This window comes from Rheinheimera mangrovi (assembly GCF_003990335.1).
Classification (GTDB): Bacteria; Pseudomonadota; Gammaproteobacteria; order Enterobacterales; family Alteromonadaceae; genus Pararheinheimera; species Pararheinheimera mangrovi.
This window is the reverse complement of sequence record NZ_CP034683.1, coordinates 2,221,742-2,337,084: the sequence shown is the minus strand read 5'-3', so window position 1 is coordinate 2,337,084 and position 115,343 is coordinate 2,221,742. Positions and strand designations below refer to the sequence as shown.

General features: G+C 46.0%; 97 protein-coding genes and 7 tRNA genes (2 of these 104 running past the window's edge). 51 read left to right on the top strand and 53 right to left on the bottom strand.

Annotation, left to right across the window (positions count from 1 at the left end; genetic code table 11):
- Positions 1 to 115: the end of a phosphoglucomutase (alpha-D-glucose-1,6-bisphosphate-dependent) gene (gene pgm, locus EK374_RS10515; RefSeq protein WP_127022980.1), read on the top strand. It extends 1,532 nt beyond the left edge of the window; the window shows 115 of its 1,647 coding nt (coding positions 1,533–1,647); its start codon lies beyond the left edge, outside the window; its stop codon occupies positions 113 to 115.
- Positions 116 to 270: 155 nt separating this feature from the next.
- The gene (locus EK374_RS10510) at positions 271 to 2,766 is read left to right on the top strand and encodes a glycogen/starch/alpha-glucan phosphorylase (protein WP_127022977.1); all 2,496 of its coding nucleotides are present in this window, start codon (positions 271 to 273) and stop codon (positions 2,764 to 2,766) included.
- A gap of 62 nt (positions 2,767 to 2,828) precedes the next feature.
- Here EK374_RS10510 and EK374_RS10505 read toward each other — a convergent pair whose 3' ends face one another.
- Positions 2,829 to 3,569, bottom strand: coding sequence for an alpha/beta hydrolase (locus EK374_RS10505; protein WP_164731859.1), 741 nt, complete (start codon positions 3,567 to 3,569; stop codon positions 2,829 to 2,831).
- A gap of 224 nt (positions 3,570 to 3,793) precedes the next feature.
- On the opposite strand from EK374_RS10505, the gene EK374_RS10500 reads away from it, so the two are divergent.
- The 3 genes from EK374_RS10500 to EK374_RS10490 all read left to right on the top strand — a co-directional run bounded on the left by EK374_RS10500 (position 3,794) and on the right by EK374_RS10490 (position 9,255).
- A complete protein-coding gene (locus tag EK374_RS10500; RefSeq protein WP_127022963.1) occupies positions 3,794 to 4,102 on the top strand; it encodes a hypothetical protein in 309 nt (102 codons plus the stop codon).
- 122 nt (positions 4,103 to 4,224) lie between these two features.
- Complete coding sequence (ydiJ, locus tag EK374_RS10495; RefSeq protein WP_127022960.1) at positions 4,225 to 7,263, top strand: D-2-hydroxyglutarate dehydrogenase YdiJ; 3,039 nt, start codon at positions 4,225 to 4,227, stop codon at positions 7,261 to 7,263.
- Between the two features lie 210 nt (positions 7,264 to 7,473).
- Entirely contained in the window at positions 7,474 to 9,255 is a 1,782-nt protein-coding gene (locus EK374_RS10490; protein WP_127022957.1) for an AsmA family protein, read from the top strand.
- Between the two features lie 72 nt (positions 9,256 to 9,327).
- Here the strand turns inward: EK374_RS10490 and fabA are convergent, their stop codons facing one another.
- Positions 9,328 to 9,840 (bottom strand): 3-hydroxyacyl-[acyl-carrier-protein] dehydratase FabA, encoded by a 513-nt coding sequence (gene fabA / locus EK374_RS10485; protein ID WP_008897443.1) that lies wholly within the window; start codon positions 9,838 to 9,840, stop codon positions 9,328 to 9,330.
- Between the two features lie 117 nt (positions 9,841 to 9,957).
- Here fabA and EK374_RS10480 point away from each other — a divergent pair, with 117 nt between their 5' ends.
- Positions 9,958 to 10,215 (top strand): hypothetical protein, encoded by a 258-nt coding sequence (locus EK374_RS10480; RefSeq protein WP_127022954.1) that lies wholly within the window; start codon positions 9,958 to 9,960, stop codon positions 10,213 to 10,215.
- 78 nt (positions 10,216 to 10,293) lie between these two features.
- Positions 10,294 to 11,148, top strand: a complete 855-nt coding sequence (locus tag EK374_RS10475) for a 6-pyruvoyl trahydropterin synthase family protein (protein WP_127022951.1) — start codon at positions 10,294 to 10,296, stop codon at positions 11,146 to 11,148.
- Between the two features lie 51 nt (positions 11,149 to 11,199).
- Here the strand turns inward: EK374_RS10475 and EK374_RS10470 are convergent, their stop codons facing one another.
- Both EK374_RS10470 and EK374_RS10465 read right to left on the bottom strand, forming a co-directional pair.
- Positions 11,200 to 12,213, bottom strand: coding sequence for a metal-dependent hydrolase (locus EK374_RS10470; protein WP_127022949.1), 1,014 nt, complete (start codon positions 12,211 to 12,213; stop codon positions 11,200 to 11,202).
- A gap of 1 nt (position 12,214) precedes the next feature.
- Positions 12,215 to 13,996, bottom strand: coding sequence for a M61 family metallopeptidase (locus EK374_RS10465; RefSeq protein WP_127022946.1), 1,782 nt, complete (start codon positions 13,994 to 13,996; stop codon positions 12,215 to 12,217).
- A gap of 50 nt (positions 13,997 to 14,046) precedes the next feature.
- On the opposite strand from EK374_RS10465, the gene hinT reads away from it, so the two are divergent.
- The 5 genes from hinT (at position 14,047) to EK374_RS10440 (ending at position 17,610) form a co-directional block, all read left to right on the top strand.
- The gene (gene hinT / locus EK374_RS10460) at positions 14,047 to 14,397 is read left to right on the top strand and encodes a purine nucleoside phosphoramidase (RefSeq protein WP_127022943.1); all 351 of its coding nucleotides are present in this window, start codon (positions 14,047 to 14,049) and stop codon (positions 14,395 to 14,397) included.
- A gap of 261 nt (positions 14,398 to 14,658) precedes the next feature.
- Positions 14,659 to 15,057, top strand: a complete 399-nt coding sequence (locus EK374_RS10455; protein ID WP_127022940.1) for an acyl-CoA thioesterase — start codon at positions 14,659 to 14,661, stop codon at positions 15,055 to 15,057.
- Between the two features lie 67 nt (positions 15,058 to 15,124).
- Positions 15,125 to 15,592 carry an Mpo1 family 2-hydroxy fatty acid dioxygenase gene (locus tag EK374_RS10450; protein ID WP_127022937.1) on the top strand — a complete coding sequence of 156 codons (468 nt, stop codon included), beginning with the start codon at positions 15,125 to 15,127 and terminating at the stop codon, positions 15,590 to 15,592.
- Positions 15,593 to 15,716: 124 nt separating this feature from the next.
- Complete coding sequence (locus EK374_RS10445; protein WP_127022934.1) at positions 15,717 to 16,799, top strand: sensor histidine kinase; 1,083 nt, start codon at positions 15,717 to 15,719, stop codon at positions 16,797 to 16,799.
- Positions 16,783 to 17,610, top strand: coding sequence for a LytR/AlgR family response regulator transcription factor (locus tag EK374_RS10440; RefSeq protein WP_233280230.1), 828 nt, complete (start codon positions 16,783 to 16,785; stop codon positions 17,608 to 17,610). Before EK374_RS10445 ends, EK374_RS10440 begins: the two co-directional genes overlap by 17 nt.
- 50 nt (positions 17,611 to 17,660) lie before the next feature.
- Here the strand turns inward: EK374_RS10440 and EK374_RS10435 are convergent, their stop codons facing one another.
- A complete protein-coding gene (locus EK374_RS10435) occupies positions 17,661 to 18,638 on the bottom strand; it encodes an ATP-dependent 6-phosphofructokinase (RefSeq protein ID WP_127022931.1) in 978 nt (325 codons plus the stop codon).
- A gap of 170 nt (positions 18,639 to 18,808) precedes the next feature.
- Between EK374_RS10435 and EK374_RS10430 the strand changes: the two genes are divergently transcribed.
- Positions 18,809 to 19,735 (top strand): DMT family transporter, encoded by a 927-nt coding sequence (locus EK374_RS10430; protein WP_127022928.1) that lies wholly within the window; start codon positions 18,809 to 18,811, stop codon positions 19,733 to 19,735.
- Positions 19,736 to 19,814: 79 nt separating this feature from the next.
- Here EK374_RS10430 and pyk read toward each other — a convergent pair whose 3' ends face one another.
- Both pyk and EK374_RS10420 read right to left on the bottom strand, forming a co-directional pair.
- Positions 19,815 to 21,254, bottom strand: a complete 1,440-nt coding sequence (pyk, locus tag EK374_RS10425) for a pyruvate kinase (protein ID WP_127022925.1) — start codon at positions 21,252 to 21,254, stop codon at positions 19,815 to 19,817.
- Positions 21,255 to 21,440: 186 nt separating this feature from the next.
- Positions 21,441 to 22,298, bottom strand: coding sequence for a MurR/RpiR family transcriptional regulator (locus tag EK374_RS10420; protein ID WP_008900048.1), 858 nt, complete (start codon positions 22,296 to 22,298; stop codon positions 21,441 to 21,443).
- Between the two features lie 264 nt (positions 22,299 to 22,562).
- On the opposite strand from EK374_RS10420, the gene zwf reads away from it, so the two are divergent.
- From zwf to EK374_RS10395, 5 genes are read left to right on the top strand one after another with little or no spacing between them, the layout of a single operon-like run.
- Positions 22,563 to 24,035, top strand: coding sequence for a glucose-6-phosphate dehydrogenase (gene zwf, locus EK374_RS10415; protein WP_127022922.1), 1,473 nt, complete (start codon positions 22,563 to 22,565; stop codon positions 24,033 to 24,035).
- A 2-nt stretch (positions 24,036 to 24,037) separates the two neighbouring features.
- Positions 24,038 to 24,733 carry a 6-phosphogluconolactonase gene (pgl, locus tag EK374_RS10410; RefSeq protein ID WP_127022919.1) on the top strand — a complete coding sequence of 232 codons (696 nt, stop codon included), beginning with the start codon at positions 24,038 to 24,040 and terminating at the stop codon, positions 24,731 to 24,733.
- Positions 24,734 to 24,752: 19 nt separating this feature from the next.
- The gene (gene edd, locus EK374_RS10405; protein ID WP_127022915.1) at positions 24,753 to 26,585 is read left to right on the top strand and encodes a phosphogluconate dehydratase; all 1,833 of its coding nucleotides are present in this window, start codon (positions 24,753 to 24,755) and stop codon (positions 26,583 to 26,585) included.
- Positions 26,578 to 27,546 (top strand): glucokinase, encoded by a 969-nt coding sequence (glk, locus tag EK374_RS10400; protein ID WP_127022912.1) that lies wholly within the window; start codon positions 26,578 to 26,580, stop codon positions 27,544 to 27,546. The genes edd and glk overlap by 8 nt, the downstream gene beginning before the upstream one ends.
- A gap of 4 nt (positions 27,547 to 27,550) precedes the next feature.
- Positions 27,551 to 28,207 (top strand): bifunctional 4-hydroxy-2-oxoglutarate aldolase/2-dehydro-3-deoxy-phosphogluconate aldolase, encoded by a 657-nt coding sequence (locus tag EK374_RS10395; RefSeq protein WP_127022908.1) that lies wholly within the window; start codon positions 27,551 to 27,553, stop codon positions 28,205 to 28,207.
- 170 nt (positions 28,208 to 28,377) lie between these two features.
- Here EK374_RS10395 and EK374_RS10390 read toward each other — a convergent pair whose 3' ends face one another.
- A complete protein-coding gene (locus tag EK374_RS10390) occupies positions 28,378 to 29,760 on the bottom strand; it encodes an apiosidase-like domain-containing protein (RefSeq protein WP_206099333.1) in 1,383 nt (460 codons plus the stop codon).
- Between the two features lie 387 nt (positions 29,761 to 30,147).
- Here EK374_RS10390 and EK374_RS10385 point away from each other — a divergent pair, with 387 nt between their 5' ends.
- Both EK374_RS10385 and EK374_RS10380 read left to right on the top strand, forming a co-directional pair.
- The gene (locus EK374_RS10385; RefSeq protein ID WP_127022905.1) at positions 30,148 to 30,372 is read left to right on the top strand and encodes a hypothetical protein; all 225 of its coding nucleotides are present in this window, start codon (positions 30,148 to 30,150) and stop codon (positions 30,370 to 30,372) included.
- A gap of 252 nt (positions 30,373 to 30,624) precedes the next feature.
- Entirely contained in the window at positions 30,625 to 31,074 is a 450-nt protein-coding gene (locus tag EK374_RS10380) for an energy transducer TonB (protein ID WP_127022902.1), read from the top strand.
- 114 nt (positions 31,075 to 31,188) lie between these two features.
- Here the strand turns inward: EK374_RS10380 and EK374_RS10375 are convergent, their stop codons facing one another.
- The 6 genes from EK374_RS10375 to EK374_RS10350 all read right to left on the bottom strand — a co-directional run bounded on the left by EK374_RS10375 (position 31,189) and on the right by EK374_RS10350 (position 39,242).
- The gene (locus tag EK374_RS10375; RefSeq protein WP_127022899.1) at positions 31,189 to 31,884 is read right to left on the bottom strand and encodes a response regulator transcription factor; all 696 of its coding nucleotides are present in this window, start codon (positions 31,882 to 31,884) and stop codon (positions 31,189 to 31,191) included.
- Positions 31,881 to 33,185, bottom strand: a complete 1,305-nt coding sequence (locus tag EK374_RS10370; RefSeq protein WP_127022896.1) for a sensor histidine kinase — start codon at positions 33,183 to 33,185, stop codon at positions 31,881 to 31,883. The genes EK374_RS10375 and EK374_RS10370 overlap by 4 nt, the downstream gene beginning before the upstream one ends.
- Before the next feature lies 1 nt (position 33,186).
- Complete coding sequence (locus EK374_RS10365) at positions 33,187 to 34,671, bottom strand: TrkH family potassium uptake protein (protein WP_127022893.1); 1,485 nt, start codon at positions 34,669 to 34,671, stop codon at positions 33,187 to 33,189.
- 219 nt (positions 34,672 to 34,890) lie between these two features.
- On the bottom strand, positions 34,891 to 35,808 hold the full coding sequence (locus EK374_RS10360) for a histone deacetylase family protein (RefSeq protein WP_127022890.1): 918 nt from the start codon (positions 35,806 to 35,808) through the stop codon (positions 34,891 to 34,893).
- On the bottom strand, positions 35,809 to 37,686 hold the full coding sequence (locus EK374_RS10355; protein WP_127022888.1) for a GNAT family N-acetyltransferase: 1,878 nt from the start codon (positions 37,684 to 37,686) through the stop codon (positions 35,809 to 35,811).
- An 89-nt stretch (positions 37,687 to 37,775) separates the two neighbouring features.
- A complete protein-coding gene (locus EK374_RS10350; protein ID WP_127022885.1) occupies positions 37,776 to 39,242 on the bottom strand; it encodes an aminotransferase-like domain-containing protein in 1,467 nt (488 codons plus the stop codon).
- A gap of 122 nt (positions 39,243 to 39,364) precedes the next feature.
- On the opposite strand from EK374_RS10350, the gene EK374_RS10345 reads away from it, so the two are divergent.
- From EK374_RS10345 to EK374_RS10315, 8 genes are all read left to right on the top strand, one after another.
- On the top strand, positions 39,365 to 40,273 hold the full coding sequence (locus tag EK374_RS10345; RefSeq protein ID WP_127022882.1) for a DMT family transporter: 909 nt from the start codon (positions 39,365 to 39,367) through the stop codon (positions 40,271 to 40,273).
- 120 nt (positions 40,274 to 40,393) lie between these two features.
- A complete protein-coding gene (locus EK374_RS10340; RefSeq protein ID WP_233280383.1) occupies positions 40,394 to 42,034 on the top strand; it encodes an ABC-F family ATPase in 1,641 nt (546 codons plus the stop codon).
- A gap of 254 nt (positions 42,035 to 42,288) precedes the next feature.
- On the top strand, positions 42,289 to 42,888 hold the full coding sequence (locus EK374_RS10335; protein ID WP_206099332.1) for a response regulator transcription factor: 600 nt from the start codon (positions 42,289 to 42,291) through the stop codon (positions 42,886 to 42,888).
- Positions 42,889 to 42,981: 93 nt separating this feature from the next.
- Entirely contained in the window at positions 42,982 to 43,257 is a 276-nt protein-coding gene (locus EK374_RS20770; RefSeq protein ID WP_206099331.1) for a hypothetical protein, read from the top strand.
- A complete protein-coding gene (locus EK374_RS10330; protein ID WP_206099330.1) occupies positions 43,224 to 43,727 on the top strand; it encodes a tyrosine--tRNA ligase in 504 nt (167 codons plus the stop codon). Before EK374_RS20770 ends, EK374_RS10330 begins: the two co-directional genes overlap by 34 nt.
- Before the next feature lie 90 nt (positions 43,728 to 43,817).
- Positions 43,818 to 44,285 (top strand): Dps family protein, encoded by a 468-nt coding sequence (locus EK374_RS10325; protein ID WP_127022879.1) that lies wholly within the window; start codon positions 43,818 to 43,820, stop codon positions 44,283 to 44,285.
- A 465-nt stretch (positions 44,286 to 44,750) separates the two neighbouring features.
- The gene (gene htpX, locus EK374_RS10320) at positions 44,751 to 45,635 is read left to right on the top strand and encodes a protease HtpX (RefSeq protein ID WP_127022876.1); all 885 of its coding nucleotides are present in this window, start codon (positions 44,751 to 44,753) and stop codon (positions 45,633 to 45,635) included.
- A 116-nt stretch (positions 45,636 to 45,751) separates the two neighbouring features.
- Positions 45,752 to 47,101 (top strand): IS1182 family transposase, encoded by a 1,350-nt coding sequence (locus tag EK374_RS10315; protein ID WP_127019037.1) that lies wholly within the window; start codon positions 45,752 to 45,754, stop codon positions 47,099 to 47,101.
- A gap of 224 nt (positions 47,102 to 47,325) precedes the next feature.
- Here the strand turns inward: EK374_RS10315 and EK374_RS10310 are convergent, their stop codons facing one another.
- A complete protein-coding gene (locus EK374_RS10310) occupies positions 47,326 to 49,632 on the bottom strand; it encodes a methyl-accepting chemotaxis protein (RefSeq protein ID WP_127022873.1) in 2,307 nt (768 codons plus the stop codon).
- A 205-nt stretch (positions 49,633 to 49,837) separates the two neighbouring features.
- Here EK374_RS10310 and EK374_RS10305 point away from each other — a divergent pair, with 205 nt between their 5' ends.
- The gene (locus tag EK374_RS10305) at positions 49,838 to 50,704 is read left to right on the top strand and encodes an MBL fold metallo-hydrolase (protein WP_127022870.1); all 867 of its coding nucleotides are present in this window, start codon (positions 49,838 to 49,840) and stop codon (positions 50,702 to 50,704) included.
- A gap of 9 nt (positions 50,705 to 50,713) precedes the next feature.
- Entirely contained in the window at positions 50,714 to 51,271 is a 558-nt protein-coding gene (locus EK374_RS10300; RefSeq protein WP_127022867.1) for a dienelactone hydrolase family protein, read from the top strand.
- 19 nt (positions 51,272 to 51,290) lie between these two features.
- Here EK374_RS10300 and EK374_RS10295 read toward each other — a convergent pair whose 3' ends face one another.
- The 4 genes from EK374_RS10295 to EK374_RS10280 all read right to left on the bottom strand — a co-directional run bounded on the left by EK374_RS10295 (position 51,291) and on the right by EK374_RS10280 (position 55,966).
- Positions 51,291 to 52,094, bottom strand: coding sequence for a DUF1338 domain-containing protein (locus tag EK374_RS10295; RefSeq protein WP_127022864.1), 804 nt, complete (start codon positions 52,092 to 52,094; stop codon positions 51,291 to 51,293).
- Between the two features lie 84 nt (positions 52,095 to 52,178).
- On the bottom strand, positions 52,179 to 53,663 hold the full coding sequence (astD, locus tag EK374_RS10290) for a succinylglutamate-semialdehyde dehydrogenase (protein ID WP_127022861.1): 1,485 nt from the start codon (positions 53,661 to 53,663) through the stop codon (positions 52,179 to 52,181).
- Positions 53,660 to 54,691, bottom strand: a complete 1,032-nt coding sequence (gene astA / locus EK374_RS10285) for an arginine N-succinyltransferase (RefSeq protein ID WP_127022858.1) — start codon at positions 54,689 to 54,691, stop codon at positions 53,660 to 53,662. The genes astD and astA overlap by 4 nt, the downstream gene beginning before the upstream one ends.
- Positions 54,692 to 54,760: 69 nt before the next feature.
- Positions 54,761 to 55,966: an aspartate aminotransferase family protein gene (locus EK374_RS10280; protein WP_127022855.1), complete on the bottom strand. Its 1,206-nt coding sequence runs from the start codon at positions 55,964 to 55,966 to the stop codon at positions 54,761 to 54,763.
- A gap of 147 nt (positions 55,967 to 56,113) precedes the next feature.
- On the opposite strand from EK374_RS10280, the gene EK374_RS10275 reads away from it, so the two are divergent.
- The 3 genes from EK374_RS10275 (at position 56,114) to EK374_RS10265 (ending at position 59,126) form a co-directional block, all read left to right on the top strand.
- Entirely contained in the window at positions 56,114 to 56,551 is a 438-nt protein-coding gene (locus tag EK374_RS10275; protein WP_233280382.1) for an Lrp/AsnC family transcriptional regulator, read from the top strand.
- A 145-nt stretch (positions 56,552 to 56,696) separates the two neighbouring features.
- Positions 56,697 to 58,385, top strand: a complete 1,689-nt coding sequence (locus EK374_RS10270) for an NAD-dependent malic enzyme (protein ID WP_127022852.1) — start codon at positions 56,697 to 56,699, stop codon at positions 58,383 to 58,385.
- 159 nt (positions 58,386 to 58,544) lie between these two features.
- Positions 58,545 to 59,126 carry a hypothetical protein gene (locus tag EK374_RS10265; RefSeq protein WP_127022849.1) on the top strand — a complete coding sequence of 194 codons (582 nt, stop codon included), beginning with the start codon at positions 58,545 to 58,547 and terminating at the stop codon, positions 59,124 to 59,126.
- A 348-nt stretch (positions 59,127 to 59,474) separates the two neighbouring features.
- On the opposite strand, the gene EK374_RS10260 is transcribed toward EK374_RS10265, so the two are convergent.
- The 10 genes from EK374_RS10260 to gyrA form a co-directional block, all read right to left on the bottom strand.
- Positions 59,475 to 61,187, bottom strand: coding sequence for a potassium/proton antiporter (locus EK374_RS10260; protein WP_233280395.1), 1,713 nt, complete (start codon positions 61,185 to 61,187; stop codon positions 59,475 to 59,477).
- Positions 61,188 to 61,214: 27 nt separating this feature from the next.
- Entirely contained in the window at positions 61,215 to 61,922 is a 708-nt protein-coding gene (gene pyrF, locus EK374_RS10255; protein WP_127022845.1) for an orotidine-5'-phosphate decarboxylase, read from the bottom strand.
- Positions 61,923 to 61,943: 21 nt separating this feature from the next.
- Positions 61,944 to 63,074: a tetratricopeptide repeat protein gene (locus EK374_RS10250; protein ID WP_127022842.1), complete on the bottom strand. Its 1,131-nt coding sequence runs from the start codon at positions 63,072 to 63,074 to the stop codon at positions 61,944 to 61,946.
- Between the two features lie 5 nt (positions 63,075 to 63,079).
- On the bottom strand, positions 63,080 to 63,322 hold the full coding sequence (locus EK374_RS10245) for a LapA family protein (protein WP_127022839.1): 243 nt from the start codon (positions 63,320 to 63,322) through the stop codon (positions 63,080 to 63,082).
- A 35-nt stretch (positions 63,323 to 63,357) separates the two neighbouring features.
- Positions 63,358 to 63,642, bottom strand: coding sequence for an integration host factor subunit beta (gene ihfB / locus EK374_RS10240; protein ID WP_127022836.1), 285 nt, complete (start codon positions 63,640 to 63,642; stop codon positions 63,358 to 63,360).
- Positions 63,643 to 63,710: 68 nt separating this feature from the next.
- Positions 63,711 to 65,387, bottom strand: coding sequence for a 30S ribosomal protein S1 (gene rpsA, locus EK374_RS10235; protein ID WP_046521526.1), 1,677 nt, complete (start codon positions 65,385 to 65,387; stop codon positions 63,711 to 63,713).
- Between the two features lie 101 nt (positions 65,388 to 65,488).
- A complete protein-coding gene (gene cmk, locus EK374_RS10230) occupies positions 65,489 to 66,169 on the bottom strand; it encodes a (d)CMP kinase (protein ID WP_127022833.1) in 681 nt (226 codons plus the stop codon).
- 114 nt (positions 66,170 to 66,283) lie between these two features.
- On the bottom strand, positions 66,284 to 67,570 hold the full coding sequence (aroA, locus tag EK374_RS10225) for a 3-phosphoshikimate 1-carboxyvinyltransferase (protein ID WP_127022830.1): 1,287 nt from the start codon (positions 67,568 to 67,570) through the stop codon (positions 66,284 to 66,286).
- The gene (gene serC, locus EK374_RS10220; protein WP_127022827.1) at positions 67,570 to 68,649 is read right to left on the bottom strand and encodes a 3-phosphoserine/phosphohydroxythreonine transaminase; all 1,080 of its coding nucleotides are present in this window, start codon (positions 68,647 to 68,649) and stop codon (positions 67,570 to 67,572) included. The genes aroA and serC overlap by 1 nt, the downstream gene beginning before the upstream one ends.
- A 207-nt stretch (positions 68,650 to 68,856) precedes the next feature.
- Positions 68,857 to 71,481, bottom strand: a complete 2,625-nt coding sequence (gene gyrA, locus EK374_RS10215; protein ID WP_127022824.1) for a DNA topoisomerase (ATP-hydrolyzing) subunit A — start codon at positions 71,479 to 71,481, stop codon at positions 68,857 to 68,859.
- Positions 71,482 to 71,658: 177 nt separating this feature from the next.
- On the opposite strand from gyrA, the gene ubiG reads away from it, so the two are divergent.
- The 5 genes from ubiG to yfaE all read left to right on the top strand — a co-directional run bounded on the left by ubiG (position 71,659) and on the right by yfaE (position 77,162).
- Positions 71,659 to 72,369: a bifunctional 2-polyprenyl-6-hydroxyphenol methylase/3-demethylubiquinol 3-O-methyltransferase UbiG gene (ubiG, locus tag EK374_RS10210; RefSeq protein ID WP_127022821.1), complete on the top strand. Its 711-nt coding sequence runs from the start codon at positions 71,659 to 71,661 to the stop codon at positions 72,367 to 72,369.
- Positions 72,366 to 73,043 (top strand): HAD-IA family hydrolase, encoded by a 678-nt coding sequence (locus EK374_RS10205; RefSeq protein WP_127022818.1) that lies wholly within the window; start codon positions 72,366 to 72,368, stop codon positions 73,041 to 73,043. Before ubiG ends, EK374_RS10205 begins: the two co-directional genes overlap by 4 nt.
- A gap of 369 nt (positions 73,044 to 73,412) precedes the next feature.
- Positions 73,413 to 75,698: a class 1a ribonucleoside-diphosphate reductase subunit alpha gene (gene nrdA, locus EK374_RS10200; protein WP_127022815.1), complete on the top strand. Its 2,286-nt coding sequence runs from the start codon at positions 73,413 to 73,415 to the stop codon at positions 75,696 to 75,698.
- A 63-nt stretch (positions 75,699 to 75,761) separates the two neighbouring features.
- Positions 75,762 to 76,892 (top strand): class Ia ribonucleoside-diphosphate reductase subunit beta, encoded by a 1,131-nt coding sequence (nrdB, locus tag EK374_RS10195; protein WP_127022812.1) that lies wholly within the window; start codon positions 75,762 to 75,764, stop codon positions 76,890 to 76,892.
- A 15-nt stretch (positions 76,893 to 76,907) separates the two neighbouring features.
- Complete coding sequence (yfaE, locus tag EK374_RS10190; protein ID WP_127022809.1) at positions 76,908 to 77,162, top strand: class I ribonucleotide reductase maintenance protein YfaE; 255 nt, start codon at positions 76,908 to 76,910, stop codon at positions 77,160 to 77,162.
- Between the two features lie 51 nt (positions 77,163 to 77,213).
- Here the strand turns inward: yfaE and EK374_RS10185 are convergent, their stop codons facing one another.
- From EK374_RS10185 to EK374_RS10165, 5 genes are all read right to left on the bottom strand, one after another.
- Positions 77,214 to 77,789, bottom strand: a complete 576-nt coding sequence (locus EK374_RS10185) for a YceI family protein (protein ID WP_127022806.1) — start codon at positions 77,787 to 77,789, stop codon at positions 77,214 to 77,216.
- A 17-nt stretch (positions 77,790 to 77,806) separates the two neighbouring features.
- Complete coding sequence (locus tag EK374_RS10180; protein WP_127022803.1) at positions 77,807 to 78,346, bottom strand: cytochrome b; 540 nt, start codon at positions 78,344 to 78,346, stop codon at positions 77,807 to 77,809.
- 161 nt (positions 78,347 to 78,507) lie between these two features.
- Positions 78,508 to 79,425 (bottom strand): oxygen-dependent tRNA uridine(34) hydroxylase TrhO, encoded by a 918-nt coding sequence (trhO, locus tag EK374_RS10175; RefSeq protein WP_127022800.1) that lies wholly within the window; start codon positions 79,423 to 79,425, stop codon positions 78,508 to 78,510.
- Positions 79,426 to 79,524: 99 nt separating this feature from the next.
- Positions 79,525 to 80,067, bottom strand: a complete 543-nt coding sequence (locus tag EK374_RS10170) for a YaeQ family protein (RefSeq protein WP_127022797.1) — start codon at positions 80,065 to 80,067, stop codon at positions 79,525 to 79,527.
- 35 nt (positions 80,068 to 80,102) lie between these two features.
- Entirely contained in the window at positions 80,103 to 80,753 is a 651-nt protein-coding gene (locus tag EK374_RS10165) for a LysE family translocator (RefSeq protein ID WP_127022794.1), read from the bottom strand.
- A 182-nt stretch (positions 80,754 to 80,935) separates the two neighbouring features.
- On the opposite strand from EK374_RS10165, the gene EK374_RS10160 reads away from it, so the two are divergent.
- A complete protein-coding gene (locus EK374_RS10160) occupies positions 80,936 to 83,311 on the top strand; it encodes a TonB-dependent receptor domain-containing protein (protein WP_127022791.1) in 2,376 nt (791 codons plus the stop codon).
- 70 nt (positions 83,312 to 83,381) lie between these two features.
- Here the strand turns inward: EK374_RS10160 and rmf are convergent, their stop codons facing one another.
- The 6 genes from rmf to rlmKL all read right to left on the bottom strand — a co-directional run bounded on the left by rmf (position 83,382) and on the right by rlmKL (position 91,079).
- Positions 83,382 to 83,564 (bottom strand): ribosome modulation factor, encoded by a 183-nt coding sequence (gene rmf, locus EK374_RS10155; RefSeq protein ID WP_046521510.1) that lies wholly within the window; start codon positions 83,562 to 83,564, stop codon positions 83,382 to 83,384.
- A 213-nt stretch (positions 83,565 to 83,777) separates the two neighbouring features.
- Positions 83,778 to 84,889 (bottom strand): IS3 family transposase gene (locus EK374_RS10150; RefSeq protein WP_407691844.1). Its coding sequence is split into 2 segments (ribosomal slippage): positions 83,778 to 84,628 and positions 84,628 to 84,889, totalling 1,113 coding nucleotides; the frame shifts between segments, so codons are not numbered across the junction.
- Between the two features lie 251 nt (positions 84,890 to 85,140).
- On the bottom strand, positions 85,141 to 86,784 hold the full coding sequence (locus EK374_RS10140) for a DUF3466 family protein (RefSeq protein ID WP_127022788.1): 1,644 nt from the start codon (positions 86,782 to 86,784) through the stop codon (positions 85,141 to 85,143).
- A gap of 12 nt (positions 86,785 to 86,796) precedes the next feature.
- Positions 86,797 to 88,707, bottom strand: coding sequence for an ATP-binding cassette ATPase Uup (uup, locus tag EK374_RS10135; RefSeq protein WP_127022785.1), 1,911 nt, complete (start codon positions 88,705 to 88,707; stop codon positions 86,797 to 86,799).
- A gap of 2 nt (positions 88,708 to 88,709) precedes the next feature.
- Positions 88,710 to 88,946, bottom strand: coding sequence for a glutaredoxin family protein (locus tag EK374_RS10130; RefSeq protein WP_127022782.1), 237 nt, complete (start codon positions 88,944 to 88,946; stop codon positions 88,710 to 88,712).
- A complete protein-coding gene (gene rlmKL, locus EK374_RS10125) occupies positions 88,947 to 91,079 on the bottom strand; it encodes a bifunctional 23S rRNA (guanine(2069)-N(7))-methyltransferase RlmK/23S rRNA (guanine(2445)-N(2))-methyltransferase RlmL (protein WP_127022779.1) in 2,133 nt (710 codons plus the stop codon).
- A gap of 241 nt (positions 91,080 to 91,320) precedes the next feature.
- Here rlmKL and EK374_RS10120 point away from each other — a divergent pair.
- From EK374_RS10120 to EK374_RS10110, 3 genes are all read left to right on the top strand, one after another.
- Positions 91,321 to 91,397, top strand: a tRNA-Met gene (locus EK374_RS10120).
- A gap of 166 nt (positions 91,398 to 91,563) precedes the next feature.
- A tRNA-Met gene (locus EK374_RS10115) sits at positions 91,564 to 91,640 on the top strand.
- Positions 91,641 to 91,692: 52 nt separating this feature from the next.
- Positions 91,693 to 91,769: transfer RNA gene (locus tag EK374_RS10110), tRNA-Met, on the top strand.
- Positions 91,770 to 91,935: 166 nt separating this feature from the next.
- On the opposite strand, the gene EK374_RS10105 is transcribed toward EK374_RS10110, so the two are convergent.
- The 7 genes from EK374_RS10105 to EK374_RS10075 form a co-directional block, all read right to left on the bottom strand.
- Complete coding sequence (locus tag EK374_RS10105; protein WP_127022776.1) at positions 91,936 to 92,616, bottom strand: hypothetical protein; 681 nt, start codon at positions 92,614 to 92,616, stop codon at positions 91,936 to 91,938.
- A gap of 204 nt (positions 92,617 to 92,820) precedes the next feature.
- Positions 92,821 to 93,968, bottom strand: a protein-coding gene (locus EK374_RS10100) for an IS3 family transposase (RefSeq protein ID WP_127019341.1) whose coding sequence is annotated in 2 segments (ribosomal slippage) — positions 92,821 to 93,731 and positions 93,731 to 93,968 — 1,149 coding nt in all. Because the reading frame shifts where the segments join, the coding sequence is not laid out codon by codon here.
- Positions 93,969 to 94,681: 713 nt separating this feature from the next.
- Positions 94,682 to 95,866 (bottom strand): class I SAM-dependent methyltransferase, encoded by a 1,185-nt coding sequence (locus EK374_RS10095; RefSeq protein WP_127022773.1) that lies wholly within the window; start codon positions 95,864 to 95,866, stop codon positions 94,682 to 94,684.
- Between the two features lie 65 nt (positions 95,867 to 95,931).
- Complete coding sequence (rmuC, locus tag EK374_RS10090) at positions 95,932 to 97,434, bottom strand: DNA recombination protein RmuC (RefSeq protein ID WP_127022770.1); 1,503 nt, start codon at positions 97,432 to 97,434, stop codon at positions 95,932 to 95,934.
- Positions 97,435 to 97,469: 35 nt separating this feature from the next.
- A complete protein-coding gene (locus tag EK374_RS10085; protein WP_127022767.1) occupies positions 97,470 to 97,889 on the bottom strand; it encodes a putative periplasmic lipoprotein in 420 nt (139 codons plus the stop codon).
- 189 nt (positions 97,890 to 98,078) lie between these two features.
- Positions 98,079 to 99,005, bottom strand: a complete 927-nt coding sequence (locus tag EK374_RS10080) for an electron transfer flavoprotein subunit alpha/FixB family protein (RefSeq protein WP_127022764.1) — start codon at positions 99,003 to 99,005, stop codon at positions 98,079 to 98,081.
- A complete protein-coding gene (locus EK374_RS10075) occupies positions 99,005 to 99,754 on the bottom strand; it encodes an electron transfer flavoprotein subunit beta/FixA family protein (RefSeq protein WP_127022761.1) in 750 nt (249 codons plus the stop codon). Before EK374_RS10075 ends, EK374_RS10080 begins: the two co-directional genes overlap by 1 nt.
- A 229-nt stretch (positions 99,755 to 99,983) precedes the next feature.
- Here EK374_RS10075 and EK374_RS10070 point away from each other — a divergent pair, with 229 nt between their 5' ends.
- The 3 genes from EK374_RS10070 to EK374_RS10060 all read left to right on the top strand — a co-directional run bounded on the left by EK374_RS10070 (position 99,984) and on the right by EK374_RS10060 (position 104,999).
- The gene (locus EK374_RS10070) at positions 99,984 to 101,612 is read left to right on the top strand and encodes an electron transfer flavoprotein-ubiquinone oxidoreductase (RefSeq protein WP_127026508.1); all 1,629 of its coding nucleotides are present in this window, start codon (positions 99,984 to 99,986) and stop codon (positions 101,610 to 101,612) included.
- A gap of 379 nt (positions 101,613 to 101,991) precedes the next feature.
- Positions 101,992 to 104,076: a hypothetical protein gene (locus tag EK374_RS10065; RefSeq protein ID WP_233280394.1), complete on the top strand. Its 2,085-nt coding sequence runs from the start codon at positions 101,992 to 101,994 to the stop codon at positions 104,074 to 104,076.
- Between the two features lie 32 nt (positions 104,077 to 104,108).
- Positions 104,109 to 104,999, top strand: coding sequence for a 5'-nucleotidase, lipoprotein e(P4) family (locus EK374_RS10060; protein WP_233280381.1), 891 nt, complete (start codon positions 104,109 to 104,111; stop codon positions 104,997 to 104,999).
- Positions 105,000 to 105,053: 54 nt separating this feature from the next.
- Here EK374_RS10060 and EK374_RS10055 read toward each other — a convergent pair whose 3' ends face one another.
- Positions 105,054 to 106,016, bottom strand: coding sequence for an aldo/keto reductase (locus tag EK374_RS10055; protein ID WP_127022755.1), 963 nt, complete (start codon positions 106,014 to 106,016; stop codon positions 105,054 to 105,056).
- A 155-nt stretch (positions 106,017 to 106,171) separates the two neighbouring features.
- On the opposite strand from EK374_RS10055, the gene EK374_RS10050 reads away from it, so the two are divergent.
- From EK374_RS10050 to EK374_RS10025, 6 genes are all read left to right on the top strand, one after another.
- Entirely contained in the window at positions 106,172 to 106,948 is a 777-nt protein-coding gene (locus tag EK374_RS10050) for a pseudouridine synthase (protein WP_164731858.1), read from the top strand.
- Entirely contained in the window at positions 106,948 to 108,741 is a 1,794-nt protein-coding gene (locus tag EK374_RS10045; RefSeq protein WP_127022752.1) for a sensor histidine kinase, read from the top strand. Before EK374_RS10050 ends, EK374_RS10045 begins: the two co-directional genes overlap by 1 nt.
- A complete protein-coding gene (locus tag EK374_RS10040) occupies positions 108,742 to 110,124 on the top strand; it encodes a sigma-54-dependent transcriptional regulator (protein WP_127022749.1) in 1,383 nt (460 codons plus the stop codon). It abuts the gene before it with no gap.
- Positions 110,125 to 110,321: 197 nt separating this feature from the next.
- Complete coding sequence (locus tag EK374_RS10035) at positions 110,322 to 111,659, top strand: dicarboxylate/amino acid:cation symporter (RefSeq protein WP_127022746.1); 1,338 nt, start codon at positions 110,322 to 110,324, stop codon at positions 111,657 to 111,659.
- Positions 111,652 to 112,608, top strand: coding sequence for a porin (locus EK374_RS10030; RefSeq protein WP_127022744.1), 957 nt, complete (start codon positions 111,652 to 111,654; stop codon positions 112,606 to 112,608). The genes EK374_RS10035 and EK374_RS10030 overlap by 8 nt, the downstream gene beginning before the upstream one ends.
- A 44-nt stretch (positions 112,609 to 112,652) precedes the next feature.
- Positions 112,653 to 114,071 carry an SLC13 family permease gene (locus tag EK374_RS10025; protein ID WP_127022741.1) on the top strand — a complete coding sequence of 473 codons (1,419 nt, stop codon included), beginning with the start codon at positions 112,653 to 112,655 and terminating at the stop codon, positions 114,069 to 114,071.
- Positions 114,072 to 114,209: 138 nt separating this feature from the next.
- Here the strand turns inward: EK374_RS10025 and EK374_RS10020 are convergent.
- The 5 genes from EK374_RS10020 to pgsA all read right to left on the bottom strand — a co-directional run.
- Positions 114,210 to 114,285 (bottom strand) — tRNA-Gly (locus EK374_RS10020).
- A gap of 75 nt (positions 114,286 to 114,360) precedes the next feature.
- Positions 114,361 to 114,447, bottom strand: a tRNA-Leu gene (locus EK374_RS10015).
- 57 nt (positions 114,448 to 114,504) lie between these two features.
- Positions 114,505 to 114,578, bottom strand: a tRNA-Cys gene (locus EK374_RS10010).
- Between the two features lie 15 nt (positions 114,579 to 114,593).
- Positions 114,594 to 114,669 (bottom strand) — tRNA-Gly (locus tag EK374_RS10005).
- A gap of 133 nt (positions 114,670 to 114,802) precedes the next feature.
- A protein-coding gene (gene pgsA / locus EK374_RS10000; RefSeq protein WP_127022738.1) for a CDP-diacylglycerol--glycerol-3-phosphate 3-phosphatidyltransferase crosses the window boundary here: on the bottom strand, positions 114,803 to 115,343 show its 3' portion. It continues 2 nt past the right edge of the window; only the last 541 of its 543 coding nucleotides appear in the window; only part of the start codon is in view: it crosses the right edge, with 1 base visible at position 115,343; its stop codon occupies positions 114,803 to 114,805.

The following is a 115,343-nucleotide window of genomic DNA, read 5'->3' as shown; positions in this document are numbered from 1 at the left end:
CGGTACAGAAAATAGCTACAAAATTTATTTAGAAAGTTTTGTGGATCAAACGCATTTAATGCAGCTTGAATCTGACGCCAAAGCCTTTGTGGATAAGGTGTTCGACGCAATTTAAGCACCTGAAACAGCCTGTTAGCGTGTTGTAATAAAATTACGGTGACAGGCTTTATTTTTGCTAATTCTTGACTATTGTCCGCCATTTTTGTAATTTTTCTACAAACACAGTTATAAAAAAAAGCGGCTCACCGCTCATCAAACCGGGATTTGGCAATGAAAAAAACGACTTCAAAGGCAACAGCTTCAGTGGCTATTGCGGACCTTCCAAGCACGGAAGAACTAAAAAATAATATTATTAAACACTTGCACGGTAGCCTTGGCACAGATGTAAATAAGGCCAGCCCACAAGCCTGGTGGCGAGCTACCTGTGCTGCAGTCAACGAATACGTATACGATGGTCTGCGTAACACTCAGCGTACTCACTACCAACAAAACACCCGCGCTGTGCATTATTTCAGTCTTGAATATTTAATGGGCCGTTTGTTCAGCAACAATCTGCACAACTTAGGCGTCTATGACGCAGCTAAAACTGCGTTGGCTGAGCTTGGCTTGAATATCGCTGATCTGGAAGATCAGGAAGAAGACATGGCGTTGGGTAACGGTGGTTTAGGTCGTTTAGCAGCTTGTTTTATTGACTCTATGGCGACTTTAAATTACCCGGCCATAGGTTATGGTATTCATTACGAAAACGGTTTGTTCAAACAAGAGTTTTCAGATGGTCGTCAAATTGAACGTCCGGACAGCTGGCGTGAATATGGTAACCCGTGGGAGATTTGCCGTCCTGAGTCTATTCAGGAAATCTCAGTCTACGGTTACGTCGAAACAACTTACGACCTGCAAGGCAAAATGAAAAAGGTCTGGCACCCTGGCCGTATTATCAAAGGTGTGCCTTGGGATATTCCTGTGGTTGGTTATCAGGGCAGCTCAGTCAACGTTTTACGCCTGTGGGAAAGCCGAGCCAGTGACTTCTTCAACTGGGACGTATTTAACTCAGGCGGCTACATCGACGCGGCACGTCAGAACATCGAAGCTGAAACCATCTCCAAAGTACTGTATCCAAATGATGAAACGGACGCAGGTAAAGAGTTACGCTTAATTCAGCAGTATTTCTTCTGCTCATGTTCATTGAAAGACATTATCCGTCGTTACAAACGGGCTAATGGTGATGACTGGAGTAAGTTCCCGGACCAGGTGGCGATCCAACTGAATGATACTCACCCTGCTGTAGCTATTCCTGAACTGATGCGTATTCTGGTGGACCGGGCTGAAATGAGCTGGGACGAGGCCTGGAATATTTGTCAGAACGTATTTGCTTACACCAACCATACCTTGTTACCAGAGGCTCTGGAAAAATGGTCAGTACGCTTATTTGAAAAAGTATTACCGCGCCATTTAGAAATCATTTACGAAATTAACCGTCGTTTCCTGGTTGAACAAGTAGATGTGTTATGGCCAGGTGATAACGAGAAAAAGCGCAAGTTATCTATCATCGAAGAAGGCCATGAACCTATGGTTCGGATGGGTCACTTGTCTGTGGTCGGCTCGTTCCGTGTTAATGGTGTGGCCGAAATTCACTCTGAGTTGGTGAAATCAGATTTATTCCCGGAAATGGTTGCATTATGGCCGGATAAATTTACCAACGTAACCAACGGTGTGACCCCACGTCGCTGGTTAAAAGCCTGTAACCCACGTTTAGCCAAGTTACTTGACCAAACTATTGGCGATGAATGGCCACGTGACTTAAAACAGCTGAATAAGTTTGCTGCTTTTGCTGATGATCCTGCCATTCAGGATGCTTTTATGGCCATCAAACAGCAAAATAAAGCTGATTTAGCGACAGTAGTGAAGAAACTGACCAATATCAGTATTGACCCTCATGCTATTTTTGATATTCAAATCAAACGTTTGCATGAATACAAACGTCAGCATCTGAACTTGCTGCATATTCTTGCTTTGTACCGTCGTATTCTGCAAAACCCGGATTACGATATGGTGCCACGCGTATTCCTGTTTGGTGCGAAAGCAGCTCCGGGTTACAAGCTGGCCAAAGAAATTATTTACGCTATCAATAAAGTGGCTGAGAAGATCAACAACGACAAAAGGGTGAAAAACCGTCTGAAAGTGGTCTTTATGCCTAACTACCGTGTCACATTAGCGGAGAAAATGATCCCGGCTGCTGACGTTTCAGAGCAAATCTCTACCGCAGGTAAAGAAGCTTCTGGTACAGGTAATATGAAACTGGCGTTAAACGGTGCTATCACAGTAGGTACGCTGGATGGTGCAAACATTGAAATCGCTGAGGAAGTAGGGCCGGATAATATTTCTATCTTCGGTTTAACAGTGGATGAAGTAAAAGCACTGCAAGCCAAAGGCTACCATAGCTGGGATTACTATTATCAGGATGCTGAAATCAAAGCCATTCTGGACTGGCTGGAAACGGATTACTTCACGCCAGGTAAACCAGGTGAATTGTCTGCCATTAAACGCAGCCTGCTTGAAGGCGGCGATCCGTATTTAGTACTGGCTGATTTCCAGTCATACGTGAAGGCACAAGAGAAGGTGGACGGTTGGTACCGTGATCAGGCTGGTTGGGCGAAAAAAGCCATTCTTAATACTGCACTGATGGGTAAATTTACCTCAGACCGTTCTATTGAAGACTATGTAGAAAAAGTCTGGAAACTGGATCCTTGTAAGATCAGTCAGCAATAAAAACTGTTCGCAGTGAATAAAAGCCCGGTTTTGCCGGGCTTTTTTACGAAAAAGCAAAGCTGTTATTCAAATAAACCAAGCACACGCAGAGTTTCATTAATAAAAATAGCAGCCTGATCGGCTTGACTGATGGTTGCTGCGCACTCGCCAGTCGTACTGTCGCTATACCAACCAAACTGTGGATGGTTTCCTCCGGTGATTTCAAGGTAAGTCGTAGTAGCTGAAGGCAAGTTATCTGTCGAATTATTAATGTCTTCTAAAGTCGTCTGGCAATCATTGGTACCGTAAATACTGCTGACTATTGTGTTGCTCGTAGCTATGGATGTGCTGTCTTGTGGATAGGATGCCAGCAATACCAGGCCATCTTCAGGGTTATCTACTATGTATTCAACCGCCGCTACACCACCTACCGAGTGTCCGCCTACAACAAAGGCGGAACAGTGGGCAGTGGCATGAGCATCCTTTTTAGCATCATCAGCTGCATTGATTTCCAATAGCGCGAATCCCAGTGGCACTTTCAAAATAAAGCTGATATAGCCGGCTTCAGCTAAGGCTCTGGTATAAGGAGCATAGGCATAGGGACTGATAAAACCACCAGGGTAAAAGGCAAAGCAAACGGATTTACGCGCCGTACTCTCTACGGGTAAAAAGCGAATGTAGTCCCACTTATCATCGACCTGGACTGCGCTGTCGGTCTCCATTGCAGTCCAGGCTTCATTCAACACAGTTCCTTGACCTCCTGCGAACACACCACAGGACGCCACCAGCAAGGTTACAGCACTTAACAACGTTGTTATTTTCATTTTTACCTCCAATGTTAGTGAATTGCACATGCACAAGATGTACAAATAATAAGCTACAACAGGCATAATGACATAACAACATATCATTACTGATTGAAGTAAAATTTGTTATAGTTAGTTACAAATCAAGGCGTAGTATCTGTTCCTGCGGTGTTGTAATTCGAAATTGTTGCCCCAATTACATAATCAAGCCTGATTGAGGCGTTTTAGAAGAGAATGAACAGATGAATTTTCAACAGCAAACCCAGCAATGGCAGGCCTTATTCCGTCAGAGACAGCAGGGTAGTTTACTCAGCCGTATGCTGATGTGGCTGGTTGCTGGCATTATGTTGGTGTTTGCAATGGGTGTATTGCTTTTTGTATTGATGCTGAGCTGGTTACTTATTCCGGTGTTTTTATACAAAAGACATCAGCTACGCAAACAAGGTAAGTCGTTTTTCCAACAAGCACAGCAACACCAACCAAGCCGTTCGTCAGAAGGTACTGGCCGGGTGATTGAAGGCGAAGTTTTGGAACGTAAAAACGACAACTAAGCGACTCATCCGCAAATACAAACAAAGCAGGGCATTGGAAAGGCTGTAATTTTTTTCGAGCGCCCTGACCATCCATCCTGCTCTTTGGTATACTCGGCCCAGTTCTAAATCTGGTGCGTCTTATGATCCCGAAGTTAACTGCGACAGAAACACTTAATCCATCGGTACAATCTTATATCACAGCGTTAACAGCTGCTGGATTTGCTGGCGATATTGAAGTTAGTTACGCCAGCCGCTTAGCCGTTGCCACAGACAACAGCGTCTATCAACAGCTGCCTGCTGCTGTGTTATTGCCTAAATCAGCTGCTGATGTGCAGCTGATTTGTTCTTTGGCTCAGACAGTCAGTTTTAGCGGTATCAAATTCACGCCTCGAGGCGGCGGTACCGGCACCAATGGTCAGGCCTTAACCTCTGCAGTGGTGGTCGATTTATCCCGCCATATGCGTGAAATCATAGAGATTAATGTCAAAGAACGTTGGGTGCGGGTGCAGGCAGGTGTGATTAAAGATCAGCTGAATGCCTTTTTAAGACCCTATGGCTTTTTCTTCTCACCGGATTTATCCACCTCAAACCGCGCGACTATAGGCGGCATGATCAACACAGATGCTTCAGGTCAGGGCTCTTTGATGTACGGGAAAACCAGTGATCATGTGTTATCCCTCGATACTGTGCTGATCGATGGCACGCCGCTGCATACTCATGCCATGCCGATAGTTCAGGCAGAACAGTTGGCACAACGGCAGGACAGCGTTGGAAGGGTCTATCGTCAGGTGATCTCCAGTTGCCGCGATTTCCGTGCTGATATTTTAGAAACCTTTCCGCGTTTAAATCGTTTTTTAACGGGCTATGACTTAGAGCATGTGTTTAATGATGATCTAAGCCAGTTTGATCTATCCCGGGTTATTACAGGCTCTGAAGGCTCTTTGGGTTTTGTGGTTGAGGCCAAACTCAATATCACGCCCATAGCCAAATACAAATGTCTGGTCAATGTAAAGTACGACAGCTTTGAAAGTGCGCTGCGTAATGCGCCATTTTTAGTAGCAGCTCAGGCGACTTCAGTGGAAACTGTCGACAGCAAAGTGCTGGATTTAGCACGTAACGATATTATTTGGCATCAGGTCAAAGACTTTATTGAAGATGTGCCAGGTAAGACCATGCTTGGCCTGAACATGGTTGAATACAATGCTGAAGACGAAGCCGATATGGCGCAAAAGGTTCAGCAGTTAGAAGCACGGCTGCAGCAGTCGCTTGCAAAAGGCGAGTCGGGCATCATTGGTTATCAGCTCACCTTTGACAACAACGCTATTAACCATATTTATGCGATGCGCAAAAAGTCAGTTGGCCTTTTAGGCAACGCCAAAGGCAGCAAAAAACCAATTCCTTTTACGGAAGATACTGCGGTTCCTCCGGAAAATCTGGCTGATTTTATTATGGAGTTCCGTGCCCTACTGGACAGCCATGGTCTGACCTACGGCATGTTTGGTCATGTTGATGCTGGTGTGCTGCATGTTCGTCCAGCTTTGGATATGTGTGACCCGGAGCAGGAAAAGCAGTTACGCGTTATATCAGACCAGGTGGTCAAACTAACCGCTAAATACGGCGGTCTGATGTGGGGCGAGCATGGCAAAGGCTATAGAAGTGAATATGGTCCTGAGTTTTTTGGCGAAGCGCTGTTTACTGAGCTGCGTAAAATCAAAACCGCGTTTGACCCCTTTAACCGTGTCAACCCTGGCAAAATCTGTACGCCTATCGACAGCAGCGAACAATTGGTTAGTGTGGATGATGTCAAACGTGGGTTTTATGACAGGCAAATTCCTGTTGTCGTAAAAGAGAGTTTTGACAGCAGTTTAAATTGTAACGGCAATGGCCTTTGTTTTAACTACGAAGAAAATTCACCTATGTGCCCGTCCAGTAAAGTCACCAAAGACAGACGGCACAGCCCCAAAGGCAGAGCGGGATTAATGCGTGAATGGCTGCGCCTGATGAGCAATCAGGGCGTGGATGTATTAGCGCAGGAGCAAGAGCTTCTGAATAAATCTCAGACGCTGTCTGGTGTAGTTGCCAAAATCAAAAACAGCTGGCAGAAAAAGCAGGGCCAGTATGATTTCTCCCATGAAGTGATGGAGGCAATGGAAGGCTGTCTGGCCTGTAAAGCCTGTGCTGGCCAGTGCCCAATTAAAGTGGATGTGCCATCCTTCCGTGCCCGTTTTATTCAGCTGTATCACAGCCGTTATTTACGTCCGGCCAAAGATTATCTGGTCGGAAATATTGAGCGTTCGGCACCACTTTTGGCCAGCATGCCAAAACTGGTCAATTTTTTCCTGCGGCAAGGCTGGATGGCAAGCCTGCTGAAAAAGACAGTGGGTTATGTCGATACACCACAATTATCGGTTCCGACCTTAAAGCAAAGAGTAGAGGGCAACTACAGCTTTGATTTAACGGTGCTGCAAGCTCTGCCAGACGCTGAAAAGCAAAAGTTGGTGCTGTTGGTGCAGGACCCTTTTACCAGCTTCTACGAAGCTGATTTAGTGGCTGACGCGCTGAAGCTGATAGAGAAACTGGGGTTTAGGCCTGTGTTGTTGCCATTTTTACCCAACGGTAAACCGCAGCACGTTAAAGGCTTCTTACGCGATTTTGCGAAAACAGCAAAAACAGCTTCTGATTTTTTAAATCAGGTGGCAGCCTTAGGTGCACCGCTGTTAGGCCTGGATGCATCCTTAGTGCTGGTGTATCGCGACGAGTATGTCAAAACCTTAGGCAATCAACGCGGTGATTATCAGGTGGCTTTATTCCACGAATGGTTAGTGAAACAAGACTTACCTGCTATTCAGAGCCAGCAGAGCTTTAGTTTACTGGCACATTGCACCGAAAAAACGGCGCTGCCAGCGACTGAAAATCAGTGGAAGCAGATTTATGCCAAAGCTGGGTTAGAACTCAAAGCTCTGTCTGTCGGCTGCTGCGGTATGGCCGGTACTTATGGCCATGAAGCGCAAAATTTGGCTAACAGCAAAGCACTGTACGAGATGAGCTGGCAACAACCTGTGCAAAACACCGGTGCCGATCAAGTGTTGGTGACAGGTTTTTCTTGTCGTAGTCAGGTGAAACGTTTGGAAGGCGTCAAGCCTAAACATCCATTGCAACAGCTACTGCAATTGCTTTAGAGCATCTTTTTAAAATTCAGGGACAGGGAGGACATCACCTGTCCCTGTCTATTTTCATCTAAATCTCTTTCTATAAAAACGAGCTGAATGTCATTTTTCGCCCCTCCAGTAATATAACCCAATAAAAACTATCAAGTTCAGCTTAGGTTTATGCCATTGAGCTATGCTAGCCATTAGCTTTTTAATAACTTCACCCAAAGGAAGATGGATATGAATTGGTTTAAATGGCTGCTCGCGGTCGTGGCAGGTTTTATCGCAGTAGCTGCCTTTTATCTACTGGTCGTGTTTGATTTAAATGACTTTAAAGCGGAAATCACCAAAAAAGTTGAACAGCAAACCGGACGAGAACTGCAGATAGCAGGGGATATTAGCTGGACCATTTACCCTAGTCTTGGGCTGTCACTGACCGATGTAAAATTATCCAATCCAAAGGGTTTTGCACCAGAGCAAATGCTGGAAGTATCTGATTTAACCGCTGCAGTAGCTTTGATGCCACTGTTTAATAAGGATTTGCAAATTCAGCAGCTGCATTTAGATGGTGTCACTGCCAATCTTGTCAGCCGAAAAGACGGCAGTTCCAGTATGGATGGCCTGACTGCAGATAAAAGCACTGCTCCCACAGAAACTGGACCTGCAACCAGCCAACAACTGCAAGTGCAGGATCTATCCATAAGCAATCTGCAATTAAATCTGTTGAGTGAAGACAGTCCAGAGCAGCGATTAAGCTTGAAATCACTGAAATTAACTGATTTTAAAGCCAACGAATGGGCGCCATTGGACTTTGAACTGGTCGTGTTGTCTGGCCAAACCCAGCTGGATGTCAAAGGTTCTGCGCAATTGCAATTGAGTGAAAACAATCAGTTAGTGCAGCTGAAAGACTTTGTCCTAGAGACTGATTTTACCGGAGGCCCTGTCAAACAGCTTTCTCTAAAGACAGAGTTAAAACTGGCTCTGGATAAAAAACAGCTGGAGTGGCAGTGGAAAAAGTTACAACTGGATCAGATCAAAGGTTCAGGCCAACTGTCAGTGAATTTCGTTAAACAAGCGGTGATTAAACTGGATCTGCAGCTGGATGAAGTGGACACCGCTTCTTACATCTCTGACAACAGCGAGGAGCAGGCAAGTACGACAGCTCAGCAAAACAACGCCGAACCTGATTTATCAGCGCTGCGCCAATTTGATCTGGATTTAAAACTGGCAGTGAAGACATTAAAAGCTGCGGGCCTGCATACAGAAAACCTGCAATTGGAATTGATCAATAAAGCGGGGCTGGTTCAAATTCAAAACGCCAGCGCAGATTTATACCAAGGCAAAGTTCTGGCCAAAGCTACACTGGATGCCCGCAAAACACCTGCCAGCTATAGCTTCAATAAACAACTGTCCGGCCTGGCGCTGCGGCCTATGCTGATGGATGGCGCTGCTATTGATTTATTAAGTGGCACAGCAAAATTGACCATCGAAGGCAAAGGTCATAGTTTATTACCGGAGCAGATCAAGAAAAACCTGCTGGCTACAGGCAGTTTTGACGTCACGGATGGTTCTTTATATGGCGTGAATATCGCGCAAATGATTAGAAACGCCAAAGCTACATTGAAAAACGAAGCACAAACTACAGACAATGCAGAGCAAAAAACCGATTTCTCCAGCTTAACCGGCAGTTTTAACCTGACTGATGGGGTGTTGTCGAACCCTGATTTAAAAATGGCAGCCCCTTTGTTACGACTTGCAGGCAAAGGTTCAGCTAACTTACTGAATGAAGAATTGGATTATCAGCTAAGTATCGCATTGGTAAATACGTCAAAAGGCCAGGGTGGTAAAGAGAAGGATGATCTGGCAGGTGTTGAAATCCCTCTTAAAATCAGCGGTACTATGCAAAATCCTAAGTATTCACTGGATACCAAAGCTTTATTGGAAGGCCAGCTGAAAGATAAAGTCGAAACCCAAAAAGAGAAGCTGAAAAACAAACTGTTGGAAAAACTTGGCGGGCTTTAACTGCCTCTCATGGTTTAAAGCATAAAAAAACGGAGCTTATTAAGGCTCCGTTTTTTTACATCTAATTCAATTTTAGAATGCAGAAGTATCCTGGAATAAACCTACTTTCAGCTCTTTGGCTGTGTAGATCTCACGACCATCCACACTGACAGAGCCTTCAGCAATACCCATAAACAACTTACGTTTAATCACACGGGTCATGTCGATGCGATAGGTAACTTTCTTTGCTGTTGGCAAAATTTGGCCAGTGAATTTAACTTCGCCCACACCTAAAGCACGACCTTTACCTGGGCCACCAGCCCAGCCAAGGAAAAAACCTACCAATTGCCACATAGCATCCAAACCTAAGCAACCTGGCATCACCGGGTCGCCTTTGAAGTGACAATCAAAAAACCACAGTTCAGGGTTGATATCAAATTCAGCGATAATTTCCCCTTTGCCGTATTTACCACCTTCTTCCGAAATATGGACGACACGGTCGATCATTAGCATATTGTCGACAGGCAACTGACTGTTACCTTCGCCAAATAATTCCCCACGGCCACAGGCCACTAAATCTTGTTTTGTAAAGCTATTCTTAGTCATGTATGTTAGATCCATCATCAAGGCTGGGCCACTTTAGCGAACACTTGTAAGCTAAACAAGTCCGATTAGTCAAGCTGACCTTCCGAAATCAAATTAACAGCAAAAGATAGAAGCATTATGACGGCACAAGAAAAAAAACCACTTTCTAATGCACAGAAGCAGCAACGCTATAGAGAGCGGCAAAAAGGCTCCGGAAAAAAGGAGCTGCGTGGTTACTTAACGCCAGAAGCTCTGGCCTGCTATCAAGAAATTCAACAAAAAACTGAATGGAATGACAGCGTGTTGCTCAGTAATGCAATACGTTTGATGTACGCAGCCCACAAGCTTGGACAAATTGGTTTACTGAATGGCTGGCTGACGGAACATAAAAAATAAGGCCAACTTAACGCGCGTTGCGTATTGCTTTATAATGCGGCTACTTTTTGCTGTTTCAGCGCCATCCGGAATTTTTTTATGATTTTATTTGTCCGCGACTTAACTGTCATCGATTTTTCTTACCTTTGCCAGCAACGTGGTTTGCTTGGGGAAAGTTATATTGTTGATGTGGAGTTGCATGGGGATTTGGATCAAACCTCCATGGTGTTTGATTTTGGCCTGGTAAAAAAAGTAATTAAAAAAGCCATAGATCAGTTGGTTGATCATAAGTTGGCTATTCCGGCTTTAAGCCCTGCAACACAGCTGCTCAGCAGTGAAGTAGAGCAAGTGTTATTTAGCTCAGCCAAAGGGCTGTTGCAAATTGCATCCCCCGCAGAAGCCTTTGCCGTTATTCAGGCTGAAAAAATTGATATGGCCTCAATCACTGAATTTTTGACCGAACAAATTAAACCACTGTTGCCTGACAACGTGGCCAAACTGGTATTTCAGCTGCGTACTGAACAGGTTAGTGGTTTTTCTTACCACTACACTCATGGTCTGAAAAAACATGACGGCAATTGCCAGCGTATCGCCCATGGTCATCGTTCTACCATTCAGATTTTTGATAACGGTATGTTATCGCCTAAATTAGGCAAATACTGGAGTGAACGTTGGGAAGATATTTATTTGGCAACGGCTGAAGATCAGATTGAAGCATCCGCCTTACGTCATCTGAAGGCTGAAGCAGGGGCGCTCAATTTTGCCTATAGCTCAGCTCAGGGCTATTTTGAAATCTCTTTGCCAGCAACAACCTGCGAAGTGGTGCCTTGTGATACCACAGTAGAGTGTTTAGCAGATTATATTGCAGCTAGCGTGAAAGAATCACATCAGCTTAGCGCAGTGAAAGTGGTTGCTTTTGAAGGGGTAGGTAAAGGCGCTATTGCTTTTGCCTAATATCTTTTTGTTAAGTCAGGAGGTCAGACTTTTTACTATGACCTCCTATCGTTACTGGACCAGATCCGATAAAGGTAGCTGCGTTTTAGCCAATGCCCGCTGATACAACCAGGCAAAGCTAGCGGCATTGTCGCGTGGGAATTCGAGTTGCACCGGTGGCTTCGCTTGCGCATCATCTGCGACTACAAAACTAAAGCTGTAAAAAGGCGCCATGCCCATCCGAAGGTCCGTCAGCACCACTTCATTGCCTTTTTGTTCCAACTGATAAAAACCATGACTAAACCAGGCTAAACGCGCCACAGCAGGATTATCTTTCCACAGTTCAATCAAGGCTTTATCCCGCGTAAAACTGCGCCACTGCATTGGTGTTGAACCATCCAGTAACGAATAATAGCCTTCCAGATATTCGCCGTCCTTGATCACCAGAGCACGCCATAACAAGGTATTAAATGGGGTTGCAGTGACTAATAACTTATCCGTTTCCTGAGCAAAATCAGCCAACTGTTGTTCTACTTTTGCATAAGCCCATTGTTGCGCTACTAAACCAAACACCAGATAAGCACTACTCAAAGCTAAACCAGCACTGTTCCAGCGTAGTTTTTTGTTAAAAAGTGCTACGCCAGTGCCCACCAATAACGGCAGGGTGTACAAGGGGTCTATCACAAAAACGCTGCCTGTGCCAAAAGGATAATCACTAAAAGGCAAAGCCAGCTGAGTGCCATAGATGGTTAGAGTATCCAGCAGCGGATGAGTGAGCAGCACCAACCATATCGCCAGCAGACTCTGTTTAAACAGCGCTGGGATCCTCAACAATTTCACCCACAGCCATGCAAAAAGCGGCGACACTAAACTTAAGTAAAATAACGAATGGCTTTCAGTGCGGTGCAAGGTCATATCGCTGATTGGATCGCCATGTGAAATCAGCACATCCAAATCTGGCAGGGTACCAAACACAGCGCCTGCAGCTGCAGCTTGCCAAAGCTTTATTTGTTTGTTGCGTATGGGTTTGTGAAAAGCCGCGACGCTGACGGCTGCACCAAGCGCTACTTGTGACAACGAATCCATTTTAATCCTGTATTTTTCCAAGCCAAGCAGCAGCTTTTTGCTGATCAACAAGCTGTAAATAGGTCAAAGTCTCAAGTGCAAGTTCTACCGGCATTGATAACTGAACCAGGCGTTGTTTACGAAATACATGCAGGGTTAAAACGCTGCCAATCTTACTTTGGTTGAGCTGTCGCCAGAAGTTTTGCTCTGTGGCCTTGACAGTATTTACAGCAATCAGTTGATCCTGTGCCATTAAACCTGCTTTATAAGCAACTGAGTTCAGCGGTACATTGGCTATTTTTAAGCCTTCAGCTGAGGCAATAAAAGCCGCACCAAAAGCCCGTACCGGATAAGCAGGAGCTTTGCTGCCAGATAAGTCTTTGCTGTGTTCTTGCTGGCGTTTGGCTGTAGAGAGGCCAAGATGCGGCAGGAGTTCAGCAAGAGGGAGTGATGAAGTACTATGTACCCAGCTGTATAATTGAGTGGCTGTATCTTTACCTGCGTAGTCCGAACAGAGTTGAATAAATTGCTGCTCAGAACTGCCCAGAGCTGGCTCACCATAACTGCTCCAGGCCAACTGCATTAAAGCATCCAGAGTTTTGCCTTTGCTGCGCAATAACGCATCCAGACATAATGCAATCAGGCTGCCTTTGGTGTAATAGCTGACCACAGCATTGATGGCATTTTCATCTTGTTTGTAGTACTTAGTCCAGGCGTTAAAGCTGCTGTCAGCCACAGATTGCACCTGCTCAGAAGGGCTTAATTGCACTCTGTTGATGGTCTTTTCTAATGCCGCAAAGTACTGTTGCTGCGTCAGTAAACCACAACGCACCAAAGCTAAATCATCGTAGTAAGAGGTAAAACCTTCATAAAGCCACAGCTGGCTGGTGTATTGCTCTGTGTCTAATCGATAAGGTAAAAATTGAGCTGGTTTAGCGCGTTTCACCCACCAGGTATGAAAATACTCATGACTGCACAGGCCGAGTAAATTCTGATAATCCGCTGTGTTTTCGTCCGGGCGCTGTGCATTAGGTAAATCCTGATGCGTTAACAGCAGCAAAGTGGAATTATGATGCTCAAGCCCGCCATAGCCAGCATCTGTTACCCAACACAAAAACCAATACTGATTTAAATCGGCGGGCAGCCCACCAAACAGCTGTTGCTGCTGATGACAGATGCGTTGCAGCTCTGCTTTAAAACGTTCCAGATCAACCTGCTCATGGCCTGCCAGCACCAGATAATGGAGCACTCCACAGACATCAAACTCGGCAATATCCAGTTTGCCCAGCATTAAAGGGGTATCAATCAGTTGCTGATAGTTTTCGGCATGATATAAGCCACAGTGCAGTGGCTGGGTAGTGCGGCTTCTGGTTAAGCCTGTTGCGACTTGCCAGTCTAAAAATTCAGGTGCAACAACATTTAAGGTCACAGGCGCTGATTCCATGCCTTTGACTTCAAGACACAAAGCCGCTGGATTCAAAATAGCCAGTTGATCGTCCAGATAACAGCCTCGCACCGACAAATCAAAGGCATAGACTTTATAGCGCAGGGTCAGCGCCTGCTGATTATGATTTAGTTGCCAGCTTTGTTTATCCAGCTGCAGCAAAGTTAAAGCGCCGGCGTCATCAAAAGCTTCAATAGAATGCAGATGCTTGGCAAAATCACGCACCATATAGCTGCCGGGGATCCAACTTGGCAAAGATAACTGAATGCTGTCGCTGCTCTGGGGTGTGAAACGAAGTTCAACTGCAACCAGATGTGCGGTAATGTCAGTAATGCTAAGCTGGTAAGCCAATAGCGTCATACCCTATACTCCCGAAAGTGATGTGTGCATTATTTTATAAGGATCTTCTGATGGCTCAAGAAACTATTTTCAGCAAAATCATTCGCCGTGAAATTCCGGCCGACATTTTATACCAGGATGACTTAGTCACGGCGTTCCGTGATATTAATCCTCGGGCGCCTACTCATATCCTGATTGTCCCTAATGTATTAATTCCTACAGTAAACGATGTAGAGCCTGAACACGAGCTGGCTATGGGCCGTTTATTTACTGTGGCCCGCAAATTAGCTGCAGAGGCTGGCATAGCTGAAAACGGCTACCGTTTGATCATGAACTGCAATGAACATGGTGGCCAGGAAGTTTATCATATCCATATGCATCTGGTAGGCGGTAAAGCTTTAGGGGCTATGGTGGCACGCTAAACTGTATCCCCTTCGTATTTGAGGCCGCAGCGTTGTTGACTGCGCTACTCGCCCCAGTTGTTTGTGGCATATGATGATTGGTATGGGCTGCGAGTTCGCGCTTCAATCCAATTACACATAGGACAACTATGCTACTGGGGGCTCGCTCGCTTGTCGCCTAGCTGCAACTCCAATTACTTTGGGGATAAAGATGGGGGAGTGGGTTGCAATTGCCGGGGAAACTTCTAAAATTCGCGCCTTAATTTTATGCCGGAGAGCCATATGACTGACGAAGCTTTACTTGCTAAACGTATTGAATACGCTGTGACCCGAGTCACAAAAACGGTATTTCCTGGCCGGACTAATCATCACAATACCTTGTTTGGTGGAGAAGCTTTAGCCTGGATGGATGAAGCCGCTTTTATTGCTGCAACCCGTTTTTGCCGTAAACCTCTAGTCACTGTCTGTTCTGATCGGGTGGATTTTAAAGAGTCTATTCCGGCGGGTTCTATTATCGAACTGGTTGCCCGCATTGAACATGTAGGCCGCACCAGTATTAAAGTAAACGTGGATATTTTTGTTGAAACTATGTTTGATGACGATCAACACAAGGCTATATCGGGTAACTTTACTTTTGTAGCTTTAGGACCAGATCGAAAACCTGTTCCTGTATTAGGCTGATCTTGAGCTTTGGCTGGCTCAGCAGTAGAGTGGGGTGATCCTGTCCTGACGCTGAGCCAGATAAACTATGAAAACTATCCACCAGTGGTTTGCCGAATACGGTGTCAGCCATCAAAACCCAACCAATAAATTGATCCATTGGTTTGCAGTGCCCGTGATTTATTTCACAGTGTTTGGCCTGCTATGGCAAATCCCAATGCCTTTTAGCCTGTTTGCAGAACAACAGATCACCTGGCCCTTGTTGCTTGCTATGCCGGCGCTGGCGTTTTATTTCAGCTTATCTTTTGCTATTGGCGTAGGTATGACAGTATTCACCGCACTTGTGGTCATGCTTATTCGCCTGTATGAGCAAAACTTCAGTCTGGATATATGGTTAGTATCCTTGCTGTTATTTGTGGTGATGTGGGGGTTTCAGTTTATCGGTCATAAAATTGAAGGGAAAAAACCATCATTTTTTCAGGATCTGCAATTTTTACTGATAGGGCCAGCCTGGCTGATGGGCTTTATCCTGAAAAAACTAAAGATCAACTATTAGCTTGAAGTACGTAGGGTATTGCGACTAATGGAGAGCTACCCGAGTTTAATCCCCAAAGCAAAGCTCTCCAAGCTCTGGTTGCTGAGATACAATAGAGGTAAGAGCAGATCGAGTTGTAACTATTTTGCAAAAATTTTTTGAAGACCGTCATCGCCTGTTTTGGCTGCTGCACACCTTAGGCTGGGTGGGTTTTGCGCTTATCAGTTATTTAGGTTCCTTGTTTCAGGAAATGCGCAGTGCCTACTGGATAGTAGTGGCACTGGATGCTTATGCCGGCTGGCTGCTGACTATTCCGCTGCGCTATGCCTTCCAGAGAGTCTGGCACTGGGAACCCTGGAAGATGCTATTGAGCGTACTGGCCGTGGCTATTATGATTGCGGCAGTCTGGACTGTGTTTCGCAACTTTAATTACTGGGAAATTTACCGCCACGGCTTTAGACCTGACAGCTGGACTCAGTATTTTCGCCAAACCACAGTTGGATTCTATGTACTGTTGAGCTGGAGCGGTTTGTATTTTGGTATTAAGTATTACCAAACATTGCAGCAGGAAAAGCAAAAGTCACTGACAGCCAGTAACAAAGCCCATGAGGCTCAGCTGAAAATGCTGCGTTATCAGCTTAATCCGCATTTTTTGTTTAATACCTTAAACGCTATATCGACTTTGGTCTTATTAAAGGAATCAGATACAGCAAATAAAATGTTAGTCAGATTGAGTGACTTCTTACGTTATTCGCTTTACAAAGATCCTATTAAAAAAGTGCCGCTGCAACAGGAGTTGTATGCCGCCAATCTGTATCTGGAAATAGAAAAAGTCAGGTTTTCAGAACGTTTGACTATTATCTATGACATTGATGAAGCCGCTGATCAGGCATTGGTCCCTAGTTTAATTTTGCAGCCCTTGGTCGAAAACGCTATTAAATACGCGGTAGCAAGCCAGACCAGCGGCGGCAAAATCATGATCACAGCGCAAAAATTTGGACACGATTTACTGATGGAAGTGGCAGATGACGGGCCTGGAATGGTGATTTCCGATGGTCTGCCAAAAGGGGAATCTGGCGGAGTAGGTTTGGTCAATACCAAAGAGCGATTAGCGGCCTTGTACGATCGCAATTTTTCTTTGGTCTTAACACACAACCATCCACGGGGTTTGAAAGTAAATATCAGAATACCATTTGAAGTAGAGAGTAGTGATGAAACAAATGCTTAAGGTCATAGTGGTCGACGATGAACCGTTAGCCCGCCGCGGTATGCTGGTGCGTTTAGCTGACTTTCCTGAACTGGATATTGTTGCAGAATGTAGCAACGGCGAAGAAGCTGTAGCCGCTATCCGCCAGCATCAGCCTGACGCTGTGTTTTTAGATGTCGAAATGCCGGGGCTGGATGGGTTTGGTGTATTAAAGCAACTACAACATCTACAGATTGATTTGCCATATGTGGTCTTTGTTACAGCTTATGATCACTATGCATTAAACGCCTTTGAAGTTCAGGCGCTGGATTATGTGCTCAAGCCAGTGGAGAAAGAACGTTTAGCCGCTGCTGTAAGCAAACTGACGAAGAACTTTGAAGCCAAAGACGATCAGCGCCATAAAGGCCAACTGGCTGCAGTGGTGGCTCAGTTAACTGGTGAAAAAACCGATCAGATTTTACAACGCCTGGATCAGTCTCAGCCAGTGATGAATGAGCGTTTCCCTGAAGCTATCAGCATCAAAGACAGTGGTGAAATTACCCGTGTCCCCGTCAGCGCTATCGACTGGGTCGACGCTGCAGGTGATTATATGTGTATTCATACCCGCGACGGCCAGACTCATATTTTGCGCCGTACTATGAAAGAGTTGGAGCAGGAGCTGGATCCGAAGTTATTTGTGCGGGTGCATCGCAGCGCTATCGTCAATGTAAATACCATCGCCAAACTGCAAATGCTCGCGAACGGTGAACATCAGCTGATGCTGACCAATGGTCAGGCGGTAAAAGTCAGCCGTAGTTACAAAGACCGCGTCAAAATGGTGTTTAATTCCTGAGTTGTCTTTGTTTGAAAAGCCTCCTCCCGGAGGCTTTTTTATCAATGATATTAGTACTGAGCGATCTGCTGTTGCCAGCGCAATAAATAACTATCGACCTGTTTTTTCTTATCTCCGGTTAATGCCAGAGGATACAATCCTGCCTGACCGTTAATTTCTCCTGCCATCACCAGATGAGCACCTTGCAGAAGTTGTTCAACCGCATAAGCCCCCAGTTTAGTGGCAAGAATACGGTCAGCACCAACAGGCCGGCCACCACGCTGAATATGACCCAGAATAGAAGCCCGGCATTCAATACCACGTTGTTCCAGATCGGCGGCCAAAGCCGAAGCTCCACCCGGATACATGGTTTCAGCTATAACAATAATATAACTGCAATTGCCGCGGTGTTTGCGGGCTTGTTCTACATGATCAGCAATTTTATCCAGATTTAATTCAGAAGCCAGTTCAGGGCAGATAATTTGCTCAGCACCTGCGGCTATTCCAGCAGCAACAGCGAGATAACCTGTATGGCGGCCCATCACTTCAACTAAAAAAATCCGCTCAAACGCATCTGCGGTGTCACGGACTTTATCTATTGCATCAAGCGCTGTATCAAGCGCCGTAGCAAAACCTATACTGAAATCAGAGCCATCCACATCATTGTCTATGGTGCCAGGCACGCCAATAAGTTGCCCCTTGTAATACTTTGCCAAAGCCAAGGTTCCGCGAAAACTGCCATCTCCGCCTATGACCAGCAAGGCGTCCAGTTCCAGATCATGCAGGTTTTGCGCAGCTTGTTGTAAGCCTTCCTCAGTTTGCATGGCAGCACAGCGCGCACTCTTTAACACAGTGCCACCATTTTGAATAATGCCACTGACATGATAAGGCGATAAGGTTTGGTACTGCTGTTCCACAACACCATTAAAACCTCGCTGGAAACCAATCACCTCCAGCTCATTGGCGTGAGCCGTTAGCACCACAGCGCGTAAACAGGCATTCATGCCCGGTGCATCACCACCTGAGGTTAATACTCCAATTCGTTTCATCTTGTTCCCCCAGAACCTTTGAATGAACTCATCCTAACGCATAAACGAGATCACGTATTGATCTGCTGCAACAACCTGACATTCTGACCTATTTTCTCCGGTACAGGTCGATGGCGACAGACAAGAGAGTAGCTTCTGGCGGATAATGACAGACTCAGAAAGGAGAGGGTATGCATCAGTCGTCTGGCCGTGTTGGTCTGGGTTTTAGTTTAGCGTTATTAACTGCTGTTTTATGGGGCTTGCTACCTATAGCGCTGAAGTGGTTATTAAGTTCGATGTCGGCGGCCACCATCACTTGGATCCGCTTCCTGGTGGCTGCTGTGTTGGTGGGGGTGGTGCTTTATTCCCGCCGGCAACTACCGTCGCTTCGTGGTTTATCGAAGAAAGTTAAAGTACTGCTGTTGATCACTGCAGCAGGTTTATTGCTGAACTACATTTTGTATTTAAACGCTTTGTCTTTACTGAAAGCCGAAACAGCTCAGATGTTAGTGCAATTGGCACCGTTTCTGATGATGTTAGGTGCAGTGTATTTATTTAAAGAGCGTTTACTGCTCTGGCAAAAAATTGGTGCCTGGTTGCTGGTGTTTGGATTATTACTGTTTTTTAACGACAGACTGGCCTTGTTACTGACCCAGTTTGATTCTGAAAGTATTGGTGTGCTGTTGGTGATAGTAGCAGCAGTGGCATGGGCTTGTTATGCCTTAGCGCAAAAGCAGTTGTTGATGAGCTTTAATTCTCAACAAATTATGTGGCTAATTTATATTGCCGGTGCTTTGTGTTTTCTGCCTGCTACTGAACTGACACCTGTGCTGGAGTTGTCGGCATGGCAGTGGGGCATAGTAGCGTTTTGTTGTCTGAATACTATTGTGGCTTATGGTGCTTTTGCTGAAGCCTTACAGCACTGGCAAGCAGCTAATGTCAGCGCTGTGCTGGCCATTACGCCTTTGTTGACCATAGGTTTTGCCCAGTTGCTGACATATTTTTATCCACAGTTTCCAGTGGAATCACTAAATGCTGTGGCCTGGGTTGGCGCTTTATTGGTGGTGGTTGGCTCAATGCTGACGGCGCTAGCACCTATGCTCAGACAACGACTGTAAACTTCTTTGCTTTTTGCTTTGATACAAAAAAGGCGCCACTCAATGAATAAGTAGGCGCCTTTTTCATGAAATCAACGTCTTAGTTGATTTGTACTATCTTACAGGTGTTTGATGCGCCAACAGTTTCCATCATATCGCCATAGGTCAGTATCACTAAATCACCACTTTTTAAGTGAGCAATTTCTTGTACTGCTTCAATAGCAGCAGCTGATACTTTTTGTTGACCCAAATTTTGAGTGCTGTCAAAAAACACAGGATACACACCACGGTACAGAGCCATTTTGTTTAAGGTTTTCTGGTGACGTGATAATGCATAAATTGGCTGAGACGAGGTAATACGTGACATCAGTTTGGCTGTGTAGCCCGATTCAGTTAACGAGATAATGGCTTTAATCCCGGTTAAGTGGTTCGCGGCATACATAGCGGATAACGCAATAGTTTCACTGATTTCAGTAAAAGCCACATCCATACGGTGTTTAGAGATTTGTACACGTGGGTGCTTCTCGGCACCATCACAAACACGGGCCATGGCTTTTACTGTGTCCACTGGATATTTACCAGCGGCAGTTTCACCGGATAACATCACCGCATCTGTACCATCAAGCACAGCGTTGGCCACGTCCATCACTTCAGCACGGGTTGGCATAGGGCTTTCAATCATCGACTCCATCATCTGAGTCGCAGTGATCACCACACGATTTAACTGACGTGAGCGGGCAATAATACGTTTTTGCTGGCCTACTAATTCAGCATCGCCAATTTCGACACCTAAATCGCCACGTGCAACCATGACTGCATCTGATGCACGAATAATATCGTCCAGGGTTTCGTCATCAGCTACAGCTTCAGCGCGTTCTACTTTAGAGACTATCAAAGCCTCAGAACCAGCAGCGCGGGCCAGTTCACGGGCCACACGTAAATCATCGCCACTACGTGGGAAAGACACCGCCAGATAATCCACATCTATATAAGCCGCTAAGGAGATATCTGTTTTATCTTTTTCAGTCAGGGCAGGTGCTGACAAGCCACCGCCTAAACGGTTAATACCTTTGTTGTTGCTGAGTTTACCTGCCACAGACACCTTAGTATGAATACGTTGACCTACAACGTGCTCAACGATCATCTGGATACGGCCGTCGTCTAATAACAGCACATCACCTGGCTGAACATCAGCAGGTAATTCTTTATAGTCGATACCCACTTGTGTTTCATCGCCTTCGCCTTTTGGCAAATCAGCGTCTAGTACAAAGTGTTGGTCTTCTTCCAAAATGACAGAGCCATTTTTAAAGGTAGATACGCGGATCTTAGGGCCTTGTAGATCACCCAGAATAGCAACGTGAGCGCCGGTATTGGCCGCTGCGGCACGCACCATTTCAGCGCGCTGCTTATGATCTTCGGCGCTGCCATGAGAAAAGTTAAACCGAAATACGCTGGCGCCCGCCAGGATCAGTTTTTCAATAATGGCTTGTGAATTCGTTGCTGGTCCAAGGGTGGCGACTATTTTAGTTCTTCTGGGCATCAAGAGCTCCTGAAAGCTTATCTATGGATGGGTCAGTTTAAGTGTAATGTAATTTTATTACAGAATATAGCCGCAGTTTGAATAAAACTTACAGCTTTCGTCGCATGTCCGACCTGTTAAGGTGAAAAAAAGCTAAAAAAAGAGGGGCTTCTTACAGAATGCCCCTGCGTATTACAAATATCGTCATTAGTTTTGAAAGTCTTTCTTATCAAAACGCGAGCCACGTAAGCTGTCTTTGACCTTTTTCAGGTTTTCGCGGAATTTGGTGCCACGACGTAAAGTAAAGCCCGTTGCCAGAATATCAATCAGTACCAGCTGAGCCACGCGGGACGCCATAGGCATATACATATCTGTATCTTCAGGCACATCCAGCGATAAAACCAGGGTACATTCTTTCGCTAAAGGGCTGTCGTATGCAGTAATACCTATCACTGTTGCATCGTTTTCACGGGCTATAGCGGCGATATCACACAGGTTTTTGGTGCGGCCTGTGTGGCTGATACAGACCACCACATCGCCTTCTGCACTATTAATCGCGCTCATACGCTGCATGACTATATCGTCAAAACAAACGACAGGGACGTTAAAGCGGAAAAACTTATTCTGGGCATCATGAGCGACAGAAGCAGAGGCGCCTAAACCAAAAAAGGAGATCTTTTTCGCTTGAGTGAGCACATCCACAGCACGATTAATGGTAAGAATATCAACGTTTTGGCGTGCTGCATCTAAAGCGGCCATAGTGGATTCAAAAATCTTGGCCGTATAAGCCTCAGGGCCGTCATCTTCTTCCACATGGCGGTTTACATAAGGAGTGCCGTTGGCCAGACTCTGTGCCAAATGCAATTTGAAATCCGGAAAACCTTTTGTGTCCAGACGGCGGCAAAACCTGTTGACTGTAGGTTCGCTGACATCGGCCATTTTGGCGAGAGCCGCTATACTACTGTGAATAGTGGTTTGCGGATTGGCCAGGATCACGTCGGCGACTTTGCGCTCTGATTTACTGAAGCTGTTGACGCTATTAATTATTTTTTCCAACACATTCATCGGATAGTCCTGACTGAGAAACACTGAACAACGCAGTGCAAAATGTTGTAACTCGCTTTGTTATACAACCTGGTGCCACTGCAAAATAGTGATAAAGTTACGACAAAGCAGCTGATTCATTGCGTAGGCTGCCTTATTATATGAGAATAGTCAAAACTTTAGCGTCTCTGTAATTTAATTACAACTTATCTGGTTTACTTCTGGCTTTTGCTCGGCTAGTATGCGGTTAAGTGTTGTAAAATTACATCTAATCAAGGGTCATTCATGACAACAACAGCACCACTGAACAAAGCCTGTGATCTGATTCTCTTTGGTACCAAGGGCGACCTAGCTCGCCGCAAACTATTGCCAGCCTTATATCAATTGGAAAAATCCGGTCTGTTGCATGCCGACAGTCAGGTCATTGGCGTTGCCCGTGACGAATTAAGTCTGGATGGCTACAAAGAGCTGGTTGAAACCAACTTACAAAAATTCATTAAAGAGCCGCTGGATGCAGACGTATTAGCGCGCTTAAAAGCCAAACTGCAGTATGTGCAGGTAGATTTGACTAAAGAAGATGCGTACAAAGCGCTTAAAAATGTCACTGACCCGAAAAAACGTATTCCGGTCAGCTACTTCGCTACTGCTCCTTCTTTGTTTGGCAATATCTGTAAAGGTCTGTCTATCGCGGGTTTATCGGCACAACCGGCCCGTGTGGTACTGGAAAAACCTATTGGTCACGATTTAGCTTCGTCTAAAGTGATCAACGATGAAGTTGCCAAATATTTTGGTGAATGCCAAATCTACCGCATCGACCACTATTTAGGTAAAGAAACAGTACTGAACCTGTTAGCGCTACGTTTTGCCAACTCGATTTTCGCAGCCAACTGGGATCACAATGCCATTGATCATGTGCAAATCACAGTGGCCGAGGAAGTAGGCGTAGAAGGCCGTTGGGGTTACTACGACGACGCAGGTCAAATGCGCGACATGGTGCAAAATCACTTGTTACAGGTGTTGTCGCTGATTGCGATGGAGCCACCAGCTCGTTTGGATGCCGACAGTATCCGGGATGAGAAGTTAAAAGTCCTAAAAGCGCTGCGTCCTATTAATGTATCGAATGTGCAGGAAAAAACTGTGCGTGGTCAATACGCGGGCGGTTATGTGGCTGGTACTCCGGTTCCTGGTTATCTGGATGAGGAAGATGCGCGTCCAAACAGTAAAACCGAAACTTTTGTCGCAATAAAAGTCGATATCGACAACTGGCGTTGGGCTGGTGTGCCGTTCTATTTAAGAACAGGCAAACGTATGCCGAAAAAAATGAGCGAATTAGTCATTTGCTTTAAGCCGCAGCCACACAATATTTTCTTCGAAACCTATAAACAGTTGCCAGCCAATAAGCTGATCATCCGTTTGCAGCCTGATGAAGGCGTAGAAATTCAGATCATGAACAAAATTCCTGGTCTTGGCGAAAGCATGCAGTTGCAACAAACCAAACTGGACTTAAGTTTCGACGAAACCTTTAAGTCGCAGCGTATTGCTGATGCCTATGAGCGTTTATTACTCGAAGCAATGTTAGGCAACCAGTATCTGTTCGTGCGTCGTGATGAAGTTGAACAAGCCTGGAAATGGGTCGACGGTATCCTCGACGCCTGGAAAGTCACTAACGAGCCACCAAAACCTTATCAGGCTGGTACCTGGGGCCCTGTGGCCGCCATTTCGTTATTGGCGCGTGAAGACAGAAACTGGGACGAATAACAATGCAGCTTCATACCTTTGACTCAAGTGCTGCATTAAACCAGCAGTTTGCCACTGAGATCAGCAGTCGTTTGGCTGCTGCTATTGCAGAAAAGGGCGCTGCTACTTTAGTGGTGTCTGGGGGTAAAACGCCTCTGGCTTTGTTTAAAGCCTTATCTGAAACAGATTTGGATTGGTCACGCGTGACTATTACCTTGGCTGACGATCGTTGGTTGCCAGAGACTCATGCCGACAGCAATGAAGGTTTGGTGAAGGCCAACTTGTTGCAAGGCAAAGCGGCTAAAGCACGTTTTATTAGCTTATTTGACAGCGCATCACCAGACGACGCCTATAAAGGTGCCGCCACAGTAGCGGCTCGTGTGGCTGAACTGCCTCTGTTTGATGTGTTGATTCTAGGCATGGGTGAAGATGGCCATACCGCCTCATTATTTCCATGCAGCAAAGAAATTCAGGCGGGTTTAGCCACTGATGCACCAGTAGCTCTGGCGGTAACTCCATCTACTGCGCCTTACCAGCGTTTGAGTTTAAGCAAAACACGCTTACTTAATAGCGCTGTGATTTATTTACATTTGGTTGGCCCCAAGAAGCTAACCGTTCTGGAACAGGCCATGGCAGGTCAGGGCCCTTTGCAAATGCCTGTACGGGCTTTTTTGCAACAACAGCAGGTCCCTGTGCATGTAATGTTCACAGCTAACTAATCGACAAGACGAGGTTAACATGAATCCGGTTATACAACAGGTCACAGACAGAATAGCGGCACGCAGTGAGAAAAGCCGTGCGCTTTATCTGCAGCGGATGGAACAGGCCCGTGCCAAGGGGCCGCACCGCGGAGCTTTGGCCTGTGGCAATCTGGCTCATGGTTTTGCTGCTTGTTCCTCTCAGGAAAAAACTGATTTACGCAGTTTAACCAAAGCAAACATCGGCATTATCTCTTCTTACAACGATATGCTTTCGGCGCATCAGCCTTATGAAGCTTATCCGGCTATTATTAAAGCCGCAGCAGCAGAAGTGGGCAGTGTGGCTCAATTTGCTGGTGGTGTGCCAGCCATGTGTGACGGTGTGACTCAGGGTCAGCCTGGCATGGAGTTGAGTTTATTAAGTCGTGACATTATCGCCATGTCTGCAGCTGTTGGCCTGTCGCACAATATGTTTGACGGCGGCCTGATGCTGGGTATTTGTGACAAGATAGTACCGGGTTTATTAATGGCGGCTTTAAGTTTCGGCCATTTGCCTTTTGTGTTTGTGCCAGCAGGTCCAATGCCATCTGGTATTCCAAACAAAGAAAAAGCCCGTGTTCGTCAGTTGTATGCTGAAGGCAAAGTAGGCCATGAAGAGTTATTAGATTCTGAATCTGCTTCGTACCACAGCGCTGGCACTTGCACCTTCTACGGTACTGCCAACTCAAACCAGCTCGTGGTTGAAGTCATGGGGCTGCATTTACCAGGCTCTTCTTTTGTCAATCCTGGCACGCCATTGCGTGAAGAATTAACCAAAGCTGCTGCCCGCCAGGTGACTCGTTTAACTGACTTAGGCACTGACTACTTACCAATTGCTCACATTGTTGATGTAAAAGCTGTAGTGAACGGTATTGTTGGTTTATTGGCGACAGGTGGTTCTACCAACCACACCATGCACTTAATAGCTGTAGCCCGTTCTGCTGGTTTTATTGTGAACTGGGATGACTTTGCTGATTTATCGCATGCAACGCCATTAGTCACCAAGATTTACCCTAACGGTCAGGCCGATATCAACCACTTCCAGCAAGCGGGTGGTATGGCCTATTTGATCCGTACTTTATTAGACAACGGCTTGCTGCATGAAGATGTCAACACAGTAGCTGGTCCTGGTTTACGTCGTTATACCCAAACTCCTGTTATTCAGGACGGCAAATTAGTATGGGTAGACGGCCCGACAGAGTCTTCTGATCTAACAGTACTGGCTGATGCGGCAAAGCCGTTTAAAGATCACGGTGGTTTGCAGGTGTTATCCGGCAACGTTGGCCGTGGTGTAATTAAAACTTCAGCACTGCGTGAAGGTACAGAAATAGTGCAGGCTCCGGCTGTGGTGTTCTCCAGTCAACATGAATTAGATGCCGCTTTTAAAGCTGGTGATTTAAATAAAGATTGTGTAGTGGTTGTGCGTTTCCAGGGCCCTCGAGCCTGTGGTATGCCAGAACTGCATAAACTGACGCCGCCTTTGGGTGTGTTACAAGACCGTGGTTTCCATGTGGCTTTAGTCACAGACGGCCGTATGTCAGGCGCTTCAGGTAAGGTGCCAGCTGCTATCCACGTCACACCAGAAGCAGTTGACGGTGGCGTGATCGCTAAAATTCAAACCGGCGATATGATGTTGGTGGATGGTATCAACGGCGTATTAAAAGTATTAGTGTCGGATGAAGAACTGGCGAAACGTGAAGTCGCTACCCGTGATATGACTGATAGTCACTGGGGTATGGGCCGCGAAATGTTTGGCGGTCTGCGTACCGTGATCACTGGCGCAGAACAAGGTGCCTGCAGTCTGTTCAATACAGAGGAGCAGTACCATGGCTGATATTCAGTTCGCTATTGTTGCTGATATTGGCGGCACTAACGCACGTTTTAGTCGTGTTGATTTAGACAGCCTGCATTTAGACAAAGTAGCGGTTTATCCGTGCGCAGACTTTGATACCTTGGCTGACGCTTTGCAGTTCTACCGTGCTGAGCAAGGTTTAACAGCAATTCGACATGTGGCTTTGGCCATTGCCTGTCCTGTGACAGGAGACTTTGTCAAAATGACCAATTTCCGCTGGCAGTTTTCTGTAAGCCAAATGAAAGCTGATTTGGATTTGGCCGAGTTTATCGTACTGAACGATTTTACCGCTGTGGCCATGAGCCTACCGGCGCTAAAACAAACTGAACTGGTGCAAATTGGTGAAGGCCATGCCGATCAATTTAAACCTATGGCGGTGTTAGGCGCTGGTACAGGTTTAGGCGTGGCACATTTAATTCCTACTGCTTTAGGTTATTTGCCATTACCAGGCGAGGGCGGTCATGTCGACTTTACCGCTCAAACCGAACAGGAATGGTTTATTCATAAATTCCTGGCCAATAAATATGGTCATGTCAGCCCGGAGCGTTTGTTATCTGGCCCTGGTCTGGAAGATTTGTATCTGGCTATTGCTGCGTTTAACAACAAAGTGGTTGAGCCATTAAACGCAGCCCAGATTGCAGGCAAAGCTCTAGATGGCAGCTGTGTTTTATGCAAAGCCGTTATTGAGCAGTTTTTTGCCAGTTTAGGCGGTTTGGCAGGGGATTTAGCCCTAACGTTGAGCACCTTCGGCGGCGTCTTTGTCGCTGGTGGTATTACGCCAAAATTACTGGGGCTGATGAATCAAAGCGAATTCAGAACCCGATTTGAAGCAAAAGGCCGGTTTAAAGACTTCAACCGCCGTATTGCAACTTTTGTCGTCACTGCGGAGCAACCAGGTTTAACTGGCTGTGCAGTCTACTTAAAACAACATATGGCGAGTTAACACTATGGCATTTGAAAATTGGCAACTACAACCTGACGTTTTGTTCGCACAAGGCCCTGTGGTGCCCGTCATTGTGATCAAAGATTTAGCAGACGCTGTTCCTATGGCGAAAGCTTTAGTGGCAGGCGGCATTAAAGTACTGGAAGTGACTTTACGTACTCCTGTGGCTCTGGATGCAATACGTTTATTAGCCACTGAAGTGCCTGACGCCATAGTAGGTGCTGGCACTGTCACTACAGCCAAACAGCTGGACGATGTGATAGCAGCTGGTGCGCGCTTTGCCATCAGCCCGGGTTCGACCCGTGAACTGCTGCAAGCGGGTAAAGACAGCGTGATCCCATTGATCCCAGGTATCGCCAGTATTTCTGAGCTGATGGAAGGCACAGCAGTAGGGTACACCCACTTTAAGTTTTTCCCGGCTGAAGCTGCTGGTGGCGTAAAAACCTTAAAATCTATTCACGGCCCATTCTCTGACATACGTTTTTGCCCAACAGGCGGCATTAACGAGAAAAACTTCAAAGAATACCTGGCCTTACCAAACGTACGTTGCGTAGGTGGTAGCTGGATAGTGCCGGACGATGCTATTAAAAACAAAGAATGGCATAAAATCACTGAGCTCTGTTTAGCCGCAGTAGAAGAAGCAAAAACAGTACAGAAGTAATACCTTTTGTTAGGCATAGATTGATAAGAAGAACCCGACTTTGGTCGGGTTTTTTTATGAGATTAGTACATCGACAATCTGCTTCAGTACGTATCTATTGGCCCATGTATACCATACAACTTACCAACAGGAGTTACCAAAAAGCCCTTTGATCACGACAGGCAGAGCTCTTAATGCTTCTTGAGAATAAGAACCCAATCATTACCTCGTGCTCTGTGCCCAGGCGGGTCAAATTGGGCGAGTCCTGTGGATCGAGGTAGGGTTGAAAGAGGGAGCTGCGTCGCATCACGAGGATTAAACCAGTAGCCGGCATTAGGCAAGGCAGAAAGGTTGATAGAGAACCTTGCGCCGAATGGGGAATAAACTACGACCAGACGTCCGTCGGCAGTCGCAGCCATGCGGATGGCTTCTGGCCCCTGTTGTGGTCCCTCAATCAGCAGCGATTGTGCCGAGCGTAGCATAGTCCAGGGTAGGCTGGTAAATAAAGCTTTCATATAACCCATTTGATATGCGCCAGGGAAATACAATGCTTGCTGCCAAGCGGTCTGGGGTTCAAGTATGCCGTGCAAACCGGGCTCCCACATTTGCCAAATACTGTGGTGGCCATAGGAATGGCCAAGTGCGCCTGCCAAGATTGACCAGTAAGCAGCGCGGCGAACCTCAAAGGCTCCAAATCTGCCATTTTCGGATTTAAATCCTATAGGAATATCTTCATAAGGTGGTTCAGCATCCAGTGCTGGCTTGGTCGGAATACGGTTAGTGTCTTTAAGCGTGTCGTTATAATTACCGTAATCAGCTTCGCCATGGCCGCTTTGGTGCATATTAAAGCTAAGCCAAGGCGTATCGTGGAAAAAGTTTGCTGAGGAGTGGCGCCCTTGCGGGTGATAGCTGATTAGGTGGCGTCCACCATCACCTTCCTGAAGCCCGGCGGCCATGGCATTGATTATGACAAAGTCTTCCGGCTCCTCTGGTATACGGTCTCCTCCCAGTACCCAGACAATAGAAGCCCTGGCATAGCGCTGCCCCAGAAACTTTCCGAACGCTCGGGCATTTTCGGCGTTGAAAATCTCCGGGCCTGTACCCCATTTCTTATTAAATTTATCGCCCCAGCTTGGCAGTAGTGCTACGACCAGTCCCAATTCATTGGCACGTTTAATGACGCGATCGACGTGATTAAAAAAGGCTGCATTGGGGCGCGTTGGGTCAAGGTCATGAAGAGGTAGATCTCCATTAGCATTGGGAATACGCAAGCCGTCCTGCTCGGCGAGTATAACGGTTTGTATTACGGTGAACCCCTGATCGCGTCTTATAGTTAAGTAGCTGTCGGTTTGTTGGTAATCGAGTCGATGCAACATTTCCCATGCGGTATCGGCCAACCAAAAAAAAGGCTGATGAGTTGAAGATTGTAAATGACGACTATCCGGACTGATCTGCAGTTGTGGCGCGAGGTTGTTTGGGGTCAAATTTGAATCAAAAGCAGCACCAGAGTTTAGGGGTGTGCAACTGAGCTGGAAATACACTGAAATGAGCAGAACCGACATAGGTAGTTTCATCGTTATCCCTCTTTATTTCGAAACGTTTTGGTGTCAGGTTCAAACTTTCGCCGTCACCTATTTGTATCTGTTTGAACTTCGTCACGCTCATGTGATGAGCCGCCTCCCGTCTTGATATAAGAAGAGGTGACCAAACTAAAAGAGGCGATTCATCTTGTCTACCTAAACATTGGGCGTGGATCTTGGCAAGCTCAGTTGTCATCTGATTGGGCAAGTCTTGACCCTAAAGGTTGCTCTTTTCAGTCATTTCAGAAAACCTTTGAAATAGAGTTGCATCGGAGTTAATTTAGTGTGAGATTGGTAATAAATGAAGGCAAGAAGATGCTCGATTTGCTGACGGGCATCCTTTTTGAAAATACAGTGCTATAAAGCACAAGGAGAATTCAGTTGAATTTAAATGCAACATTAGTCGGCCAGTTCATTTTCATATTTGCTCTTATTATGGGAGCAGTTTGTTACTACCTTGGCCGCCGTAAAACACAAACCCCAGTATTGGCTAGTCTACTCGGAGTTATGCTTTCTATTATTCCCCCTTTGAGTCTGGTCTATCTGGTGGTATTAGTACTTAAAAAAGATATAAGTCCAACTCCTGCGGCACTAAGTGGGTTATAACAAAGTGAGGTCACATGCTATCACTGCGTGATCTCTGCAAGCAAAGGCCTAGGGTATGTTTGGTTTCTTAAAAGGTGCTATAGAAATGTTTGAACACCATAGAAAAGACAACAGTAATACTGCCAACAACTAAAAACGGACTTATGCACTGCTCCTTGCAGCCTGCTCTTGGTCTATGATAAGGTTTATTCAGTGTTCCTCATTTTCTAACATTACATTGGATTTACTGTTCAAACTCAACAAGGAAAGTAGATGAAAATTTTTTCCACCAGTCTGGTATTTTTTACTTTTGCGTCATTCTTCACATCAGCCAATACAGTCTACGGTGATGTGTTGTTGACTGAAATACAACCCAAAGCTGGCGAAACTCTTTGGTCACAAACCAACAAATTTACTCCACTGTATCCAGTCGAATTGGCAAGCAACGGTATAGCAGGATGCGCTGTGTTTAACGTTGATATCGATGAGAACGGTAAGACAAGGCGAATGGAGTTAGTCAGTTCTGTTCCAGCTAAAGTGGTAGTTAAACCTGCTAAAAAAATGATCAAGAGTTTGAAGTGGCACAACACGACAACCAAAGCTGATGCTGCAGAACAAAAATTGCTTCGGCTTGATTTTTGTTTGGGTGGGAAAGATGTGAATGAAGCCGCTGCGCGATGCAAATACCAATCGTCGCTGCAGTGCGGTGAAGATGCCAATTAATTTATTGTTTTAATACACAAATGGATTTTTGAATACTTGGAATTAAAAATGGGAGGTATTGCTCCCATTTTAACCGCAGTTAAAAGTAGAGGTTAGGCAGCCATCAACCTTTGCCTACTCACAAAGCCTGTAGCCAACTCCAGCCTCGGTTTTTAAATGCCGTGGTGCTGATGGATTATCTTCCAGTTTTTGTCGTAGCTGCGCCATATGCACGCGAATGTATTCGGGTCTGTCCTGATAATGTTCGCCCCAGACCTGCTGCAAAATTTGATTGTGCGTCAGTGCTGAACCTAAATGGCGCACCAGCAGTAATAAAATATCGTATTCGGTTTTGGTCAGATGTACTTGCACGCCAGCTTTGGTGACACTGCGCTGCACTGGATCCAACTTGATATCGGCAAAAGCGAGCGGCTTGGCGGTTTTTTGTTGTTGCCGTAACGTGGCTCTGACGCGAGCTAAAAGCTCGGCTGAACTAAAAGGTTTAGTAACATAGTCATTCGCGCCAGAGTCTAAAGCCCGCACTTTGTCCTGCTCTTTACCCCGGGCTGAAATCACTATCACAGGTACTTCGGACCAGCTGCGTAGTTGTTGCAACCATTCAATGCCATCCATATCGGCTAAACCTAAATCCAGCAGAATTAAATCAAAACTGTGTTGTTTTAACAGTGCAAAACCTTGTTGGCCTTCTGCATGGATCTGGCATTGATAACCCTGGCTTTGCAGCAGAGTGTGTAAAAAGCTTTGTAGCCCCGGGTCGTCTTCAAGCACCAATAAACGAGTAGGTGTGACAGTGGTTACTGTGTTCGTCATAGTGGCCACTCCAAGGCTGCCGTTACTTTTCCTGGTTCTGACTGAGTGTGCAGTTCAAACTTGCCTTGATGCAAAGCAGCGACCGCCTGACAAATATTAAGCCCTAAACCATGGCCTTTATCACGGGCTGCTGGCGCGGCAGATTTAACGCCGTTACTCAACCGGACAAAACAGTGCGAGCCAGTTTGGCCCATGCTTAATTCACAAGGTGCAGCACCATGACGCAAAGCGTTTTCCAGCATATTGGCCAGCGCTATTTCAAGTAGCTCCAGATCGCCCTTTAAAGGCGCTGAAGTGCTGCACTGCAAATAGGTGCTGAGTTCGGCCGCTTGATCGCCTCGCCGCGCCAGCGCTCCTGCTACTAAATCGTCTGAGCTGAAATCGCTGTGCTGAATTTGATGGGTGGTCAGTTGGGCTTTGCTCAGCTCCAGTACTTTTTCAAAATGCTGATTTAAAATCTGGCTTTGTTGATAGATGTTCTGCGCCTGCTGCTGTCGTTGCTCCGTGCTCAAATGCAACTCTGGATCGGCCAGCATACTGGATGCCCCCATAATGGTAGCTAAAGGGGTACGTAAGTCGTGCGATAGGGACCGTAATAACATGGCTTTTTGTTGCTCCAGCTGAGCTTTCATTCTGTCTTGCTGAGCTTTTTCTCTTAATTCCAGACGGACATAACTTTGTGCCAACAAGGATTGAGCCGTATGCAATAAAGTTGGGTGGCTGGATAAAAAAGACTGTGGCACCACAATCCATGCAGCTGCCGGAGTGCCTACAGCGAGCACCGCATGTTCGGCCACTGCTTTTGGTGCTGGTCCCATAACCACTTGAACTGCGGCTCCTAAACGACGACTTAATAATTTAGCTGCATAAGCACATTGTTTGTGCCAATCCTGCCTTTGCCCCAAACCTTTGGCCAGCATATACATACCACGGGTTTGTGACATGGCATAACGTAACCGCTTTACCTGCTGTTTGGATCGATCAGACAGCAGGCTGATTAACAACCCCAGCAATACCATCACCACAAAACTGATAAAAAAACTGGCATCGTGTACGTCAAAAGTGTAGTAGGGCGGCACAAAACACCAGTTCAGCATAAGCACCGACACCAAAGTAGTTAAACTTGCCCAGCGCCAGCCATACTGCTGCGCCTGCCAAGCCACCCACAGCAATTGCAGCATGGCAACATCGGTAGGGCTTATCCAGTCTCGCAGCGGCAAACATAGCAGTATGATCACTAAAGGCAGCAGAAAAGTTCCGGCCAGTTCTGCTAGATAGGGCAGTTTAAAGGCTTTGGCCATCTCAGAACCGCCAGTATGAAGGTGTAAACAAAATAAGTAAGGTCAAAATTTCTAATCGTCCCATTAACATACCTAAACTCAGCCACCATTTTGCAGCGTCTGGTAAAGTCGAAAAATTACCGGCCGGGCCTATGACACTGCCAAGGCCCGGGCCAACGTTCGCCACAGCTGTTGCAGCTCCTGTCACTGCTGTGACTAAATCCAGCTCACAAAAGGACAAGGCCATAGCAATAAAAGCTATGGTCGCAAAATAGATAAAACAAAAGGCCAGCACGTTGCCCAAAAGCTGATCATCTACTTTTTTTCCGCCATAACTCTGGCTCCAGACCGCCTTTGGATGCACCAACAATTTTAACTGCTTTATCAGTAACATAGCAGCTAACTGAATACGGAATATTTTTAAGCCACCCGAAGTCGAGCCCGAACAAGCACCGGCAAAGGTTAAGTAGAAAAACAGCATAATGGCCATGTTACCCCAGACTGTATAGTCCTCGGAAGCGTAACCACAGGTGGTAATAATGGACACTACATTAAACAGGCTATGGGTCAGCGCATCAAAAACGGCTCTGTCGTTATGTACCACCTGATATGCAGTGAGCAGCACACTGCAAAACAGCACTATGGCAACAAAAGCCCGTACTTGTGGATCGCGCCACAAAGATGTTTTATCGCCTTTAGCAAAACTGACAAAAAGTACAAAAGGCATAGCGGCCAGCATCATAAAAAAGCTGCTTAACCAGAAAATTTGCGGTGAATCTTTATAAAATCCAAAAGAGGAGTCGTAATTGGCAAAACCACCTGTAGCTACTGTGGTCATTGCATGGGTAATAGCGTCAAAGCCTGTCATGCCAGCCAGATAATAGGTGGTCATAGTACAGGCGGTCAGTACCAGATAAACCAAGCCAATAGCGGCAGACAGGGTAGAGCTACGTGGCAGAATTTTATCTGAAGTGTCTGAGCTTTCAGTTTTAAATAATCGCATACCGCCTATTTTCAGTGCGGGTAAAATGGCTATGGCCATCACGATGATCCCTATACCCCCCATCCAGTTCAGCACAGCGCGCCAGAACAAAATGCCTTTTGGCATGGTATCCAATCCAGACAACACAGTTGAACCTGTGGTCGTGACAGCAGAAACGGTTTCAAACACTGCGTCTGTTAAAGTGCAATTGGGCACTATCAGCCACAATGGAATAGCCGAAAAGACACAAAGCGACAGCCAGCTTAAAGTGGTGAGTAAAAATAGCTGCCGATGTTTAATATCTTTGGCGTCGCGGCCTTTATGCACCAGCGTATAACCCAAAGCTGCTGTAAAAAGCGCAGATCCTAAAAACACCCAAAAGCTGCTTTCGTGATAAAGAAGGGATACTGCCATAGCGACCAGCTTGACCGCTGACAACATCAGCAACAAATACCCTAACACCCTATACATCAGGTAACGACTTGAGATTTTTACTGCGGAACCCAACACCAAAGTGGCAGCCATAAAATTTTATCCGGCGTTAAACAACCTTGGAAGTTTAAGGCTTTATGTCCCCGGTGGTTATAAAGATTGTATAAGGATTTATTGTAGGGGCGGGTCTTGCACCCGCCCGTCTCAAGGTACCGCGGTACAGATGGATGGGCCGGGACAAGCCGCGGCCCCTACATACCGCCCGTCTCATATAATCCAAACCTGAAAACCTTTATCCCCGCCCGTAGATGGTCACAACTGCCCCTTTAGATAACTCACCACACTACGCGCCAGCGGGCTATGTTCGTAACCGCCTTCGAGCATAGAAACCAAACGCCCGCCGCAATAGCGATCGGCTATTTGCTTCAACTGCTGCCCCAACCACAAATAATCCAGCTCTGTTAGTTTCATCTGGCCCATATCATCTTCAATATGCGCATCAAAACCAGCTGATACCAATACCAGCTCGGGCTGAAACTGCAGCATCAGCGGCAGCCATTCTTCAGTAAAGCGCTGTTGGTATAAAGCGCCTGTAGTGCCCGCAGCTAAAGGCATTTTGACTATGGATGGGGTATGAGCAACAGGGTCAGTGTAGGGGTAAAACGGATGCTGAAAGGACGAAAAGAACTTTACCCTGGGTTCGTGCTGGAAAATATCTTCAGTGCCATTGCCATGGTGTACGTCAAAATCCACAATCAGCACACGTTGCAACCCATACTGCTGCATGGCATAAGCGGCCGCTATGGCGATATTATTAAAAATACAAAAGCCTTTGGCCGCTTTGTATTCTGCATGATGCCCTGGTGGGCGTGTTAAACAAAAGGCCTGAGTGTCTGAGTGCTGCATCACTAAATCTACCGCATTAATACCGGAACCTGCCGAATACAAAGCCGCATTGAGTGATTTTGCATTGGCTTGTGTATCGTCATCCAGCCAGACATGGCCAGTATCGGGCACAGCATCAAATATATGGTCGACATAAGCCGGGTCGTGAGCCAGATACAACTGCTCCATACTGGCCGGAGTGGCATCCCGTTGTTGCACCACAAACTCCAGGCCTGAACTTAATAACTGGTCCTGTACTGCATAAATGCGCGACGCTGCTTCCGGATGATCGAGACCTATGTCGTACGACAAACAGCGGCCATGGCTGAAGATCACTAAACTCATTTACTGCTTCTCTGGTTCCGCTACTTTTAATGGCAGCTCTAAATAGACTTCATCTGGATCGCCACTGGCGATACGTTTAAATCCAGCTTTTTCAAACACCTTTTGCATCGGCTTATTGTCGGCTCGCACATAAGCCATCATACGGTTGAGTTCGCGTATGCGGGCAATTCTGATCATTTCTTCCAGCAGCCTTTTGGCCATGCCTTTGCCATGGTGTTTTTCACGTGTAACAAATGCCACTTCAGCACTGTTGTCAGTTTCATTCAGGTAATAACGGCCTACGGCCTGAATTTCCAGTACTGAGCCTTGTTGTTTGACAATACAAAGCGCCAGATCACGGGATTGATCGACACTGACTAAAGTACAGGATTTTTCTCTGCTCATTTGTTTGGGATGGTGGTTATAACGCAGCAGCAAAGTTTCTTTGGTATGAGAGTAAAAAAACTCCTGCAGCCGGCGCTCATCAGCCGGATTTAATGCCCGCAAATCAAACTGTTCACCAGCAATGGTTAAAGTTTTAACACCTACTTTGCCTAGTTCCACCACATCTTTGAGGTAGTCTTTTTGGTAATGTGGCACCCAGTAGCGGGTACGAACTTCATCCAGCAGCTGTTTACGAAACTTCGGATGAGCTACCCGAATAAGTTCCAGCGCGCGTTCGCGGATACTTTTACCCCGCAAGGAGGCGACACCAAACTCTGTGACCACATAATGCACGTGGCCACGCGACGTCACCACGCCGCCGCCTTCAGTGACAGTAGCGACAATACGCGAGACTGTGCCGTTTTTAGCAGTCGAAGGCAGGGCGATAATAGGTTTGCCGCCTTTACTCATTGAGGCGCCTCGGCTGAAATCGACCTGGCCACCAATGCCGCTGTAGAATCTATGCCCAATCGAATCCGATACCACCTGGCCTGTTAAATCGACTTCTATAGCGCTGTTAATAGCGATCATGGCGTCGTTACGGGCAATATTGGTCGGGGAATTCACATATTCACTGGGGTAAAATTCAACATGAGGGTTACCATCAACAAAGTCATACAAGGCTTTGCTGCCCATACAAAAACTGGTGACTGTCTTGCCCGGGTGAAAGTTTTTTTTCCTGTTGTTAATCACGCCTTTGGTGATCAGTTCCATCACACCGTCGGAAATGACTTCAGAATGTACACCTAAGTCTTTGTGATTGCCCAGGTAACGTAAAACGGCCTCAGGGATTTTTCCTATCCCCAGCTGTAAAGTCGCGCCGTCTTCAATCAACATAGACACGTACTGGCCAATACGTTCCGTCACTTCATCCAACACAGGTGGCGGTAGTTCGGGCAAATCTTCGGCCTGTTCGATAAAGGCATGGATTTGGCTTTGGTGGATAAAGGTATACCCATTGGTGCGCGGCATCTTAGGGTTAATTTGCGCTATAACTTTTTTGGCAGAACGCACCGCAGCTGATACGGCATCAACAGAGACACCCAAAGAACAATAACCAAAAGCATCAGGCGGACTGACCATGACTAAAGCCGCGTCTAAAGGCAAAATTTCATTTTTAAATAAAGCGGGGACTTCAGATAAAAAACAAGGGGTGTAGTCGGCACGACCTTCAGCCACAGCACTGCGGACTTTGTCACCTGCAATAAATAACGCATTGATTTTAAATAAGTCGCTGTAACGTTGTTCGGCCCAACTGTTATCAGCCAGCACCATCAATTGCACCAGCTCTATATCATGCAGGTTTTTACTGCGGGCCATTAAATCGGCCAGCAACGCCTGAGGCGCGGCAGCATGGGAGCCAATAAAAATGCGGTTACCGGATTGCAGTAGTGCACTCCAGTCCAGTGATTTTGCCTGAGACTTATCTGAGGTTTTATCTGAGGTTTTGGCCATACCACATCCTTTTTCTTTACCATGTCAGATTACAAGGGTTTTGTCTGCATTGAATTGTAGGGGCGGGTCTTGCACCCGCCCGTCTAAAATTACAATTCAGTATTCATTGCCAAAGAAATACTGTCTCTGATCTGGCGCAATTCCTCAGCCAATATCAGCCAAAATTGTTGATCCAGGCATTGTGCCACATTAAGGCGCGTATACTGATCGGCATCGGGCAGGGTGCTGAACTGTGAACCTGGTGCCAATACAACCTGACGCTGCTGCAAGCGTTCTGACAATAAACTGCTGCTGACGCCTTCTGGCAGTTTGACCCAACATAAAAAACCTGCTGATGGTTCTGCCCATATCTGACAATCCAGCTGCTTTAGTTTTGAAAACACCAAGCTGCGGGCTTGCTGTAAACGACGCTTTAATTGCTCAAGGTGACGCCGATAACCTCCACCGGTTAATAGCGCGTACACCAGGCGTTCCATAGTATTGGAAGTCGATATACCGCTGATGAGTTTTAGATCGGTCAATACCGCAATAGTAGCTGGTGCTGCAGCAATAAAACCCACCCGCAAATCTGCTGACAAGGTTTTCGACATACTACCTAAGTAAATGGTTTCAAAACCATTATTTGACTGAAATCCTGCCATCGACGCGTAACGCGATACCGGCTGAGTTTCAAAGTCAGCATAAATATCATCTTCAATCAACAAGCACTGATGCTGTTGCAGCAGTTGCAATACCGCAAAAGCGCGGGCTGGATGGATACTCAAAGACACAGGGTTCGATAACACTGAATTGGTTAAATAGGCTTTGGGTTGGTACTGCTGCACCAATTGCTGCATCACAGCTAAATCCGGGCCTTCCTTAGTGCGTGGCACTACCAGCAACTGCACCTGATGCAAACGCAGCAAAGCAAAGAAGTTATAAAAGCCCGGATCATCCACCATCACCCAATCACCGGGTTTCAGATGCAATCGAAACACTAAATCCAGCGCATGTGAGGCGCTATAGGTCAGCAGAATATGAGCAGGTTCTGTGGCAATAGATAACTGTGACAAACGCTGAGTGAAATACTGGCGCAAGGGGAAATAGCCCTGAGCCGAGCCATAGTCGGTTAAAGACTGAGGCTGACGTGCTAAATCGCGCATCGCCTGGCGTATTTCCTGATCCGGCATCCAATCCGGCGATAACCAACCGGCTGATGCTTTGATCCAATGAGGTTCACGCAGCAGCGTTTGGCGCATCAGGGCGACATCCTGCCGTCTACTACTTTGGCTGGCGCTGGATTCCAGTTGCTGTTGCTGCTCAGTTAAACGGCTGACATAGACCCCACTGCCAGGCTGAGAACGGACAAAACCAGCGGCAGAGAGTTTTTCATACAGCTCTGCCACTGTAAATTTACTGATTTCTAAATGTGCAGCTAAAAGCCGGATCGATGGCAGCCGTGCACCAGCAATCCAGCGGCCGGACTGTATGGCTTGCTGTGCCTGCAGATAAAGCTGACTGCTAAAACTTTCTTTGCTGGCTTTATCCAGCTGCCACTGCGCTAGTGCAATTGTCATGGAATTTTCACCTGTACAGTTCAGTCGTCTTTGTAGGTAACTGTCCTGATTGTCATGGTATTTAGCTTTGTATACTAACTGAAGTTGGCTGACTGTCCAGCCGCTTATAGGGAGTATTTGTCATGTCCGTAGTCTCTGTTTCACCACAAGAGCAAAGCAGCTCGCCGTTTTGGCAAAAGCCTCTGGTGCAAGGCTTATGGTTTGGTGGCTTAGGCATGCTGATGTTCTCAGCTGGTTTACCAGCAACTCGAATGGCAGTGCTTGATATGCCGCCGGTTTTTGTCGGCGCGGGTAGGGCTTTGATAGCAGCGCTATTGGCTTTGATGCTGCTACTGATCACAAGACAAAAATTACCTACAGCAAAACAATGGCAGGGCTTGGCTGTAGTGGCTTTGGGTTCAGTGTTTGCTTACCCGGTTTTGTCCGCTTTGGCATTGCAGCAGGTTGGAGCCAGTCACGGCATTCTGGTCACCAGTGTGATGCCACTTTTTACTGCCTTTTTTGGCGCTTACTTAACTAAACAATGGCCACGAATTGGCTTTTGGGTGTTTGCACTGCTGGGGGCCGCTTGTGTTGCGCTTTATGCGTTACAACACAGCACTGGCCCTTTTCAGCTCGCTGATGGTTATCTGGTGTTAGCGAGTTTTTTATGCGGTTTTAGTTATGCCAAAGGGGCTATTTTATCCAAAGAACTCGGCAGCTGGCAGGTGATCTGCTGGGCGCTGGTGATGTCCATTCCAGTCCTGCTGCCATGGGTCTGGGCTTATCAGCCCGATTATACAGCTGTGTCGCTGCAGTCCTGGCTGGCGCTGGGGTATTTGTCTGTGTTTACCATGTTTATCGGATTTTTCTGCTGGTACAAGGGCTTGGCTATTGGCGGCATTGCTAAAGTCAGTCAGTTACAGCTGTTATCGCCTTTTAGCGGGCTGGTTTTGTGTTCGTTATTACTGGCGGAACCACTGCAATGGATCCACTGGATATTGGCCTTGACTGTGGTGGTTTGTATCGCATTGGGACGTCGCTTTGGCTAATCACACTAAAAACGTCATAAATCACAGAGATACTTTGAGTTTGGCGCTGAAAAAGCGTATAGTGGCGCGCTATTTTTGGGGCTGTGCTGAAAGGTTTAATACCCACAGCACGGCTTGTATATGACTCTTTGTTGGATCAAAAACACTGTGATTTCTACCGCAAATATTACGATGCAATTTGGCGCTAAGCCGCTTTTTGAAAATATCTCCGTTAAATTCGGCGACGGCAACCGCTATGGTTTGATTGGCGCCAACGGCTGCGGTAAATCAACGTTCATGAAGATCCTCAGCAAAGAGTTAGATCCAAGTGGCGGTAACATTTTTGTGGAACCTAACCACCGTGTGGCCAAGCTGCATCAGGACCAGTTTGCTTTTGAGCAATACACAGTAATAGACACAGTGATTATGGGCCACGCTGAACTGTGGGCAGTGAAAGAAGAACGCGACCGTATTTACGCTGATCCAAATATGAGCGAAGAAGACGGTATGCGTGTAGCCGATTTAGAAGTTGCTTTCGGTGAAATGGACGGTTACAGCGCTGAATCCCGTGCAGGTGAATTGTTAATAGGTGTGGGTATTCCGGTTGAACAGCATTTTGGTCCTATGTCTGCGATAGCGCCAGGCTGGAAACTGCGGGTGTTATTGGCGCAGGTCTTATTTGCTGACCCTGAAATCATGTTACTGGACGAACCAACCAACAACTTAGATATCAACACCATCCGTTGGTTGGAAGAAGTGCTGGCTGAACGTAACAGCACCATGGTTATTATTTCGCACGACCGTCACTTCTTAAACAGCGTGTGTACTCATATGGCCGACTTAGATTACGGCGAATTGCGTGTTTACCCTGGTAACTACGATGAATATATGACGGCCGCTACTCAGGCTCGCGAACGACTGCTGGCCGATAACGCCAAGAAAAAAGCTCAGATTGCTGAATTACAAACCTTCGTAAGCCGTTTCTCTGCCAATGCTTCGAAAGCACGTCAGGCGACCTCCCGTGCCAAACAAATTGATAAAATTCAGCTGGCTGAAGTAAAAGCGTCCAGCCGGGTCAATCCATTTATCCGTTTTGATCAGCAAAAGCAACTGTACCGTTTAGCTTTAGAAGTGAACGAATTAAACAAGAGCTTTGACGATTTACATGTACTGAACAAGCTAGACCTGACCATTGAAGTGGGTGAAAAAGTTGCGATCCTCGGTACCAACGGTATTGGTAAATCCACTTTCTTAAAATGTCTGGTCGGTGATTTAACGCCAGAATCCGGTATCGTCAAATGGTCTGAAAACGTCAATATCGGTTATTACGCTCAGGATCACGAATACGAATTCGCGGACGAGAAACGCGATATGACGTTGTTTGACTGGATGAGCCAGTGGAAACAGCCTTCTGACGACGAGCAGGCTATCCGCGGTATTTTGGGTCGCTTATTGTTCTCTCAGGATGAAATCAGCAAGCCAACGCGGGTATTATCCGGTGGTGAAAAAGGCCGGATGTTGTTCGGTAAGCTGATGCTGCAACGCCCAAATATTCTGGTAATGGACGAACCGACCAACCACCTGGATATGGAATCAATTGAATCATTGAACATGGCGCTTGAAATGTACAAAGGCACACTGATTTTTGTCAGCCACGACCGTGAATTTGTATCCTCACTGGCGACCCGCATCGTTGAGATGACGGATAACGGTGTACGTAACTTCGCTGGTACTTACGAAGACTATTTAGTGCAGCAAGCTGAACTGGCTGCTCGTTCATAAAACAGCACTAATGTTGTAAGCTAAGAAGCCGGTCAAACACCGGCTTTTTTACTTTTGGGCGAGGACTTATCGGTTATGACAGAATGGCAGAGAGTGGCTGATCTGGTAAGTAGTGTCCGGACCATAGACTTCAGTCAACGGCTGGCTGCTTTTCTTAAAACAGAGTTACACTGTGACCAACTGTGTTGTTGGGCTGCAGAGCAGATAAGCATCCGATTTATTTGTATGACTGCATAGAGACCAAACGGGAGTTTTTGTTTTATCACTATTTAATGGACTCTTACCTGCAAGACCCTTTTTATCGTCGTGCTCAGCAAGCGACTGACGATGGATTGTGGCGTTTACAAGACCTGTTTGATTCGGCTAATGCCGGTAAAAGCTACCAAAAGCACTTTACCGAAAAGACAAGTCTGCATGATGAGTTCTGCCTGAGTTTTAAGCTGGAACCCAAGCGCTGGATAGTGCTGTTTATTGGTTATCGCGAACCCAACCAGAGCCGTTATCAATCCAGCTATGAAACATTGGCAGGACTGCAAAGCCTGCTCCGCGCTTTAGTTCGTCAGCATTGGGGTCAAGACAGCTTTGTCCTATCCAGCGCTTCGTCAGACAAAACTGGCTTGCAGCACCAACTTAGCAATGCATTTTCCTGTTTTGGCCAGCAGTTACTGACTGACAAAGAGCAACAGATCGTCTGTTTGTTACTGCAGGGGTTTGATTCAGAGGATATAGCCCAGCAGCTGCACATCAGCGCTGGTACGGTCAAAAACCATCGCAAAAAGATCTACGCTAAACTGCAAATCGGCTCATTAAGCGAGTTATTCCAGTTGTTTCTGACTCATCTGTTGGCCAGCTAAAATGCTTTTCTTATCCCTTTAGGGACATGCCTTTTTCTGCTGCTGAACTTTAAGCTGCTGCTTTTCACTTTATATACAAAACGAGAGCAGCCAATGACAACAGCAGCGGTGAGTAAACCCCAGTTAGTGGATGACTTACTCGAGCGCGGCCAGATAGCCCAAAGTTCTAATCCAGAACTCTTACACGATTTTTTAAGCAGCAGACAAAGCTTGTACTGTGGTTTTGATCCCACAGCCGGCAGCCTGCATATAGGGCACCTGGTGCCTTTATTGATGCTGAAACGTTTTCAGGATGCAGGCCATCACGTCATAGCTTTAATACCGACGATAAAGACGTGTATAACCTGCTGCGCTACTACAGTTTTTTAACTTGCGTCGAGATAGCTGCTATAGAGCAATCGGATCACAACTCTGGTAGCAAACCTCAGGCCCAACGTATTTTGGCAGAGCAGGTGACCCGATTTGTACATGGTGATGCAGGGCTGCTATCGGCTGAACGGATCACTAAGGCCTTGTTTGCAGGGCAGCCGCAGCAACTGAGCTTAGCTGAATTACAGCAGTTGGTACAGGATGCTTTAAATTGCGTAGAGGTTAAGAATCAACTGACGCTTTCAGATCTGCTGCAAAAATCAGGTTTAGCTGCATCCCAAACTAAAGCCAGAGAATTGCTCAACTCAAATGCGATAAGACTTAACGGTGAAGTGGTGCAACATGATCGGGAGATGTCGGTTTATCCGCAACTTCATAACAAATATTGGCTGTTGCAGCGGGGACAAAAACAGTTTTGTCTGGCAAAACCTGATGCAGCCCTTGTTTTACCTGATCTGCAATCCCATTGATCTATAACAGCTTACCCTTTTGTCTAATTGAGCGCTTGAGGTGAATTGTGATAGGGTAATTGAATTCTTTGCCGCAACACGGAGTTTCTTATGAAAATTAATATTGGTATTGAAGACGACGATCGTAAAGCCATAGCCCATGGTTTAGCGACTTTATTGGCCGACACCTACACTCTGTATCTGAAGACGCATAACTATCACTGGAACGTCACTGGCCCTATGTTCCAGACGCTGCATGTTTTATTTGAAACTCAGTACACTGAACTTGCGCTGGCGGTGGATTTAATTGCTGAACGTATTCGTGCTTTAGGTGAATTTGCACCAGGTTCCTACAAAGAGTTTGCCAAGCTCACCAGCATTAAAGAAGCAGATGGTATTCCGGCCGCTCAGGATATGATCAAAGATCTGGTGAAAGGTCAGGAAGCATTAGCGAAAACTGCCCGTTCTATAGTGCCTGTAGCTGATAAAGCCTCAGATGAGCCTACTCTGGATTTGTTAACTCAACGCATGCAGGTGCATGAAAAAAATGCCTGGATGCTCAGAAGCTTGTTGGGTTAATCCTCTTTAGGATTTTCCAAGGTTTAAATCAAATAAAAGCCTGCCTGGAGCAATCCCGACAGGCTTTTTTTATTCTATGCTCCAAAATTCGCTATCAGGTATAAACTGCCAATTAGGAAGTTATATTCGATTTTACCTTACACGACTTTCCAGCTTATTATCACACCGTTCCCTGAATAACCTAACTGCGAGTTGAAACACTTCGGTTGGGTTGTGCAGAACCAATACGTACTTGTTGTGGTAATTTATCCGCCCTTTGCCCCTGTTACAGCAATGAAACAGGGGCTTTTTTAGCAACAGGCGTTTATACCGTCGTACTTGAAGCTGCAGCTTTGTTTACTACGCCACCGGCCCGGTCATATAGGTTAGCTATGCTCCCGGGCACTCACTGGCTTGTCACTTCGCTGCAACTCCAAATTACTTAGATATAGAAGTTAGTAGGTTTCCTGAATTACAGAGGTTGTTATGAAACGTATAGTGCTATTTTTAATCACGAACTTAGCTGTGATGTTAGTGCTGAGTATCGTTTTAAGTATTGTGTTTAAAGTTTTTGGGATTGATAACCGCAGCATGGGTGGCTTACTGATATTCGCTGCTGTCTTTGGTTTTGGTGGCTCTTTTATCTCTTTAGCTATGTCCAAGTGGATGGCAAAACGTTCGACAGGTGCAGTGGTGATCACAGAGCCATCAAATGCCACAGAACACTGGCTGGTCAGCACAGTGCAACGCCAGGCCAAACAAGCTGGTATTGGTATGCCGGAAGTGGCGATTTACGACTCGCCGGAAATAAATGCCTTTGCCACGGGTATGAGCCGCAATAATGCGCTGGTGGCTGTCAGCACGGGTTTATTGCATGCGATGACACAGCAAGAAGCCGAAGCTGTGTTAGCGCACGAAGTGTCTCACGTCGCCAACGGCGATATGGTGACGCTGACGCTTATTCAGGGTGTAGTGAATACCTTTGTTATTTTCTTTGCCCGGGTGGTTGCAGGCATTATTGATAACTTCTTTCGCTCCAGTGATGAAGAAGAAAGTCAGGGCGGTGGTATCAGCTACATGATCACTGTGTTTGTGCTGGAAATGATCTTTGGCGTGCTGGCGAGCATTATTGTGATGTGGTTTTCGCGTCAACGTGAATATAAAGCCGATGCTGGCGCCGCACGTTTAGTCGGACCAGAAAATATGGTGGCTGCGTTACAACGATTAAAAGGCAACCATGAAAGCCAGTTACAAGGCTCAATGACGGCTTTTGGTCTGGCCACTAAACCTGCTGCTTCAGAGCTTTTTATGAGCCATCCACCTTTGGATAAACGTATTCACGCGCTGCAAAGCCGATCCTTTGAAGGCTGATCTGTTATCAAAAACAAGCCCCTGCATGACAGGGGCTTCAGACTGCTGACAAAGGTCTGGACGTAGCTCCAGACCTTTGATCTAATAGAATCAGTTCAACACAGGACTGATTATCTATGTTACGAGACACATCTCCCCAACAATATCAGCTTGAGATGGTAACTTTGGAGCAACTGGTTCCTAAAGACCATCTGGTTCGTAAGATTGATACTGCTATTGATTTTGAATTTATCCGCGCTGAAGTGGCTCACCTCTATTGCAAAGACAATGGCCGTCCGGCGATTGACCCTGTGGTGCTGTTTAAAATCATGCTGCTCGGTTATGTATTTGGTGTGCCAAGTGAGCGGCGACTGATGCAGGAAATCGAAGTCAATGTAGCCTATCGCTGGTTTTTACGGTTGAGCCTGACGGATAAAGTGCCGGATGCCTCGACCTTAAGCCAGAACCGTATCCGCCGCTTTAATGGCACTGATGTATTTCAGCGTATCTTTGACCATATTGTGGAGCAGGCCATATCCCGCCATCTGATTGGAGGACGCACGCTGTACACCGACAGCACCCATTTAAAAGCCAGTGCGAACAAGGGGAAGTCCATCAATAAACTGGTGTCTGCCAGCACATCTGCGTACATCAGGCAGTTGAATGAAGCGGTTGAGGAGGAGCGTAAAGTCGCCGGAAAAAAGCCGCTGAAGGAGAAGCAAGAACAGGTCTGTGAACTGCAATCTATCAAGAGTAGCACCACGGACCCGGACAGTGGATTTATGACACGCGAAGGCAAGCCACAAGGCTTCTTCTACCTGGACCACAGAACCGTCGACGGCAAACATGGCCTTATCACCGATACCTTTGCAACCCCTGGTAATGTGCACGACAGTCAACCTTACCTTGCCCGATTAGACCGGCAACTGGAGCGTTTTGACCTGAACCCGGTGGCGGTCGGATTAGATGCTGGCTACAACACGGCCATGTTGTGTCACTTAATTCAAGAGCGCCAGATTGAACCTGTGATGGGGTATCGTCGACCGAATAAAGGCAAGGGACTGCTGCGTAAAAGTGCGTTCAGCTATGAGAAAGACAGCAACAGCTACCTCTGCCCACAAGGTCAGAGTCTTCAGTACAGCACCACCAACCGTGATGGATACCACGAATACAAATCAGACCCGGCGATATGCAGGAATTGTCCGTTACTCAAACAATGCACGCGCAGTAAAAACCAGACCAAAGTGTTGACGCGGCATGTGTTTGAGCAAGCCAAAGAAGCCGCAAACCAGACGAGACTCAGCGCTTGGGGTAAGAAAATCTACCAACGACGAAAAGAGACGGTAGAGCGTAGCTTCGCAGACGCTAAACAACATCATGGTCACCGATATGCACGCTTCAGAGGATTACAGAACGTACAAATGCAATGCCTGATGGCAGGCACCGCGCAAAACATCAAAAAAATGGCGTTGCTACTGGCCGCCTGAGGAAGAAGCCCTTCAAACACCTGCTAATCGACCACAGACACACGACCAGACCTCTTCAGAACAACCCAACGTGCCAAAACACTCAGTCATGAAGTCATCGAGCTTCAGCCGTCAACTGTCGTAAAACTCGCGCTAAAAGTCCTTAAAAAAACAAACCCCATCAAAAAGGTGGGGTTTGTCATTAATCTGAAGCCCCTGCATGACAGGGGCTTTTTTGTCAGGATTTAAACCCGGAAGGTTCTGGCGTTACTTAATAATTCCGTCGCCAGTTTTTCCTGCTCCTTTGCTGTCAGGTTTAACTCTGTCATCGCGTGCTCTGTATGAGCCGCCAAACCTTGCACAGCCATCAGTTCATCGCGCATTTGCTGATTATGCTGGTATTGTTGCTCACTGGACTGGGCTATAGTTGCAGTGTCTGTGCTGACTTGTGCAATCAGTTGTTTTATTTCACCTAAAGCCTGAAGCGCCTGCTCTGAACCTGTGACACAAAGCTGTGCACTTTCACGCTCTTTTGCTAAATCCAACGCGGTTTCGTCCACTGTGCTCATTAGGCGGTTCAACATCTGCTGAATTTCCATAGTCGCCTGACGAGTACTGCCAGATAAGCGCCGCACTTCATCGGCTACTACAGCAAAACCACGGCCATGTTCACCAGCTCTTGCAGCTTCAATAGCGGCGTTTAGCGCTAAAAGATTGGTTTGTTCTGAAATTCCTTTGATGGTATCCAACACTGTAACTATATCAGTGGCGGCAGAGCGCAGCTGATCCATGCTCTGACTGGAAGAGCTAACCTGTTCAGCCAGATGACGCATTGAACCGGCCACTAAATCCACCGCCTGATAACCTGAATCGGCCTGCTGATTAGCATGATTGGCCTGGCTGGCTGAGCGACGTAACTGCTCAGCTGAATGCTGCAGCTGCTGATCCAGACTTTGAGATTGCTGCAGCAAATGGCTGATAGCCGCACCTTGTTGCATCGCAGAGCTCTTGCATTCCAGACTGATTTGCAAGTTCTGGGTTGCTGCTGAAGCACTTTGCTCACAAGTACTGGTTAGCTTTGTCACCAGAGTGCAAAAAGAGCTAAATAGTTTATTAAGTGCAGCGCCAATATCAGCTAATTCGTCTTTAGATCGCAAATCAAACCGCACTGTTAAATCATGAGACTGCGCAGAGCCCTCAATACGTTGGTGCAATGCCAGCATAGGTTTGGCAAAACGCTGGGCTAAAAGATACACCAGCAGGACCACCAGTATTCCAAGTAGCAGTACAGAAAGCAGGGTGCTTAGAATAAGATTGGTTCGAATAGTGCTGACAGCCGCCAGACTCTCTGATAATTCCTGCTGCACAATAAGCGCATAGTTTCGCTGGCCTATCTGTAGAGGGCGCCAGCTGACTAATGATTCTATGCCACGGTAATCTTCAGCTTCAGCCACGCCGGTCTTGCCCGCTAAGGCATCTTTGATCTGCGGCAGTTGCAATTTAGTATGGCCACCTAAACCATATGGACCGGCTTTAAACTCCGGATACTTTGCAATGAAGCTGGTTTTATCGGTCAGATAAGGCCTTACTTCGGTTACAAGTTTCTGATCCTGGTCCACAAGATACAAATCACCAGTCTGACCTAGACCTAAATCCTGCCACTTTTGATTTCCAGTCATCAAATCTGTAAAACGACTCACAGGGTACTGAGCTATTAAAAATCCTACCGGAGTCTCAGCGCTGTTTGGATGGAACACAGGCACGCCAAAAAACAGCACTTGCTGCTGGAATGAACCAGAAAAAGCGCTGATTGCCGAGATCTGTAAACCAGCTTTAGGCTTTTGCTTTAAGCTCTTGGCTAATGTTGCCAGTTCAGTGTTGGCAAAAGCACCATTTTGTAAATTGCTGGCAAACACCGGACCTTTGTTGACGTTATACAACACGTCCAGACTGTTGGCATCCACCAGCATTAAGTCCTGAAAACCATAGCGGTCAACAATTTCTTTAAAGCTGCTGTGGTATTTATTGTGCTGCTGACCATAAACCGAGCCGTCACTGCGATCCTGCAACAACTGCTGTTTGCCCAGAGGCTGAGGGTTTTCAGCTACATAGAATTTCTGCAGCAATAAGGTTTCAAATTTGGATTTTTCCAGCCATTCATTGGTATTAACTGACAAGCCATTAGTTTGAGCCTGGAAATATGGCTGATACTTAGTTTTGTACCAATCGCCTAACTGCTGTTTCAGGCCATCCAGGTTAGGAGCTGACACTTCATAACGGTAGGACACAAAAGGGTTCTTAAAACTGTACAAGGCTTCCTGCGTCAGGCGGTTATGAGCTAACGAATTGAGTAATTGTTGCTGGCTGTCGAGCTGGGTTTGCAGCATGGTGTGCCTGCTCGTTGCCAAAGCCTGAAATTGTTGTTCTGCACTTTGATGTACAGCAGCTGTGCTGTCTTTTAACGCAAGCAGGCCACTGGTGCTGGCTGACAAAATTACCGCCATTACAGTCAGCACACCTGCTCCGAGGGTTAATTTTCTGGCGATGTTCATACGACTCGTATCTCCACTAAGTTTCAGGCACAGGCAGAGTAGAGGTGGCCGATTGCAGATTTATGACAATTAAAAAGCAGGTTTTGCGGATGGCTATTTAATGCGCACCACTTTAGCTTTAAGTAATAAGCTTATATCTTTCTGGAATGAAAAAGCTTTGCTACTATAGGGCTAAATTTGAACTGGCCACGAATAGCGGTGATTTATGCAGCAGCCTGTCGTCCATGCTTTTTTTGAACCACAAAGTTTTACTTACAGTTATCTGGTCTGGGATCCACTGAGCAAAGAGGCTGCGGTGATTGACCCGGTATTAGATTTTGATGCAGCTTCTGGTTCCACCAGTACAAGTTCTGCAGAGCAGATCATGGCTAAGGTAAAAGAGCATAACCTGACAGTGCAGTGGTTACTGGAAACTCATGTGCATGCGGATCATTTATCTGCCGCACCTTTTCTAAAACGACAACTGGGTGGTCGTATTGCGATAGGTTCAGGTATTACCCAAGTGCAGCAGTTGTTTGGTCAGGTGTTTAACCTGAAAGATTTAAAAACGGACGGTTCAGCTTTTGACAAACTATTTGCCGATGGCGAAAACTTCATGTTGGGAACTATCCGCTGCTCTGTGTTACACACTCCAGGTCATACGCCAGCTTGTGTCAGTTATTGCATTGGCGATGCAGTCTTTGTTGGCGATACCTTATTTATGCCGGATTATGGTTCAGCCCGTTGCGATTTCCCGGGCGGCGACGCTGCTACCTTGTATCATTCAGTGCAAAAGCTGTATCAGTTGCCCGATCAAACCAGAATGTTTTTATGCCACGATTACAAAGCGCCTGGGCGTGATGAGTTTGTCTGTGAGACCACAATAGCAGCGCAAAAGCAGCAGAATATCCACCTAAAGCAAGGCACCAGTGAGAAGGACTTTGTCGCTATGCGCACGACCAGAGATAAAACGCTGAGCATGCCAAAGCTTATATTGCCGTCGGTGCAGGTGAATGTGCGGGCAGGTCAGTTCCCAGCGGCAGAAGACAATGGCACTGTGTATTTGAAACTGCCTGTGAATTTGTTTCGCTAAGGACTGCAAATGCAACTGGTGATAGCGACTGATATTTTTGGCGCCCAGCCTGAAGTGCTTTCACAGTTTGGTCAGCTAGGTTCGGATTATCTTTGTGTACAGCCTTATGATCATCAGCCTCCATCCTTTTCCGATGATCATGAAGCCTATCAGTATTTTCTGGCGCATGGCGGACTTGAGGCCTACAGCAAGAAACTAGAGGACATGCTTAACGCTCAGACAGAGCCGGTATTTTTACTAGGGTTTAGCGCGGGTGCCGCAGCCTGCTGGGCGAACCTGGCTCTGGAGCATTTAACTATCGGGCTTTATGTTGGTTTTTATGGTGGCCAAATCCGCCAGATGACAAATCTTCAGCCGCTTTATCCAACAGAGTTGATATTTGCCGAAGAAACACATTTTTCAGTGCCGGGACTGATGAGCGCATTAGCACATAAAGCTAATGTTAAACAAAGCCTTGCACCTTATCTTCATGGTTTTATGAATCCGTTATCTAAGAGTTATCATGCTGAAGCTGCAGAGCTTTATTGGGGCAAAATAAAGGCCGGATATTTATCCAGCCTTTGTTAGTCAGAATGACCGGGACCTATTAACGCACGTTTGTGCTTTCGAAAATTTTGTCAGCAGAAGCTGCAACAAAACCACCGTACAGCTGGCCGTTGGCCATAGGGTAACGACGGGCAAATTCGTAGAAGCAACTAGGGATATTGCGCGTGCCATCGGTAAATTGTACCGGTGCTTCGTCGGCTAAAGTAGAAGACTGTTCCAGCAACACTTCTGGTGTGCCTTTAATTTCGCCACCTGAGGTATTTAACGGAAAACCTGCATCTTTTAATGCCTGGTTCACGGACTCCAGCGTGTCAAAGTTTTTCAGAGCATTCACGCTGACCGTAAAGTGGTTGGCACGGTAACCCCAGACGGACATCCAGGCAGCGTATTCACTTTCAGCTAATAAAGTTTCGTAACTTTGCTGATCAATAGTCCAGTGGCGACCTGAGTAGAGGAAGTTATCTGCAGTAACAGCAGATTCTGGGATTTGATCTACCAGTTTACGCACTATGCTTTGCAGCTCCGGGGAGCATTTTTCTAACAGCAGCTCGGAAATAAAGACTTTTGGCAGAGTAGGGTCTTTATGCTCAAAATGTTTGGCATAGAGCTTTTTCGCTTCAAAATGGTATTCGCCACCTTCGGTATAACCTAAGGCCAGCAGGTGAGCTGCAAGTTTATTCAGGCTTACTTTTTCAATATTAAAAGTACGAAGTGCGATGTGATCATTAATCACGTCATCTTGTTGTGATGAGCCTAAAATGGCGTGAATTTTTTTTGCAGAAGGGGTGACTTCCAGGTAGTTAGCCCAAAGTTGGTTAAACAGTTCTTTCACATCAGTATGCATAACGAGTCCTGCTCTGTTGATTATGGTGTTCAGGCCGGCAAGTGTAGCCACTCTGCCGGCTTATAATTTTGATCTGGTTCAGCTTTACAACACTAACCCTGGACTTAATGTAGCTGGTAAGGCCACCTGATCTGCTTCGACTGAAGATACAGGGTAAGCGCAATAGTCGGCAGCATAATAAGCACTGGCTCTGTGGTTGCCGCTGGCGCCAATGCCCCCAAAAGGTGCTGCACTGGAAGCGCCGGTAATAGGTTTGTTCCAGTTGACGATACCTGCGCGGATTTGCTGGAAAAACAACTGATAATCTTCAGCTGAGTCGGCCAGTAAACCTGCAGATAAGCCGTATTTAGTGTTATTGGCTTCAGCAATAGCCAGCTCAAAATCATCGTAGCGATAGACTTTTAAAAGTGGGCCAAAGTGTTCTTCGTCCGGAATAGCATTTACGCCTGTCACATCCAGAATACCTGGCGTGGCATAAGCACCGTGAGCTTCAGGTAAGGTGAGTTCAACTAATACCTTAGCGCCCATCTCGACCAGCTGTTGCTGGGCTTTGGCCATACCTTCGGCTGCTTTGGCAGAAATCATAGCGCCGTAAAATGGTTGTTCTGTGGCAAAAGGGTCGGCAACCTTTATGTTTTTAGTGGCCGCCACCAACTCTGCCAAAATGGCATCCCCATTGGCCGTATTTGGCACAAACAAGCGACGGGCGCAGGTGCAGCGCTGGCCAGAGCTAATAAAAGCCGACTGAATAATGTCATGCACAGCTGCTTTAACATTAGCAACGTCTTTGATAATGAGCGGGTTATTCCCACCCATTTCCAGCGCCAGTATTTTACCTGGCTGACCAGCAAATTGCTGATGCAGGTAATGTCCAGTGCCAGAGCTGCCAGTGAAAAACAAGCCATCTAACTGAGGATGTGCAGCCAGGGCCTTACCTGTAGCTACTTCACCTTGTAACAAGGTCAGCACACCTGCTGGCAAACCAGCCTGTTGCCATAACTGCACTGTGTATTCAGCCACTTTAGGTGTCAGATCAGATGGCTTAAACACCACCACGTTACCGGCAATCAGAGCCGGAACTATATGACCATTGGGCAAATGGCCCGGGAAGTTGTAAGGGCCAAATACTGCAACCACACCATGAGGCTTATGGCGGATAAAAGCCTTAGCGCCTGGCATAGGATTTTCTACAGTGCCGGTGCGTTCTTCATGGGCGCGTTTGGATATGGCAATTTTACCTATCATGGCGGCCACTTCAGTACGGCTTTCCCATAAAGCTTTGCCGGTTTCTTCAGCAATAGTGCGAGCCATAGTTTCAGTGTTTTCTTGCAGTAAGGCAGCAAATTTTTCAATCACCACCAGACGTTCTGCGAGAGATAAGGCCGACCAACGATAAAAAGCCTGACGTGCAGATAACAAAGCCTGATGCACCTGGGCTTCATCAGCGCCGTTGCCTTGCCAAATCGATTTACCTGTTGCAGGGTTCACAGACTGAAAAGTCAAACCAAAACCGGCTTGCCATTGACCTTCTATAAACTGCACTGTAGCTTTTGCATTCACTTCGTTCATTTCACTGCCTTTTCTAATGAGAGGTAACGCACAAAATCGCCATTGTTAACCATCAGAGCTTCCGCTAATTCCGGACTGATCACCAACTCGTGATTGTCATTCAGTGCCGCATTTTTGCTAAAGACGGCTCGGAAATTAGTAGTCTGGGTATTACAAATGGATAGTGTGGCGTTGCCTTCAACAGGCGCCACCAGCACTTTAATCTTATGGCTGTTGCGCACTGATTTAATTTGTTTTAACTGGCACTCAACCGTTGGGCCACCGTCGAACAAATCGACATAACCACGGTGGAAAAAACCTTCGTTTTCTAACAGTGCCAAAGCAGGTTTGGTGTTTTCATGCACTTCACCAATAACTTGCTGAGCAGATTCCGGCAGCAAGCTGACATAAATAGGGTGGCGTGGCATCAAGTCAGCAATAAAGCCTTTATTGCCGACACCAATCATATAATCGGCGGTAGGGAAGTCGATGCTGAAAAAATACGACTGCAGCCATTTCCAAAACGGTGGTAAACCCGAATCATCGGCCACGCCGCGCATTTCTGCTATAACCATTTTGGAGAACCGCTTCGGGTGCTCGGCCATAAATAAAAACCGCACTTTGGATAAAAAGCGGCCATTTAAACCCTGACGGTATGGCTCGCGTAAAAACAGCGTACAAATCTCAGACACACCAGTGTAGTCATTACACATGGTCAGCACTTCAACTTGTTTAAATACATCCAGCTCTTTGGAGTGATGCACCACGGTGCTTTTATGGAAATGATACAAAGGGTTTTCCAGGCCAACTGAAGCTTCAATACCTGAAGTGCCAACAATTTCACCTGTGCTGGTATCTTCCAGTACAAACACATACCCTTGATCGCCCATGGCCTCAACGGCAGTTGCGAAGCTTTGCTCAGAACGGGCAATTTTCGCCTGCAATTTTTGCTCATTGACCGGCAAAGAGGTAAAACCAGCACCTGATTCAATAGCAATTTGCATCAGGACAGGGTAATCCGATTGTCGGATAGGACGGATCAACAACATAAATTTAGTATTCCTGCTTAGTAGCTGCTTATTAAGTTAAGGGAGCTCAACGAACTCCCTTCAATGGCTTTAGGCCTGAACCATCTTCGCGACAGCTTTTTCAAAACGTTTTAAACCTTCTGCAATATCTGCTTCCGGAATAATCAGCGAGGGAGTCATACGAATCACGCTGTAACCTGCAACTAACATCATTAAACCTTCGTCAGCAGCAGCTAGCATAAAATCACGGGCTTTGCCCTGGTACTTCTCATTCAGTGCAGCACCAATTAACAGGCCTTGGCCACGAATTTCACTGAACACATCGTATTTGTCATTAATAGCTTTTAAGCCGTCACGGAATAACTGCTCACGCTGTTTGACGCCATTTAAAACTTCAGGCGTGTTTACTGTATCAAAAGCGGCGATACCTACAGCACAAGCCAACGGATTCCCACCATAAGTAGAACCGTGTGTACCCACCACTAAATGCTTAGCGATAGCAGTGGTTGTCAGCATAGCACCTATAGGAAAACCGCCACCTAAAGCTTTGGCTGTGGTCAGAATGTCCGGCACTACACCTAAACCCATGTAGGCGTACAATTGACCGGTACGGCCTACACCAGATTGCACTTCATCAAAAATCATCAGCGCATTGTGCTTTTTACATAAAGCGGCCACACCTTGAATAAATTCTGCAGTTGGCGTGATGATGCCGCCTTCACCTTGCAGAGGTTCCAGCATCACAGCACAAGTGTTGTCAGAAATCAGAGCTTCAAGACTTGCCAGATTATTGTATTCAGCATGCATTATATCGGCAGGTTTAGGACCAAAACCGTCAGAATAGGCAGGTTGACCTCCTACTGTGACAGTAAAGAAAGTACGGCCATGGAAACCTTGTTTAAAGGCAATAATTTGGGTTTTGTGCTCACCAAATTCATTTTTAGCCCAGCGACGCGCCAGCTTTAACGCAGCTTCGTTGGCTTCAGCGCCTGAGTTGGCAAAATAGACTTTTTCAGCGAATGTAGCGTTAACCAGTTTCTGCGCCAGGATCAAAGCTGGTTCGTTGGTCATCACGTTGGATAAATGCCATAACTTATCAGCCTGATCTTTTAATGCGCCCACTAAAGCAGGGTGGCAGTGGCCTAAACAGTTCACGGCTATGCCGCCAGCGAAATCAATAAACTCTCGACCTGTCTGGTCCCAGACTCTTGAACCTAAACCTTTTACCGGGATCACTGCGGACGGTGCGTAGTTCGGAACCATCACTTCATCGAATAAAGATCTGCTAACTTGCATTGTTGTTCTGCCTTTGTGCTTTTTGTTGATTACCCTTGATATGGCAGGGTAACTAAGGAATTTCACTTATTATATTGGCCAGACTTACCAATATGCAGTAGCATTATTGACAATATTGCAGTTAATTCTGTCATTCTGATAAGGTAAATGAGCAAAGTGATAAATTCCGATGACGAAAAGCTATTAGGCATGTTACGCCGTAACGCCAGAGCCAGCATTTCAGACCTGGCCAGAGCCTTGAATGTGTCGCGCAGCACTGTACAAAACCGCATGCACAGGCTTGAGCAAAGCGGCGTGGTGAAAGGCTATGTACTGGAATATGGCAGTGCATTTTTAAGCCAGTTAGTTTCAGCCCACGTGGCGATAAAGGTACGGCAAAAGCTGACAACAAAAACCAATGTAGAGCTCAAACAAATCAGTCAGATTTCTGAGTTATACGCCATCAGTGGTGAGTACGATTTAATTGCTGTAGTGCAGGCTCAAAGCACAGAACAATTGAGCCATATTCTGGATGAAATAGGCAATCTGGATGGGGTAGAGCGTACCAATTCTTCAGTCATTCTGGAGACTAAATTCAAGAGATAAGGCAGAAAATTGTGGCGCTCAGGTCTGACCAGAGTGAAATGAGCGTCATTTAGCCTCTGTTTAACCCTTGTGAGGTTGCCGCCTTATTCAGACCTGTTATGATCGGCAGCAATTTGAGCCAGCAGGCTTGTTTTGAGAGATCCCCATGAGTACGAAACAACCTCTTTATACCTCCTACGCAGGTCCAGCGTTATTAGAAACTCCGTTATTAAATAAAGGCAGCGCCTTCACCAAAGAAGAACGTATTGCCTTTAACCTGATTGGTTTATTGCCTCCACGCTACGAAACTATTGAGCAGCAACTGGCCCGCGCTTATATGCAATATTCCAGTTTCGCTGAACCCATCAACAAACATATTTATCTGCGTGCTATTCACGATAAAAACGAAACTCTGTTTTATCGTTTAGTAAAAGAGCACCTGGAAGAAATGATCCCGGTGATTTACACGCCAACAGTAGGGGACGCCTGTGAGCGTTTCTCCGCTATTTACCGCAGTGCCCGTGGTATTTTTGTTTCCTACAGCGAACGTGAGCATATGGATGACATACTGCGCAGCGTCACCAAGAAAAAAGTAAAAGTCATAGTAGTCACAGACGGTGAACGTGTACTGGGCTTAGGTGACCAGGGCGTAGGCGGTATGGGTATTTCCATCGGCAAGTTGTCCTTGTACACAGCCTGTGGAGGGATCAGCCCGGCTTATACCTTACCAGTGATGCTGGATGTCGGTACGAATAACGAAAAACTGCTGAATGACCCTGTGTATATGGGTTCTAAGCACAAGCGTATTACTGGCGAAGAATACGATGCCTTTATCGACCAGTTTATGAAAGCTATTAAACGTCGCTGGCCAGAAGCTTTAGTGCAGTTTGAAGATTTCGCTCAGCCTAATGCGATGCCAATTTTAAAACGCTACCGTGATGACTACTGCTGTTTTAACGACGATATTCAGGGCACTGCTGCCGTCACTGTTGGCTCCTTATTAGCCGCCTGTCGCAGTAAGGGGGTAAAACTGTCGTCGCAGAAAGTGGTTTTTGTCGGTGCTGGTTCTGCAGGTTGTGGTATAGCTGAGCAAATCATCAGTCAAATGAAAACTGAAGGACTGGATGATGCGACAGCGCGTAAGCAGGTCTACATGGTGGACCGTTTTGGTCTGTTAACTGAAGGCATGGCTGATTTACGTGATTTCCAACAAGCGCTGATGCAGAAAAAATCAGATCTGTCTGACTGGAGTTACAGTGGCGACTACGCCTCATTACTTGATGTGATGAACTGCGCTAAACCCGATATCTTAATTGGTGTATCTGGTCAACCTGGTTTATTCACTGAACAAGTGATCACGGCCATGAAAAAACACTGCGAACTGCCGATTATTTTCCCGTTGAGCAACCCGTCAAAACAAGTGGAAGCGACACCTGAACAAGTCATTAAGTGGACTGAAGGTAAGGTCATTATTGCAACTGGCAGCCCATTCAAGCCTGTAACTTTTAAAGGACAAACGTACCATATTGCGCAGTGCAATAACTCCTACATTTTCCCGGGCATCGGTTTAGGCGTAGTTGCTGTGAAAGCCAGCCGTATCAGCGATGAAATGTTACGTATTGCCAGTGAAACTCTTGCTGCAGCCTCGCCATTAGCCAACACAGGGCAGGGATCCTTACTGCCGGCTTTGTCTGAGCTGTCTGAACTCAGTAAAAAAATCGCCTTTGAAGTGGCTAAAATTGCACAAAAACAAGGTTTGGCGCTGGAGATCAGTGATGAAGAATTACTGCAGAAAATTGAACGTAATTTCTGGAAGCCAGAATACCGTCAATACAAACGCGTCAGTGGTCATTAACATCGGCCATTAAGTATTCTGTGCTTGCTGTATAAAGAAGCTAAATAAAAAGTTGGTTTAATCAATACCTTAGCGATTAAACCAACTTTTTTTGTTTTTCCCTCCAACTATTTATTCCCAAGCTCCGACTTACTAATAACTGAAGCACAGGAGCCTGTTATGAAATTCCAAAAATCATTGACCTTAACATTATTATCTGTCGCTATTGCAATCAGTTTTGGCTGCACAGCTCAGGCTGAAACCGCATCTGCAAGCGTTGCAGCTGTAGCACCGCAACAAATTGCTTTTATTAAAAACTGCAAAGTTATACAACAGCGCGCTATGACCACAGATGAACTAACTGCTTATCAACGTTTAGCAGTCGTTGAGCAACAAATGGAAGAATTGCATTTACCTTTAAAAGCGTTTGAAGCAGAAATGGAGCAACACAGCCAACGTATGGCTGAGCTTGCAGATCTTGTGCATCATGAAGATGAACATAGTATTCGTATAGATAAAGTTAAAATGGCAGAGCAGCAAAAATTAGCCGAAGAAATTCATGAAATTACAGAACGCCACAGACCACATTTCGCAGCTTTAGAGCAAAAAGGAGATGAAATCAGCGACATAGCCGATGATTTTACCGACTTACTGGAGAAGTCTGCGCCGGCCGGTGGTTTTGATCATATCCAGGTGATATCGGATTCAGGCAAAACAACGGAATGTTTCGATGGTGGTATTAAACTGACTTCACGGAATTAATCTTCAAATTGATACGGAAAACCATATAGACGTTAATGTATATGGTTTTCCTGCTTAGCCTAAGCATGTGTTCTAATTAACGGGTTTAACGCTACAAATAGAGGTTTATGTCGGAAGTAATGACATATGAGCCGCAGAACAATAACCAAGCCAATGTTAGATATCTGATTGATAAATATGGATATACCTCCTTTTCCTCCATATTGAAGGTGTCGCATAATGATTATTATGTTAAATTGAATATTAGTGTAAATGATCAACCTTTAGTCTGCCCCGTGATCCCTGCATTCAAACAGTTTAAAAGCCTCAGGCCTGATTCAATCCGGCAAAAGGCTTTATTGCTGTAAATCAAGCCGACTTAATACCCACCTGCAGTATCTGGTCGTGGTCGTCTATTTGACGCACTGTCAGTACTAATTGGTCCAGCTGCACCTGGTCGCCAACCACCACGCGTCTGTGGAATTTTTCGGTGATGTATTCGGACAAACTTTGGCTTGGATCCTGATCTTCAGCAAATTGAATGCTGTAGAAGCCATCCAGTTCGTTTAAGGTGATTTCGCCGTTTAATACGAAGTCACCGAAGAAATCCAGTTTATCCAGCGAGGTTTGTTCTGCGCTGGTGGACACTTTGTCACTGACAGCTTTTACATCTTTGGCTTTACTCAAGACCAATAGCATATCGTTTAGCTGAAAACTTGGGCTTTGCTCGGCTTTGATCCATTCTCCTTTACGCAGTACACCTAAGTAGCTGACATCCGGTGACATATTCAGTTGCTGCCAGTCGCTGTCTATGATGGGAGAACCTTTACCCACTTTAAACGAAAGTACCTGCAGCAAATCATTACAGGCTACGCTGTCGAGTGTCATGGAATGATCCGGGCCTGGCTCTGGTGGCACTTCGAGCTTCAGCCAGCGCGCTACCGGCGCTATAGACCAGCCCTGAATAAGTAAAGATACAATCACCACGAAAAACGCCACGTTAAAGTACAAATCTTTATTCGGTACGCCAGCTAACCAAGGGAATAACGCCAGAATAATAGGCACAGCACCACGTAAGCCTACCCAACTGATAAACACTTGATCTTTCTTAGGAAAATGAAAAGGTACCAGGCTTAAAAACACAGCTATAGGTCGGGCTATAAAAATCATCACTAATGCCAGTATCAGCGCAGGAATTGCATATTCCATCAGCTTACTTGGCGTAACCAGCAAACCTAGCATCAAAAACATAATGATTTGACTAAGCCAGGCTAAACCGTCATGCATTCTCAGTATTTGCTGAATTTGCGGTAAACGGGCGTTGCCTATTAAAAAGCCCATCAAATACACAGCCAGAAAACCACTGCCGCCAAATTGGTTGGTTAAACCGTAAATCAGCAGTGCGTAAGAGACGGCCAATAAAGGGAAAAAGGCTGCGCTTAATGGCAGTTTGCGGCAAAGCAAAACAAAGAAGCGCCCTGCTCCATAGCCTACTGCTGCGCCCACTATGGCTTGCTGAAAAAATACCGTCGACAAGGACCAGTTCAGTTCACTTTGACCTGCCAAAACACCAACCAGAGTAAAGGTCAACATGACTGCCATAGGGTCGTTACTACCCGACTCTATTTCGAGTGTGGACGCTACCCGCTCTTTAATATTTAAGCCGGCAGACTGGAAGATTGAAAATACAGCAGCGGCATCTGTTGAGCTCAATATCGCCCCTAACAGCAAGCCTTCTAATAAGGTCAAATTAAACAGATAAGAGGCTGCGACACCTAAAATGCCGCACGTCAGCACTACGCCCAACGTGGCTAATACAGCTGAAGGCGCCAATACCACACGAACCCTGTCCGGATGAGTGCGCATCCCACCATCAAACAGAATAATAACGAGGGCTATAGAGCCAATCAGCAGAGCAACATCAGGATTGCCAAACTTGATGCCCAGCAAACCGTCTTCACCGGCCAGCATACCAATGACAAGGAAAATTAATAATAAAGGCGCACCTAAGCGCGCCGAGATCAGAGTCGCAACTATACTGGAGAAAAACAGAGCCCCTGCAACCAGGATTGTTAAGTTCACTGCATCCAAATAAAAGCTCCTTTTTTCTTAATGTGCGGGGTAAATCTCCCGGTAAATTTGTTGTAAAGCGGATAACGGATCGGCAGCTTTGGTAATTGGGCGCCCTATCACCATATAGTCTACACCAGCCTTTAACGCATCAGCTGGTGTCATCACTCGTTTTTGATCATCTGCTGCGGCAAAAGATGGACGAATACCTGGCGTCACTAAGCAGAATTCCTTACCAAATTGCTGTTTTAATTCAACAGCTTCTTGTGCAGAACACACCACGCCATCTAAACCAGATTTTTCTACCAGACCAGCCAGTCTGAGCACCTGCTGTTGTGGTGTTAAATTAATACCCAACTCCACTAAATCACTTTGCTCCATACTGGTCAACACAGTGACTGCAATCAGCAGTGGTTTCTCTTTACCAAAACTTTCTAAAGCTTCGCGGGCTGCAATCATCATACGACTGCCACCGGAAGCATGTACATTCACCATCCACACACCTAAATCAGCAGAGGCTTTCACTGCTTTGGCCACTGTATTTGGAATATCATGAAATTTAAGGTCTAAAAACACATCAAACTTGCGCTGATGCAGTTCTTTGACAAAGTCCGGGCCAAAGTGGGTAAACATTTCTTTGCCGACTTTTAACCGACACAAAGTCGGGTCGAGCTGGCTGACTAAATTCAATGCTGCGGATTTTTGTTCAAAGTCTAAGGCGACCACTATAGGACTGGTGTTATTCATCAGGTTCTCTTCTATCTAAGATCAGCGACCGTCTATGCCGGTCATTGGCTCTACCGTTTCCCATTGCTGGCAAGACGGACAGAGCCAATATGGTTGTTTGGTTTTAAAACCACAATTGCGGCAATGATACAGCACTTTGGTATCCAGATAAGCCTGTAACATTTGTTCTATTTCAGCCAGATGTGGCTCAGACGGATCTTGCAACCGCCTGATTTGAATAAATTTTAAAAATAAGCGGATATTCGGCTGTTGCTTCAATTTATCCGTTAGCAAATTTTCTGCTTGCTGCAGATTGTCGGCTGTTGCATAAAAGTGCGCCAGTTCGGCCGTCGCACTGATGTTTTTATGTTTACGGCTCAATTCTGTGAGTAGTGCCTGCCATTCGGCTGGTTCTGGTGTGGTTTGCGCGACTAAAGGCAACAACTCAGCAGCCCATTGCGGTCTTTGTTGCAGTATGGCCAGTAACAGCTCTCGCGCTTCGGTAAATTCTTCTTCGGCAATCAGCTTTTTTGCCAGCTCGTATTTAGGCCGCAAGGATACCGGATAACGTTGGATCAACTGGCGGTACGCATCGCTTGGTGCCGGTTCTTTACGCCAGGCTTCACAGCTAAAATTCGCCACACCAATGCGCAATGAACGTGAATCTGTTTGTTCTACTACGGCGCGGAAATCCATGGCTTTTTGCCATTCGTGAGTGGCGGTAAATAAGCTAAAGAGTTGTTTTAACACAGCTTCACGAATGCTTTCAGCCTGAACTAATGCACTTAATAATGGTTCGGCTCTGTCGTATAAACCTGCACTGAAGTAGTCTTTGGCCAATTCGAATTGGATTTTTTGCGCCTGTTGTTTCGGCAGTTTTAACTGATGTAGTTTTTCATGAATACGAATGGCTTTATCCCAGTCGCCACGCCGACGGAACAGGTTGGCTAATGCCAGGTAGGTATCAATAGTTGCTGCTTCTACATCAAGCAATTGCAGTAATTGCTCAATAGCCTTGTCTTCCTGATCAGTCAGCAGGAAATTTAAGCCAGAGGATAAGTTTTTAGTGACAGAAGCCCTGCCCTTAAGCTCTTTTTGTTTTTCGCTGTTGCGGCCCATAAACCAGCCGTAAGCGGCGGCGACAGGAAGTAACAGAAATAACAGTTCCAGCATAGGGATCAGGTTTTATCTGAAGATTTAGCAAACCAACCTTTGGTTTTTGCCTTCAGAATAAAGGCCATTGAAACACTCAGGCCAAGCAGAAAACCAGAGACTAAAAACAGAGCGGCAATGTCGACCACTCTGAGTTCTGTTTTTGCAATAAGATAGTTAAATTCAGCAACTTGCTGATTGAGGGAACCCAGAATAAGCCCGAAAATAATCAGGACAATAATAAAGACAACATAAAAAAATCTGGTCAAAACTCCGTCAACCCCGTTTTTTAGCTGAAAAGAGATCAGGTGTTAGTTTTTACCCGGTCACGTAATTCTTTACCCGGTTTGAAATGAGGCACATATTTGCCATCTAATTCCACTTTATCGCCGGTTTTTGGATTGCGACCTATACGAGGCGCGCGGTAATGCAGAGAAAAACTACCAAAACCACGAATTTCGATACGCTCGTTATTCGCCAGTGAGGTGGCCATTTGTTCCAGAATTTCTTTGACTGAAGATTCGATGTCTTTCACCTGGACATGAGAAAAATCAGTAGACAGTTTTTCGATCAATTCAGATTTGGTCATGGACCCTCCGCTGTATCAGTAGAATGAAGGACCGGAGCAAAGCTCCGGCCCTTCTATACAAGCATCAATTAGTCAGCTTTTTGAGCTGCTTTGAATGCTTCGGCCATAGCGTTACCACCAAAATCAGCATCATCTTGCTTTTTGATAGTGTCCATAGCTTCTTTTTCTTCAGCTTCGAATTTCGCTTTGATTGACAGGCTGATTACGCGGTTTTTGCGATCAACACCCATCAGGCGAGCTTCTACTTCTTCACCAACTTTTAATACTGTAGTAGCGTCTTCGATACGCTCACGAGCGATGTCAGATACGCGAACGTAACCTTCAACACCACCTTCCAGCATTACAGTAGCGCCTTTCGCGTCAACTGCAGTTACGTTGCCTTTAACGATAGCACCTTTTTTGTTATCAGCAAGGTAGCCGTTGAACGGATCTTCGTCTAATTGCTTGATGCCTAAAGAGATACGCTCGCGCTCTGGGTCAACTTGTAACACAACAGCGTGTACTTCGTCGCCTTTCTTGAATTCACGTACTGCGTCTTCGCCAGTTGAATTCCAGCTGATGTCTGACAGGTGTACTAAACCGTCGATGCCACCGTCTAAACCGATGAAGATACCGAAGTCAGTGATTGACTTGATCTTACCGGATACGCGGTCACCCTTGTTGAAGCCCTTAGCGAACTCTTCCCATGGGTTGGCTTTACATTGTTTCAGACCTAAAGAAATACGACGACGTTCTTCGTCGATTTCCAGAACCATAACTTCCACTGAATCACCTAAGTTAACAACTTTAGATGGGTGGATGTTTTTGTTAGTCCAGTCCATTTCTGAAACGTGTACTAAACCTTCAACGCCTTCTTCGATTTCTACGAAGCAGCCGTAATCAGTCAGGTTAGTTACGCGACCAGTGATGCGAGCACCTTCTGGGTAACGTGAAGCGATAGCGGCCCATGGATCTTCACCCATTTGCTTCAGACCTAAAGAAACACGTTGCTTCTCACGGTCAAACTTCAGAACCTTAACTGGGATTTCATCGCCAACATTGACGATTTCGCTTGGGTGTTTAACACGTTTCCAAGCCATGTCAGTGATGTGCAGTAAACCGTCTACGCCACCTAAATCAACGAATGCACCGTAGTCAGTCAGGTTCTTAACGATACCTTTAACTTCCATGCCTTCTTCTAAGTTTTGTAACAGTGTATCGCGCTCAGCACTGCTTTCAGATTCGATTACCGCACGACGTGATACAACCACGTTGTTACGCTTCTGATCCAATTTGATTACTTTGAACTCAAGTTCTTTGTGTTCTAAGTGTAATGTGTCACGTACTGGACGCACGTCAACTAATGAACCAGGCAGGAATGCACGGATACCATCAACTTCGACAGTGAAACCACCTTTAACTTTACCAGTGATGATACCGATAACAGTAACTTTATCTTCACAGGCTTTTTCCAGGCGAACCCAAGACTCGTGACGTTTAGCTTTCTCACGAGACAGTAAAGTCTCACCGAAGCCATCTTCAACCGCGTCCAGAGCTACGTCGATGATGTCACCAACGTTCACTTCAATCTCGCCAGCCAGGTTTTTGAATTGTTCAACAGGGATTGCTGCTTCAGATTTCAGACCGGCGTCAACCAGTACTACGTCTTTATGGATAGCAACGATAGTTCCTTTAACAATAGAACCAGGGCGAGTTTCGATAGTTTTGAGGCTTTCCTCAAACAGTAGTGCAAAATTTTCAGTCATATTCACTTTTTCAGTTTAAGTGCTCCACGCACAGTCCTGTGTCATGGGGTTGCTAAGTTAACTTGTCATCATCCTTGCGACAAGCTGTCCAACGTGAAGGTCTAGGCCTGGTTCAACTTTTTACAGACGTTGAGAACCTCGTCCAACACTTGTTCAATAGATTTATTGGTCGAATCCAGCATGTATGCATCGCTTGCAGGCTTTAAAGGCGCTACGGCGCGATTCATATCCCGTTCGTCACGGGCCTGAATTTCGCTCAAAAGGTCGCCGATGTTAACATCATGGCCCTTTTCTTTCAACTCTAAATAACGCCGTCTGGCGCGCTCTGACGCGTCGGCTGTTAAAAAGATTTTAACTTCTGCCTGCGGGAATACCACAGTACCCATATCACGGCCATCTGCAACTAAGCCTGGTGCTTCTTTAAACGCACGTTGACGGCGTAACAAGGCTTCACGTACCCGCGGCAAAGAGGCAATTTTTGATGCCACTGAACCCACTTCTTCAGTACGAATAGTATGAGTGACATTTTCACCTTCCAGCGTAATGCGGGTATTGCCTTGTTCGTCGCAATTAAACTGTACATCAAGATGAGCAGCCAATGGCTGTAAGGCTTCTTCGTCAGCAGGGTCAATCTGGTGATGGATAGCAGCTAAAGCTAAAACACGATAAATCGCTCCGCTATCCAGCAGATGCCAGCCCAGTTTTTGGGAAACTAAACGGCAAATTGTGCCTTTCCCTGAGCCACCTGGTCCATCAATGGTAATTACCGGCGCTTGTTGCATTCTGCCTCCAAAACAGTCGAACACACAAAAAGATGCGGCATTATACAGAAATAAATGACAAAAAGCGCGGATTAATCAAGGAGATCGCGTAACCACTTAGGTTACGCGTGATTTTCAGGCTAAAGTGCTGAGTGTGCTAAACACTTCAAAGTATTGAGGAAATGTTTTACGGGTACAGTCTGGGTCTTCAATGGTCACCGCAGTGTCACTTAATGCGACCAAAGAGAAACACATGGCCATCCTGTGGTCATTGTAAGTGGCTATGCTGGCATGTTTTAGTGTCGTTGGTGGCGTGATTAAAATGTAATCTTCACCTTCTTCTACTTCAGCACCCACTTTACGCAGTTCTGTCGCCATAGCCGCTAACCGGTCTGTTTCCTTCACGCGCCAGTTGTAGACATTACGAATGGCCGTTGGCCCTTCTGCAAATAAAGCCGTAGTTGCAATGGTCATAGCTGCATCAGGAATGGCATTGTAATCTCGGTCAATGCCCTTCAGTCGGTTACGGGTAACCGAGATATAATCATAACCCCAGTCGACCGTGGCACCCATAGCTTCTAAAGCGTCGGCAAAGTGAATATCACCCTGCACTGCGTTTTTACCAATACCTGTGACTTTAATGGTGCCGCCTTTAATAGCGGCAGCAGCAAGAAAATAAGAGGCAGAGGATGCATCGCCTTCGACCAGAAAATCGCCAGGTGACTGATACTGCTGATTGCCTTTGACGACAAAATTTTGATAGTTGTTGTTCTCGACAGAGACGCCAAAACGCGCCATCAAGGCCAAAGTGATATCGATATAAGGCTTGGACACCAGTTCGCCGCTAATGACAATTTCGCTGTCACCCGACAATAAAGGCGCCGTCATCAGCACCGCGGTTAAAAACTGACTGGAGACAGAACCATCGATACTGATTTTTCCACCAGCCAGCGCTTTGCCGCGAATACGCAGTGGCGGATAGTCTTTGTGCTGCAGATACTCAATATCGGCGTTCCACTGCAGTACGGCGTCCACCAGATGGCCAATAGGACGTTCGTACATCCGAGGCTCGCCCGTTAATGTGACATCCACATTGGACACTGCTAAAGCTGCAGTTAAAGGCCGCATCGCTGTGCCGGCGTTGCCTAAAAACAGCTCTAACGGCTCCTGATGCTGAAATACGCCTGCTACACCAGTGATGTCACAGACTGTTTTATCAGCAGATAATGAAAACTGTACACCTAAGGCTGTTAAGGCATTGAGCATATGACTGACGTCATCGCTGTTGAGCAAGTTAGTAATGCGGGTTGTGCCTTTGGCTAAAGCGGCAAGCAGTAAAGCGCGATTAGATATACTTTTTGAACCAGGTAAATGCACCACGCCTTCCACTTTAGCGATAGGCTCTAAGGTTAAGGTTTTCATCAGCCGTGCACCCGCTCAAATTCTTTCATAAAGGTCACTAAGGTTTGTACGCCTTCTAATGGCATAGCATTGTAGATACTGGCGCGCATTCCGCCGACCATACGATGGCCTTTGAGTGCCAACAGGCCATTGGCCTCTGCTTCGCTGACAAACAAATCGTTCAGCGTTTCGTCACCCAATAAAAACGGCACGTTCATCGATGAGCGGAACTGCGGCGCTACGTCGTTGCGATAAAAATCGCTCTGGTCGATATAGCCATACAAGGTTTGTGCTTTGAGGGCATTACGCTGCTGCATTGCCTCTACACCACCCTGACGCTTCAGCCATTGGAAGACTAAACCCGCCAGATACCAGGCATAAGTGGGCGGGGTATTAAACATACTGTCGTTTTCAGCGGCCAGACGATAATCCAACACGCTAGGAATGCTGCTGCCTTTGGTTGGCAACAAGTCTTCACGCACTATGGCAAGGGTTAAACCTGAAGGCCCGATATTTTTCTGAGCTCCGGCATAAATAACACCGTAACGGCTGACATCAATATGGCGAGATAAGATGGTGGATGACAGATCGGCCACTAAAGGCGCTTTGGTGCTGGGTAAGTCAATAAACTCCATGCCATCCACTGTCTCATTCGGACAAAAATGCACAAAACTGGCATTGTCATTGAGTTGCCAGTCGGATGCTGGTACTAAAGATCGAAGACTATCTTGCTTAAACTGAATAGCCTGAGCTTTTAAGGCAGTGAATTTTTCAGCTTCCTCTACAGCCGCCTTAGACCAGGCGCCTGAAACTATATAATCTGCACTAACGCCTGTTTTGGCTAAATTCAGTGGTACAGCAGAAAACTGACCGCGGCCACCACCGTGCATAAACAGCACTTTGTAGTTTGCCGGTATGCACAACAAATCGCGCAGGTCCTGCTCTGCCTGAGCCGCAACCTGCATAAAATCTTTGCCTCTGTGACTCATCTCCATAATGGAGCAGCCGCGACCATGCCAGTTGATCAACTCTTCCTGTGCCTGTTGCATCACTTCCACCGGCAACATAGCCGGGCCAGCACAAAAGTTATAGGTGGTCATCTCTTGCTCCTGTTACAACGCTTTATCGAATGAAATACAAATTAGAAAACGGTTTTGGGTCATCTTGGGATGATCTTTGTTGTTGTGGCCTTGGGTTTATGGGTGATATTGCTCGACGTCTGGACGGCTCTTTATCAGTCGCTACTTTAACTCACTTTTACAAAGGAGCAAATAAAAAGGACGCCGCAGCGTCCTTTTTTATCACCATTACTCTTCTTCACCGTCCGGCACAGTATCCTCTGTCGGATTTTGTGCGGCTAAGGCAGCTGCTTCCGCTTCTGCGGCTGCAACTTCGTCCTGATCCTGAATTTCGTCGATGCGTTGTACACCTACTACTTTTTCACCTTCGATGGTGCGGATCAGAATAACACCAGCAGTGTTACGGCCTACTTGTGAAACTTCGCTGACGCGGGTCCGTACCAGTGTGCCTTTGTCAGAAATCAGCATGATTTCATCCAGCGCATTCACTTGAACTGCACCTACAACCAGACCGTTACGCTCAGAAACTTTAATAGAGACCACGCCTTGAGTCGCACGGCTCTTCTCAGGGTATTCCTGCAGAGCTGTACGTTTACCGTAGCCGTTTTCAGTCACAGTCAGAATAGCGCCTTCGCTCTTCGGAACAATCAAGGACACCACAGAGCCGTTTTCGCGTAACTTAATACCACGAACACCTGTAGCTCCGCGGCCCATAGGACGCACTTGCTCTTCGTTAAAGCGTACGACTTTACCGTCGTCTGAGAACAGCATGATCTGGCTATTGCCGTCTGTGATATCCACACCAATCAGCTGATCGCCTTCGTTCAGGTTCACGGCAATAATACCATTGCTACGTGGACGAGAGTATTCGGTCAGAGAGGTCTTCTTCACAGTACCGTTGGCTGTCGCCATAAACACGTACTTGCCTTCTTCGTATTCACGAACCGGCAGAATAGCGGTGATCCGCTCGTTTTCTTCCAGTGGCAGTAAGTTAACAATAGGCTTACCACGCGCCTGACGGGACGCCAGCGGCAATTGATACACTTTCATCCAGTACAAACGACCACGGTTAGAGAAACACAAAATGGTATCGTGAGTGCTTGCGATCAGCAGTTGGTCAACAAAGTCTTCATCTTTGACAGTAGTTGCCGCTTTACCACGACCACCACGACGTTGCGCTTCATAATCAGACAGAGCCTGATACTTGGCGTAACCTAAGTGAGACAAGGTCACCACCACGTCTTCTTCAGTGATCAAGTCTTCCATATTGATATCCATCGCATTGTCCTGGATCTCAGTACGACGGGCATCACCATATTGGGCTTTAACTGCTTCTAACTCTTCACAGATCACTTCCATTAAACGCTCCGGGCTGCCCAGAATGTGTAATAACTCAGCAATCAGTACTAATAATTCTTTGTACTCGTCCAGAATTTTTTCATGTTCCAGACCTGTCAGTTTGTGTAAACGTAAATCAAGGATTGCCTGAGCTTGTTGCTCTGTCAGGAAATACTCGCCATTACGGATACCAAAATGTTCTTCCAGCCATTCAGGGCGAGCGGCATTTTCACCAGCACGTTCTAACATGGCGCTGACATCACCTAACTGCCAACCACGAGCGACTAAACCTTGTTTGGCATCAGCAGGGCTTGATGAATTTTTGATTAAATCAATAATTTCATCAATATTCGCCAGCGCAATCGCCAAGCCTTCTAAGATATGAGCACGGTCACGGGCTTTACGTAAATCGTAAACTGTTCTGCGTGTCACCACTTCGCGGCGGTGCAACACAAAACATTGCAGCATGTGCTTTAAGCCCATCAACTTCGGCTGACCTTGATCCAAAGCCACCATATTGATACCAAACACAGTTTGCATTTGAGTTTGGGTGTACAAATGGTTCAGCAGTACGTCTGAGGACTCACCGCGTTTGACTTCAATAACAATACGCATACCGTCTTTATCAGACTCATCACGTAACGCTGAAATGCCTTCGATGCGCTTTTCTTTGACCAGCTCGGCAATTTTTTCAATCAGACGGGCTTTGTTCACCTGGTAAGGAATTTCATCAACAACAATAGTCTCGCGACCTGTTTTGTCGTCGGTTTCGATATGAGTTCTGGCACGGATATAAACTTTACCACGACCAGTGCGATAGGCTTCTTCAATGCCACGACGGCCATTGATAATAGCGGCAGTCGGGAAATCTGGTCCTGGCATCAGTTCCATCAATTCAGGAATGCTGATATCCGGATTGGCAATTAACGCCAGACAGGCATCAATCACTTCATTTAAATTGTGTGGCGGAATATTAGTCGCCATACCAACGGCAATACCAGACGAACCGTTCACCAGCAGGTTTGGAATTTTAGTAGGCAATACAGCCGGGATCATTTCTGTGCCGTCGTAGTTAGGCACATAGTCGACTGTTTCTTTGTCCAGATCGGCTAACAATTCGCCAGCGATACGCGACATACGCACTTCGGTATAACGCATAGCTGCTGCAGAGTCGCCGTCCACGGAACCGAAGTTACCCTGACCGTCAACCAGCATATAACGTAAGGAGAATGGCTGCGCCATACGAACTATAGTGTCGTACACTGCGCTGTCACCGTGCGGGTGATATTTACCTATCACGTCACCGACAACACGGGCAGATTTCTTGTAGGCTTTATTCCAGTCGTTGCCTAACTCTTTCATCGCAAACAACACGCGACGGTGAACTGGCTTTAAACCGTCCCTTACGTCCGGTAAGGCACGTCCCACAATAACGCTCATTGCATAATCGAGATAAGAATTCTTTAATTCTTCTTCGATATTAATGGGAACAATTTCTTTGGCCAAATTTGTCATAAAAAGCTTTTTTCCCTTAAATCAACAAGATACCCGCGTTTTTTACTGTAATGGGTCGCGGGACAAAGGCGGATTCTACCACAGAAAAAATACCTTGCCAGTTCTGTTGTGCTTTGTACAGCATTGCTCAAACAGATCAAGGCCTTATAATAGGCAAAATTTTAAATGGATACGCTTATGAACACCTCTTCCAATGTTGATCCGGCCGAAATTGCCAAGTTTAATGAAATCGCGTCTCGCTGGTGGGATCCGTCCGGTGAGTTTAAACCGCTACATCAACTGAATCCTTGCCGTCTGGCCTTTATCAGTGATCAGGTGCAAGGCTTATTTGGTAAAAAAGCTGTGGATGTTGGCTGCGGTGGTGGCATTCTGGCTGAGGCGATGGCGAAAGCTGGTGCAGAAGTCACAGGCATAGATATGGCTGATGAAGCTTTAACAGTGGCCAAATTACATGCATTGGAATCTGCCGTATCTGTCCAGTATCAACAAAGCACAGCGGAAGACTTTGCCGCAGCCAATCAAGGTTCCTTTGATTTAGTAACCTGCATGGAAATGTTAGAGCACGTACCAGCGCCCGCTTCTGTGGTGAAGGCTTGTGCTGATTTAGCTAAACCCGGCGCGACCTTGGTGTTCTCAACTTTAAACAAAACCTGGAAAGCCTATCTGATGGCTATAGTCGGTGCTGAACAGGTACTCAAGTTGGTGCCTAAAGGCACTCATGAGTTTGAGAAGTTTATCCGCCCTTCTGATCTGATGCGTTTTATAGATGATGCCGGTTTACAGGTGGTGGATGCCACTGGTCTGCACTACAACCCTATTAATCAATCCTTCCGCACTGGCCCTGGGCTGGATGTGAATTATTTTGTAGTAGCGAAAAAGCCGTTATGACCCAACAACTCATTCAACTTAAAAAACCAGCCGCTGTTTTATTTGATTTGGATGGCACGCTGGTCGATACCGCACAGGATTTAGGCGCAGCTCTGAATTATGTGTTGCGACAGCATGGCATGCCGGAAAAAAGCTACGATGAATATCGCCCTATGGCCTCGCATGGTGCCAAAGGTTTACTGCAACTAGGTTTTGGTGAAGCGATAAAAGACATTGATTTTGGCAAAGCACGCCAAAACCTGCTGGATTATTACCACGAACATAGTGGTGTACACAGCTGCTTGTTTCCGGGTGCTGACGACTTATTTGCCGCACTTGAGGCAAGAAATATCCCCTGGGCCATAGTGACCAATAAACCTTATAAGCTCGCCGCCAAAGTACAACGTCAGTTACCTGCCTTGCTAAAAAGCCGCTTATTATTGGGCGGTGACAGTCTGGCGCAACGTAAACCTGATCCAACTCCTTTATGGATGGCTGCTCACTTTATGCAAGTCGCTGCAAACCAGTGTTGGTATATAGGAGATGCGGAACGGGATATAGAAGCTGGACGTCGTGCTGGTATGCAAACCGTGATGTGCGATTTTGGTTATGTTGGGCCAGATGATAAAACTGAACTATGGGGTGCAAATTTACATATTTCTCACTTCACAAACCTGATCCAATACCTCGACTGAGTTCAGTTTTTTCATATTTTGTTCAATAAAAAATCACCTCGCGCAAGGTGATTTTTTTGATCCTTTCAAAATTTAACCGAACAGACAAAATAGATTTTTTACTGAAAAACTATTGCTTCCCCGAATAGGTTTTTAAAAGCCTATTCCGCACGTTAGCGGATACTAACATGCTGCTTTTTTCGCCCGCTCGCGGGGTTGCAATTGCTTTTGATCCACTCTATCTTGTGATCCGTTCTCCTTTCACCCCTAGATGTTGTGTCGCTCCTTTGAGTTTGACCTAATGAAGCCAGAAGCGGGTGAATTCGCTGCGCAGAAGAAATTCTGTGCACACAATAATAACAATTGAGATGGAATTTTCGGCGGAAAAATATGACTCAAACATTATACGTAACCAAAAGAGATGGTCAGCGCGAACCATTAAACTTAGACAAGATCCACCGTGTGATAGATTGGGCAGCTGAGAGGTTACAAAACGTATCAGTGTCTCAGGTTGAGTTACGTTCTCACATTCAGTTTTACGACGGTATTAAAACCGCCGATATCCACGAAACCATCATCAAAGCTGCTGCGGATTTAATCTCAAAAGAGACACCGGATTATCAATATATGGCCGCCCGTCTGGCCGTATTCCATTTACGTAAAAAAGCCTATGGCCAGTTCGAGCCACCAAAGCTCTATGACCATGTGGTCAAAATGGTGGAAGAAAAGCGTTATGACGCTCACATTCTGGCTGACTATAGTAAAGAAGAATTAGAGCAACTGGATAGTTTCATTGTCCACAGCCGCGATTTAGATTTCAGCTACGCTGCGGTAAAACAGCTCGAAGGCAAATACCTGGTACAAAACCGGGTGACAGGCCAGATTTATGAAAGCGCCCAGTTCCTTTATATGCTGGTTGCTGCTTGTTTGTTTGCTAATTATCCAAAAGACACCCGTTTAAGTTACGTGCGCCGTTTCTATGACGCTGTGTCTACCTTTAAGATTTCATTACCTACACCTATTATGTCTGGTGTACGTACCCCAACCCGTCAGTTCAGCTCTTGTGTGTTGATTGAATGTGGTGACAGCTTAGATTCCATCAATGCCACCAGCAGCGCTATCGTGAAATACGTCAGCCAACGTGCTGGTATTGGTATCAATGCGGGTCGTATTCGTGCCTTAGGCAGCCCAATCCGTAACGGTGAAGCCTTCCATACCGGTTGTATCCCGTTCTACAAACATTTCCAGACGGCGGTAAAAAGCTGCTCTCAGGGTGGTGTTCGTGGTGGCGCAGCAACTCTGTTTTACCCGCTGTGGCATTTGGAAGTAGAGTCTTTGCTGGTTCTGAAGAACAATCGTGGTGTGGAAGAAAACCGCGTACGTCACTTAGATTACGGTGTGCAGTTTAACCGCCTGATGTACACACGCCTGATTAAAGATGAAATGATCACCCTGTTCAGTCCTTCAGACGTGCCAGGCCTGTATGATGCGTTTTTTGAAGATCAGGAAAAATTCGAAGAGTTGTATGTCAAATACGAAGCGGACTCTTCTATCCGTAAGAAGCGTATTAAAGCCGTTGAGCTCTTCACGTTATTTATGCAGGAACGTGCCAGCACAGGTCGTATCTACTTACAGAACGTCGATCACTGCAACACACACAGCCCGTTTAATCCAAAGTTTGCCTCTGTTCGTCAGAGCAATCTGTGTTTAGAAATCGCACTGCCAACTAAGCCACTGAATGACATTAACGATCCAAATGGTGAAATTGCCCTTTGTACTCTGTCCGCCTTTAACTTGGGGGCTATCGAGCATTTAGACGAGCTGGAAGAATTAGCTGAACTGGCTGTACGTGCTTTGGATAGTTTACTGGATTACCAGGACTACCCTATCCTTGCCGCTTACCACGCCAGTATGAACCGCCGTACTTTAGGTATAGGCGTGATTAACTATGCCTATTATCTGGCGAAAAATGGCGTTAAGTACTCTGACGGTTCAGCCAATGGCTTAACGCATCGTACTTTTGAAGCTATTCAGTATTATCTGATGAAAGCGTCGAACAAGCTGGCTCAGGAATTTGGCCCTTGCCCTAAATTTAACGAGACGACCTATTCAGAAGGCATTATGCCTATTGATACCTATAAAAAGGATCTGGATAAAGTCTGTGCTGAACCATTGCATTATGACTGGGATCAGCTGCGTAAAGATGTAGTGCAGTACGGTTTACGGAATTCAACCTTATCTGCATTGATGCCATCTGAAACTTCTTCGCAAATTTCAAATGCGACCAATGGTATTGAACCACCTCGTGGTCATATCAGTATAAAGGCCAGTAAAGACGGTATTTTAAAGCAGGTTGTGCCTGAGTATGAACGCCTGAAAAACCAATATGAGTTGTTATGGGATATGCCTAACAATGACGGTTATATCAGCTTGGTGGCTATTATGCAGAAGTTTGTTGATCAGACCATTTCTGCCAACACCAACTACGATCCGGGCAAGTTCGAAGGTGGCAAAGTGCCGATGAAGATCTTGTTAAAAGATTTGCTGACAGCTTATAAGCTGGGTGTCAAAACCATGTACTATCACAACACCCGCGATGGCGCTTCCGACATACAGGAAGACATCAAAGCGACGCCGGAAGACGATGGTTGTGCCGGTGGCGCCTGTAAAATTTAAGTCTGGGGCTGCATTGCAGCCCTCTTTTTGTATGCATAACTAATAATAATCTGGATATTGCTGATGAGTTACACCACCTTTAGCCGTACGAACAATGATCAAATGAAAGAGCCGATGTTTTTCGGCAATCCGGTGAACGTATCCCGTTATGATCAACAGAAATACGGCATTTTTGAAAAACTGATCGAAAAGCAACTGAGCTTTTTCTGGCGTCCTGAAGAAGTGGATGTCAGTAAAGATCGTATCGACTTTCAACAGTTACCAGAACATGAAAAGCATATCTTTATCAGTAATTTAAAATATCAAACTTTGCTGGACTCAGTGCAAGGCCGTTCACCGAACGTTGCTTTGTTGCCTATAGTGTCCTTGCCAGAGCTGGAAACCTGGATTGAAACTTGGGCCTTCAGTGAAACTATTCACAGCCGCAGCTACACCCATATAGTGCGTAATATCACCAATGAGCCACACAAGGTCTTCGACGATATTCTGCTCAACGAGCGAATTATCGAACGTGCTGACGATGTCACCCGCTACTATGACGATTTAATCCAATCAGTGAACCTCTATCATTTATGTGGTGAAGGCACTCATGTTGTGGATGGTGTCAGCCACACCATCAGCCTGCGCGAGCTGAAGCGTAAGCTCTATATCTGTATTTTGTCGGTCAACGTGCTGGAAGCCATCCGGTTTTACGTCAGCTTTGCTTGTAGTTTTGCTTTTGCTGAACGTGAACTGATGGAAGGCAACGCCAAAATAATCAAGCTGATTGCCCGGGACGAAGCGCTGCACTTAACAGGCACTCAGCATATGCTGAATATTATGGCCGCTGGCGAAGATGATCCAGAAATGGCCATTATCGCCAAAGAATGTGAAGAAGACGCCTATGCCATATTCCGCAAAGCCGCTGAGCAGGAGAAAGACTGGGCTGAGTTCTTGTTTAAAGATGGTTCTATGATTGGCTTAAACAAAGATATTTTGTGCCAGTACGTAGAGTACATCACCAATAACAGAATGCAGGCTGTTGGCTTAAAGCCCATTTTCAGCACGACACAGAACCCTATTCCATGGATCAATGCCTGGCTTGTGTCTGATAATGTGCAGGTGGCTCCGCAGGAATCAGAAATCAGCTCCTATTTAGTAGGTCAAATCGACAACGAAATGGATGGCGCTGACTTCGGTGATTTTGATCTCTGATCTGCGATTACTGAAATGGTCAAAGTAGTGGTGAAGGATGTGCTCAGCCTGGAGTTTGGGCCTGAGCAACGCACCCTGCTTGATGCTCTGGAAGCTCAGCAACAGCAAGTGAACTATCAATGCCGAGAGGGTTACTGTGGTGCTTGCCGTTGTAAATTACTGTCAGGTTCGGTTAGTTACATTAACGAGCCTTTAGCTTTTGTCCGCAAAGGCGAAATTTTGCCTTGCTGCAGTATTCCCATCACAGATATAGAAATAGAATTGCCCTGAGTATCAGAAGATACCTCAGGGCAATGGCGTCATTAGAATCTCAATTCAGAATTAAGACTTCTTGATACCTTCCACGCTCAGATCCAGCTGCACAGTGGCAGAGGCTGGGCCAAGGATATTTTTAATAGCGAAATCTTCTAAGTTGATGCTGGTTGTGCCAGCAAAACCAGCACGGTAACCACCCCATGGATCAGAACCTTCACCCAGCTTAGTGGCTTTGATAACGATTTCTTTAGTCACGCCATTTAACGTGAAGTTACCTACTACATCAAAATCAGCACCTGCTTTTGGTACTATCTTCGTGCTGACAAAAGTCGCTTTGCTGTTTTTATCTACGTTCAGGAAATCTGGGCTGCGTAAGTGCTTGTCGCGCTCAGCATGGTTAGAGTCAACACTTTTGGTATCGATTTCTAACTGGATTTTAGAGTCCGCTAACTTAGCCGCATCATAGCTGAAGTTACCCTTAAAAGTATTAAAACGACCGTATAACCAGCTGTAGCCTAAGTGGCTGATTTTAAACTGAACAAAAGCGTGCGCGCCTTGTGTATCAATTTCGTACTCAGCAGCTTGTAACGCTGGTGCTGCCAACATAGAAGTCATCAAGCTGGCTAGTAATAATTTCTTCATTCCAATCTCCTTTCACATTAAGGTTTAAGCATTCGTTTTAACGTATCGTCTTTATCAAAAAAATGGTGTTTAAGCGCTGCTAAGGCATGTAATGCTGCTAGAGCAATCAGGCCATAAGCGGCAAATTTATGTACCAAACCTGCTTTATCTGCTTGCTCAGCAAATAATTCACCTGCAGATGGCAAATCAAACAAGCCAAATACCTCTATAGGTCGACCATCCGCAGTAGAAATTAAATAGCCGCTGCAGATAATTAAAAATACCAATCCGTACAACGTCAGATGAGTAAAATGACTAGCTCGTTGTACAGCCTTACTGTGATTTGCCAAAGGAGTGGCAGTTCCATTTAAAACACGCCAAAGCACTCTGTAGCCCATCATCAGTAGCAACAAGACCCCTACGCTTTTATGCCAAAAAGGAGCAGTTTTGTACCAGGTGCTGTAGTAGCTTAAATCCACCATCCAATAGCCTGATGCAAAAAGCCCTATCACCATCACGGCCACCAACCAATGCAGCGCTATGCTGGTCCAGCTATACCCTTTGTTTTCTGTTGCCATAATTCACCCTCTTAATAGAAACAGCTTATCTTTCCAGAAGATGGTTTAAAATAACAAAAATAAGCACATTTTGTTCTATTTAATAGAAATATGATCTGTTTAGTTCTGGATTTTAGACATAAAAAAAGAGCCATCAAGGCTCTTTTTAACTATAGCAGAGATTAGAATTCAACTTTGCCGTCGCGGATATGTTGTTCGCCCCGCGCTTTGGCCAAAGCTATTTGTTTTTGCCTCTCAGCAAATGACGCTTTTTGCTCTTCGGTAATTTTGTCGTGGCAATGAGGGCAACTTAGTCCCTGCACATAAAGTGGTGACTTCATCTCGTCTTGTGACAACGGCATGCGGCAGGCATAACACTGATCATAACTGCCTTGCTCTAAGCCATGTTTGACCGCTACGCGCTGATCAAACACAAAACATTCGCCCTGCCACAAACTTTCAGGTTCTGGTACTTCTTCGAGGTATTTCAGAATACCGCCATCCAGATGATATACCTCATCAAAACCTTGCTCCTTTAAAAAGGCAGTGGATTTTTCACAGCGAATACCGCCAGTACAAAACATAGCCACTTTCTTGTGCTTAGTCTTATCAAGGTTCTTTTCAGCCCACTCTGGGAACTCACGGAAGCTGGTGGTATTTGGATTGATGGCATTTTTAAAAGTACCTATCGCCACTTCATAGTCGTTGCGGGTGTCGATGACGATAGTATCAGGGTCTGAAATTAACTGATTCCAGGCTTCACCTTTGACATATGTGCCCACTATATGAGCTGGGTTGATCCCCTCTACGCCCATAGTGACAATTTCTTTTTTCAATTTTACCTTGGTGCGGTAAAAGGCCTGTTCATCAGCAAAAGATTCTTTGTAAGACATACCGTCAAAGCTGCTATCTGCAGCAAACCACTGCAGCATGGCATCAATACCTTCACGCGGTCCACAAATAGTGCCGTTAATGCCCTCTTCGGCCAATAGCAAGGTGCCTTTGACTTTATTCAGGACTAAGTGTTGGTAGAGTTTATCGCGCAGAGCGACATAATCAGGTAGAGCAACGAATTTATATAAAGCAGCAACAACATACATTTTTGGATTCACCTTCTGCAAAGCCGGACCGTAAATCCGGGGCAAAAATACGGGCCGCCATTATAACTACAGAAAAGGAAATGACAAGTTGTGACAAGCTTAATGCCTGAACTCCAGCTCTGATGGCACAGCAAGCGGCAACTCACAGGTTTGCTCACCATCTGTGATTAATAACTTGTCATCTTCCCGCCATAGATCCAACTGCATATGACCTTTAAGCATGCTGCAAAAGTCCAGTAACTGTTGATGGGATAAGGTATGGAACTGCACATTTCTGAAATGTTGTTTGTATTGGCTTTTTATTCTTTTCTGATCAGTTTCATCCAGAAATAACACCACCTGCTCGGCCTGATGACTGGCGCGTTGCATATGTTTTTCACTAAGTAAATCAACATTACACCAGAGTTTGATATGGTCAGCCGCATCGCTGACATACAGATCGGGAGTTTTGCCTGTGCCTTCCGTTTTAGCAAGTTGGGGAGAAGATTCAAAAAATGATAAATAAGCCAGCAAACGGCGGGCAAAATGCTCCGCCAGCTCTGTTTTATAAGGGGCTATATAACAGGTACGCTTTTGGTATACATGGCTGACCGCTGATGCGTAATTCAGATCCAGTCTTATCACTTTGCTGACGACTTGCATACAGACACCTCACTGGTATCGGCAACAACCTCTGTTTAGTGTAGCTGAGATTGAATTGCACCGTACATCAGATGCATAGCCAGTGCCAGTAATACTGCGCCCATTAAACGATCAAACCAATACCCTTTGCGTAGTAAAAAAGCTCTTACTTTTTCGCGGGTTAGGACCACAGATAAAAATGCAAACCAAGCTGCTGTAGCAAAGGCCATATAGACGCCGTAGATTACTTTGTACGAAAGTGGTGTAACTGGCGAAATAATGACGGCAAAAAGTGATAAAAAAAACAAGGTGGCTTTCGGGTTTAAACCATTAGTGACAAAACCTGAGGTAAAGGCTTTGAGCCACGATGGAGTCTCTGTCGCCGGTTCTGTGACTACTTCTGCTTCGGTGTTGGTTGGCGCACCGCTACGAATAGCCTGCCAGCCTATATAAGCCAGATACGCTGCCGACAGTAGGCTAAACAAAGTAAATAACCAGGGTGTGGTTTTGATTAGCAGCCCTAAGCCAAGCAGCGAATAACAGACATGCAGAAAAATCGCCATACCTATGCCAATACTGGCTGCAAGTGCGACATTACGACCATAACGCACCGCATAACGTAAAACTATGGCGAAATCCGGACCAGGGCTTGCGACCGCGACTAAATGAACAGATGCAATTAAGAGAAACTCAGGCCAGAACTCCATGCCTTATCCTTTTGATTCTTCGTAGATTATTGAGTTGACATTAAAACATGAGGCTGCAGTGATTCGAAGTGAAATCTCGAAAAAATGTTACTTCATCACAAAAGTGCTTGCGTCCAGATCGTTAATCCGCAAAAATGTTATAACATCACACTCACTAGTTAACAGAAAAAAGGTTTTTCGACATGCGTCCTTCTCTTTTTCAACTCTCTCCGCTGGCTGTGCTGGTCGTGTCAGTATTTTCAGCGCAAGTGCAGGCACAAAGTACCACTATTAACGGTCTTGTTGTGGATACCAATGGACAAGCCATAGAACAAGCCCGTGTGCATGTTCATGGCCGTCAGCAATATGTTTATGCGGATAAAAACGGACGTTTTACTATTCAGGCTCCGGCGGATGCAGAACTGCATATTTCAGCTACAGGTTATGGCGATCAATTTGTGAAGGTGGCCGATGCCCAAAACAACGAGCTTAGAATACAGCTGCGAGCCGGTGGTCTGGAACGAATTGTGGTAGCTGCTTCTGGTTTGCATCATTACGATTTGGAAATGGCCAACCCTGTGTCTGTGTTATCCGGCGAAGAACTTAGCCGAAAAACTGAACCTACTATAGGTGAAACCTTAAAATCTATGCCTGGTGTACATAGCAACTATTATGGTCCAGTTGCTGCCAGCCCTATTTTACGTGGTTTGGATGGTCCAAGAGTTCGCATCTTAAGCAATGGCCTGGATTCTGCCGACGTATCACGTATTGGCCCGGATCACGCCATCAGTGCTGATGCTATTACCACAGAACAGATAGAAGTCTTACGAGGCCCATCTACCTTGTTATACGGCAGTGGCGCCGTAGGTGGTGTAGTGAATGTGGTCGATAACAGATTACCGCGTCAGTTACGTCCTGCCAGCACGCAAATTGAAAGCCGATATGGTTCTGGCGCAGATGAAAAAACTGCAGCTTTGGCGCATGACGGTGGTCAGGAACAAGTTGCGTGGCATTTTGATGGCTTTAAACGCAAAACAAATAATTACGATGTACCTGATTTTACCAATGACGAAGGTGAAAGCTCAGATCAACTGGCCAACTCCTGGCTGGACAACTCAGCCGTAAACGGCGGATTAAGCTGGATCACTGACAAAGGCTTATTGGGTTTCTCCATAGGGCATATTGACAGTGAATACGGCATACCTGGCCATCACCATCATCATGAAGAACACGAAGAGCATGAGCATGAAGAGGAAGAAGGCCACGAGGAAACAGGCGTATTTGCCAGAGTAAAACAGGACAGATACGGCTTAGCGGGTGAGCTGTATAAGCCATTTGCTGGTATTGAAACTTTATCTTTTAGCAGTGCCCTGACTCGCTACCAACATCATGAAATCGAAGGTGGTGCTATTGGTACTACCTTTAAAAATGACAGTTTTGAAAGTCGCTTTACCGCTGAGCATGAAACCTTCGCTGGCTGGCATGGTGTGGTAGGTTACCATCTGCAAAACAGTGATTACAAAGCCATAGGTGAAGAAGCCTTTACACCGGACACTAAAACAGACTCCCATGCTTTGTTTGTGTTGGAAGAACGCAGTTTTGGTGACTTCACTGCCCAGTTAGGTGCCCGTATTGAACAGGTCGACTACAGAGCCTCTGGCATTGAATTTGAGCATCATCATGAAGAAGCCGAAACAGAAGAACATCACGCCGAAAACGTCAAAAATGACTTTACCGCTGCCAGCCTCTCCGCAGGTTTAGTCTGGAATTTCCAGCAAGGTTACAACTGGGCGCTGTCGGTGAGCCGCTCTGAACGCGCGCCAAGTGCTGCCGAGCTTTACTCCAACGGCGCTCACATTGCCACTCAGACCTATGAACTGGGTTTGGCTTATGCGCTGGATGCCGACGGAGAAATCGCTCAAGCTGAAACCGCCTTCAAGAAAGAGGTTGCGAACAACATCGACCTGACTTTGCGTAAGTTTGAAGGTGATTTCACCTTCACCTACAACCTGTTCTACAACAAAGTGCATAACTATCTGTATATGAAGGATTCTGGTTTAACCATGGCCGATCTTGAAGCGCACGACGAGCACGAAGAAGAACATGCTCACGAGCACGAAGGCGAAGAATTCTCCATTTTCCATTATCAGCAGCAAGATGCCACTTTGTATGGTGCCGAATTCGCTATGGCCTATCAGCTTACGCCAGAGCAGGAGCTTGAGTTCTTTATCGATTCTGTACGAGCAAAGCTGGATAACGGCGGTGATTTACCGCGGATACCGCCTATAAAAGTAGGAACTGGTTATAGCTATTCGGCACAAGATTGGTCTGCCACTATAGATTGGACTCACTATATGAAGCAAAACCGGGTTGCTGCTGGCGAGAGCACCACAGGCTCCTATCAGATCCTTGATTTAGGTTTTAGCTACTACTTTAATCTCAATGATCTGGACCTGACTGCTTTTGTTAAAGCCAATAACCTGACGGACGAATTGGGTTTTGTTCACAGTTCCTTTATCAAAGAAGATGCGCCTCTGCCAGGTCGTTCTTTTACCTTAGGACTTAAAGCCCGTTTTTGATTGCGGACAGTTAAAGGTTAGAAACGCACAAGGCCCCGGTTATCGGGGCCTTGTTATCTGAATTCGTGAATTACTGACCTCTGGCGAACAGGCCAATCCCTTTGTCTTCCATCGCTTCCCGGTACCCTCCGAGCCATTGCGATCTGGTGTCTAAATTCTGATAAGGACAAATCTCTTTTGAGCGACCTGTGACAGCGGCGCGATAACCTTGAGCGTGGGCACGTTCTAAACGATCTCTTTTCTGTCTTTTCATAAGGCAATCTTCCTCGATCTGATAAATAACAAGCAACTTGCGTTGCACTTTAATAGATAGTTGAGTTGCCCAAAAGGTTCCACTAATAAACTTTCCCTAGCCCTATTGACATTAAGTAAGAACCTGAACTTATTTAAGATTTGATGACAAAATAATTTATTTTTTTTGAATTACACAAGGTATTTTTTTACTCACATGGTAATCATCCCATTTTTAATGGACGCTTGAAGTAGAAGCCTGTGTTACTAAGTTGTCCTTGTACTTCGGTGGTATGCCACCCAAAGCTTTGTTTGGCCGTTCATTGTTATAAAACCACAGCCATTCTGTCGCATAGTCCTGAACTTCGGCAATACTGCTGAATAAATATTGGTTTAGCCAGTCGTAGCGAACTGTACGGTTATATCGCTCCACATAGGCATTTTGCTGCGGATTGCCTGGCTGAATATACTTCAGGGCCACTCCGTTTGATTCTGCCCAGTTTTTGAGGACAGAACCAATGTATTCAGGGCCGTTGTCGCTACGGATTTCCTTGGGTTTGCCTCGCCACTCAATGACTTGATTGAGCACTCTGACTACCCGTTCTGCCGGTAGCGAGAAGTCGACCTCAATGGCTAAGCCTTCCCGGTTAAAATCATCAATGATATTCAGCAGCCGGAAACTGCGGCCATCCTCGAGCTGGTCATGCATAAAATCCATCGACCAGCATTGGTTCTTCATCTCTGGCACCGCCAGCGGTTCAGGCTTTTCACGGGTGAGCCGTTTCTTGGGTTTTATCCTTAAGTTCAGCTCCAGCTCGCGGTAAATCCGCAGCACACGTTTATGGTTCCAGCCAAAGCGTTTCACATTACGCAGGTAATAGAAACACATGCCAAAGCCCCAACTCCGGTAAGTGGAGGTTAAGCGCAGCAGCCAGTCCGCAATTTCCGCGTTCTCATCCCTCAGACGGGCCTGATAGCGGTAGCAGGTTTCACTGATGCTAAACACCGCACAGGCCAATGTGACAGAAATGGATTTCTCGCGCACCGCCTTTTGCGCCAATTCCCGTCGGCGCGACGGCTTTACCACTTTTTTTCGATGGCCTCTTTGAGGATTTCGGCTTTGAGCCGTTCTTCGGCGTACATCTTTTTCAGCCGGGCATTTTCCGCCTCCAGCTCTTTAAGCCGGGCCATCATGGATGCATCCATGCCGCCAAATTTGGCGCGCCATTTGTAAAAGGTGGCCGAACTCATACCGTGCTCACGGCAGAGTTCGGGAACCGGAGCTCCAGCTTCCGCTTGTTTTAAAATTGCCAGGATTTGGCTGTCACTAAATTTTGATGTTTTCATGCAGAATCTCCTGCGTTTATATTACGAGAAAATTCTACTTTTAGCGTCAGTTAATTTAAGGGATGATTACCACATCGTCCATGATCTTCAGCTTTGGCAGCTCAAGCTGCAGAAAACACTCATCCTGCCGTGTTTTAACCTGCCAAAGTAGGGATCTTTAGGGGTAAACACCCTGTGTAATAAATGGGTCTGTACAAAAAAGACAATAAAAAAACCGCCAGAGCGGTTTTTTTACCTGAACAAAGGAGTTATTAAGACTTCACTTTGCGTCTGAGCATCAATAATGGCAGCAACAGTAAGCTGTACCAGCTTGATGAACCGCCTTTACGTTCATAAGTGATCTCTTCCGGCACATTACAGTTTTCAATTGTACCATTAGGCACCGGGATTAATTTCACAGGCCTTGTTACATTTTCCATGACCGGATTACCAGCGCTATCCTTCACAACATCGCCTTTTGCATCGCGTTGCTCCAGAGAATAAATGGCATTTGCAATAATTTCATTATTGTTGTTAATGTCTTTTGCTTCAACCAAGTTAAAATTTGCACCACAGGGTAACAAAGTATTCAGATCAGTGAAGCTCTCCGTTGCCATGTCGTACAAGAACGCGACCTGCCTGCGTGTAGTGCTGTCTGAAGGGATAACTTCTGCTGAACCTACAATCATGTTGTTTTCGTTAATTGCGGCAGGAACTGTACCTGAACTACTAAAGAAACCATTAGGGTAAACTGCAGTTTTCGTATTGTAATCAAATATAAACATCCGACCACGCGATATACCATTAATACGTTTAGTCGCGGTACCTACAATAATATTTTCATTGTTAATATCATTTGCGACACTGCCGTCCCACTCTAAAGGATCAATAACCGCAGACACTTCGCTTTGGTCAAAGACAGTCGCGTGGTTTGTAAAGATCTGACGTTCTTCATTGGTATAACTGGAATAACCTACAGCGATACCAGAATCATTCACCGAAGTAGCGCGGCTTAAGTATGTAGCGTCAGTAGTGCCTTCAACAACAGGTCCCAGAAAGCCATATTGAACAGCAGCAGAAATCTGACCAGAATCGTTCATTTTCCAGACGAGCGCTCTTTCGACATAACTTGATGTACCATAGCCGTGATAGCACAGATTAACCGGAGTTGATTCTCCTTTACAGGCAGTTTCAATAACCGTCTTGTTAGTATCCAGCATGGATACGCTTCCAGAGCCAGCGATGTAATTCGATTCGCTAATTTTTGACGCTGTCGCAAAACCACCACCAAGTTCCTCAAATGGGATAGGTAAAGGGATCACGCTGTTACCGCTCACGACGTAAGATTTGATGTAACCCTGCTCTGGTACCCAAACATTTACTGTCTCAGGAGAAGGCACTGCTTCTGTTGCCGCAGGAGTAAAGCTCTGAAGAGTAAAAGGCGTTGTAGCCACCGCAATTGCGTTACCACTGTTATTAATATCGTATACGTATTCTCTGTTCGTTGGGACAGCAGCCTGTTCTCTGACTCTGACTTGCGCACCTGTCGATAAATTTAACGCCTGCACATCACTGTAACGTTGAATTCTATAATTTGTGCTGTTGTTTCCAAGGTAATTTAGCAATACGCTCAAGGATGAGGCCGTCACATTACCTAATTTAATCTGCTCAATAGTTTCAGCGGACAGTGCAGCAACTAAAGACGCATCTTCAAAATTTATTGCGCTTATATCTACAGGAAAGTTATAGATAAAACTGCCGTTCCCTACTACATCGCCATTGTCATTAATAGCTGCGCCAAACTGAGAACGCACAGTGCTGACTTCCGGCAACTCCTGAACCTGATACACGGCGGCATATGCTGAACTGGCGGCCAAGCCGGTTAATATGGCTAATACTACGGGCGATAATCTCATTCAGGTCCCCTGTTACTGCTGATTTAATGCTTCTAATTGTTCCCAACGCTCATAAGCGTGCGCGAGCTTCGACTCGGTCTCATGCAATAGGTTCAACGCTTTTTGGGTGCTCTCGGCACTTTGCCGGAAAAATTGTGGATCATTCACTTGCTGCTGCAAGGCACTTAATTCTGCATCAAGCGTCTCGATTAAAGCGGGCAATAGTTCCAGTTCTCGTTTCTCTTTGTATGATAACTTCTTACTGCTTGTGGATGAAAGCTCAACAGGCTTTTCTTCGACAGGTTTTACACTTTTTTGCACAGTTTCAACAGCTTTTACATTATTTTGCTGCCGTTTTTGATAGGCCACCACATCTTCGTAGTCACCGGCTATGTCAACCACCTTGCCCTGACCGGCAAAATACAAAGAACTTGTCACTGTATTATTAACAAACTCACGGTCGTGGCTAACTAGCAGCACTGTGCCCTGATACTGCTGCAGAATATCTTCAAGCAGTTCAAGAGTTTCCACATCCAGATCGTTGGTCGGTTCATCGAGGATCAGTAAATTACTAGGCTTAGCGAATAAACGTGCCAGCAATAAGCGGTTTTTCTCACCACCAGATAAAGCCCGAACCGGTGTTCTGGCGCGCGCTGGTGCAAATAAGAAGTCCTGCAAGTAACTCAGTACATGGCGGGTTTGGCCATTTTGGGTGATTTCCTGCTTCCCATCAGCGACGTTATCCTGCACTGTGGCGTCTAAATCCAGCTGAATACGGTGCTGGTCAAAATAGGCCACTTCCAGGTTGGTACCGCGTTTAATTTCACCGCTGTCGGCGTTGTACTCGCCCAGCAAGGTTTTGATTAAGGTGGATTTACCCACACCATTTGGGCCAACCAAAGCGATACGATCTCCACGCATCACCAGGACGTTCAAATCTTTTAAAACAGCGTCACCTTTAAAACTGACGTTCACCCCTTTGGTTTCAAACACCAGTTTGCCGGATTTTTGCGATTGCTCAATGGCAAATTCTACTTTGCCCAGTTGTTCAACCCGGGCGGCGCGTTCGTTACGCAGTGCTTTTAACGCACGAACCCGGCCTTCGTTGCGAGTACGGCGGGCTTTAATGCCCTGGCGGATCCAGACTTCTTCTTCCGCCAACTTTTTATCAAAGAGCGCATTGTGCTGCTGCTCTGTTTCCAGCATTTTTTGCTTACGCTCCAGATACTCAGCGTAATTACCAGGGTGTGAAGTGAGCTCACCACGGTCTAAATCGATAATGCGGCTAGCTAAAGCGCGGATAAAGGCCCTGTCGTGCGAGATAAAAATAATGGCGCCTTTGAAGTTCATAAAGAACTGCTCAAGCCATTGAATAGCAGCGACGTCTAAGTGGTTGGTTGGTTCGTCCAGCAACAGCACATTCGGTTGCGACACTAAAGCCTTGGCCAAAGCCGCTTTACGTAACCAGCCGCCGGATAACGAAGCGAGCGTGGTATTGGGGTCCATTTCAAACTGCAAACACAACTCTTCAATACGGCTTTCTAACTGCCAGCCATGACGGGTGTCCAACTCAGCCTGTAACACACCAAACTCACGTTGTTCTGCTTCGGTTGCTTCCGAGAAATGATCGGCCAAATGATAGAAGCGCTGCAGCTTTTCGGCTAAATCGCCTGCACCTTCACGGATAAAATCTGCCACTTTGATGTCAACCCGGGCTGGTGGGTCTTGCTCTAAGCGGCTGATCACTAAATTGTTCTGCCGTACCACCTGGCCGTCATCTAAATTTTGATGACCGGTCAATATTTTTAAGAAGGAGGATTTACCAGCGCCGTTACGGCCAACTAAACAGACACGTTCGCCGGCAAATAAACTAAAATCCACTTTGTCTAAAATGGGATGAGTACCAAAAGCCAGACTGGCTTGTTGAAAACGTAATAATTCCACTTTTATTGTCCTGACGACTGCTCAAGCAGTTGTTGTATCTGTGCAAGGTCAAAGGGCCAGAACAGTTCCTGGTCTTTCACTTTAAACACTGGAATATGCACCCGGTAGCGCTGAAAAGACTCCGGATCGTCCACTATATCGATAATTTCTACCGCACCTGCCAAACCGGCCTGCAGCAAAAGCTGCTCGGCCTGTTCACATAAATGGCAACCCCAGGTGCTGTAAAGCCGCATCTGCATTTATGCATCAACCCGTTTGAAGAGCTCAAAACACACGTGAATATGCGGGTTGCGTTTAAAATCTTCCGGTAAACTTTGGGCTGAAATATCTTTGATACTCCATCCAGCCTCTTCCAACACCGCTTTGTCCAGCTTAAAACGGCGTTTGTTATTAGAGAAAATCACTTTGCCGTTCGGCGCCAGGCAGCGTCCAACCATAGTCAGTAACTTGACGTGATCACGTTGTACATCCCAGGTGTCTTCCATCCGTTTGGAGTTGGAGAACGTCGGCGGGTCGACAAAGATTAAATCAAACTGGTTTTTGCAGCCTTTCAGCCAATCCAGACAGTTATCCTGAATAAACTGATAGGCCTTGCCTTCCAGACCATTGATCAGAAAGTTGCGTTTGGCCCAGTCCAGATAGGTATTGGACATATCAACCGTAGTGACAGACAAAGCGCCACCTAAAGCCGCATGCACAGACGCTGTGCCTGTGTAGGCAAATAAATTCAGTACTTTTTTGCCTTTGGCTTGCTGTTGAATCGCCAAACGGGTGACACGGTGATCTAAAAACAAGCCGGTATCTAAATAATCCCGCAGGTTGACTAAAAACTTAGCGCCATATTCAGTCACTTCTTTGTATTGCCCGGCTTTAGCAAGTGCCTGATACTGCTCTTTGCCTTTTTGTTTTTCACGGACCTTTAGCACCAGCTTGTCGCTGCTAATGCCAAGCACCTTAGGCACCAGGTTCACCACGTCAAACAAACGTTTTTGCGCTATTTGTTCATCCACATTGGCAGGAGCCGCGTATTCATGGATCACTACTTCGCCGTCATACCAGTCGACCGCCACGTTGTATTCCGGAATATCAGCGTCATACATACGGTAGCAACTGATGTTTTCGCGTTTAGCCCACTTCTCCAGCTGCTTGACGTTTTTCTTCAGGCGATTGCCAAAAGATTCGCTTTCAGCATAAAACAAGGCTGCACTTTGGCTGTTGGCATTGACCTGAACTTGCTGTTCGGTCAAATCAAACATAGTAAATTCACAGTCCAAAGGACCGTTAGTGAATTTATAGCTTTTGGCTTTAGAGAGCTTCAATGCCCGCAATAAATCCGGGCTTGAGGTAATAATGGCTAAACGCCAGCCCTGATAGTGTTTTTTCAGGCCTAAGGAAAATTCAGCATAGACAGGAATAAGTTGAGGTAAATCCCCTAAACGCTCACCATATGGCGGGTTGGTAATAATAACGCCTTTACCTTCGCACACAGCCGATTGAATTTGTGTCGCATCTTGGGTGATAAATTCTATATAGTCAGCCACACCAGCACGGGCCGCATTCTGACGGGCTTTTTGTAAGGTACGTTCATCAGTATCGCTACCAACAAAAGTCACACCTTCAGCGATAGCCTGACGCGAGCCTAAAGCCTCTGCACGCAGTTGTTGCCACAATTCTGGCTGGTGATCGCCCCATTGTTCAAAAGCAAACTTTTCACGTTTTAAACCAGGAGCTAACTGACGTGCCATCAGCACCGCTTCTATCAATAAAGTACCGCTACCACAAAACGGATCATATAAAGGTTGATCAGCCTTCCAGCCGGAACGAATTAATAAAGCGGCAGCTAAATGTTCTTTTAATGGAGCTTCGCCCTGCTCTTTACGGTAACCACGCTGATGCAGTGATGGACCAGAAAAATCCTGGAAGAAATGAAAATGCTGGCGCTCTAAACGCACCTGAAACCTTACATCCGGGTCGATACGATCAACATTAGGCCGGGCGTCATAGCGCTCGCGGAACTGGTCCACTATGGCATCTTTTACCCGCATGCCACCAAACTGGGTATTGTCTATGGTCGGGTGCTTACCGACACATTCCACCGCAAAGCTTTGCTCCATCCGCATTAAGGAAGGCCAGTTAATACGCATCGCAACCTGATACAGGTCTGAATTGGCATCAATTTCGATGGATTGTTCCAAGCGTAGAATACGGGTCGCTAAACGCGACCATAAGCACAGCTGATATGCATCTTTAAGTTCAGCCTTAAAGCGCACTACGCCCATGCCTAATTTAATAACTTCGCCTTGATAACGACGGATCTCATCCGCCAACAGCTCTTCAACACCTTTGGATGTTAAGGCCCAGAATTCCAACATATGATCTGCCCTGCAATAAAATGGCGCACATTATAACAGAAGCGCTTTCGAAAGCATTGGGATGTTTTTCAGCTCAAAAACAAAGATTTGCGCTACTACTACTTCAGAAACCGCCACTATCGCCTACTTAAAGACCTATGCGTTTAATTATTGCGCAGTCAGTTCACTTCTTTGGAATTTCCTGATATTAAGCCTTGCACTGCTAGGGCAAAAGCTCTACTATGCGCCCCGCAAACACGGACGCGGGATGGAGCAGCCTGGTAGCTCGTCGGGCTCATAACCCGAAGGTCGTCGGTTCAAATCCGGCTCCCGCAACCAATTCGTGACAGGCGTTGTAAAGTAATTTAGCCCTCGGGCTCCTCTTTATAACCCCGTGGCGAAGGGCGACGGTTCAAATCCGGCTCCCGCAACCAACTTAAGCAATTAAGTAGAACGTGAATGCACTACACGCCTTAACAGAAATTACTTAACGTTAAGATACGGACGCGGGATGGAGCAGCCTGGTAGCTCGTCGGGCTCATAACCCGAAGGTCGTCGGTTCAAATCCGGCTCCCGCAACCAATAATGTGTATGTTTTAAATCATGATAGTTACTGCTCAACTATCAATACGGACGCGGGATGGAGCAGCCTGGTAGCTCGTCGGGCTCATAACCCGAAGGTCGTCGGTTCAAATCCGGCTCCCGCAACCAACTTTAAGACCGACTTTTTAGTCGGTTTTTTTGTGCCTAAAATTTTGAGTTTGACCGATTAAAGTCCTGTCCCTTTAAATACACTATGACTGCAAAGAGCGAGATGCGGACATTAACGCTGAGTTCAGCTGCAAATATACTTAGTGCTACGTGTCTAGCAACTAAATTATTGATAGTTACTTTTGTCAATTGCAGCGATTTTAAGCCCGTTTTTGTCATCAACAATGTAGAAAATTGCCTTATCCCAGTATTTTTCCATTAAATTTGAATGGATACTCTTATTTACTTTGTTTTTCTCAATTAGCAGAGACTTGACCGTCTCAATGGTTGCAATTCCTGCACTAATCTGACTTTGACAAAATTTCAATATAAAAACAGGAGGTAGGCATCCCCCAACCCTGAATGTTATATATCCGTTCTCTTCCATTTCCATTCTTGAATGGAATTTCACATTGTCAGGGGTCCCATCAATATCTTTAATAAAACTCCTCAGTCTTTCAAAAAGTTGGACACCCAACGCAAAATTTTCTTCACTAGATATAAAATTTGTAATCTGGTTAACCTGGTTACAATAATCATTGATTGAAATTGGTGTTACTGGGTATCGAGTTTCTCGAATAATATAACCACCTAAAACTTCTAGCAAATAATGTTCTTCATTCGATAAAGAAAAGTGCAAATCCAATGCAATATTTAACAGGTTGTGACTGTATGATTTAACTTTTTTCTCGAGTAATTTTTTAGGCGCATTTATAAGTAATGACACAATGCCCGATTTCAAAAGTAATTCGATTGCATATCCTAAGATTAGTACACTAGACTTATTAGCAGATTCCTTAGCATTCAATATTTCAAAAACTTCTTTTGAAGTTAACTGTTCTCCATCAACCTTTTTTTTAACATGTAAGGTATCGAATTCTAATTGCTTTTTGAGTGCACATTCTCTTAATAACTTGGCACTGATAAGCTTCCCATCAGCCTCTTTAACCCAGTCATATTTATTGAATATACCGTTTTCACCACTAGATCTTAATGAATCGCCACCAATAAACTAGACACTTCCCAGCCGTTCTTGGTAACGGTTTTCATACTCTACCGGTGACAGCAGATTATTGGAACCATGTTTCCGTTTACTGTTGTAAAACATTTCAATGTAATCAAACACATCACTTCTGGCCTCATCACGCGTCGTGTAGACTTTCCGCTTGATCCGCTCTCGCTTTAACAACTGGAAGAAGCTTTCTGCCACTGCATTGTCATGACAGTTTCCGCGTCTGCTCATGCTGCCTTGTAAGCCATGAGTTTTCAGGAATGCCTGCCAGTCATGGCTGGTGTATTGGCTCCCTTGGTCGGAGTGAACCATCACCTGTTTTTTAGGCTGACGTCGCCACACGGCCATCAGCAATGCGTTCAGCACAATATCTTTGCTGATTTGGGAATGCATCGACCAGCCAACAACCTTGCGCGAGAACAAATCCACAACCACAGCCAAATACAGCCACCCCTCATGCGTGCGGATGTACGTGATATCAGTTACCCATACCTCGTCAGGCACTAACGGATTAAACTGCCGCTGCAAGCGGTTCGGCGTAATGATATGGCTGTCCCCCTTACGTGATCTGGGTTTGCGATATCCAACCTGTGCTTTAAGCCCTTCGGATTGCATCAACCGGTATACCCGGTTAATGCCGCAAGACTCGCCGAAATCACGTAAATCAGAATGAATTTTACGGTAGCCATACACACAACCAGACTCCAGCCAAAACTGTTTTATTAATCCTGTCAGCCGCCGGTTTGCTTTATCGCGTTTCGACAGCGATGCCTTACTCCACGCATAGTATCCACTGGGATGCACATCCAACATGTTACAAAGCCAGCGCACCGGCCAGCTGTCGCAGTGTTCTTTAATGAAGGCGTATCTTAGTCGGACAGCTTTGCGAAGTACGCCGCGGCTTTTTTTAGAATGTCGCGCTCTTCGGTGGCTCGCTTCAGCTCTTTTTGCAGTCGCTTAATCTCGGCCTGAGCGTCAGCCAAATCATTATGCTGTTGTTTGTCAGGACCGTACTTTTTAATCCAGGCGTACAGGCTGTGCGTGGTGATATCGAGCCGTTTGGCAACATCCGCAACTGAATGGCCGCGATCAACGACCTGCTTAACTGCTTCGATTCTGAATTCTTCGGGGTAACGTTTACTGCTCATAGGCACCTCTCTTTGAGTTAGTTTATCTAACTGAAAGGTGTCTAGGAAATTAGTGGCGATTCAGGGAGCACTAAACGAAGTTCCTGACGCGTTTTTAGTTATATCTTTCTGCGTAGGTATTTCATTCTTTTCCTTTTCTTCACCTGACACTCAGTGTTCTCCCTAAAGTTAACAGTTGTATATTGTGCCAGCACACTTTCTCTGCTTCTACCAGATGAAAAACCAGCGTTACCGTATTAATAAAAAACAACTAATCATTGCTAGCTGCGACACAAACGCGTGTTGGCACATTATTACTTTTATCTGGCCTGTTATTTTCAGGTCGGTCCACTCTAAGTTTCTAAATTAGAATGTTTTCTCTTTTTCAGCAACAGAAAAATGTGCCCGTTGATTTGCTCAAAGTGTGCCTGTTTTATGGTAAAAGCAAATAACACTGTGTATTCGTGCGTCCAGATGTATAACCGATGTCCGCAATTGGCACAAAGTGACGATGCAAAAGAACTTAGAGAATGGTCGGACAACTACGTTAGCAGACCCTGTCCAGTTGGGTGAAGGCGGGATTTCAGCAAGTCAGTAGTCTGACTTGCTGCCGACTGAACGGGTTTTGCTCTGCAACCCCCCGGAGTGCTGGACAGGAGCCTACAGGGATGTATTTACGGCGTGTGTGCGTTGTAGTTGCCCGCTCCGTTATGAGGCAGAAGAACGGGCCTGAATCACTCCGACTGCAGCAATAACTCTTCAAGACAATGCTGCTGAATACCGTAGAAGCTTTTGATCTGTTGCACCTGAGCCAGAATTTGTTCGCGGCTTTTCGGCTTTTGGCTTTTAACCGCCAGGATCATTTTGTTTTTGCTGGTGTGTTCCAGAGAGATAAATTCAAACACCTGAGTGTCATAGCCATAAGCTTCCAGCAGCAAGGCACGCAGGCTATCGGTGAGCATTTCGGCTTGTTCACCTAAATGGATACCGTGTTTGAGCATAGGTTGCAGCAGTGGCGGGCTGATCAGTTGCGGCCGCAGTTGTTTATGGCAACAAGGTGAACACATAATCATCGAAGCGCCAGTGCGAATGCCCATATGAATGGCGTAATCCGTAGCTATATCGCAGGCATGCAGCGCTATCATCACATCTATGCCTTTGGCCTGAAAATGTTTGACATCGCCCTGCTCAAAACCAATGCCCTGCAAATTTAAATCACAGGCGACACCATTACATAAATCCACCAGCTCCTGACGCAGTTCGACACCTGTCACTTTGGCATCAAGCCCTAACTGGTGCGTCAGGTAGTCATGCACCGCAAAGGTTAAATAGGCTTTGCCCGAGCCAAAGTCGGCAATATGCACAGCAGGTTTTTGTTTTAAACCGGTTTGATTTAAAGCCCGGTCAAAGACTTCGACAAACTTATTAATCTGCTTCCATTTGCGCGACATAGCGGGCACCAGCTTATGGTTGGCATCAGTCACACCAAGCTTTTGTAAAAAAGGCCTGTCCAGCGTCAGAAAACGCTGTTTTTCTTTATCATGCGTCAAGACTGTGCCGGTTCCAGCTGTTTGCTTAATAGCTTTAGTACTGCTTAACACTTTGCCTTTTTTGCTGACACTCAATTGGGTTTCGCTATCCAACGCTGTGAAATGGGCAGCTTTAAATTCTGTACCCAATAACTGCTGAATAAGCGCAAGACCTTCATTTACGGCAAAGTTTTTGGTGATATCGCGGGTTTTATGCCGGTATAAAAAACTTAAATGCGCAACATCTTTTAACACCACAGGCCGTACTTCAATTCGCACCAGGCTGGTATCCTCGCCCTGATAACTGCTTAACAGCAGCTTTTGCCAGCTGCTGTTTTCAAGCTTTTGTGTAAGGAGTTGGATAAAGGCGCTGAAATCTGAAGTACTCACTGAAATTCTCTGCAATCAAAAAAGGACGCTAGTATAAACCTGACAACTCAAAGCTCCATAGTGCTTTATGGCGCCAACGAGATTTTTGCTTCTGGCACAGCGTCTGAGTCAAACTCAATCTGCGATTTTTCGACAAAATACTCTGGCAGCTCAGCCTGAATGGCTGGCGTTAACTCTTTAAATTCATTGACCTGTTTGACCAGATTCGCCCTGCCCTTATACAGCTGACTTTCAGCAGTCTCATAAGCTTCCTGCGCTTTGTTTAAGCTCTCTTTCACCCGTAAAAAGGTGGTCAGGAAGGTGCGAAGTTTATTAAATACCGCATCAGCACGTTTGGCCAATTCAGCCGTGTGCTTATGCTGCTCTTCGTAGCGCCATAACTGCCGTACTATATTCAGGCTGGTTAACAAAGTGGTTGGCGTCGCCACCAGTACATTTTGATTCAACGCTTGCTGAAACAAAGTTTCATCGGCTTTTAGCGCTTCAACAAAAGCCGACTCTATAGGCACAAACATAAAGACTAAGTCAGGAGAATTCAGGCCTGGTAACTTGTGGTAATTTCGGTCTGAAAGCTCTTTAATACGGGCCGCCATAGATGCCACATGCTCCTGCAGCGCCAGTTTACGCTCTGTATCGTCTTCTGAATTGATATAACGGCTATAGGCATTTAAGGAGACTTTGGCATCAATAATCAAATGTTTGCCTTGGGGTAAAAACACCACTAAATCAGGCCGCAGTTTATTGCCATCTTCCTGAGTCACAGAAAACTCGCGCTGATAATCCTGCCCCGCCCTCAAGCCTGAACGCTCCAGCACATTTTCCAGCACCAGTTCGCCCCAGTTGCCTTGCGTCTTTTTCTGGCCTTTTAAGGCCACAGCCAGTTGATGCGCTTCTTCGGTGATCTGCTGATTGAGGATTTTTAAATGCTGCAGTTCGTGGTTCAACAGTGCCTGCTGCTGGCTGTCTTTGAGGTGAATATCTTCCACTTTACTTTTAAAGGCATCTAACTGCAGACGAAACGGATTCAATAAGCTGTTTAACGCTTCCTGATTAGTCGCCTGGAAACGCACCGACTTATCTTCAAAAATTTGCTGTGCCAGCTGCTGAAATTCAAGACTGAGTTGTTGTTTGCTGTTTTGCAACAACGCCTGTTGCTCAGCAAAATGCTGCTGCTTTTCTTTTAAACTGATTTGCAAAGCGCTGTGTTCGCGCTGCAGCTGCATATAATCCTGCTGCTGGCTCTGGTACTGCTGTTTTAACTCAGCCCAGAGTTCTGATACCTGCTGATACTGGCTTTGGCTACGGGCTAATTCTGCGGCGTATTTCTGCTGCTGATAACTTAGATCTTTAAAGTCATCCTGAGCTTGCTGCAGCTGCAGGTGAATTTGTTGCAATAGCTGTTGATCGTGTTGACTTTGCTGAGCCTGAAGTTGATTTGTAGTTTGAAGCGAGGTTAATTCTTGCTGTAATTGAGTGGCCTTTCTGCGGCAGTAGGCGAGCGCCCAAAAACTAAAAACCAAAACCACAGCCAAAACAGCACTTAAAACGAACAAAGGTTGTATGGTCATGGTTCTCTCTGAATATTTTTCTTAACTATAAGCAATTAGCTGGCTGGCTGCCCTATTACACATTTCTGCGCTACACAAGCGCTCTGTGGCGGCACCAACATCTGACAAGTTGACATCAGGCCAAGCTTTTCATTTTGCTGCTTTTTTAGCTTCTGGTATCGCTCGTTGGTGTAGCTTAACATTTTTTCATCTGTATGCTGTGTGGAGTACGTCAGAAACTGATCTGGCCCGCCGCAAGGGCGAGCACCTACTCCAATCACTTTGCACTGATTGTCTTGCTGACATTCTTTATTTTCGGTTAATCGTTCCAGTCTTAATTGTAACTGACGGGTGTCGAGCTGAAGTTGCGCCAAAGGACCATCAAGTTGAGTGGTCAGACTTTCTTTATTGGCTGGCACTGTCGCGCATCCTGCAAGTGACAACACAAAGGCTCCGAGAATTAACGTTTTTTTCATTTTTTATCTCCTGAACAGCTCGCTCACCCAAATGGCGAAAAGCCTTGCAACAGCGCATTAGTTGCCTATCTTAGAGATCGAAATCAAAGGGGACAAGAGAGTTACAGAAGAAATTTGTAAGCAATTTATTAACTTGAGTAAAGAGAGCCAAAGCAGGCCCTCTTTACTCAGATCAAATGATGCTAAAAGTTAAATTTTGGATTCGAGCTCAGGCAAAATCGCAAACAAATCGCCGACCAGACCATAATCCGCCACCTGGAAAATAGGCGCTTCAGGGTCTTTATTGATAGCAACTATCACTTTAGAGTCTTTCATACCTGCCAAATGCTGAATAGCACCGGAAATACCCACAGCAATATACAAATCTGGCGCAACAATTTTACCTGTCTGGCCAACTTGCATGTCGTTTGGCACAAAACCAGCGTCTACTGCTGCGCGTGAAGCACCGATAGCAGCCTTCAGCTTGTCCGCTATACCGTTTAACAGCGCAAAGTTTTCACCGTTTTGCATACCACGGCCGCCAGAGATGATGACCTTAGCGGCAGTCAGTTCAGGGCGCTCTGATTTGGTCAGCTCTTCACTGACAAAACTCGATACTCCCGCCTCTTTGCTAAGGCTGATCGTTTCAACAGCAGCGTTGTTGCCTGTATCCACAGCGTCAAAAGCTGCAGAACGAACAGTCAGCACTTTAATGGCATCGCTGCTTTTTACTGTAGCAATGGCGTTACCCGCATACACAGGACGCACAAAGGTGTCGGCGCTTTCAATGGCTATCACATCGGAAATTTGAGCAACGTCTAACAAAGCGGCGACACGGGGTAAAAAGTTTTTACCATGTGTAGTCGCGCTGGCGACCACATGTTGATAATCCTTCGCCAGTTCTGTCACCAGTAAACTGATATTTTCAGCCAATTGATGCTGATAAGCTGCTGAATCAGCATGCAGTACCTTGCTGACACCTGCCAAAGTGGCTGCTTCCGCTGCTGCGGCGGCAGAGTTAAAACCTGCCACTAGCAGATGAATATCGCCGCCAATCTGGCTGGCTGCTTTCACCGCTTTGTAGGTATCTGCCTTTAGGCTCTGATTGTTGTGTTCCGCTATCACTAAAATGCTCATCAGATCACCTTCGCTTCTTGTTTTAATTTGGCTACTAACTCATCAACAGAGCTGACGATAACACCCGCTTTACGACTAGCAGGGGCTGTGACTTTGACGGTAGTCACGTTAGAACTTAGGTTCACACCGTAGCTGTCTGCCGCTTTTACATCTAAAGGTTTTTTCTTGGCTTTCATGATGTTAGGCAGTGAAGCGTAACGTGGTTCATTTAAACGCAGGTCTGTTGATACCACAGCTGGCAAAGTAAGTTCCACTTGCTGTAAACCACCGTCTATTTCACGGGTTACTTTTACTTTGCCATCAGCCACGACCACTTTGGATGCAAAAGTGCCCTGACCCATCCCAGTTAATGCTGCCAGCATCTGGCCTGTCTGGTTGTTGTCTGAGTCTATGGCTTGTTTACCTAAAATCACCAGTTGTGGCTGCTCGTCTGCCACTACTTTGCTCAGTAACTTCGCTACTTGCAGCGAATCTAAGCTTAATTCAGTTTCAATCTGTAAAGCACGATCCGCGCCTAAAGCCAAGGCAGTACGCAGTTGTTCCTGTACCGCAGCAGGACCGATAGAGACCACCACCACTTCTGTGGCAATTCCTGCTTCTTTAAGCCGCACCGCTTCTTCTACCGCAATTTCACAAAACGGATTTAGTGCCATTTTGACATTTGCTAAATCCACACCACTTTGATCGGCCTTTACCCGTACTTTGACGTTGTAATCTATGACCCGTTTGACCGGTACTAAAATCTTCATAAAAACCCCATTCGGCAGTTACGCTCAGCACTAAGTTGACGTTAAGGTAAAGCTGATTATTTCCAGGTCATCAATCTACTTACTGTTGACGTTAACGTCAACCTGAAATACCCTAGCAAGCGCAGAAGATATGAATTTTATGTCAAGTTAATCATCCATCAGCAGAATAAGGCAAAAAGCCAGACAAAAAGGTGGATAAGTTGAGGTTGTTGTGGTTGAACGTGAATCGATGGAATTTGATGTTGTTATAGTTGGTGCAGGCCCTGCAGGTTTGTCTACCGCTATCCGCATAGCCCAACAGGCCAAAACAGCGGGCACTGAAATAAGTTTGTGTGTCGTTGAAAAAGGCTCTGAAGTCGGAGCCCACATTTTATCAGGTGCTGTGTTTGAACCCCGCGCTTTAAATGAGCTATTCCCCGACTGGCAAAAAATGAATGCACCCGTTACTGCAGCGGTTACGCATGACCATATCTATTTATTAAAAGACGAAACTGCCGCGCAAAAGTTACCCAATTTTCTGGTGCCAAAAACCATGCACAATGAAGGCAACTACATTGTATCCATGGGCAATTTATGTCGCTGGTTAGCCACTCAGGCTGAGCAACTGGGTGTTGAGATATTTCCAGGATTTACCGCTGCAGAGTTACTGATTGAAGATGATGTAGTCAAAGGCATTGTTACAGGTGAAATGGGTGTAGCCCATGATGGCAGTCATAAAGACAGCTACGTACCTGCGATGGAGCTGCGTGGCAAATACACTGTTTTTGCAGAAGGCTGCCGTGGCCATTTAGGTAAAGAATTGATTTCCCGCTTTTCGCTGGATAAAGACCGTTCTCCTCAGCATTATGCTCTGGGCTTTAAAGAAATCTGGGATGTGCCGGCAGAGCAGCATCAACAAGGTTTAGTGGTGCACAGTGCTGGCTGGCCATTGCAACAGGATACCAGCGGTGGTGGCTATTTGTACCACGCTGAAGGTCAGCAAATTGTGGTAGGTTTAATCGTTGATCTGAACTATAGCAATCCACATCTGAGTCCTTTTGAAGAATTTCAGCGTTACAAACAGCACCCTGTTATTAAACAGTATTTGCAAGGTGGAAAACGTGTGTCCTATGGCGCCCGCGCTATTGCCAAAGGTGGCTTGAACAGCTTACCTAAAATGACCTTCCCTGGTGGAGTTTTGGTGGGCTGCGATGCTGGTACGCTGAACTTTGCCAAAATTAAAGGCAACCATACCGCGATGAAATCCGGCATGCTAGCCGCTGAAACTATTTTTGCTGCACTGCAGCAAGGTCAAGCCGGTACTGATTTAACTGAATTTGCACAGCATTTCGAGCAAAGTTGGTTATTCGATGAATTGTTCAGAAGCCGTAACTTCGGCCCAGCTATGCATAAATTTGGTTCATTTTGGGGCGGTGCTTTTAATACGCTGGACCAGAATATCTTTGCCGGTAAGCTGCCTTTCACCTTAAAAGACGACACTTTTGATCATCAAACCTTAAGGCAAGCCTCTGAAGCACCAAAAATTCAATATGCTAAACCGGACCAGGTTTTAAGCTTTGATCGTTTGTCTTCGGTGTATTTATCCAACACCAACCATGAAGAAGATCAGCCCTGCCATTTAAAATTGGCTGATACTTCTATTCCGGTGCTGGTGAACTTAGCCTTATATGACGAACCGGCACAGCGTTATTGCCCTGCTGGTGTTTACGAAATAGTGGAAGAGCACAATCAACCACGACTGCAGATCAATGCGCAGAACTGCATTCACTGTAAAACCTGTGATATTAAAGACCCACGCCAGAACATCACCTGGGTCACACCTGAAGGTGCCGGCGGTCCAAACTATCCGAATATGTAGGGCCAAATATGTAACGATCAGGGGAGATGGGATCAGAAGCAAACAACTAAAATCGACAGCTTCTGATCCCATTTATTTCTGCGTGTGGCGGGATAACAGCGGTATTTTTCAGTTTTCTTTTCTTGATTATCAAAAAGTTCAATTCTCTTCAATGATTTTGCTGTACTGTTCTTCATGCCAATTGTAATAATAGGCAGCTAAGTCTATGTTTATGACTCGAATAGATAGCAGAACAGAACAATAAAAATAGCCCGGAAGGTCATCCATGAGTACAAAAGTGATAAAAAGCAGCGCCGGTAAAGACGATGTCAATTTAACAGTGCGTCCATTCTCTGCGACTGAAACTGAAGCTGACCTGAATTTTGGTTCAGGCCGCTACATGTATTTCACTGAACGCGACCTGAGTCGGATCTTGTCCAACCTGGATGCCTTACGAAATAGTGTTTTCCCTATTCCAGCTTCCGAAGTGGAAGATGTTAACAGACGACAACAACAGTTCCCTTCTGTCTGTTTAATAGGTTTAGGCCGATGTGGCTCCAATATAGCGCTGGACGTGGCTTCTCTTGTGTATAACGCCCGCAGCTTTTATATGAACGAATTTAATATTGAAGAGCGTCAGCAAAAAGAAACCGAATACCGCCCTGTGCGCTGGATTAAAAAAGGTTTGAATCTGGATAAATCTCATCAGGTCAAACCCGTATTCCTGATCGAACCTTTGGTGATGCTGGGCGATTTGGATAAAGACATTGAAGGCCGGATTCGTTTTTCTCACAAGGGTGAAAAATCCAATTTCCTGCAAGATTACAACAAAATGAAAATCATGGACTTGTCGGAAGTTCATGCCGGTGGTGCAGGTAACGCTCCTATCCTTGGCCAATACCTTGCCAAAATTATACTGAACAAAGATACGCAGAAATTCTCCAACCCGGACTGGAAATTCATTCACTCTTATCTGATTGACTCCTGTGGCATCAAAGCCAACCAGTCCCGTTTGTATTTTTATATTTTCAGTGCTGGCGGTGGTACAGGTTCTGGTATGGCGTCTGAGTTTGGTTTGGCCCAGCAATACGCTTATATGGCGAAAACCTTCGACACCAGACCAGAAACAGAAAACGAAGCCAACGCTGGCCACTCTTTTGTATTTGAACCTATCTTCACCAGCGGTATCTGTATTCTGCCGAATATTACCGATCACGGCGTGGAGATGTCAGAAGCTTTACATATCAACTCAGGTCGTTTGTTATGTAAGTATCTGGCAGAAGAATGGGATTTCTCGTACAACCTGGAAAATGAAGACAGCGCCGAGTCCAGCGTGATGCACCGCATTCGCCCATGGAATGCGATGATGCTGATTTCTAACGACATTATGCGTTATGCCGAAGAAACCGATGATGGCGAAATTCAGCATATTGATGTGAATGCGATGGAAAAATATGCCAACCAGTATATTTCCCAGCAGATTTTCAACATCCTCACAGCTCAGGCTGTGACTACAGACTACGACGAAAACTACTTCCGCCGTGCCGGCATAGACATTGGTGAAACCATACGTTTAGACGCCAACGACTTGTTTATGAGTCTGGCTGGCCCTGTCGCCGTGGCTTATGCGGAGTCTGTGATCCCAAGCACTCCTGCTGCTGTGGATAAACTGAAACTCTTCGATAAAAACAGCAACAGTGGTTTGAACATTGACGATCTGTTTTTCCGCTCCATTGACCTGCCCCACTTTAACAAAGTGACACAGGCCATTGAAGGCATCAGTTTATTGCCTATAGAGTCTGGTCGTTACCGTGAAGCTTTAGCTTCTTATGTGAAAAGTGGCTACGATCCAAAAGACTTAAAAGATCTGCATTTCTTTAAGAACTGCTCGTCTGTGGTCTCTATTATCTCGTTACCGAAGGACTACAAACTGTCGTACATGGATTTAAATCGTCTAAAAAGCCATTTAAATACCCTGTTCCCAAACACTACCTTAAAACGTTATGCATTGGTCATTGGTGCTTCAGCCAATATCTCGCTGACCACTTTGATTGTTAAGAGCCCGTGTTTAAGCGACGACTTCCTGACGCTGATTGTGTCTTTTATCAAACGTTGTTTCGCCAAAGACGACTATCGCTTTAATGATTCGCTGGACAAAGCCATGCTGGACTTTATCCGTGATGAACAATTCGATGAACAGCGTTTAGATGAAATGCTGCATGAGTTTGAAAATCCGGCAAAAATACTTGATACGAACTGGTATGCGATCAAGCCAATGTACGAGAAAAAATACCGTGAGCTGATCCGTAATAAAGACAAATTTGTCTCTATTAATGACATTCGTTTATCCCGCGACAGTGTGAAAAAATCTATTCATTACCTTCGTGAGATTTACCGTCATAAGATCAGTAAAACTAAGGTTATTTCACTGAATAACCTGTCCGATAAAGTGACCAAATCGGAACCAGGAGCGGACAAAGCCTGAGCATAAGGCCTCCGCAACGCGGGGGCTTTTTTATGTGGTATATCGAAAACCCTATCCCTTTTACCCTGCTAATTTTTAGACCTATGGAGTCCATGATGAAACCATCCTTCTCATTGCTGCTGTGCGGCCTGATATTCTCATTTAGCTCGCAAGCCGCACCTCATGACAATATGAATGCCACCTTGTGGTATCAAACCTCTGCAGAATTCAAAGCCAGCGCTATTCAAACCTACCAAACCGCCGCTTTGCAGTTACCTCATGCTATTGCTGATAAAAACTGGACTGCTTTACCCAATCAGAGCACCAACTACCAACAGCTGCCTATGGCAATTATTGTTGATATTGACGAAACCATTTTGGACAACTCACCTTCAGCGGCGCAAAGCGTGTTATTAAATACGGGGTATGATGCAAAACGATGGGATCAATGGGTCGCCATGGCCGCAGCCAAAGCAGTACCAGGCGCTGTAGCTTTTGTGAATAAAGCTGAAGCTGCAGGAGTGAAGGTGTTGTACATCAGCAATCGTGAGTGTGAACAACGTGCCGGCAACAATGACAGCTGCCCACAAAAAACCGATACGCTGCGTAACTTAAAAGCTGTGGGTATAGCAAAAATTGATGCATCACAAATCTGGTTAAAATCAGAACAAAAGGGCTGGAGCAGCGAAAAAGAAAGTCGCCGTCTGCTTGCTGCCAAAGATTTCCGTATTTTGATGTCGATTGGTGATGACTTTGGTGATTTCCTGCCGGACGTGAAGAAAAATATCACGCCTGAACAACGTTCAGCCTTGGTAGATAACTATCAGGACTATTGGGGTGCAAAATGGTTTGTGTTGGCCAACCCGACTTATGGTTCCTGGCAGACTATTTTAAAGCAGCCAAACAGCCAGTATTTGCAGTCTGTGCCTGCAGCTAAGTTGTAACTTAAAGTTTCAATTTAAAAAAGGGCCTGATGGCCCTTTTTTAGTGCGCAAATATTAAGGTAATGCTTTTCCTCTGGCTGCGACATAAAGCGCATACCAGTGTTCACGGCTTAAGTTGACAGTTAAGGCTTTCTGGCAAGCGGCGATACGAGCAGGCGCGGTTGTGCCTATCACTGGCTGAATACCGACAGGATGCTTCAGCAAAAACGCCAGAACTATAGCTTCAGGACTGGTTTGATAGTCCGCAGCCAATGACGCAACTAATGCGGCCGTTGCCTGCTGGGCGGCAGTTTCCGGACTGCGGCCGCCGGTAAACAGGCCTTGTGCCAGACTGCCCCAGGCTTGCAGTTGTACTTTGTGTAACTGACAGTATTCCACAGTGCCATAACTGAAATGATGAGCCGCGCTATCCGGCATGGCGGTCAGAACATTTTGCTCCAGCCAGTTTAAATCTTTCAGGCTCATTTGCAGCTGATTGGCCACCAAAGGCTCAGGCAAGGCCGATTGCAGTAACTGCAGTTGAGGCCAACCAAAATTGGATACGCCAAATGCCTTCACTTTGCCTTGTTGCTTTAACTCTGCAAAAGCTTCAGCCACTTCATCAATCAACATCAGCTGATCTGGTCTGTGCAGCAGTAAAATATCTAAATAGTCGGTTTGCAGTCGTTTTAACGATTGATGCACTGATTCAACAATATAACTTTTACTAAAATCATAACGCCCAACCGCGGTTGCATCAGCAAAACGGATGGCACATTTACTTTGCAGTATCAGTTGGTCACGTAAACCGGAATGAGCCGCCAGATACTCACCAAACACAGCTTCGGCTTTGCCTCTGGTGTAAATGTCTGCATGATCAAAAAAGCGAATGTTAGCTTCCAGAGCCGCATCTATGGCAGTAAAAGATAAATCACGTTGTTCTTTGCTGGTAGTAGGTTGATCCCAGCTACCGCCCAATCCCATGCAACCATAAACTAACGCATCGGCTTTGGGAAAATAATGCTGAATGGGTAACATCAGTGGTCCCTTCTAAATAGTGAGCTGCAAGTTTACCTGATCTGCTCTCCTTGCCAAGACCCCGTCAGTTTTCTGGCTAAAATAAACGCCAGCCTTGCCCCTGATGCATTGTGCACCTAAACTATCGTCCTTTTTCAACTGTCAGGTGTGAAGCTTTGGAACAAACTGCATTGTTTCGTTTAAATAAATTTATTAGTGATACAGGTTTTTGTTCACGCCGTGAAGCAGATAAGCTGATTGAACAAGGCCTGGTGACTGTAAACGGTCAGGTGGGCACGCTAGGCACTAAGGTCTCAGAACAAGATCAGGTGCTGGTACAAGGCAAGCCGCTGAAAGCCAAACCGCGCCGGGTTTATCTGGCTTACCATAAAGCTGTGGGTATTACCTGTACCACTGAGTTGGACGTCAAAGGCAATATCATCGATGCCATAGGCTATCCGGAACGGATCTTCCCAATTGGTCGTCTGGATAAAGAATCTGAAGGCCTGATCTTTCTGACCAACGACGGTGATATCGTTAATAAAATTCTGCGTGCCGGCAACGAGCATGAAAAAGAATATGTAGTGACAGTAGACAAGCCAATTACAGAGCAGTTTTTACGTAAGATGGCCTCTGGTGTGCCTATCCTTGAGACCATTACGTTGCCTTGTCAGATTAAACAAATCTCCCGCCAAACCTTTAATATCATTTTGACTCAGGGTCTGAACCGTCAAATTCGCCGTATGACTGAGTTTTTAGGTTTTAATGTGACTAAATTAAAGCGGGTTCGCATTATGAACGTGCGCCTGGCTGAGTTAAAAGCTGGTCAGTACCGTGAACTGACTCAGTCTGAAATGGCGGAGTTGGAAGCTAAGTTATTAAGCTCAAGTAAAACGGAAGAAGCCTCGCTTCTGGCCACGCCGAAAGCCAACACAGCACAAAGACACAACTAATGAGTAAACAGCTGCGTTGGTTCCTGCTGCTGTGTGGTTATCTGCTGGTGTTACTACTGGCAGCTTCAGCCGCACAGCATTGGAACTACCGTCAGTTGACGCAAAAAGCTCAGCAGCAAAGTGATAACCTCGCCGCTTTTATTCGTTATGAAATAGGCCGATACGCCGACTTACCTAAGCAGGTTGCCGATTCTGCTTTATTGCACTCCTTGTTAAGTGATCTCCCAGCCAGTTCAGAGCAATTGAATCAATACTTGTTTCAATTACAACGAAGTGCAGATGTAGCTGATTTATATCTGGTGAACCCATCAGGCATAGTGATAGCCAGCTCCAATGCCAACGGCAGAATTTATTATCTGGGCCGTGATTTTGGTTTCAGACCTTATGTCCAGAATGCGTTGGCTGGTCAGGATGCACAGTATTACGCTTTGGGCCATACCAGCGAACGCCGGGGTTACTATTACAGTGTGCCTGTTCGTATCAAAGGACAGATCCTGGCTGTAATGGTAGCCAAAGTAGATTTAGAGCCCATAGAGCAGCATCAGCAACAAATTGCAGGTTTGGCGGACAGCCATTTTATGGTGACAGGGCAAAGTGACGAGGTATTTTTGTCTGATGTGCCAGAGTGGCGTTTAACCAGCCTGACCGGAAAGCCTTTAAGTGCGCAAGAACAGCAACGTTACATTACTCAGGCGATTGAACCTATGCATTATGCTGTGGGATCAGCTTTACTTGCGCCCGCTTATCCGCTGTGGCATTTACCTATTAAAAATAAAACCCTGAGTTTTTTACCTTATCAGCGCACATTGCCCGAATTTGGTTGGACCTTAACAGTACTGGCCTCGCCAGCCCCACAACAATCGGCTTTATGGTCTGCTCTGTTACTGGTCACTTTAATTTATAGCTCAGCCTTACTTGCCATCTGGGTGCGGCGCGAACGTAAAAAACGTCACTTGCAATTGCTGCAGCACAATCAGCAACTGGAGCAAAGAGTAATAGCCCGCACCAAAGATCTGGCAGAAACGAACAGGCAGCTGATACGCCAGATTGAGCGACGTGAGCAAACTGAAACTGAACTGGCACAAACCGAACAGCATCTGGTGCAAACAGCAAAACTAGCTACTATAGGCGCTTTATCTGCTTCACTGAATCATGAGTTAAATCAGCCACTGACTGCGTTGCAAAGCTACGCTCAAACCACAGAAAAGCTAATCGACAAAGGCTATCTGGACGACGCCAAAACCAATATCCAGGCCATGCGACAATTGATGCAGCGCTTAAGCGTGATTGTGGCTCAGTTTAAAGATTTCAGCCGTAAAAGCTCTGGCAAGAACCAGCTGGTGCAGATTAACAAGCTGGTATTAGATGCTCTTGGTATCGTCAAACATCAGTGTCAGCAGCAAGGGGTTAAAGTAAGATTGCAACTACCTGAACAATCCCCCCTGGTGCTCGCAGACAGTATTCAGTTGGAACAAGTATTAGTAAATATTTTGACCAATGGCGTGCAGTCCATGGCTGGACAAGCAGAAGCTGCTTTTCATATAGCCGTTAAAACACAGGCTCAACAGGTCAGCATTCATATACGCGATCAAGGCCCTGGTATAGAACCTCACCATTTAGAACGCATTTTTGAGGCTTTTTTCACCACTAAACAAAGAGACGGTCTTGGTTTAGGCCTTTCCATCTCGCAACGTATAGTGCAATCTTTTGGTGGTCAGCTTGAAGTGCGCAATGCGACACAAGGCGGAGCTGAGTTTATTATTGTGCTGCTGACAGCGACAACGGGGTCTTAAATGGCAAACATAGAACAGCAGCTTCCAGCTGTTATTTTTATTGACGACGAAGCTGATATTCGAAGTGCAGTCAGCCAGTTGTTTAAGCTGGAAGATGTGCCTTGCGCAGTCACAGCCAACCCTGGTGATGTGCTGAGTCGCATCAGCACCGCATTCAATGGCATCGTCATTACCGATATGCATATGCCTGCTTTAAACGGTCTGGAATTGCTGCAGAAAATTCATGCCATAGACGCCGAAATCCCAGTCGTGCTGCTAACAGGTTATGGCGCTGTATCCCTTGCGGTGAAAGCGATGCAACAAGGCGCCTATGATTTTCTGGAAAAACCCTTTGATAACGATCATCTGGTTGAAGTCAGCCGCCGTGCTTTGGAAAAACGTCATTTAGTACTGGAAAACCGTCAGTTAAAAGCAGCGGTCGAACGGGAACAACAACCAGGTTTACGGATCTTAGGGCAAAGCCCGGCTATGCAGCAGCTGCGTCGTACTTTGGATGCAGTGATCAACGCCCCCGCTGACGTACTTATTTATGGTGAAACCGGCACAGGAAAAGAACTGGTCGCTCGTTATCTGCATGAACAAAGCGACAGACGTCAGCACAATTTTGTTGCCATTAACTGTGGTGCCATTCCTGAGCAGTTGATTGAAAGTGAGTTATTTGGCGCCGAAGCTGGCGCTTTTACCGGAGCAGATAAAAAACGTATTGGTAAGTTTGAGTTTGCCAACGGTGGTACTTTGCTGTTGGATGAAATAGAAAGTACACCTCTGTCTTTACAGGTGAAACTATTGCGGGTGCTGGAAGAGCGTAAAGTCACCCGCCTGGGTTCAAATCAGGCTATCGATCTGGACATCAGGGTGATTGCAGCCAGTAAAGCAGACTTAAAGCAGCTGGCAAATACAGGGGAATTTCGCAGCGACTTGTATTACCGCTTGTCTTTGGTGGACTTACATCTGCCTGCTTTGCGTCAGCGAAAAGACGACGTGTTTTTGTTGTTTTCACATTTTGCCCGTATCGCAGCCGCACGTTTTCATAAAGAATATATTCCGCTTAAAAGCACAGAACTACAGCAATTGGCGCAGCACCAGTGGCCTGGCAATGTGCGTGAGTTGCGAAATATGGCTGAGCGTTATGTGTTGATGGGGGCCGAAATTGCGTTTAGCCAGCAGCCACACAAGGCTGAGCATGGCATCACAGGCAGCATGAGTTTGCAACAGCGGGTTGAGTACTACGAAAAAATGCTACTCGAAGAGGCGTTAAATCAACACAAAGGCGCTATTAAAGCTGTGATGACCGAGTTGGATTTACCCCGCAAAACTTTGTACGACAAAATGGCGAAATACCAACTGACCCGCCGAGATTTTCTGGATAAACACGAAGACTAATTGTGCTCTTGTGTGGATTTGGTGACAGCACTCATTTTTATTTGTGCGGAAATCCGCACAAGCCTTTATCTAACTCAAAAACTAAACACGTAAACCACTGTATTTAAACAATATTTTTGAGACCGAAAAGCTGGCGTTCTCTTTGCTATTGACTGTCTGACAGGGAGATTTTCTCCATAATCAGAGAGACAATAACAATGAAAAATAAAGCCATAAAGCTGTTATCCAGCCTGTATATCCAGGTGTTAGTCGCCATCAGTATAGGTATCTTTTTAGGCCATTTTTACCCGGAGCTTGGTACCGCCATGCAACCGCTGGGTACAGCTTTTATTAAGCTGATTAAAATGATTATCGCGCCCATTATCTTTTGTACCGTCGTTGTGGGTATAGCAGGTATGGAAGACATGAAAAAAGTCGGTAAAACCGGTGGTTACGCCCTGCTCTATTTCGAAATTGTCTCTACCATAGCTTTGGTCATAGGTTTAGTGGTGATTAATGTTGTCAAACCTGGTGTGGGCATGCATATAGACCCTGCCAGCCTTGACCAGCAATCCATCAGTAAATACACAGCTCCGGATCAGATGCAAAGCACTACAGACTTTTTACTGAATGTGATCCCTAGCAGCGTATTTGATGCTTTTGCCCGCGGCGACATGCTGCAAGTGTTGTTTTTTTCTATCCTTTTTGGTTTTGCGTTGCAGCGTTTGGGTGGCCGGCAGAATCTGATTTTTGGTTATGTGGAAAAAAGCTCAGAAGTATTATTTGCCATTGTGCATATGCTGATGAAAGTTGCGCCTATTGGTGCTTTTGGCGCTATGGCATTTACCATAGGTAAATACGGCATTGCGACTTTGTGGTCTTTAGCTGGTTTAATGGCTACGTTTTACCTGACCTGCTTAGTCTTTATTTTTGTGGTGCTGGGCGCTATATGTCGCTACCACGGCTTTTCAATCACCAAATTTATCCGCTATATCAAAGAGGAATTGCTGATTGTTTTAGGCACATCGTCTTCTGAATCAGTACTACCCCGTATGATGGCGAAACTGGAAAAACTGGGAGCCACTAAATCCACTGTAGGTTTAGTGATCCCAACAGGCTATTCCTTTAACCTCGACGGTACTGCCATTTATCTGACCATGGCCGCTGTATTTATTGCACAAGCCACAGATACACCAATGGATTTAACTCAGCAACTGACTTTGCTTGCGGTGTTATTAGTGACCTCTAAAGGCGCGGCTGGCGTGACAGGCAGTGGTTTTATTGTCTTAGCTGCCACTCTAGCTTCGGTAGGCTCAGTGCCTGTTGCTGGTATCGCCTTGATTTTAGGTATAGACAGATTTATGTCTGAAGCACGGGCTTTAACCAACTTAATAGGAAATGGTGTAGCCACTTTAGTAGTTTCAAAATGGTGTGGTGAATTGGACACAGCACAACTGGACAGAGAGCTGGCGCAAGGTGCAACACCTGAACAACACAGTCCATCAGCGACTGCGGCCGCTACAACAGCTGCAACAGCGGAGGTGCAGCATGGTTAAGTCGTATTTATCTGCTGCTATTTGTACCACTCTTGCTTTTAGCCCGGCCGCCAGTGCCTTTGAATGGGATTGGTACGGCAAACTTGAACTACAAGCTCTGGACGTTGATAAAGGCCTGTATCGTTATGCCGATGAGGGTCGGCAGATTGAAGCCCCCTTCTCTCGTTTAGGTGTCAAAGCCAAACATCACTTGACCGATGGGCTGGCTGTTATTGCAGTTTATGAGTGGCAGGTCAACGGCCTGGACCATGCCAACAAAGATCACAGATTGGGTTCACGTAATACCTATATTGGCGTTGCCGGTACGTATGGCGAACTGGTGTTTGGTAAAAACGACACTAAGTTTAAAAAGTCTGAAGGTAAAATCGATTTATTTAACGAGACAGTTGCAGATTTAGCACAAATTACACCGGGTCAGGACAGGCTGGAAAATGTGATTGGCTACCAGTCGCCTACTATTGCAGGCTTTAACTTTTCCGCCACCTATCAAACGGGAGCCAGCGACGAGGTTGCAGGTGGTTATGATTGGGTGTTGGGATATGGCGACCCTGCATTAAAAAAACATCCACTTTATTTGGCCTATGGCCGAACGGATAAGCTGAATAACATCACAGCAGAACGTTTGTTGGCTCAAATGCCATTGTGGCAACTGGACGGTGCTGTACTTGCCGCTGGCCTGATGTATCAACACAGTGAACATGTGGTACGCAACACCGAGGGCGATGCATGGCTGGCCCAATTGAGCTATCAGCGCGGCGACTGGACTTACAAATGGCAATGGCAAAAGGATGACAGCCAAACCCGCCATGCTGAAAGCGCGCGTCTGAATAACATTGGATTGGACTATCAATGGCGAAACAATTTGACGACTTACTTGCTTCTGTCCAAACTCAATTTCGAAACCGACAACGATCATGCGGCTGCTTTAGGCCTTAAGTTTTTGTTCTGATCACACCGGAGCTAGGCTCCGGTTTCTTTTAGTAAGGATTGTCTATGTCACCAATTACCAGCCGCTTACTTCTGCTCTGCGGTCCCTTATTACTCTTATTGACTATTTTTTTGCCCCCTCCGGTTACTGAAATGAGCCAGGCAGCATGGATGGTGACAGGCCTAATGGCCTGGATGGTGCTTTGGTGGATCACCGAAATTGTACCTATCCCTGTCACCTCTTTGTTACCTATGATTTTTATTCCTTTATTGGGCATAGATAAACTAGATGCTGCGACCTCTCCTTATGCTCATCCGTTGATCTTTTTATTTTTCGGTGGCTTTTTCCTCTCTATAGCGATGGAAAAAACTAATTTACACCGGCGTATCGCACTAAAAGCGCTATCTTTAGTCGGCACTTCTCCGGGTTTACAAATAGCAGCCTTAATGGGTGTCACTGCTTTTTTATCGATGTGGATGTCCAACACCGCCACATCCGTGATGATGCTGCCCATCGGCTTGTCTATCATTGCCATGGCGAATGCGTCAACCCAGGATCAGTTTGGTAAAGCGGTCTTGTTGGGGATTGCCTACAGTGCCAGTATCGGCGGTGTTGCAACTCTCATTGGTACACCTCCAAATGCTTTACTGGCTGCTTATATGTCGAAAAGTTATGACATTCAAGTCAGCTTTGCAGACTGGATGATATTGGGTGTTCCGTTGGCGCTGACCATGCTTTTAGTTTGTTGGTTGTGGCTGACTAAAATCCATTTCCGTATGCCTGCATCTGACTCTGGCCAAAATGACACTCCAGAGCAGTTAAAAGCGCTAGGCCTGATGTCTCGTTCACAAAAGTTGGTGCTGATGGTGTTTGCTCTGGCAGCATTAAGCTGGATCAGTCAGCAATGGTTAGTGAAATGGACTGGGCTGCCTATCAGCGACACTGTCATTGCACTTTGCGCCGCCGCTTTATTGTTTTTATTACCGGGAGAAAAAGGTTCTGGCACTACCTTGTTGGAATGGAAAGACAGTCAGAATCTGCCTTGGGGCGTTTTATTGTTGTTTGGTGGCGGTTTGAGTATGGCCGATCAAATCCAAAAAACCGGTGTGGCTGAACTCCTGGCGCAACAGCTGCAGTTACTACAGGGCGTGCCACCTATCCTACTATTGATCGCCGTTACCAGTCTGATTATCTTCCTGACTGAGGTAACCAGCAATACCGCAACAGCAGCTGCCTTCCTGCCGCTATTAGGCCCTGTTGCTGTTTCTATGGAGTTATCACCGCTGTATCTAGTAGTACCAGCGGCCCTGGCTGCCAGTTTTGCCTTTATGCTGCCCGTGGCCACGCCTCCTAACGCTATAGTGTTTGCGTCAGGTAAGTTACAGATCAAAGACATGGTCAGAGCAGGTTTAGTATTGAATCTGGTCGGTATAGCGGCTATTAGCCTGTTTAGTTTATGGTTAGGGCCACAATTGGTGAGTTAAACACTTGAACGGACAGCAAGAAGTGGCCAAGGCCGCTTTTTGCGTCTTTTATACGAAAAACTGAAAGCTAAAGATGCAAAGACAACATGTTTTAGGCTCAAAAGCAAAAAAGCAGCTCTAAGGCTGCTTTTTCTAATTTGGAGCGGGCAACGAGGCTCGAACTCGTGACCTCGACCTTGGCAAGGTCGCGCTCTACCAACTGAGCTATGCCCGCTTAGGCATTTTGCAGATAACAACCTGCTTTGGTATTTAACATTTTTCAGCTTATCTCAACATATTGCTGTTGAGATGGTGCCCGGGGCCGGACTTGAACCGGCACGCCCTTTCGAGCGAGGGATTTTAAATCCCTTGTGTCTACCGATTTCACCACCCGGGCAAACACTTTTCAATTTTGTATTACAGCCAACAGCATCTAACCAAGTACGACGTTAAATGGAGGCGGGTCCCGGAGTCGAACCGAGGTGGACGGATTTGCAATCCGCTGCATGGCCATTCTGCCAACCCGCCATCTGGCGTACGACTTGGAGCGGGCAACGAGGCTCGAACTCGTGACCTCGACCTTGGCAAGGTCGCGCTCTACCAACTGAGCTATGCCCGCTTTAAACTGGCCATTCGCCGTAACACGAGACGCATTCTACTGGTTTATGCTTTTACGTCAACCACAAATTTATGCTTTTAAATTCGTTTGCTCAAAAAGTAGCTTCACTGCTGTTTTTGCAAACTTTTTCCGCTTATTTACTCAGCGATGGCCAGGAAGCTTTTAAATAAACCAGCATAGACCAGACCGTCAATAAAGTAGCGATATACAGTAATGCCATACTTAAATCGGTCAGCCAATCAACGGGTTGCCAAATTAAGCCAATCAAAGCCAACATCTGAGCCGCTGTTTTGTATTTGCCCACTTCCGATACGGCAACCTGAGCACGTTGTCCTACGCCCGCCATCCATTCACGCAAGGCAGAAATTAAAATCTCGCGGCTAATCATAATAAAAGCCGGAATGGTCACCCACAAGGTTTGCATATCCACAGCAATCAGCACTAAGGCCGCTGCAACCATCAGTTTGTCTGCGACCGGGTCTAAAAATGCGCCAAAGGGCGTCATTAATTGCATTTTACGCGCTATGTAACCATCCAACATGTCCGTGATAGCGGCAAACCAAAAAGCAAAAGCAGCAAAAAAACGGGCGTGTTCCAGTTCAGAGTAGAAGCAGAATAAACAAACCGGGATCAAACACAATCGGAACAGAGTCAACAGATTTGGAATATTCCAC

What these genes read in the sequence shown, in the direction of transcription:
- EK374_RS10430 (WP_127022928.1), top strand. Translation starts at nt 18,809, where the DNA reads ATGCATCAGTCGTCTGGCCGTGTTGGTCTGGGTTTTAGTTTAGCGTTA.
- EK374_RS10305 (WP_127022870.1), top strand. Translation starts at nt 49,838, where the DNA reads ATGCAGCAGCCTGTCGTCCATGCTTTTTTTGAACCACAAAGTTTTACT.
- trhO (WP_127022800.1), bottom strand. Translation starts at nt 79,425, where the DNA reads ATGTATGTTGTTGCTGCTTTATATAAATTCGTTGCTCTACCTGATTAT.
- ubiG (WP_127022821.1), top strand. Translation starts at nt 71,659, where the DNA reads ATGAACACCTCTTCCAATGTTGATCCGGCCGAAATTGCCAAGTTTAAT.
- EK374_RS20770 (WP_206099331.1), top strand. Translation starts at nt 42,982, where the DNA reads ATGACAACAGCAGCGGTGAGTAAACCCCAGTTAGTGGATGACTTACTC.
- EK374_RS10045 (WP_127022752.1), top strand. Translation starts at nt 106,948, where the DNA reads ATGAGTAAACAGCTGCGTTGGTTCCTGCTGCTGTGTGGTTATCTGCTG.
- EK374_RS10475 (WP_127022951.1), top strand. Translation starts at nt 10,294, where the DNA reads ATGATTTTATTTGTCCGCGACTTAACTGTCATCGATTTTTCTTACCTT.
- rlmKL (WP_127022779.1), bottom strand. Translation starts at nt 91,079, where the DNA reads ATGTTGGAATTCTGGGCCTTAACATCCAAAGGTGTTGAAGAGCTGTTG.
- EK374_RS10310 (WP_127022873.1), bottom strand. Translation starts at nt 49,632, where the DNA reads ATGAACATCGCCAGAAAATTAACCCTCGGAGCAGGTGTGCTGACTGTA.
- pgl (WP_127022919.1), top strand. Translation starts at nt 24,038, where the DNA reads ATGCAGCTTCATACCTTTGACTCAAGTGCTGCATTAAACCAGCAGTTT.
- nrdA (WP_127022815.1), top strand. Translation starts at nt 73,413, where the DNA reads ATGACTCAAACATTATACGTAACCAAAAGAGATGGTCAGCGCGAACCA.
- EK374_RS10390 (WP_206099333.1), bottom strand. Translation starts at nt 29,760, where the DNA reads ATGAAACTACCTATGTCGGTTCTGCTCATTTCAGTGTATTTCCAGCTC.
- EK374_RS10500 (WP_127022963.1), top strand. Translation starts at nt 3,794, where the DNA reads ATGAATTTTCAACAGCAAACCCAGCAATGGCAGGCCTTATTCCGTCAG.
- EK374_RS10130 (WP_127022782.1), bottom strand. Translation starts at nt 88,946, where the DNA reads ATGCAGATGCGGCTTTACAGCACCTGGGGTTGCCATTTATGTGAACAG.
- EK374_RS10165 (WP_127022794.1), bottom strand. Translation starts at nt 80,753, where the DNA reads ATGGAGTTCTGGCCTGAGTTTCTCTTAATTGCATCTGTTCATTTAGTC.
- EK374_RS10070 (WP_127026508.1), top strand. Translation starts at nt 99,984, where the DNA reads ATGGAATTTGATGTTGTTATAGTTGGTGCAGGCCCTGCAGGTTTGTCT.
- nrdB (WP_127022812.1), top strand. Translation starts at nt 75,762, where the DNA reads ATGAGTTACACCACCTTTAGCCGTACGAACAATGATCAAATGAAAGAG.
- EK374_RS10510 (WP_127022977.1), top strand. Translation starts at nt 271, where the DNA reads ATGAAAAAAACGACTTCAAAGGCAACAGCTTCAGTGGCTATTGCGGAC.
- rmf (WP_046521510.1), bottom strand. Translation starts at nt 83,564, where the DNA reads ATGAAAAGACAGAAAAGAGATCGTTTAGAACGTGCCCACGCTCAAGGT.
- EK374_RS10275 (WP_233280382.1), top strand. Translation starts at nt 56,114, where the DNA reads ATGAGCAAAGTGATAAATTCCGATGACGAAAAGCTATTAGGCATGTTA.
- EK374_RS10325 (WP_127022879.1), top strand. Translation starts at nt 43,818, where the DNA reads ATGAAAATTAATATTGGTATTGAAGACGACGATCGTAAAGCCATAGCC.
- yfaE (WP_127022809.1), top strand. Translation starts at nt 76,908, where the DNA reads ATGGTCAAAGTAGTGGTGAAGGATGTGCTCAGCCTGGAGTTTGGGCCT.
- EK374_RS10030 (WP_127022744.1), top strand. Translation starts at nt 111,652, where the DNA reads ATGGTTAAGTCGTATTTATCTGCTGCTATTTGTACCACTCTTGCTTTT.
- EK374_RS10380 (WP_127022902.1), top strand. Translation starts at nt 30,625, where the DNA reads ATGAAAATTTTTTCCACCAGTCTGGTATTTTTTACTTTTGCGTCATTC.
- EK374_RS10450 (WP_127022937.1), top strand. Translation starts at nt 15,125, where the DNA reads ATGAAAACTATCCACCAGTGGTTTGCCGAATACGGTGTCAGCCATCAA.
- EK374_RS10360 (WP_127022890.1), bottom strand. Translation starts at nt 35,808, where the DNA reads ATGAGTTTAGTGATCTTCAGCCATGGCCGCTGTTTGTCGTACGACATA.
- aroA (WP_127022830.1), bottom strand. Translation starts at nt 67,570, where the DNA reads ATGAAAACCTTAACCTTAGAGCCTATCGCTAAAGTGGAAGGCGTGGTG.
- EK374_RS10065 (WP_233280394.1), top strand. Translation starts at nt 101,992, where the DNA reads ATGTATTTCACTGAACGCGACCTGAGTCGGATCTTGTCCAACCTGGAT.
- EK374_RS10315 (WP_127019037.1), top strand. Translation starts at nt 45,752, where the DNA reads ATGTTACGAGACACATCTCCCCAACAATATCAGCTTGAGATGGTAACT.
- EK374_RS10075 (WP_127022761.1), bottom strand. Translation starts at nt 99,754, where the DNA reads ATGAAGATTTTAGTACCGGTCAAACGGGTCATAGATTACAACGTCAAA.
- EK374_RS10395 (WP_127022908.1), top strand. Translation starts at nt 27,551, where the DNA reads ATGGCATTTGAAAATTGGCAACTACAACCTGACGTTTTGTTCGCACAA.
- EK374_RS10340 (WP_233280383.1), top strand. Translation starts at nt 40,394, where the DNA reads ATGACTCTTTGTTGGATCAAAAACACTGTGATTTCTACCGCAAATATT.
- EK374_RS10505 (WP_164731859.1), bottom strand. Translation starts at nt 3,569, where the DNA reads ATGAAAATAACAACGTTGTTAAGTGCTGTAACCTTGCTGGTGGCGTCC.
- pyrF (WP_127022845.1), bottom strand. Translation starts at nt 61,922, where the DNA reads ATGAATAACACCAGTCCTATAGTGGTCGCCTTAGACTTTGAACAAAAA.
- EK374_RS10060 (WP_233280381.1), top strand. Translation starts at nt 104,109, where the DNA reads ATGTGGTATATCGAAAACCCTATCCCTTTTACCCTGCTAATTTTTAGA.
- EK374_RS10435 (WP_127022931.1), bottom strand. Translation starts at nt 18,638, where the DNA reads ATGAAACGAATTGGAGTATTAACCTCAGGTGGTGATGCACCGGGCATG.
- astA (WP_127022858.1), bottom strand. Translation starts at nt 54,691, where the DNA reads ATGTTGTTGATCCGTCCTATCCGACAATCGGATTACCCTGTCCTGATG.
- cmk (WP_127022833.1), bottom strand. Translation starts at nt 66,169, where the DNA reads ATGCAACAAGCGCCGGTAATTACCATTGATGGACCAGGTGGCTCAGGG.
- EK374_RS10180 (WP_127022803.1), bottom strand. Translation starts at nt 78,346, where the DNA reads ATGGCAACAGAAAACAAAGGGTATAGCTGGACCAGCATAGCGCTGCAT.
- ydiJ (WP_127022960.1), top strand. Translation starts at nt 4,225, where the DNA reads ATGATCCCGAAGTTAACTGCGACAGAAACACTTAATCCATCGGTACAA.
- EK374_RS10480 (WP_127022954.1), top strand. Translation starts at nt 9,958, where the DNA reads ATGACGGCACAAGAAAAAAAACCACTTTCTAATGCACAGAAGCAGCAA.
- EK374_RS10345 (WP_127022882.1), top strand. Translation starts at nt 39,365, where the DNA reads ATGTCCGTAGTCTCTGTTTCACCACAAGAGCAAAGCAGCTCGCCGTTT.
- EK374_RS10085 (WP_127022767.1), bottom strand. Translation starts at nt 97,889, where the DNA reads ATGAAAAAAACGTTAATTCTCGGAGCCTTTGTGTTGTCACTTGCAGGA.
- EK374_RS10455 (WP_127022940.1), top strand. Translation starts at nt 14,659, where the DNA reads ATGACTGACGAAGCTTTACTTGCTAAACGTATTGAATACGCTGTGACC.
- gyrA (WP_127022824.1), bottom strand. Translation starts at nt 71,481, where the DNA reads ATGACAAATTTGGCCAAAGAAATTGTTCCCATTAATATCGAAGAAGAA.
- rpsA (WP_046521526.1), bottom strand. Translation starts at nt 65,387, where the DNA reads ATGACTGAAAATTTTGCACTACTGTTTGAGGAAAGCCTCAAAACTATC.
- rmuC (WP_127022770.1), bottom strand. Translation starts at nt 97,434, where the DNA reads ATGACCATACAACCTTTGTTCGTTTTAAGTGCTGTTTTGGCTGTGGTT.
- EK374_RS10440 (WP_233280230.1), top strand. Translation starts at nt 16,783, where the DNA reads ATGAAACAAATGCTTAAGGTCATAGTGGTCGACGATGAACCGTTAGCC.
- EK374_RS10170 (WP_127022797.1), bottom strand. Translation starts at nt 80,067, where the DNA reads ATGCAAGTCGTCAGCAAAGTGATAAGACTGGATCTGAATTACGCATCA.
- serC (WP_127022827.1), bottom strand. Translation starts at nt 68,649, where the DNA reads ATGACCACCTATAACTTTTGTGCTGGCCCGGCTATGTTGCCGGTGGAA.
- EK374_RS10265 (WP_127022849.1), top strand. Translation starts at nt 58,545, where the DNA reads ATGAAATTCCAAAAATCATTGACCTTAACATTATTATCTGTCGCTATT.
- EK374_RS10370 (WP_127022896.1), bottom strand. Translation starts at nt 33,185, where the DNA reads ATGGCCAAAGCCTTTAAACTGCCCTATCTAGCAGAACTGGCCGGAACT.
- EK374_RS10205 (WP_127022818.1), top strand. Translation starts at nt 72,366, where the DNA reads ATGACCCAACAACTCATTCAACTTAAAAAACCAGCCGCTGTTTTATTT.
- fabA (WP_008897443.1), bottom strand. Translation starts at nt 9,840, where the DNA reads ATGACTAAGAATAGCTTTACAAAACAAGATTTAGTGGCCTGTGGCCGT.
- hinT (WP_127022943.1), top strand. Translation starts at nt 14,047, where the DNA reads ATGGCTCAAGAAACTATTTTCAGCAAAATCATTCGCCGTGAAATTCCG.
- EK374_RS10025 (WP_127022741.1), top strand. Translation starts at nt 112,653, where the DNA reads ATGTCACCAATTACCAGCCGCTTACTTCTGCTCTGCGGTCCCTTATTA.
- EK374_RS10300 (WP_127022867.1), top strand. Translation starts at nt 50,714, where the DNA reads ATGCAACTGGTGATAGCGACTGATATTTTTGGCGCCCAGCCTGAAGTG.
- EK374_RS10365 (WP_127022893.1), bottom strand. Translation starts at nt 34,671, where the DNA reads ATGGCTGCCACTTTGGTGTTGGGTTCCGCAGTAAAAATCTCAAGTCGT.
- EK374_RS10055 (WP_127022755.1), bottom strand. Translation starts at nt 106,016, where the DNA reads ATGTTACCCATTCAGCATTATTTTCCCAAAGCCGATGCGTTAGTTTAT.
- EK374_RS10470 (WP_127022949.1), bottom strand. Translation starts at nt 12,213, where the DNA reads ATGGATTCGTTGTCACAAGTAGCGCTTGGTGCAGCCGTCAGCGTCGCG.
- EK374_RS10295 (WP_127022864.1), bottom strand. Translation starts at nt 52,094, where the DNA reads ATGCATACTGATGTGAAAGAACTGTTTAACCAACTTTGGGCTAACTAC.
- ihfB (WP_127022836.1), bottom strand. Translation starts at nt 63,642, where the DNA reads ATGACCAAATCTGAATTGATCGAAAAACTGTCTACTGATTTTTCTCAT.
- zwf (WP_127022922.1), top strand. Translation starts at nt 22,563, where the DNA reads ATGACAACAACAGCACCACTGAACAAAGCCTGTGATCTGATTCTCTTT.
- EK374_RS10355 (WP_127022888.1), bottom strand. Translation starts at nt 37,686, where the DNA reads ATGGCCAAAACCTCAGATAAAACCTCAGATAAGTCTCAGGCAAAATCA.
- pyk (WP_127022925.1), bottom strand. Translation starts at nt 21,254, where the DNA reads ATGCCCAGAAGAACTAAAATAGTCGCCACCCTTGGACCAGCAACGAAT.
- edd (WP_127022915.1), top strand. Translation starts at nt 24,753, where the DNA reads ATGAATCCGGTTATACAACAGGTCACAGACAGAATAGCGGCACGCAGT.
- EK374_RS10375 (WP_127022899.1), bottom strand. Translation starts at nt 31,884, where the DNA reads ATGACGAACACAGTAACCACTGTCACACCTACTCGTTTATTGGTGCTT.
- EK374_RS10250 (WP_127022842.1), bottom strand. Translation starts at nt 63,074, where the DNA reads ATGCTGGAACTGTTATTTCTGTTACTTCCTGTCGCCGCCGCTTACGGC.
- EK374_RS10490 (WP_127022957.1), top strand. Translation starts at nt 7,474, where the DNA reads ATGAATTGGTTTAAATGGCTGCTCGCGGTCGTGGCAGGTTTTATCGCA.
- glk (WP_127022912.1), top strand. Translation starts at nt 26,578, where the DNA reads ATGGCTGATATTCAGTTCGCTATTGTTGCTGATATTGGCGGCACTAAC.
- EK374_RS10035 (WP_127022746.1), top strand. Translation starts at nt 110,322, where the DNA reads ATGAAAAATAAAGCCATAAAGCTGTTATCCAGCCTGTATATCCAGGTG.
- EK374_RS10185 (WP_127022806.1), bottom strand. Translation starts at nt 77,789, where the DNA reads ATGAAGAAATTATTACTAGCCAGCTTGATGACTTCTATGTTGGCAGCA.
- EK374_RS10465 (WP_127022946.1), bottom strand. Translation starts at nt 13,996, where the DNA reads ATGACGCTATTGGCTTACCAGCTTAGCATTACTGACATTACCGCACAT.
- EK374_RS10280 (WP_127022855.1), bottom strand. Translation starts at nt 55,966, where the DNA reads ATGCAAGTTAGCAGATCTTTATTCGATGAAGTGATGGTTCCGAACTAC.
- EK374_RS10160 (WP_127022791.1), top strand. Translation starts at nt 80,936, where the DNA reads ATGCGTCCTTCTCTTTTTCAACTCTCTCCGCTGGCTGTGCTGGTCGTG.
- EK374_RS10040 (WP_127022749.1), top strand. Translation starts at nt 108,742, where the DNA reads ATGGCAAACATAGAACAGCAGCTTCCAGCTGTTATTTTTATTGACGAC.
- EK374_RS10140 (WP_127022788.1), bottom strand. Translation starts at nt 86,784, where the DNA reads ATGAGATTATCGCCCGTAGTATTAGCCATATTAACCGGCTTGGCCGCC.
- astD (WP_127022861.1), bottom strand. Translation starts at nt 53,663, where the DNA reads ATGAACGAAGTGAATGCAAAAGCTACAGTGCAGTTTATAGAAGGTCAA.
- EK374_RS10080 (WP_127022764.1), bottom strand. Translation starts at nt 99,005, where the DNA reads ATGAGCATTTTAGTGATAGCGGAACACAACAATCAGAGCCTAAAGGCA.
- EK374_RS10350 (WP_127022885.1), bottom strand. Translation starts at nt 39,242, where the DNA reads ATGACAATTGCACTAGCGCAGTGGCAGCTGGATAAAGCCAGCAAAGAA.
- EK374_RS10270 (WP_127022852.1), top strand. Translation starts at nt 56,697, where the DNA reads ATGAGTACGAAACAACCTCTTTATACCTCCTACGCAGGTCCAGCGTTA.
- EK374_RS10420 (WP_008900048.1), bottom strand. Translation starts at nt 22,298, where the DNA reads ATGAATGTGTTGGAAAAAATAATTAATAGCGTCAACAGCTTCAGTAAA.
- htpX (WP_127022876.1), top strand. Translation starts at nt 44,751, where the DNA reads ATGAAACGTATAGTGCTATTTTTAATCACGAACTTAGCTGTGATGTTA.